The following is a 115,343-nucleotide window of genomic DNA, read 5'->3' on the forward strand; positions in this document are numbered from 1 at the left end:
GGGAAACCATTTCAGTGGGCCTTTGAGGCCAAGGCCGGTAATAGAGGCTTCCAGCCGCAGAGCAAACCACCAGTTCACACTGGTGGTTTTGATTGGTCTTTCAACCTCTTTTAGGAAGGCTAATAGATTTTTTTGTAATCAATGCCCAAAAAGGACTGAAAACTTGGTAAAATAAGAGAAAGAATGACTCTTGGGGGAAGAAATGACAATCTTATTAATTGAAGATGATCCGTCAATTGCGCAAATTGTAACGGATTATTTAGAGAAGGAATCATTTACGATTATGTGGTGTGAAGATGGAGAGCTTGGTTATAATACTTTTTTAACGAATACATATGATTTAATTGTTGTAGATTTAATGTTGCCTAAAATGGATGGTTTTACATTATGTGAAAAAATTCGTGAACATTCTGATGTTCCTATTATTGTGGTCAGTGCTAAGCAGAGTGATTTCGATAAGGTTCGTAGTTTAGAAATTGGTGCAGACGATTATGTAACAAAACCGTTCAGTCCGTTTGAATTAACGGCACGTGTAAAAGCACAAATCAGGCGTTACAAAAGAGGAGCGCAACCGCAAGCTGAATACATGTTTTTTCAAGACGTCAAGATAGATAGGAAAGGTAGACGGGTTATTGTTGATGGAGAGGCAATCGTTCTAACTGCAAAAGAGTACCAGCTTTTTCTATACTTGGCTGAAAATCCTGGTCAAGTTTTCTCAAAAGAAGATCTATATACCGAAATTTGGAATGGGGATGGATTTGATAGCCGGACTGTAACTGTACATATTAAAAACTTACGATACAAATTAAAAGATGGAAAAAAACTGCCGAAATACATAGAAACGGTTTGGGGTGTTGGCTATAAATTTATTGGGATTCCAGGTAAATGAAACTTAGAGGACAACTGAACTTATTGCTTATTCTTACTGCTATTGTTCCGTTTGTGACAACCAGTATCTTTACCTTTCAAGTCAATCAAGCAGCAAATAACCAATCTGATGCCTATATGGAGTCATTGATCATGGCAAAAAGTATTGGTAGGTGGATTAACCAGCAAGCTGACCAATTCGAAGCCAATCCAGAAGAGTTGGCAAATCAAGCACTGCAACAAAATAGTATAACCAATGCCCAACTTGGATTTTATTCTTCAGACAGGGAGCTACTACATCAAACGAGTGAGGAACCAATCTTTGCAACACATCTACGACCTACTGAAATGATGAGCAACCTATTTGAACTTCAATCGAGAGCGCATTCCTTTGTGTATAAGGAACCGGTTTTTTTACAGGATCAAGTCGTGGGATACTATGAGCTTCGCTTTGATCAAAGCCATGTAAAGAAAGAAACGAGAGACATTTACTTGCTCACTTTGTTGTTTTTTATTTTAAGTAGCGGAGTTACCTTAATGATTGTCCAACACTGGTTTAAACGTAATATGTTAATTCCTTTCTCCTGGATGAAGAATCAAATGTTGGAAGTCGCAGATGGTAAGCGAGATGTGGAACTTCATGGTGGTAGTAAGCGACGTACTGAGGTGGGGATGTTACTTGATGATTTTGCGGTAATGACGGCACAATTAAAAGAAACGGAAGTCGAAAGGCAAACAGCTGATGGCAATCGTCGAAAGCTAATTGCCTCTATCTCCCATGATTTGAAAACGCCACTAACATCAATCCGGGCCTATGCTGAGGGGATGCAGCATTATCAGGATAAGCGAGATGAATATGCACAAGTTATTTTAACGAAAACGGCTTACATGCAGCGATTAATTGAGGATTTGTTGATTTATTCGCAAATTCAGGCAACAAGTTTTAGTTTAACTCGAAAACGAGTAGATGGTGAAGAGTTAGCAGAACTATTATTCGATGGATATTCAGACCAGTGGCAGGAGTTTGTTGTACGGATAACCATTGATATTGATCCGGTTGAGCTCCATGCTGATGTTGATCGGCTTGTTCAAGTAGTTGATAATCTCGTCATGAATGCTGTGCGCTATTCGCCTGAGGGTGGAGAAATCCATTTAGTGGCTACGAATAGAAAAAGTGCATTACCAGATTATGTACAAAGTGATATAGGAAATAAACTATATTTCTTTGTTATTGATGAAGGTCAAGGCATTCCTAGCGGTGCTCAGCAGAAGATATTTGATTCTTTTTACCAAGTGGAACAATCAAGAAGTCAAGTTCATGGAAAAGGTGTTGGACTTGGACTGGCTATCTGTCGAGAACTCGTTCAGAAGCATGGAGGAGAGATATTTGTTTTTTCAAGTCCTCCAAACGGCAGTTCTTTCTATTTTTCGATACCTTGCTTAGAAGGGGAGTGGGAGAATGGTTAATGTGAAGCGGACATGGTATGTATTTTTTTGCCTCTTGCTTAGTGGGTTATACGGGTGTGCGTATGCATCGATGAACGCAACCACTCTATTGGAAAACGCATTAAATGCATCGGATGATATTACGGCTTATGAACTCATTATGGAAACAAACTCTTTCACGGAACATTATTTTGTAGCAGATCAACACACACAACGACTTGATTATTCTGATGAGAATGGTCTCTTCTTTAGTCAGATGCATGTAAATGGCGCTATTATTGAAAAGGATTATGAGCGCTATGAACTTACAAAGTATGAGAACGATGAGCAGCACGGAATGCCAACTGCTAGAGAGTCGTTTCTGGATGAAGTAGAATATCTATCTACTAACGCTGAGATTGAATTGTTAGGAGAAGATACATTCCTTAAACGAGAAGTGTATAAGTTACGTTTTGTTGATCAGGAGACAAACAAGAGGAAGGCTGAACTATGGGTTGATAAAGAATCATTTGTCTTTTTAAAAACCATCTATATAACAGAAGAAAATCTGGAAATCGTTTCGGAAGCGACTTATTTCAAAACCAATCCAACGTTTGAAGACGATCAGTTCAACTTAGAGGAACATTTATTTACTTCTATTAATAATACCGACATTTTTGAGTCAATTGGTTACGAAGAAATAAAAGCGCAATTCGCAGGCCCACTCTATTTGCCTTCTGACCTGAACGAAGAATGGTCTTTTAAAGAGGCAAAAGTATCGTATGAATTAGAACTAGCCTATGTAGTAGCAACATTTGTAAATAGTAATAAGAAAGAAATTCAGCTATTTATTCAAGATGCTGAGACGTTTTATGACCCTCAACGAAACAGCGATGAATTGATTAAAGTGAGAGGAAATGACGTTTCATTTGTGTGGGAACCCTCACATCACATGGCCAATTGGCAAGAAGGAGGTCTGCACTACTCTCTCTTTACAAAACGTGATTGGCAAAAAGAGGAGGCAATTCGCTTTATAGAAGAGATGTCTTTTGTTAAATTATAAAATAACTGTGGCAATCCACGCCCGCATTCTTTATGATAAGAAGTGAACAAAAATAGGTAAATAAGCACACACTCTCGTGAGGTGAAACGAAAAATGGACGAAAGCGCAAGTCGAACGGATAAACACGATGTTCTCTCGTCAACTCAATCAATCATACATACTGCTCTGACTAAACTTGGTTATTCAGAAGAAATGTATGAGTTGTTAAAAGAGCCTATTCGAATGATGACTGTTCGAATTCCTGTTCGAATGGATGATGGTTCTACTAAGATTTTTACTGGTTATCGAGCGCAACATAATGATGCAGTTGGACCAACTAAAGGTGGAGTTCGATTTCATCCTGATGTTACAGAAACAGAAGTAAAAGCATTATCAATTTGGATGAGTTTGAAAGCTGGCATCGTTAATCTTCCGTATGGTGGAGGAAAAGGTGGCATTATTTGCGACCCAAGAAACATGTCTTTTCGTGAAGTTGAACGATTAAGTCGTGGATATGTCCGAGCGATTAGTCAAATAGTCGGACCGACAAAAGACATACCAGCACCTGATGTTTTTACGAACTCGCAAATTATGGCTTGGATGCTCGATGAATATAGCCGTATTCGCGAATTTGATTCTGCTAATTTTATAACAGGAAAGCCGCTTGTTCTTGGTGGATCTCATGGAAGAGAATCGGCAACAGCAAAAGGTGTTACAATTTGTGTAACGGAAGCAGCAAAAAAACAAGGTATTGATATGGAAGGTGCCAGAGTTATTATCCAAGGGTTTGGGAACGCTGGTAGCTTTCTAGCTAAATTTATGGCAGATGCCGGGGCTCTAGTTGTTGGGATTGCTGATGCTTATGGAGCTCTTTACGATGAAAATGGTCTAGATATTGATTACTTACTTGATCGACGCGATAGTTTCGGAACCGTTACTAAACTATTTAAGGATACAATCTCAAACGCAGAATTATTGGAACAGGAATGTGATATTTTAGTTCCTGCTGCAATTGAAAATCAGATTACATCGCAAAACGCCAAGAATATTAAAGCGTCAATTGTTGTCGAGGCAGCGAATGGGCCGACTACATTAGAAGCGACTAAAATTCTGTCAGATCGAGGGATATTGCTCGTACCAGACGTGCTTGCTAGCTCTGGTGGTGTGACCGTTTCTTACTTTGAATGGGTTCAAAACAACCAAGGCTATTACTGGTCTGATGAAGAAGTTGAAGGAAAGCTTCAAACAGTATTGGTTGAAGCATTTGATCATATTTATCAGCTAGCAAAGCGTCGAAAAGTGGACATGCGATTGGCAGCATATATGGTTGGCGTACGCCGCATGGCCGAAGCATCTCGTTTTCGAGGCTGGGTATAATCTGTTATACTTAAACATAAATACATCATTCACCCTTGTGTACGTAGTACGTTGCACAAGGGTTTTGATTTGTAAAATCGAAATGATACATTGAATGAGTTAAAAAGGGTGATTCTATGATAGATGTACTAATTGTTGGTGGTGGCCCATGTGGACTTGCAGCAGCAATTGCTTGTGAAGAGAGAGGGTTAACTGCTGTTGTTATTGAGAAGGAGAATATTGTACATTCCATTCACCGCTATCCGACTCACCAAACATTTTTTAGTACAAGTGAACGATTGGAAATAGGTGGAGTTCCTTTTATTGTGGAAGAGCGAAAGCCACGTCGGAATCAAGCGCTTGTTTATTATCGATCAGTTGTCAAACGGAAACAATTGACCATTCATACATATGAACGAGTATTAAGGGTGGAAAAAAAAGATTCAGGTCAGTTCATCGTGCACACATCAAAAGCGCAGTATGATGCGAAAAACATTGTTATAGCTACAGGCTATTATGATTCTCCAAACTTAATGAATGTTCCAGGCGAAAAAAGTAATCATGTTATGCATTATTTTAAAGAAGCGCATCCTTATTTTGATCATCAGGTTGTGGTTATTGGAGGAAAGAATTCAGCTGTTGATGCTGTCCTTGAGTTAGAAAAAGCAGGTGCCCATGTCACAATGCTCTATCGTGGGAGCGACTATTCCAAAAGCGTAAAACCTTGGATTTTGCCTGAATTAGTTGCGCTTGCTAAAAATAACAACGTTCAAGTCGAATTTAATGCATGCATTAAAGAGATTACAGCTAGTTCGGTTCATTATACCGTCAATGGTTATCATAAGCAGGCAGAGGCTCAATTTGTTTTTGCAATGACAGGTTACCATCCGGATCATTCCTTTTTAAAAGGAATCGGTGTAAAAGTCGATGAAGAAACGGGGCGCCCTCAGTTTAATCAAGCTACAATGGAAACAAATGCACAAGGAATCTTTGTCGCAGGTGTTATTGCTGCCGGTAACAATGCAAATGAAATCTTTATTGAAAACGGCAGAGAGCACGGCGACCTTATTGCTAAAGCAATTAAGAGTAAAATGGATTAAGGGGGATGTAAATGCGTCATGTGATGTTATTAACGACTGGAGGTACGATTGCAAGTACTACTAGTGAGAACGGAAAACTAGTTGCTGGTGAGTTGACTGGAGAAGAACTTGTGCGTTTATGTGGATTGCCAAATGACATTCGAGTTAGTATTCGCTCTGTCTTGCAAAAACCGAGTGTTCATATCACGCCTTCAGACTGGGTGCACTTGATTAAAGAAGTCGAAGACGTTTTTACCGACCCAGAGATTAGTGGAATTGTGGTCACTCATGGAACGGATACACTTGAAGAAACGGCTTACTTTCTTGATTTAACGAATCAGGATAGTCGACCGGTTATTGTGACAGGATCACAACGGGGCCCTGAACAAACAGGTAGTGATGCATTTATGAACTTGCGACATGCTATTTATGCAGCCTGTGAACCGGATTTAACCAATATGGGATGTGTCGTCGTTTTTAATGAACGACTTTTTGCTGCACGTTATGTAAAAAAAGAACATGCATCGAATTTACAAGGCTTTAATGCTTTTGGTTTCGGTTACTTAGGAATTATTGATAATGACGTCATTTATACGTATCAAAAACCAATTAAGCGAGAGTATTACAACCTTCAGAATGAGTCATTAAAAACGATTGGTATAGCAAAAGTTTATCTCGGTATGCCTGCTCAAACGTTTGAGGCTATAGCTAATACACTAGATGGAGTTGTAATTGAAGGAGTTGGACGAGGTCAGGTTCCGCCAGAATTAGTCGAGCCGATTGAGAATGCTGTAAGCTCAGGGAAGCCAATCATTATGACAACTTCTTCTGAAGAGGGAAAAGTTTATCCGACTTATGATTATAAGGGGAGTGCCCACCAACTTGAGCAAATGGGTGTCATACTTGGTTCGGACTATGACAGCAAAAAGGCACGAATTAAGGCAATCGTTATGCTAGCTGCCAATCAAAATATCCGAAATGGTTTTATTTAGGTAATCAAACTTGCCGATGAGAAGAACGAGACGTATACTTAGAGAAAACGATGCATTACTTTTCTTCTAGAGAGTTGGTCGGTAGGCCGTGTTTTCTTTTATATTGGCAGCTTTAGCGCCTGCTATGGCATTATTTTCTTATGTATATTTAAGGGATACGTTTAGTAAGCCCGCAATGGTTTTGGTGCTTAGAATTTTTATCATTGGTACATTGCTGGTTGTTCCTATTTCTGTTATTCAATTTGCTTTTACAGAAGAAGAAATTTTAACGGAGCCTTTTTCAAAAGCTTTTTTGCTTTACGGATTGCTTGAAGAAGGGTTAAAATGGCTGATGTTGTTCGTATTTGCTTATCAGCATGGTCAATTGAAGCATCCAAGTGATGGAATTGTATTTGGTGTCTCGCTGTCATTAGGGTTTGCAACGATTGAAAATGCTCTCTACATGGTTGTGTATGGTCTTGACCATGTTATTCCAAGAACACTTATGCCAACAACAGCTCATGCTGTTTACGGAATAGTAATGGGGTACTATATTGGACAAGCTAAATACAATCAGAACAAAAAGCAGGTTTACTTAGTGTTAGCAGCTCTCCTTCCCATGTTATTACATGGTAGTTATGACTTTATTTTAATGGTTTTTGGAAACTTATTTTTAATGGCGATGATTCCGTTTATGATTGGATTATGGCTCTTAGCTATCTGGAAAATTAAAAAAGCAAGCCGGTTAACCGAATGAACTCGGAGCAGAATGTTTTTGAAGGAGGAATATGGTATGACAACGGCTAATCGTTATCGTATAGTCATTCGTTGCCCTTTATGTGGTGAAAAATACATCTTACGTGGGAAGCGTAATGATGAAGGTGAGTATGAAACAGGCTTTAAGCAATGTGTATGTGGAAATGAGGATCAGCTTGTTATCGAGGCATCACCAGAATCATAATAAAAGAAAGCATCTGCCTAATGAGGCAGATGCTTTTCTTTGTTTATTTATTTGAAGAACAGAAAAAGGTTGCTAATTCAAAAAATTTGCGGTAAAGTTGTGGCAATGATTCATCTAATTGCATAATTCTTATCAAGAGAGACGGAGGGAGATGGCCCTAAGAAGTCTCAGCAACCAGCCTCATGGCAAGGTGCTAAATCCAGCAGTCGACCTGCAAGATAAGAGAAGTATAGAGACCCTTTCTTCTAATCTTGGAGAAAGGTTTTTTGTTTTTTGAGAAAATGGAGGAGGGCTGCGTAATGAGTAACCATGAAGAGTCGATTTTAGCGCAAATTGGAAATAGGAGAGAAGACGCGACAGGTGCTATCAACACACCGGTTTATTTCTCAACGGCCTACAGACATAGTGGAATTGGTGAATCCACAGGCTATGATTATGCGCGTACTGGAAACCCAACAAGAGAAGTATTGGAACAGGCTATTGCAGAATTAGAGTGTGGGGATCGTGGCTTTGCAACTAGTTCTGGAATGGCTGCTGTGCAAATTGTCTTCTCACTTTTTGAACAAGGCGACCATATTATTTGTTCAAGTGATTTATATGGAGGTACATACCGACTGTTTGAAGGGGGCTGGAAGCGATGGGGACTGACGTTTGATTATGTTGATGCAAGTAAACCTGCTGAAATAGAAGCGTGTATTCATTCCTCAACGAAGGCAATCTTTATTGAGACACCCACCAATCCGTTGATGCAGGAAGCCTCAATTATAGAGTTAGCTGAAATTGCCAAAAAGCACCGTCTTCTTTTGATTGTCGATAACACTTTTTATACGCCACTTTTGCAAAAACCACTTCTTGAAGGAGCGGATCTTGTCATTCACTCAGCTTCAAAGTACCTTGGTGGTCACAATGATTTAATTGCTGGCCTAATTGTAACAAAGACAAAAGAACTGTCGGAACGAGTTGCATATTACCATAATGGTGCTGGAGGTACATTAGGTGCATTTGATTCTTGGCTGTTAATTCGAGGAATGAAGACTCTTGCATTAAGAATGAATAAGCATGAGGAAAATGCAAAAGCCATCGTTTCCATGCTTAGGGAAGAAGATGGAGTTACAGATGTTCTTTATCCTGGTAAAGGTGGGATGATTTCATTTCGTATTTTACAAGAATCGTGGGTAAATCCACTTCTCAAGAACTTAAAGCTCATTTCATTTGCTGAAAGTCTGGGTGGCGTGGAGAGTTTAATGACTTACCCAGCAACACAGACCCATGCCGATATTCCTGAAGCTATCCGAATAGCTAACGGAGTTGATAATTGTTTACTGCGATTTTCAGTAGGAATTGAACATAAAGAGGACTTAATCACCGATCTCAAACAAGCATTGCACGCGGCAAAAAAAGGTTAAGGTGGGGTTTAGATGGGGTTACGAGAACAATTAATCAAAAGGTTAACTGTTGCTGACGGTGCGATGGGAACCTTATTGTATGATCAAGGTTTTGATCTTTGTTTTGAAGAATTAAATCTATCCGATCCTGAAAAAGTCAAGGTGGTTCATCAATCTTATTTAGACGCTGGGGCAACGTTAATACAAACGAATACGTATGCAGCAAATGCTGTGAAGTTAAAAAAATATGGCTTAGAGAAGTCTGTTAAAGCAATTAACGAACATGCCGTTGAAATTGCGAGAAAAGCAATCGCTGAAACTAGTGGTGTATATGTACTTGGAACTATTGGGGGGATCAAAGGATTTCAGCATGAGGAAACAGATTTTTATGAAATTAAAGTGGCTTTGTTAGAACAAATTACAGCGCTTATCGATGCTGGTGTAGATGGGTTACTGTTTGAAACATTTTACGATTTGGAAGAAGCAAAACTGGCTGTTCAACTTGCTCGTAAGCAAACAAAAATACCGATAATTGCGAATGTATCACTTGGTGATATAGGTGTTTTAAAAGGTGGTGTTCCATTAAACAAAGCGTTAATTGAGCTCTATCAGCAAGGGGCAGATGTGACAGGGATTAATTGTCGAATGGGACCCTATCATATGCTTCGTTCACTAGAAGAGTTGGATTTACCATTTGACATTCCCCTTGCATGTTATCCAAATGCGAGTTTGCCGGGTTATCGTGATGGACGCTTTGTTTATGCAGCAAACACTCATTATTTTACAGCAATGGCAAGTGAATTTATTGACCAAGGTGTGCATGTGTTAGGAGGCTGTTGTGGCACGACACCAGCTCATATTGCGGCAATTAATCAAGCAGTTGCTTTAAAAAAACCAGTTAAACGTCCTATCTCCACTAAGGTCGTTGAACAAAAACAAGTAGATCGGCACCAACAGCGGAAAGATGTTTCATTGCTTGACCTTGTGAAGAAAAAGCAGACCATTATCGTTGAACTTGATCCACCAAAGAAGCTCGATGTTTCGCAGTTTATAATAGGAGCACAGGCACTTAAAGACGCAGGTGTTGATGCACTGACACTCGCTGATAATTCACTTGCAAGTCCACGCGTTGATAATCAAACATTAGCAATGTTGGTCAAAGAAAAAGTGGGTCTTCGCAGTCTTGTACATTTAACGTGCCGAGACCGTAATTTAATTGGTCTTCAATCGCATTTGATGGGTCTTGATCTAGCGGAGCTTAATGACTTGCTGGTCATCACTGGTGATCCTAGCAAAGTCGGTGACTTTCCTGGAGCGACTTCTGTATATGATGTCTCCTCATTGAAATTATTGCCACTAATCAAACAGATGAATCAGGGCATATCCTTTTCTGGAAAATCGCTAGGTCAATCAAGCCGCTTCACAACAGCTGCTGCATTTAACCCAAATGTAAAACATTTAGATAAAGCGGTACGAAGGCTTGAAAAGAAAATAGAAGCAGGTGCTGATTATTTTTTAACACAACCTATTTTTGAAGAAGACCAATTTGAAGCTGTCTATGAAGCAACTAAGCATTTAAACGTTCCGATATTTGTTGGTGTTATGCCGTTAACGAGCAGTCGTAATGCTGAATTTCTTCATAATGAAGTTCCGGGAATTACGCTAAGTGATGCAACTAGAAAAGCGATGCTGGCATGTGGGAATGATCGAGAGAAATCTGAGCAGGAAGGCATCAGTATTGCAAAGTCTTTAACCGATGCGGCCACCACTTATTTTAATGGGTTGTATTTTATTACTCCTTTTCTCCGATATCAATTAACAGCCGAACTAACAAGATACGCAAAAATGAAACAGCCCGCAGCAGCCCGTGCAGAAGAAAGGAAGTAAAAATGACCAAGACTACGTTTTTAGATCAAGTTAGAAAAAAAATTATTGTTTTAGATGGAGCGATGGGTACGATGCTCCAAGAAGCCAATTTAACTGCAGCTGATTTTGGCGGAGAAGAATTCGAAGGATGCAATGAATACTTAAATGAGACTGCACCCGAGGTCATTTCTTCTGTCTATAAAGCCTATTTAGAAGCTGGAGCTGATGTTGTTTCTACTAATACATTTGGTTCTTCGAGTATTGTGCTAGATGATTATGATTTAGGATACAAAGCGTATGATCTAAGTAAAAAAGCAGCACAATTAGCTCGAATTGAAGTTGATCATTATACGACCGACTCTGATCCGCGCTTCGTTGCTGGAGCAATGGGACCAACGACGAAATCCCTCTCGGTCACTGGAGGGACAACATTCTTACAATTGCAAGAATCCTATGAAGAGCAGGCAAAAGGTTTAATAGATGGTGGAGCGGACTTGTTGTTATTAGAAACAAGTCAAGATATGCGCAATGTAAAGGCCGCTTTTTTAGGCATAAAGGAAGCTTTTTTGCAAACAAAGAAAGAGCTGCCATTAATCATATCTGGAACGATCGAACCGATGGGTACAACACTTGCTGGTCAAACGGTTGAAGCGTTTTACTTGTCACTTGAACATATGGAGCCTGCAGTTGTTGGCTTGAACTGTGCAACTGGACCGGAATTTATGCGCGACCACTTGCGTTCCTTATCGGAGTTAGCTGCCAGCTATGTTAGTTGCTACCCAAATGCTGGTTTACCTGATGAAGACGGGAAATACCATGAGACACCTGATTCATTGGCAAAAAAGATGGAGGCTTTTGCCGAAAAAGGCTGGTTAAATGTGGTTGGTGGCTGTTGCGGCACAACGCCTGCACATATAAAGAAATTAGCAGAAGTGATGGGTAAGTACGCACCAAGAGAAAAGGCGAAGCGAAGCAGTCATGCTGTATCAGGAACCGAACATTTAATTTATGATGAATCGATGCGTCCTTTGTTCGTTGGAGAGCGGACGAATGTCATTGGTTCACGAAAATTCAAACGATTGATTGAAGAAGGGAAATACGAAGAAGCGGCTGAAATTGCTCGTGCTCAAGTAAAGCGAGGCGCTCATGTTATTGATGTCTGTCTAGCAGATCCGGACCGTGATGAAACGGAAGATATGGAAGCATTCCTTGCGCAAGCAATAAATAAAATTAAAGTACCCCTTATGATTGATTCAACGGATGAAGATGTCGTGGCCAAGGCGTTAACATACTCTCAAGGCAAAGCAATCATCAATTCAATTAATCTTGAAGATGGAGAAGAACGATTTGAAGCTGTTTTGCCGTTAATTAAACAATTTGGCGCTGCCATAGTTGTTGGAACCATTGATGAAACAGGAATGGCTGTTTCAGCAGAGCGGAAGCTTGAAGTTGCTAAACGGTCCTATGACATATTAACAAAAAAATATGGTATACCTGCCCACGATATTATTTTTGATCCACTTGTCTTTCCTGTGGGTACGGGTGATGAGCAGTACATCGGTTCAGCAGAAGAAACTGTGGAGGGCATTAAACGAATAAAAGCTGCTTTTCCTCATTGTTTAACCATTTTAGGTGTATCAAATGTGTCTTTTGGATTGCCGCCGGTCGGTAGAGAAGTATTGAACGCCGTTTATTTATATCATTGCACACAAGCTGGGTTAGACTATGCAATTGTGAATACGGAGAAGCTTGAGCGTTATGCAAGCATACCGGAAGAAGAAAAAAAACAAGCAGAACGATTGCTGTTTGAAACAAATGATGAACATTTAGCGACGTTTACTGCTTTTTATCGAGGGAAAAAAGCTGAGAAACGGACAGAATATGAAGGATTATCACTAGATGAACGCTTGGCGATATACGTGGTTGAAGGAACTAAGGAAAGGCTTGAAGTGGATTTGACCGAGGCGCTTGGCATATTTGACGAACCATTAGATATTATAAATGGACCACTAATGAATGGAATGGATCAAGTTGGCAAATTGTTTAACAACAATGAGCTCATTGTGGCAGAAGTACTCCAGAGTGCAGAAGTGATGAAAGCAGCGGTTGCCTTTCTTGAACCTCATATGGAAAAGCAAGAAGGGGAATCTTCTGGAAAAGGGAAAATTTTATTGGCGACGGTAAAAGGTGATGTCCATGACATTGGTAAAAATTTAGTCGATATTATTTTAAGTAATAATGGCTTTGATATTGTTAATTTAGGGATTAAGGTAACCTCTAATGAATTGATTGAAGCGATTGAGCGAGAGAAGCCATCAGCAATTGGTTTATCAGGTTTACTTGTGAAATCAGCGCAACAAATGGTTTTAACGGCGCAGGATCTAACGCAACAGCGAATTTCTATTCCGATATTAGTTGGCGGGGCTGCTTTAACTCGAAAGTTTGTTGATACGCGGATAGCTCCAGAATATGAAGGTATGGTTGTTTATGCAAAAGACGCGATGAATGGCTTAGATTTAGCAAATCGGTTGTCAACGCCTCCTGGGAGAGAAGAGCTTCGGGTTGAGCTAGATACTCAACGAGCTGAAAAAGCTGCATTTTTAGAGCAACAACCTAAAAAACAAGAGCCGGTTGCAACAGATATTCGCTCCTCCATTAAACATACTCACTCTGTTTACCATCCTGCTGACTTAGATTTACATGTATTAAGAAACTACCAAGTCGATCATATCTATTCATACGTGAATATGCAAATGCTGCTTGGACGCCATTTAGGAATTCAAGGGAAAGTAAGCAGACTTTTAGAAGAAGGTGACGAGCGGACAACCGATTTAAAGTTAAAGGTTGATCAGTTATTTGCTGAAGCAAATCGAAAGAAAACGTTAGAGGCCCATGCAATGTATCGCTTTTTTCCAGCGCAAAGTGAAGGAAATGATTTAATTATCTATAATCCGGTTGATGAGCAAACGGAACTGGAGCGCTTTTCTTTTCCGCGTCAAAATAAAGCTCCTCACTTGTGTTTAGCTGATTACGTACGTCCAGTTGGTGGAGAGATGGATTATGTTGGCTTTTTAGCTGTTACTGCCGGGAAAGGGGTGCGTGACCAAGCGGAAGTGGCTAAGCAAAATGGCGATTACTTGTACAGCCATTTGCTTCAGGCGGCTGCTTTGGAGACAGCTGAAGGATTGGCTGAGCGTATTCACCAACAAATGAGAGATCGATGGGGCTTTCCAGACTCAGCTGATTTTACAATGTCTGAACGATTTGCGGCAAAATATCAAGGTATTCGCGTTTCTTTCGGCTATCCTGCTTGTCCAAATTTAGAAGACCAAGCAAAGCTTTTCTCCTTGATAAAACCAGAAAAAATAGGGATTGAGTTAACAGATGGGTTTATGATGGAACCTGAAGCAAGTGTCACAGCATTGGTTTTTTCTCATCCAGAAGCACGCTACTTTAATGCATAATACGTTGAAGATGTGTGAATGAGAAAGTTTGAACATGGTTTTGACAATAGTACGAAAGCAGATTTAAAAACGATTAATCCTATCAAGCGGATTAATCGTTTTTTTGTTCTTATCTTAACGGCCGCACGAAGCAGAGCATGTATGAGAATACTTATAAAAACTAGTAGGGCTTTGATTTTATCATAATGGTCGTGTTTTAGATGAAATGTAGAATTTTGTCATAGCGTCATTTTTTATTGGTATAAAAACCGTTTGCTAACAAAGACTACCGATAGTGACCAATTCACCCATTCGGGTAAAAGGAGGACCAATACAATGGTAAGTAAAAAAGCAAACACAGGTTTAAACTGGCTTCTAATGATAGCGATGGCAATTATTGTTTTTGTTTCAAATGGAGACCAAGCAGCTGCTTTTTCAGAACAAGTGATTCAAAAAGGAGCAACTGGAGACGATGTGGTCGAACTTCAATCGAGGCTCCAGCATGTCGGTTATTATAATGGGAAAATTGATGGTGTTTTCGGCTGGGGTACGTATTGGGCCGTTCGTAATTATCAATATGAGTATGGAATAGATATAGATGGTTTGGTTGGCGAGCAAATGAAAACGAAATTGGTCTCGACTACAGAGTATGATCAGGACTATGTGTTAAGTGCGTTAAATGAAGGACGTTCCTTTAACCACTATGGCGGTACAGCAAAAAAAGGAACTGACTCCAATAATGGTGGCGGTAGCAACGCGGGTGGTGGTCAATCAAGTGGTGAACAACCTCAGTCCGATGAAGGAGAGCCAATTATTGAAAAAGCACAAAACGTCCCTTCAGGATACTCAAGCAACGATATTCAATTAATGGCTCAAGCCGTATATGGTGAAGCACGAGGAGAACCGTATGAAGGACAAGTTGCTGTTGCAGCTGTCATTGTCAATCGGCTAAATTCGGCGACGTTTCCTGATACTGTCGCTGGCGTCATTTATGAAGATCGTGCGTTTACGGCAGTAGCAGACGGTCAAATTAACTTAGGTGCTGATGAGAATGCCAGAAATGCAGTGTTAGATGCATTAAATGGGCAAGACCCAACGAATAATGCCCTTTATTATTTTAACCCTGATACAGCTACATCAGCGTGGATTTGGACTAGACCACAAATTAAGCGAATTGGCAAACACATATTCTGTTATTAACTTGGAGGTGTAACCAGCATGTATAAAAATATCATTATTGGTGCTCTTGCTGTTGGAATTGTTGGAACTGGCTTTTGGGGCTATCAGCAAATGGAAGAAAAAGCTCAATTATCAATAACGGCAGAAAATAATTATCAACGTGCATTTCATGACTTAAGCTTTCACATTGATCAAATTGAAGATGAAATTGGCAAGACCTTGGCTATGAACAGTCAAAAAACGCTCACACCTGCTCTTGCTGATGTATGGCGCGTAACGAGCCTTGCGGAAAAAAGCTTAGCAGAGCTTCCTGTTCAAGGATTGAAGATGGAAGAAATGGAAGAATACTTATTTAAAATTGGTGACTTTACTTATCGAACTTCGGTACGAGATTTAAATAAAGAACCTTTGACAGAGAAAGAATATCAAACGCTTGAACAACTGTATGATCAAGCAGCGACAATTCGTCAATCTATGCGTGAGACACAGGCAAAGATGATGGAAACAGACATGCATTGGCTCGCACAGCGTGAACTTGAAGAAGATGAGCCAGCAGCTTTTTCAGTAGCTGGGCATTTCGAACGAGTTAATAAATCCGTTCAAGGGTTTAGCGAAGTTGAGTGGGGGGCGACAGACTCGTCCATACGAAATTTAAATGGAGAATTAAAAGAAGCGTTGTCACAAAAAGAAAAGGTAAGTAAAGAAGAAGCAAAAGAAAAAGCGTTAAGGCTTTTGGACTTAGGCAAAGGAGCAAAAGTTCAAATTTCTGAAGCAAGTGATTCATTAGATTATCCAGCTTATTCAGTTACAATCGATGATCCTGAAAATAAAGCTTCCTATGATATGGATATGAGTGTCGAGGGTGGCGAACCGATTTGGTTTATGCAAGATCGTCAAATTAACAAGGTAAAGATTGGTTTAAATGAAGCAGTCAACAAAGCGCAAGCGTTTTTAGAGCGAGCTGGTAAAGATAATATGGAGCTTGTAGAAAGTACACAATACAACAATCGTGGCGTATTAGAGTTTGCTTATGTTGATCAAGGTGTTCGTATTTATCCTGACTCCATTACAGTTGAAGTAGCGCTTGATGATGGCGACATCGCTTCTTACGTCGGTAGAGGGCATTTGATTCATCATCAAGAAACTCGAGATTTAGCCAAACCAGCTTTATCAAAAGAAGCTGCTCAAGCAAAAATTAACTCCAATGTCACTGTGATGGAAGATCACTTGGCCATCATAGAGAACGATGTGAATGAAGAAGTGCTTGTATATGAGTTTTATGGAACAAAAGATGTTGACACGTATCGCATCTTTATCAATGCACAAACAGGTCAAGAAGAAAAGATTGAGCGCATGCATGATTCTGAACCAGAGTATTAATTAGATCGTAAAAAGAACCCTTGATTTTCAAGGGTTCTTTTTTAAACCGTCACCCTTGCGATCTTGACAAATTATGAGATAATATACGTGAGAAACCTTGCACAAATTGTACATCCTTCGTGTAAGATCCAAGAGAATGTAGGGAAGTGTTGTGAAAGAATGAGTACTGGATTTAATGTAGCAATTGATGGACCGGCTGGGGCCGGAAAAAGCTCTGTGGCGAAAAAAGTCGCCGAACAATTAGGTTTTCTTTATATTGATACGGGTGCCATGTATCGTGCTTTAACGTATGCGGCAATACAGGAAAAGATTGCATTAGACAATGAACAACAGCTTGTTCAATTACTAAAAGAAAATTCGCTTGAGTTAACACCTACCGAGTTCGGAACAACCGTTTATTGGAACGATTCCAATATAACGGCTGACATTCGCAGCAATGATGTTAACAAGCATGTTTCTTTGGTATCCAGCCATAAAGATGTTCGCTTGTTAATGGTTGAAAAACAACAGCAGTTGGCCCACGCTAAGAATGCTGTGTTAGATGGTAGAGACATTGGAACATACGTATTACCGAACGCTGATGTGAAAGTTTTTTTGACCGCATCTGTAGAAGAACGAGCAAAAAGAAGGCATCTTGAACAGTTGGAAAAAGGACAGCCTTCTGACCTAAAAGTGTTGGAAAAAGACATTGCTAAAAGAGATGAACTTGATTCAACTCGATCATTTGCACCGTTAAAACAAGCGGAAGACGCCCAAATAGTAGATTCAACTCAGATGACAATTGATGAAGTCATTCAAACAATCCTAGCCTTAGTAAAGGAGCATTCTGTTTAATGAATCTTTATCCGTTCGGTCAATTTGTGTGTCGCTGTGTATTAAAGACGTTTTATAAAATTGAGGTCAAGGGAAAAGAGAATATACCTGAACAAGATGGTGTTTTGCTGTGTGCAAATCATATTAGCAATTTTGATCCTCCTCTATTAGGTGCTTTCATAAAAAGGCCAGTACGCTACATGGCAAAAAAGGAATTATTTGACCTTTTTTTAGTTGGTCCGTTACTTCGAAATTTAGGGGCATTCCCTGTAAAACGAGGTGGAGGAGACAAGCAGTCGTTACGAACAGCCTTAGAAATTTTAAAAACAGGGGATATTGTCGGATTATTTCCTGAGGGAACACGTTCAAAAACTGGTGAAATCGGGAAAGGATTAGCAGGAGCAGGTTTTTTCGCTGTTAAAAGTAGTGCTTTTGTCGTTCCTTGTGCGATTATTGGACCCTATAAATTTCGTAATAAAGTAACGCTTGTATACGGGGAGCCAATTGAGATGACTAAATACCGAGAAGAACGGGTATCTTCTCAAGAGATAACAGAAATGATTATGAAGGAAATACAGGTATTGAAGGAGAAACATCGTTAACGATAAGACGTAGTGAATTTGGATAATTACTTGAACAAGATACCGGTTTAACCGGACTGAAGGAGGCAACCAAAATGAGTGATCAAATGAATGAAGAATTGAATGAAATGAAGTCTTTTTCTGTAGGCGATAAGGTTAGTGGAAAAGTGACAAAAGTGGAAGACAATCAGGCATTTGTTGATGTCGGTTATAAAGTCGACGGAATCCTACCAATCAGTGAATTGTCTAACCTGTATGTTGAAAAGGTGAGCGACGTTCTTTCTGTTGATGATCAGGTAGAGGTGCAAATAACAAAAGCAACAGATGAAGAGCTTTTGCTCTCGAAAAAAACATTACAGGCAGAAGAAGCTTGGGCATCACTCCAACAAGCATTCGAAGAAAATGAAACAATTGAAGCAACGGTCTCAGAAGTTGTAAAGGGTGGATTAGTAGTAGACGTTGGTGTTCGAGGTTTTATCCCCGCCTCTTTAGTAGAGCGCTTTTTTGTTGAAGACTTCACCGACTATAAAGGCAAAGCGTTACGCTTAAAAGTAATTGAACTGGATCGATCCAAAAATAAGCTCATTTTATCGCAACGAGCGGTTCAAGAACAAGAATTGGTTGAAAAGAAAAAGGACATTATTGCGACGATTCAGGCGGGTGATACCGTAAGTGGAATGGTGCAGCGATTAACGAACTTTGGTGCCTTTGTTGATGTTGGCGGAGTGGACGGATTAGTTCATATATCACAAATCTCGCACGAGCATGTAGAACACCCTGAAAAAGTATTAAGCAAAGGACAGACTGTTCAAGTTAAAGTGTTATCTGTTGACCGTGACAGTGAACGAATTTCTTTATCAATAAAAGAAACGCTCTCGGGACCGTGGGATCAAATCCAAGATTCGGTTGCTGTGGGTGCTATTATTGAAGGAACGGTAAAACGTCTCGTTTCCTTTGGTGCTTTTGTTGAGGTGTTACCTGGAGTTGAAGGTCTTGTTCACATCTCGCAAATTTCAGATCGACATATCGGTACGCCACAAGAAGTGTTAACTGTTGGTGAGACGGTCAAAGTGAAAGTGCTTGACGTAAGCGAAGCTGAGCGAAGAGTCTCTTTAAGTATTCGTGAAGCAAATGAAGACATTGAGCGTAAGGAAACACGTTCTTATGAGAAATCAGCAAATGATGAATCATCGGGGTTCTCTCTTGGAGATATGATAGGGGATCAGTTAAAGAAATACCGCGGTTAATTTTTTGGAAGCTAGTATAGCAAACTGCTATGCTAGTTTTTTTATGTCTAAAATCACCAGATTCCGCTAATACTGAAGAGCGAGGTGATTGTGATGAGTGGGTTTTTTATCTATTGGTTAGGCTGGCTGGCTTGGATTGTGTGCACATTTTTGATGAAGAAAACAGAACTGAGAGCGATATGCGGTTTTACGATTTTAGCTTTGCTTTTATTTATCCCATTAAAGGTTCAGCTCGGGGGGGTGTCTGTTAGTCTTGGTTTTTTACTTTGTTTATTTGTTAGTTATTTTTATTTAGGGAAGTTTCCGTGGAAAAGGCTTTTTTATCCTATTTTTACTACGTCGTGTATTGCTATTTCCTATATTTGTATGAATGAATTGATTCGGATTGATCCGGTTGTCCTTATTTTTGATCGCAATATCTTATTAACGATCCCACCTTTACTTGTTGCCTTTTTTCTAACTAGGGGAGTAAGCCGTTCAATCATCCTCGCACTTGGACTGCTACACGGGGAAGTTTTGTTACATTTATATCGCTCAAACTTAACAGAAGCCGTTATTGGATCTTATGAGTTTTTTGATGTGCTGGCGATAACGGTTACCGTTAGTTCTTGCTACTGGATTTTTAGTCAAGTTATCAGGAACTGGGGCAAACGACAAAAAGCGAAGGCAAACCTGCCGCTATCCATACCAAACAGGATAGACAAGCATGCTTGAGTTTAGTAAAATGAATGAGCTAGTAAGGTACTAGGTTTTTTGTAGTTTTTAAAGAGAGGGTGTGGGATTGTGACAAAACCAGTCGTTGCAATCGTCGGAAGACCAAATGTAGGAAAATCCACTATTTTTAATCGAATTGTAGGCGAACGTGTTGCAATTGTTGAAGATATGCCTGGAGTAACACGGGACCGTTTATATAGTAAAGGTGAATGGTTAAATCATGAGTTTTATGTCATTGATACAGGTGGAATTGAGCTTGGAGACGAACCGTTGCTTGTGCAAATGCGTCAACAAGCAGAAATTGCTATTGATGAAGCGGACGTTATTTTATTTATGGTTAACGGAAGAGAAGGGATAACCGCAGCGGATCAAGAAGTTGTAAACTTGTTGTTTCGTTCAAAAAAACCAGTCGTTCTAGGCGTTAATAAAATTGACAATCCTGAAATGAGAGATTCATTATATGAATTCTATTCTCTTGGAATTGGCGAGCCATACGGTATATCTGGCTCACACGGACTAGGCCTTGGAGATCTTTTAGACGCTGTAGTGAACCATTTCCCTGAAGAGTTAGATGATGCGATTGCTGAAGATACAATTAAAATGGCGTTGATTGGTCGTCCAAACGTAGGGAAATCCTCGCTTGTTAATGCACTTTTAGGCGAAGAGCGAGTCATTGTAAGTCAAATCCCTGGAACAACTAGAGATGCCATTGATACTTCTTTTACAAGAGATGATCAAGATTATGTTGTCATTGATACAGCAGGTATGCGAAAACGCGGTAAAGTATACGAAGCGACTGAAAAATATAGCGTTCTTCGTTCATTAAAAGCGATTGAGCGTTCTGATGTTGTTTTAGTTGTTATTAACGGAGAAGAAGGCATTATTGAACAAGATAAAAAAATAGCTGGCTATGCGCATGAAGCGGGAAGAGCCATTGTGATTGTCGTCAATAAATGGGATGCAATAGAAAAAGACGATAAGACTATGCAAAATTTTATTGAAGATGTCCGAGCTGAATTCCAATTCTTATCGTATGCACCAATTTGCTTCTTGTCGGCAAAAACGAAGCAACGTTTACATTTATTGCTTCCGCAAGTTAAGAAAGTTTCTGAAAACCATCATTTACGAGTGCCAACCCATGTTCTAAATGACATGATCATGGATGCAGTTGCAATGAATCCAACGCCAACTGACAAAGGGAAGCGTTTAAAAATCAACTATGTGACTCAAGTAGCTGTTCAGCCTCCGACATTTGTGTTTTTCGTAAATGAACCTGAATTGATGCACTTTTCCTATCGTCGTTTTCTAGAAAATCGCTTAAGAGCAACGTTTGAATTCGAAGGGACGCCAATTCATATTATCTCGCGTAAGAAAAACGATTAACCATGTGCAGGGGGGACGCTTGTGATTGTTCTGTTTTTTAGTGTAATTCTTTTTAGTTATTTACTTGGCTCCATTAGCTTCAGTTACTTAATTGCTAAAAAGATTAAAAAAATTGATATACGTTCACAGGGAAGTGGAAATGCTGGGGCAACAAACACGCTGCGAGTTTTAGGCGTGGGTCCAGCTGTGACGGTATTGCTGCTCGATGTGGCAAAAGGGGTCTTGCCTATTGTCGTTGCGATGCTATTATCGGATGAACCTCTCGTCCATGTTGCTGCGGGATTAGGAGCAATTATTGGACATAACTGGCCAGTTTATTTTGGCTTTCGTGGCGGGAAGGGAGTTGCTACTTCCATTGGAGTAATGGCAACTCTTCTCTTATTGCCTGCGTTAGCTTCAGGAATTATTGCGATAGGTAGTATTGTTATGACAAGGTATGTTTCATTAGGATCATTGTTATTTGCAATTTTGACTCCTATTGCTGCTCTTCTATTTATGATAATGCCCTCATTTACGTATCCGCTTGAATACATATTTCTGTCTATTTTCCTAGCAATCATGTCGGTTTGGCGTCATCGAACGAATGTAAGTCGATTGTTGTCAGGAACAGAGAGTAAACTAGGTAAAAAACATGCATAAGGAGGCGTTATGTTGAAAAAGAACGTTGCTGTAATTGGCGCTGGAAGTTGGGGTAGTGCTTTAGGAATTGTGTTAGCGGACAATGGTCATGATGTTCGTTTAGTCGGAAGACGAGAAGAACAAATGGAGGAATTAAATCAATACCATACAAATAAATCGTATTTACCTGGTATTGATTTTCCAACAAGTATTAAAGGATATACAGACCTAGGCGAGGCACTTCAAGATATTGATGCAATCGTTCTTGTTGTTCCCTCAAAAGCGATGCGCGAAACAGTTAAGTCACTTCTTCCTCATTTAACTCAGGCTGTGCCATTAATCCATGCATCTAAAGGTATTGAGCCTACAACACATATGCGCGTATCCGAAGTTATTTCAGAAGAAGTTGGAACCACTGGTCGAATTTCGTCCATTACCGTGCTTTCTGGACCTAGCCATGCTGAAGAAGTTGCTTTAAGGCAACCAACGACCGTGACGGTAGCCTCAGCTGACGAGAGTGCGGCAAACGAAGCCCAATATTTATTTATGAATCAAAAATTCAGGGTATACACAAATCCTGATTTAATTGGCGTTGAGATTGGCGGCGCATTAAAGAACATTATTGCGCTTGTATGTGGCGTAACCAATGGACTAGGCTATGGAGATAATACGAAAGCAGCGATTATGACAAGAGGGTTGGCTGAAATCGCGAGGCTCGGAGTACAAATGGGAGCTCAACCACTCACTTTCTCCGGTTTATCTGGGTTAGGCGATTTAATTGTTACTTGCACAAGCGTCCATTCGAGGAACTGGAGAGCTGGTCGAATGCTTGGTGAAGGAAAATCAATGGAAGAAGTCCTCGAACAAATGGGTATGGTCGTTGAAGGAATACGTACAACGCAAGCAGCTTATGAGTTGGCATCAGTGAATGATATTGATATGCCAATTACAACAGCGCTTTATTCTGTTCTATTTGAACAAGTTAATCCACATCAAGCGACAATTGAGTTGATGGGGAGAGTGAAGAAAAACGAGGTTGAGTCACTCTTTAATTTGTAAACGTCGTCCGTGCACACATCCATTCATCATGCATACGATAAGAGGAACGTAAGCATGAGGAGGGATTTGGGTGTTTAAGAAGAATAATTCTTTTTTTGATCAAGTACAGCAATCTGCCAAAGTTCGTCCAGATGAACTGTTAAAATTAGCGAACTCAGTTAGCCAATCGAATCTAAAAGATGAAGCAACATTACGTGAGCTGATTGGCAGAGTTTCTGCTTTGGCAAACAAACCTGTTACAAAAGAAAAAGAAGATCAAATTGTCCATGCAATTCTAAGCAATAACATGCCTACGGACTTGTCGTCTTTAACAAAAATGTTCAACAACAAAAAATAACAAGAAATTAGTCAAACATCCAGACCAAATTTCGAAGGCTGCATATACTTTAATAGAACACCTACTATTAAGAGGGCGAGAAAGAGGATTTAGTCAAGCTAGAGAGGAGCGCCCCACTCCTGTCTAGCTTTTTTTTGCCTGTTTAGAAGGCCTTTCATGTGATATACTGGCTTTGAAGTGGGAAAAGTGAGGTGTTAGTTAATGTCTACAGCTATGCTAAATATGTACATATCGTTTGCTGGGTTGTTGCTTATGTTTATTTCAGCAGGAGCATCGCTTTTAGCAAGAACGAAGCTAAGTGGAATTCTTTCTAAAATTGTATTAACGTTTTCTTTTTGTTGTATGGTGGTATCTGGTCTGATTGTTCTATATATTGTTGTTGGAGGACCTACTTCTACGCATGAATGATTAAAGGAGTTAATAAATAATGAAACAAGTTTATAGATGGTCAGGAGCATCGTTCATTTTACTACTTTTGAGCGGCTGTTTTTTACCAGACACAGAGCGAGCAGAGAATCAGGTTCCTTATCCAGACCAGCTTGCTAGTGTACAAGCTGCTGTTGACCAATTTCAACAAGATACTGGCGTTTTGCCGATTAATACGTTTGATGAAACAACGAATTTATATCAGCGTTACGTTGTTGATTTTAGACAACTTGTTCCGAGTTACATGCAGAGCCCACCAGGTACGTCTTTTGAAAATGGCGGGACGCACCAATTTGTCCTTGTTAATGTAGAAGAAGACCCTGAAGTAAAAGTGGTTGATGTCACTGTAATGAATACAATAAATCGCTTAAATCAACGAATAAATGATTACCGCCGCAAGCATGACTATGCGCCAATTAAGGAAGCCTTGGATTATAATTTGTTTTCTTTAGATTATAAGAAGCTTGGCTACAGTGAGGAACCTCTTATCAATAGCCCTTATCATGATACGCTTCTGCCGCTTCTATTTACGAATGAAGGCGATATCATTATTGACTACAAGCCTGATTTATTGGAGTTAGAATCGAGTCAGGGCGTAACGTATGAGGAAGGAATCGATCTTCGTCCTCAGTTATATGAAGAATCTCCTTATGTCCCGCTTTTTTCCGTTCCATATACGTATCATCCCGATGAAGGTGTCCAATACGATACGCGATTTTACGACGAAAATGAATAAAGATGGTCTAGAATGCCCCCTCCAAAAATAAGCTATCATTGGAAGGGGCATTTTGTATGAGCTCCCCTTCTCAAGCATTGGATGCAGGTAGAAAAAATTTCTCCGTAGTCAGTCATATTAATTGGACAATGTCATAGACATGGTAGTGGTTAGAGGAATAAGACTCGGCTGCATCATACTTTACTTGACCGGGAGGGGAATGATTTTGTTGGAAAAAGTAGATATCTTCAAAGATATCGCGGAGCGAACCGGAGGCGACATTTATCTCGGTGTCGTAGGAGCGGTTCGCACGGGAAAATCGACGTTTATTAAGAAATTCATGGAACTTGTGGTGTTGCCTAATATTGAGAATGAGGCAGATAAATCACGTGCTCAAGACGAGCTTCCGCAATCAGCTGCTGGGAAAACAATTATGACTACGGAACCGAAGTTTGTTCCGAACCAAGCGGTTTCTATTCATGTAGATGAAGGATTAGATGTGAATATCCGACTTGTTGACTGTGTTGGGTATGCGGTTCCTGGAGCAAAAGGTTATGAAGACGAGAATGGACCTAGAATGATTCACACACCGTGGTACGAAGAACCGATTCCTTTTCAAGAGGCGGCTGAAATTGGGACGAGAAAAGTAATTCAAGAACATTCTACATTAGGTGTCGTGGTTACAACCGATGGCACAATTGGAGATATTCCACGTGGGGATTACTTAGAGTCTGAGTCAAGGGTAGTGGAGGAACTAAAGGAAGTTGGCAAACCATTTATTATGATCGTCAACAGCGTTCGCCCAAATCACCCAGACACAGAGCAGTTAAGAGCTTCACTATCTGAACAATACGATATTCCTGTGCTTGCGATGAGCATTGAAAGCATGAGCGAATATGATATTAATAATGTGTTACGTGAAGTCTTATATGAATTCCCAGTTCATGAAGTGAATGTGAATTTACCAAGCTGGGTAATGGTCTTAAACAACGAACATTGGCTTCGTCAAAGTTATGAAGAATCCGTTCGTGAGACCGTTAAGGATATCAAACGCTTGCGAGATGTTGATCGAGTCGTTGGTCAATTTACAGACTTGGATTTTATTGATCAAGCGAAATTAGCAGGAATTGAGATGGGCCAAGGGATAGCAGAAATTGATTTATATGCGCCTGATGAGCTTTATGACCAAGTTTTAAAAGAAGTGGTTGGCGTTGAAATTCGCGGCAAAGATCATTTGCTCTCGCTTATGCAAGAGTTTGCTCATGCGAAATCAGAGTATGATCAAGTTGCAGATGCGCTTCGAATGGTTAAACAAACAGGTTATGGTATTGCCGCACCGGCTTTATCCGATATGAGTTTGGATGAACCAGAAATTATTCGTCAAGGCTCTCGTTTTGGAGTGCGCCTACGCGCTGTAGCTCCTTCCATTCATATGGTAAAGGTTGACGTAGAATCGGAGTTTGCGCCAATTATTGGAACGGAGAAACAAAGCGAAGAATTGGTGCGGTACTTAATGCAAGACTTTGAAGAAAATCCGCTCTCCATTTGGAACTCTGATATTTTCGGTCGATCACTTAATTCAATTGTTAGAGAAGGAATTTCAGCCAAACTCTCTTTAATGCCTGAAAATGCACGTTATAAGTTACAAGAGACGTTGGAGCGCATTATAAATGAAGGATCTGGTGGATTAATTGCGATTATCTTATAATGTATGTTTGGACTCACTGAATGACAGTGAGTTCTTTTTGCTTTTCAAGCACAGTTTTGCTACTCTTTAAAAGAGATTTATTTGTAGAGAGATGGATGATGGAGGGACAAGTAATGGTTGATCACGATAAATTACAACAAGCAGTAAGAATGATACTAGAAGCAGTAGGTGAAGACCCAGAGAGAGAAGGGTTAATTGATACACCAAAAAGAGTCGCGAAAATGTATGAGGAAATGTTTAGCGGGATTCACGAAGATCCATCAAAACATTTACAAACGATTTTCACTGAAGAACATGAAGAGCTTGTTCTCGTTAAGGATATTACATTTTATTCAATGTGTGAACATCACCTCGTTCCGTTTTTTGGGAAAGCACACATTGCTTATCTCCCTCGTGACGGCAAAGTAACGGGTTTGAGTAAATTAGCAAGAACGGTAGATGGGATTGCGAGACAGCCCCAAGTGCAAGAACGAATGACAAAGACGCTAGCTGATGTTCTGGAAGAAACGCTTGATGCAAGAGGCGTGATGGTCGTTGTTAGTGCTGAACATATGTGCATGGCGATGAGAGGTATAAAAAAACCGGGATCAAATACAGTTACATCGGCCGTAAGAGGTTCTTTCATTGAAGATGGTCTGGCACGTCAAGAGGTGCTTACATTAATCAATCAATCATAAAAGGAGGAGATTAAATGAGTAAGCAAGATGATTTTTTTGTCATTAAAGCAAGGGAAAATGGGGTACAGGTTATCGGTTTGACGAGAGGCTCTGATACGCGCTTCCATCACTCAGAGAAGTTAGATAAAGGAGAAGTGATGATCGGTCAATTCACCGAGCACACTTCTGCCGTCAAAATTCGTGGGAAAGCAACAATTCAAACCAGTCATGGTACGCTGCAAACGGATGATTAAAGTTAACCTGTTTGCTTGTGTCCATGCATTCATGCCTATGCTATACTGTAATAGAAAATCTGTAGTGTAGGAACGTAAAGAAGGGGCAGGTAAAATGTGCAAAAAAGTATTGCCGAGTATTCAGTCAGCGTCTGAACTAAAACAACATGTTGAACGTTTAGTTCGACATGATTATTTAAAACTATATATTGATAATACACTGCCTGAGGAAGATGAGTTGTGGCTTGTTTTTACTATTTTAAAAAAACGTGAATCGGACGAGCGTGCATTAGCAATTACCCTAGCTTGGGGGTTTGTCCACGCGGGACTTGCGATTCATGAATTGGTTTCATTACATAACAAAAACGATGACGAATCGAAGAAAAGACGGCAGCTAAATGTATTAGCCGGAGATTTTTATAGTTCCCTTTATTATCAGTCTCTTGCTGGCGCAAGTGCCGTAGATATGGTTGAGCTGTTTGGAAGCACTTTACAAGACATTTACGAGTATAAGATGACGAGCTATATGGATAATCAAGCGAGTCCTGCTGAGCAACTTCACTATACAAAGGAGATTGAATCACTTTTACTTGTGGCGATTCTTGACCAAATTGGCGAGTCCGTTTACAAAGAGTTGATCCAAGCTTTCTTTCTCTATAAGTGGCTGCAAAAAGAAGTGAAGCGAGAAAACCTAGAATCTCCTTCGTCGTTTTTCTATGCCCTAAAAAAGGAGAACGATGAGATTGATTCGAATCAACTTGAGGTATTCAAACAGCAAAGTATCTCCGAGTTAAATAGAGAGTTAGAGAAGCATGATAATGGAGACGAAGTGATAGAAGTGATTCAGCATTTTCTTCACACAAGCGGAGGGGAGTAAAATGAGCCAGTCTAAAGAAGAGCGCGTACACGACGTGTTTCAATCGATTCATAAGCGCTATGACATGATGAATTCAGTGATTAGCCTGCAACGACATAAATCTTGGCGAAAAGATACGATGAAACGTATGCAAGTAGAGGAAGGAAATAGTGCCCTCGACGTATGTTGTGGAACCGCCGATTGGACACTTTCGTTAAGTGAGGCAGTTGGGGAGAATGGTCGAGTAAAGGGTCTTGACTTTAGCAAAAACATGTTAGAAGTAGGCCAGCTTAAAGTTGACAAATCGACGTTAAACAATATTGAGCTAATTCATGGAAATGCCATGGAGTTGCCTTATGAAGATAATACATTTGATTATGTCACAATCGGGTTTGGACTGCGCAATGTGCCTGATTACTTAACGGTTCTTAAAGAAATGTGTCGTGTTGCCAAACCGGGTGGTAAAATCGTCTGTCTTGAAACGTCACAACCAACAATTCCAGTGTTTAAGCAAATGTATTTCTTTTATTTTAAACATGTGATGCCATTAGCAGGTAAGCTGTTTGTTAAAAAATACGATGAATATTCATGGCTGCAAGAGTCAACGATGTCGTTTCCAGGGCGAGAAAAGCTTGCTGAGCTGTTTAAAGAGGCGGGCATGACAAATGTTGTTGTTAAAAGTTATACGGGTGGAGTGGCATCGATGCATTTAGGTGAAAAACCGATTAAAGAATGAAAGAGGTGAAGCCATTCTTATGGCAGTAGCAACAGCTTCAAAAACAAAAACTTTTATGAGAATGATAAAGATTGAACATACGATTTTTGCGCTACCATTTGCATTTTTCGCGATGTTGTTAGGAAGTTTAGTGACGACGGGGACTTTCCCGACAATAAGTCAGTGGTTTTGGGTTACGATCGCTATGGTTGGCGCCAGAACGGCTGCAATGTCTTTAAACCGTGTGATTGACGCAAATATAGATAAGCATAATCCTAGAACGGCTAATCGAGAAATTCCAGCAGGATTGTTATCCAAAACGGATGTTTGGTTTTTTATCGCGGTCTCATTCCTTTTATTATTCGTAGCAGCTTTTAATCTAAATCTATTATCTGTCTATCTATTACCAGTGGCCGTTTTCTTTCTTGTATTTTACTCATACACAAAACGATTTACTTGGATGTGCCATCTTGTTCTAGGTGTTACAATTGGGATAGCACCACTTGGCGGATGGGTTGCTGTTACAGGTGAAGTATCAATCGCAGCGTTTTGCTTGTTTATCGCCGTTTTGTTTTGGTTAGCTGGTTTTGATACCGTATACGCGACGCAAGATGCTAACTATGATCGAGATCATAAGCTGCATTCGATCCCAAGTCGATTCGGTATTAAACGAGCTTTGCAACTTGCAAAAGGGTTTCATCTTGTTAGTTTCCTATTTTTTGTAACGCTAACATTCGTATCGCCACTGAGCTGGGTATACATGATTGGCGTAATTTTGGCCGGTATGATTATGGTCTATCAACATTCGATTGTGAAAGCGGACGACTTATCTAAAGTTCAAATCGCTTTTTTTCCAATGAATGGAACACTGTCCGTACTGTTATTTCTATTTGCGTTAGTTGATATGCTACTTATACGCTTCATGTAACGATAGGAAGGCAAAATTGTAGAAAAAGGGGATTTTTATGGGTTTAAAAGTTGGAGAGATTGCTTATTCCAATACAATACCGTTCTTTTTCAATTTAAATAAGCAGGAGCTGGCTAAAGCGGACATTACGTTTGTCAAAGATGTGCCGGCAAAAGTGAACGCGTCGTTAACAAAAGGAGAAGTTGATATTGCAAGCATTTCCTCGTTTTCGTATGCAAAAAATAGTAATAAATACATTGTTCTTCCTGATTTATGTGTTGCTTCAGAAGGGACCGTTCACTCACTATTGTTATTCTCGAAAGTACCGATTACTGATTTAGATAATAGCGAAATTGCGCTTACAACCAGTTCTGAAACGACGGTTCATTTGCTTCAAGTAATCCTGAAGCGATTTTTTAATGTTCATGCATCATACATTGACATGCAGCCTAATTTGCATAAAATGTTAGATGATCATGATGCGTGCTTACTAATTGGTGATGACGCAATTCGCGCTCGACACGCTGATGTTCCGTTTGTGTACGACCTTGGTCAGCTTTGGTTTGAACACACAGGCTTACCAATGACGTACGCGCTATTCGCAGTGAGGAAAGACGTACTTGAAAGCAAAAAAAATGAAATCATCTATGTTCAACAATGTTTAAAGTCAAGTTGTCAGGAAACGATAGAAACAAACTATAAAGAAGTAAGTCAGCATTTATCAACAATGAACTTAGCGGGTTATTCTTTTTGGGAAATGTATTTTAATGACCTTTTGCATGAAGCGAATGAGAGAACGAAAAAAGGGTTGCTTTACTTTTTTCAGCTTTGTTACGAAGAAGGCTTTATTGAACATCCCGTTCTAAACATTGAGGAATGGCAGCCCGTCGGCTCCATTTAAAAATAACGCAGTCGGTTTTCTGCATAAGGGTGGCGTTCATGAAGTTAGCAGATATATATAAAGAATTTCGAACAGATATTGAGTACATTGAATTGGTTCTTGAACAGACGCTCTCTGCCAAACACCCTGTTTTAAAAGAGGCATCAACGGATTTACTAAAAGCGGGCGGGAAAAGAATTCGACCTGTACTTGTTTTGCTTGCGGGTAAGTTTGGGAATTACGAACTTGAGCGTTTGAAACACATTGCTGTCTCGCTTGAACTAATTCATATGGGATCACTTGTTCATGACGATGTGATTGACAATGCACCGCTGAGAAGAGGGCGCGAAACCGTGATGTCTAGATGGGATAACCGTGTTGCAATGTACACAGGTGACTACATTCTTGGACATGCAATCGAAACAACCAAAGTTTTTAGTGAGAAAAAAGTCCATATGATTATTTCAGATGCTATGAACCAAATGTGTCGTGGAGAAGTCGAACAAATTCGTGATCAATACAACTGGGATCAAAACATCCGAACGTATTTTAGAAGAATTAAGCGCAAAACAGCGTTGTTAATTGCCGTTAGCTGTCAGCTTGGAGCAATCGCCACAAATGTTGAAGAAGAATTACAAAAGAAAATGTATTACTTTGCTTATTTTTTAGGTATGTCCTACCAAATCATGGATGATATTCTTGATTTCGTTGGAACAAATGAGCAATTAGGAAAACCAGCAGGTGGCGACTTAAGACAGGGGAACGTAACGTTGCCTGCTCTATATGCGATTGATCATTTGGATGGTTTTAAGCATATGCTGGAAAATAAGTTGTCAAAAGAATCCTCCGTTCATATTGATATGACACCTATACTTGAAGCGGTCCGTCAATCAGGAGGAATTGAATATGCGCAAGTAATGAGTGATCGTTATTTACAAAAAGCACATCACTTATTAAAAGATTTTCCGGAATGTGAAGCGAAGAAACATTTGACGCAAGTAGCAGCATATATCGGCCGGAGAAAATACTAAAATATGCTAGAAGACGATTGATCCTATTAAGGATTGGTCGTCTTTTTTGATTACATCAGCCATATGCACAAAGGGGTTTCATGATTCTGTAGCGCATTTAATAAAGCGCTATAGCCTGTGTCCACGGTTCTCCTGTAGCGAACTTGAATCAGCTTCACTAGTCCAAGCAGAAAACCCTACACTTGAACTATGGTCTACTAGATTATTTTAGCTAATTTTGCGATAAAAGATTGTTAGCGCTTACTTATTTTGTTATAATGAACAAGTTGATTTCTTACTATACATAATGAAGTGAGGGTTTTAAAAATGGAACGCACATATGTCATGATTAAGCCAGACGGAGTACAGCGCAATCTTATCGGACCAATTGTTTCACGCTTCGAACAAAAAGGATTCACATTAACTGCTGCTAAGCTTGTTACGTTATCAAAAGAAACGGCTGAAACACATTATGGTGAACATAGCGAAAGACCATTTTTTGGTGAATTAGTTGACTTTATTACGTCTGGACCAGTTTTTGCAATGGTTTGGGAAGGCGATAATGTCGTAAAGACTGCTCGCCAGATGATTGGCGCAACGAATCCAGCAGAAGCTGCTCCTGGGACAATTCGTGGTGACTATGCTGTGCAGTTAAGCATGAACGTTATTCATGGTTCTGATTCAGTTGAAAGCGCTAACCGTGAGATTGGCATCTTCTTCGCAGATAATGAAATGTCTACGTATAAAAAGAATAGCAACGAATGGGTTTAAAAACACATCTTTGGATGTGTTTTTTTCTTTTTCCCTTTCAAACAGCAAACCATGTTAAACTCTTTATAAAAAACGAGGGGAAGAACAGTGAGTGGAAGATGGTCAGTTGATTAATAGAATTGAAGAGGATTCATATGAGCAATTCACACGTTTGTTTTCAACATTAACAGGAATAGAGTTAGAGTCTTATAAACGCCCACAAATGGAACGACGCTTGCTTTCCTTGGCAAAAAAAAATGGGCATTCGTCTCTTTTATCTTTTGGAAAAGCAATGAAAACAGACAAGGTTTTACTGGCTGAATGCTTGGAAAAGATGACGATAAACGTTACTTCATTTTTTCGTAATAGTGAAAGATGGCAAACGTTAGTTGAGCAAATTCTACCCAAGCTAACGAGTGGACAAGAGTCACTTAAGATTTGGAGTGCAGCTTGTTCTACTGGTGAAGAAGCGTATACGTTAGCAATTATCTGTGCGGAGCACAATATTTCTTTACAGCAATCGACTCTCTTAGCTTCAGACTTAGATGCGTCCATTTTGGAAAAAGCGCGCATCGCTAAGTATAAAAAAGATGCCGTCATAAATGTCTCTCCAGACATGCTTACAACGTACTTTAATTACAAAAGTGATGAATATGCGGTAAAAGAGAGTTTGCGTAAACAAATTTCTTTTACACAACGTGATTTATTGAGTGATTCGTATCCAGATGCTTGTGATTTAATTGTTTGCAGGAACGTCTGCATTTATTTTACTGAAGAAGCAAAACAATTGATTTTTCTTAAATTAAGTCAGGCACTAAGACCAGGAGGAATATTGTTTGTTGGTAGTACAGAACAGATCTTTAATCCAGCCCAATTTGGTTTAAAACCAGTCGCATCATTTTTTTATGAAAAATTCGATTTGAAAAAATAAATAACTACTGATATAATTTAACGCATAAAAGCAATAAAGCGAATGGTCAGTTGAAAGGATGTTTGAGATGAGGTTTTTAACCGCAGGGGAATCACATGGACCACAATTAACGGCAATTATTGAAGGCGTACCAGCTCAATTACCGTTGGAAGCTGATGCTATTAATGCTGAATTGGCACGTCGTCAAGGTGGTTATGGTCGAGGAAGAAGAATGCAAATAGAACAGGATCGTGTGCAAATTCTAAGTGGTGTGCGTCATGGTTTAACTACGGGAGCGCCAATTACCTTTGTTGTAGAAAACAAAGACTGGAAAAACTGGACAAAAATTATGGGAGCTGAGCCCATCACACAAGAAGAAGAAGAGAAGATGCGGCGAAGATTGACGCGACCTAGACCAGGTCATGCTGATTTGAATGGGGCAATTAAATATGGTCATCGAGATATGAGAAATGTTCTTGAACGGTCTTCCGCTCGTGAAACAACGGTAAGAGTTGCATGTGGAGCCTTAGCAAAGGTCATTTTAAAAGAGCTCGGAATTGAAGTAGCGGGACATGTATTGGAAATAGGCGGTATAGAAGCAAAACAAATTTCGTATGATTCGATCGATGAGCTGAAAATAAAATCAGAACAGTCACAAGTGCGTTGTTTAGACGAGGAAGCTAGTACTAAGATGATGAAAGCAATTGACGAGGCAAAACAAGATGGAGACAGTATTGGTGGTGTAGTCGAAGTCGTTGTTGCTGGTGTACCAATTGGACTTGGCAGCCACGTTCATTATGACAGAAAGCTTGATGGGAAACTAGCAGGAGCGGTCATGAGTATTAATGCCTTTAAAGGTGTTGAAATTGGCATTGGTTTTGAAGCAGCTCGATTGCCTGGAAGTCAAGTTCATGATGAAATTCAATGGAATGAAGAGGACGGCTATACGAGAAAAACAAATCGATTAGGTGGGTTTGAGGGTGGAATGACAAACGGAATGCCCCTCGTTATCAAGGGTGTTATGAAGCCGATTCCAACACTATATAAACCGTTAAAAAGCGTTGATATTGATTCTAAAGAAGCATTTGATGCTGGAGTTGAACGTTCAGATAGTTGTGCCATACCAGCTGCTTCTGTTGTTTGTGAAAATGTAGTTGCTTGGGAAGTGGCCAATGCGGTCTTAGAAATGTTTCATTCGGATCAATTGCCGATCCTACAAGATCAAGTCAAAAGGCACCACCAGTTAACAAAGGAGTTTTAGGATGAGGGTGGATGTCCAGACAACAAACCAATCATATCAAGTTCTCATTGAGCCTGGAATCATCACTCGTGCAGGTGAAGAAATAAAAAAAGCTGCTCCGGCATCTTCTTATTTAATCATCGTCGACGAGAATGTCGCGACAACTTATCTATCAATTTTTCTAGCTTCTTTTGAGCAAGAAATTCCTTATTATGTTGTTCCGAGTGGAGAGGCATCAAAGTCGTTTTCCCAGTATGAGTCTTTGCTAGATTATTGCTTGCAAATAAAGCTTGATCGTTCCTCGGTTATCCTTGCGTTTGGTGGTGGTGTTGTCGGCGATCTTGCTGGCTTTGTTGCAGGGACCTACATGCGTGGCATACGCTTTGTACAAATTCCCACAACTTTACTTGCTCATGATTCAAGCGTAGGCGGTAAGGTAGCTATTAATCTAGCAGATGGCAAAAATATGGTTGGTGTGTTTCATCAGCCTGAGCTTGTCCTCTATGATCCAAATGTATTAAAAACGTTACCGGAAAAAGAATGGCGTTCGGGTTTTGCTGAAATTGTAAAAATGGGTTTTATTGCTGATCGTGCCTTTTTCGAATGGCTGCATCTGGAAGTTACCGATTTAAAAGCGATTAAACAAGAAACATTAATACAATTCATCGCAAAAGCGGTCCAACTAAAGGCGGCTATTGTTCAACAGGACGAGAGAGAAGACAATGTAAGAGCGCTATTAAATTTTGGGCATACGCTTGGGCACGCAATCGAAGCGGAACTAGGGTATGGAGCAATTACTCATGGAGAAGCGATTGCAATTGGGATGCGTTTTGCCATTCGATTGGGTAATCGTATTCTCTCACATTCAATTGACGGTTCTTCTTTCGAGAAATGGTTCGAGACACTAGGTTATTCGTTAAATGTTCCACCTGAGTTAAGCGCAACGAGTTTGTTAACGAGAATGAAAGTAGACAAAAAAGCGTCCTATCAAAACTTTGTGATGGTGCTTTTAGATCAAGTTGGCCAAGCGAAGGTCTACAACGTTGCCGTGGATGATGCGATGCTTGTATTAAAGCAAGAATTGGGGGAGTCATGATGATGGTACGAGGTGTGAGAGGGGCAACAACAGTCAAGGAAAACGACGCGGCACTAATTGAATCTGAAACGGAAACATTGGTGCGCGCGATGGTTCAAGCCAATCAAATTGATCCTGAACAAGTAGCACAAGTGTTGATTACAGCAACAGGTGATATTGATGCTGGATTCCCGGCGAAAGCGCTCCGCAATCTAGACGGATGGAATTATGTACCTGTTATGTGTGCGCAAGAAATTCCAGTTAAGGGCAGTCTTAGCAAATGTATCCGGATTATGATGACCATTAATACGGATATTGAGCAAAGGCTAATTAACCATGTGTTCTTGGAAAATGCTGTTTCACTTCGGCCAGACTTATTAAAAGAAGGAAAGTAGGAAGTGGTTGACGAGTGTATCATAATCAGTTACACTTCTCTGCAAGTAAGAGTTGAGAGTAAGAATGAGCTGAGATTAGATGAGAATGAGTAGAGCGGAGCGAGCAGAGCAGAGAGTTTCAAAGGTATATTTCGGTTTCCATATGTTTTAATCCAACTAAAAAACCGTCAATCCTCCTAACCGCTCTTCATTTTCACATTTTAAGGAGTGTGCGAAATGAAGAAGACCTCTTTTTTGTCCTTCAACAAATCCTATGATTCATACGGATTATGTTTTTACCGGGATCGTGTTTTTGCTGATGGACTAACACCTACACAATTATTCCAATCGTTTCAAGAAGAAGCTGTTTTCCTTTTAGAAAGCAATGATTCACAATCTGAGTGGTCCAACTTTTCATTTATTGGGCTTAATCCACTATATGAACTAATTGAATCAAATGGATCGTATTTAACCATTTGTTTAAAAACGAAACATACACTTGTTCAAGCAAGCACATTTCGTGAATGCTACGATCAATTTATAGCGATCTTACAGCCTGAGCCTATGCCACTTGACATTCCCTTTCAAGGAGGCGCTGTAGGTTATGTAAGTTATGATGCTGTTTTTGAAATGGAACCAAAACTAAAACGAACAGACAAGCAAAAATCAACGGTGCCGAAGCGTCATTTCGTATTCTGTGAAACAATCGTGGCGTTAAATGAACGAACAAAAGAATTAACCATTGTTCACCACCTTCACACAAAAAAGGGTTTAGCCAAACAGGCATACGATACTGCAGAAAGTGAAGTTCAGTCATTGCTGCAGAAAGTCATAACGGCCAAGCCATTAGATTTATTGCCAATTAAAGCTGAAGGAGTAAATCCGCTTCCTTTTCAAGCAAACTATTCAAAAGAAACGTTTATGGCTGATGTTAATAGAGTGAAAAAGTACATTAAGCAAGGTGATGTTTTTCAAACGGTGTTATCGCAGCGGTTTGATATTGCTATTACTTGCTCGGGCTTTGAATTATACCGCGTTTTGCGATTAGTTAATCCTTCACCTTACTTGTTTTATTTAAAAATAGGGGAGAAAGAGATTATTGGAAGTTCCCCTGAGAAGTTAATTGAGGTTCGCGGTCACCATCTGGAAATTCATCCAATTGCAGGGACGCGAAAACGAGGCTTAACGGAAGTCGAAGATCGAGCACTAGCTGAAGAGCTGTTGTCGGATGAAAAAGAAATAGCTGAGCATACGATGCTTGTTGACCTTGCTCGAAATGATTTAGGTCGCGTGTCTGAATATGGAACGGTCAAAGTCGATTCGTTTCTGGAAATTGGCAGGTTTTCACACGTCATGCATCTATGCTCCAAAGTAACAGGTAAGCTTCGAGAGGACCAGACGGCGGAAGACGCTCTCCAAGCAGCATTTCCAGCAGGAACACTTTCAGGAGCGCCTAAAGTTCGAGCAATGGAGATTATTGAGGAGCTCGAACCAACCGAGAGAGGGATCTATGGAGGCGCCATCTGTTACCTTGATTACAATGGACAGCTAGATTCATGTATTGCAATCCGAACGATTGTCTTGGAAGACGGGATTGCTTCTGTTCAAGCTGGAGCTGGAGTTGTAGCTGATTCAGACCCATTAAGTGAGTACGAAGAAACAATTAATAAAGCAAAAGCGATGATGAATGCCATTAACCAAGCTGAGCACCGTTTTGGTAAGGTGGTGTCTTATGATTAAGGAATTAATAAAAAAATGTATAAGCCAACAAACGTTAACTGAACAAGAGGCCAAGGCCGTTATGCTCGAAATGATGTCTGGAACATTAGCTGATAGTCAGATTGCTAGTTTACTAACAATTATGCGCTACCGTGGTGAAACAATTGAAGAGATTACTGGGTTCGCAAAAGCAATGCGTGAAGTCGCACAGGCATTTCCATTGCAAAACGAGGGGCTCATTGATACGTGTGGAACAGGTGGAGATGAGTTAGGCACCTTCAATATCTCAACAGCAACTGCGATTGTGTTGGCATCACTTAATGTTTCGGTTGCCAAACATGGCAATCGCTCCGTATCGTCAAAAAGCGGAAGTGCAGATGTTCTTGAACATTTAGGAATTGATATTGAAGCACCACTTGAGCAAGCAGCAAAAATGCTTGAAGAGCAGTCGTTATGTTTTTTGTACGCACCAATGTACCATCAGTCGATGCGCCATGTGAGCAAAGCCCGAAAAGAAATGGGCATTCGGACGATCTTTAATATTGTTGGTCCATTAACAAACCCTGCAAATGCGGACTACCAATTATTAGGTGTATATGACCATGAAGTTGCTAAGAAATTGGGCAATTCCTTAATTGAATTAGGGACAACGCACTCTCTACTTGTAACAGGAGCAGATGGACTTGATGAATGTGCGATACATGGTGAAACAAAAGTGGTAGAAGTGAGAGAGAAGACCTTAACTACGTATCGCTTTGTTCCAGAAGATATGGGCTTAGAACGAGGGTGTTTAAGTGAGCTTCAAGTACAATCCCCCGCTGAAAGTGCGGCGTTAATTCAAGCCATTTTTGCCGGGACCGCTCCACAATCTGCCAGAGATATTGTTTGTTTAAACGTTGGAGCAGCTCTGTATGCACGCGATCTAGTCGATTCAATTAAATCTGGAGTAAACAAAGCAAAAGAAGCGCTGGATTCAAAACGTACACTGACATTTTTAACTTATTTACAACAGTTAGATCGGGGGATTAAACATGCTTAACGCTATTTTAAAGTCAAAGCAACGTGAGATTGAAACGCTTCAGCAGCCTGAACGACAGATGTTTGAACGGAAATCCTTGATTGAAAGCTTAAGGTCCCCGGTTCATGCGCTTGGCTTAATTGCTGAAATCAAACAAGCGTCTCCATCTAAGGGGCTAATTGTCGACTCAATTAATCCGCAACAAATTGCAATGGACTATGAAAGAGCTGGTGCATCTGCTATTAGTGTCTTAACAGATGAGCCCTTTTTTAAAGGAAACAAAGCCTATATTGCGGAAGTAAAACAGGCTGTTCAACTTCCTGTATTAAGAAAAGATTTTATTCTTTCTGAACAGCAAGTAGAAGAAACAGCAAGGTTAGGCGCTGACGCAATGCTGCTAATTGCTGGGACCGTATCAATGACGAAGCTTAAGCAATTGTATCAAGAAGCTTATAATCAAGGATTAGAATGTCTAGTTGAAGTTCATAGCGCGGAAGAGCTGAGAGCTGTTTTGTTACATTTCGAGCCAGAAGTGATAGGGATTAATAACCGCAATTTAAATACGTTTGAGACATCGATTAAACAAACGGAATTAGTAGCACCTGAAGTACCTGAAACAAGTTTACTTGTGTCAGAGAGCGGCATTCATACAGCAGATGATGTACAACAAGTGCAAGCAGCGGGTGCACAAGCGTTGTTAATTGGTGAACTGCTCATGAGACAACTGGATAAAGGGGCAACAATACGTCAGCTCTTTCGTAAGTGTTTGTAAATGAAGCTAAAATACTGTGGGCTTCATTCAAAAGAAGATGTTGAGAATGCCGTTCGCTCTAGCTGTGATTATCTTGGTTTTGTATTTGCAAAAAGCAAAAGACAAGTGGACGTGGCTGATGTACAAAGATGGCTAGTAGACTTCCCTGCTTTAGCACAGCAGAAAGTAGCATTGTTTGTTCATGAATTGCCTCAAACAATTGGACAGATTGTACGTACTGGTCAGTTTGATATTGTTCAGCTGCACGGAAACGAAAGCGTTGCTGATGTTTGGGATATCAGGGCAGAACTTAGCGACGTTCTCATATGGAAAGTCATACATGATAGCGAGCATGCTTTAGATGTGATGAAGCAGTTTGAAGGTGCAGTAGATGGATACATCGTTGATCAAAAAGGACTAACAGCTTGGGGTGGCACTGGTCAATCGTTTGATTGGAGTCGAGTTTCTCTTTATCAAGCAGAAGGCGAAAGACAGGGGCTTCCGGTTATGATTGCTGGTGGTGTTAATCCAGATAATATAGCAAGCTTAGTCCGTCTGAATCCGGATGGAATTGATATCTCGAGTGGGATTGAGTCAAATGGAAGAAAGTCTAAGGCAAAAATGAAGCTGATTGAGAAGGAAGTGTGTAAACATGACGATTCTAACAATGCCAGATGAACGTGGGCGCTTCGGAGAATTTGGCGGGCAATACGTACCCGAAACACTCATGAGTGCAATAGAAGAATTAGAAATCGGGTTTAATGAAGCAATCGTAGACACTGCATTTCAATCCGAACTTGCGGAGCGATTAGCCGATTTTGCTGGACGTGAAACGCCGCTTACTTTTGCTGAGAACCTCAGTCGAGAAATTGCTGGCGCGCAAATTTATCTAAAACGAGAAGACTTGGTGCATACAGGTGCACATAAGTTAAACAATGCTCTTGGTCAAGCTCTATTAGCCAAACGAATGGGCAAGCAAAAGCTTGTTGCTGAAACGGGAGCTGGCCAACACGGTGTAGCAACAGCAACTGTCGCCGCTAAGTTTGGAATGGAATGCTTGATTTACATGGGTGAAGAAGATATGAAACGCCAACAATTAAATGTGTTAAGAATGGAATTGCTCGGAGCCACCGTTATTCCAGCCGTTACAGGTAGTAAAACATTAAAAGATGCGACGAACGAAGCGATTCGTCATTGGGTAGCGCATGCAGAGGATACGTTTTATTTAATTGGATCGGTCGTTGGCCCACATCCGTATCCTAAGATTGTGCGAACGTTTCAACGGATTATCGGTGATGAATCAAGAAAACAATTCATCAATCAAACCGGAAAGTTACCATCTTCAATTGTTGCATGTGTCGGTGGAGGTAGTAATGCTATCGGAATGTTTTATCCGTTTTTGGCGGATGTAGACGTAGATTTAATCGGTGTAGAAGCAGCAGGACTTGGAGTTAATACGCATCAGCATGCAGCAACGATAACCAAAGGTTCAAAAGGTATTATTCATGGTTCATTAACTTACTTATTGCAGGATGAACATGGACAAATTACGGAACCTTATTCCATTTCTGCTGGACTGGACTATCCAGGAGTGGGACCGGAGCACGCCTATTTAGCCGATCAAAATCGTGTTGAATACAAAGCCATTACAGATCTTGAGGCTCTTGACGCTTTAAAAAAACTAGCCGAACAAGAAGGGATCATTTGCGCATTGGAATCTGCCCATGCGGTTGCTGAAGCATTAAAAGAAGCCAAAAAACGATCAGCAGAAGAGACGGTCTTAATTTGTTTATCTGGACGTGGTGATAAGGATATGCATACGCTGCAACAACGGCTAAAGGAGGAGGGAAATCATGTCTGAACGCTTAAGAAAAGCGGTTACTAAAGAAAAGTTATTCATTCCATTCATAACCGCGGGTGATCCGACAATTGAAGCGACGATTGAGCTTGCTCTTTCTTTGGAAAGAGCCGGAGCTGATGTGATTGAACTTGGTATCCCTTATTCAGATCCATTGGCTGATGGCCCAGTCATTCAAGCAGCTTCTAAACGAGCACTTACTGCAGGAATGACGTTTGCTAAGGCGCTAGAGATGGTTTCAAAATTAAGGGAGCGAGGGCTTAACGCTCCTGTTATATTGTTTACGTATGCCAACCCCCTACTTCAATATGGCTTTACTCAATTCGTGAATGAAGCTAGCGCTTTTGGTGTTGATGGAATACTAGTCCCAGATTTACCGTTTGAGGAAAGTGAAGAATTTGGCGATATTTGTGCCAAAGAAGATCTTGCACTTATTTCTTTAGTTGCGCCGACCTCAAAGGAGCGTGTTGAAAAAATTGCCTCATCAGCCAAAGGTTTTCTTTACTGTGTATCCTCACTCGGTGTGACTGGTACAAGAAATGAACTTCACCCAGACTTAAAACAATTTTTACAGGTTGTAAAAAATTCCGCATCGATTCCGTGTGTTGTTGGATTTGGTGTAAGTCAAGCAGATCAAGTTGAAGAAATAAATCGTTACGCAGATGGTGTTGTTGTTGGGAGTGCGATTGTAAAACAAATAGGAAGCTTAACGAATGAGTTAAGTCAACCAGAGTCTAGGTCGGCAGCAGTTGCTAAGGTTGAAGCATTTGTTAAACAACTGCACCAACCAGTTGCTTCAAGGTAAATTAATCTTGCCAGTCTGATGCATTTTTCGTAGGATACTAGTAAGACATTTGAAGGCGGTGAACGATTTGATTACGAAGAAACAAATTCAAGGATTACCAGCATATGCTCCTGGTAAACCAATCGAAGATGTAAAGCGTGAATTTAATTTAACGAATGTGGTAAAAATGGCTTCAAATGAAAATCCCTATGGTGCCTCTCCTAAAGTGGCTGAAGCCATTACGGCTGCAGCGACTGAAACGGCGGTTTATCCAGACGGTTATGGAACGCAGTTACGCCATGCTTTGGCAGAGAAACACAGTGTGTCAGAAAAGCAGATTATCTTAGGTAACGGCTCTGATGAAGTGATTCAGTTCTTGTGTCGTTCTTACTTAACAGCGGAAACAAACACCATTATGGCTACTCCTTCATTTTCGCAGTATAAATTAAATGCAACAATTGAAGGAACGACCACGATTGAAGTTCCGGTGAGAGCGGATGGCTCACATGATCTGGACGCAATGCTTCATCAGGTCAATGAACAAACGCGAATTATCTGGGTTTGTAATCCAAATAATCCGAACGGGGTTGCGATTGATAAAGAAACGTTTTTTTCTTTCTTAAAAGCTGTTCCCGATCATTGCCTCGTTGTTTCGGATGAAGCTTATTTTGAATATGTTGAAGATGATGCATACCCAGATACAATTTCTTTGTTAGACCAGTTTCCTCAGCTCGTTATTTTGCGAACGTTTTCCAAAGCATACGGACTTGCTGGGCTTAGAATAGGCTATGGAATTACAAGTGAGACCATTGCTCAAGCAGTAGATCCTGTGCGTCCACCTTTTAATAATAACGTGATTGGACATGCAGCAGCCTTGGCCGCTCTAAAAGATGAGGCATTTATTCAATCTTGTCGCCAAAAGAACAGGGAAGAGCGAGAGAAAATTCGTGCTTTCTTTGAAGAAAGAGGTATGTTTGTCTATCCATCTGAGACCAATTTCTTATTAATTGAGACAGGTATTCCAGGAAATAAGCTGTTCCAAGCTTTCTTAGAAAAAGGGTTTATCTTAAGATCTGGAGAAGCGCTAGGTTATCCAACAGGAATACGCATCTCGATTGGAAGTGCAGTGGAAAACAAAGCGTTTTTAGAAGTAGCACCATCTGTATTCGATTCATTATCCAATGAAATGAGATAGGTGTTTGTGGAGTGGAGGGAACAAATTGAAAGACATTTTTATTATTGGTTTAGGGTTAATTGGTGGGTCAATTTCACTTGCGATAAAAAAAGAAGATTCGTTTCATGTAAAGGGATTTGACCTTTCTGCAGAACAGCTAAGGATGGCGAAATCTCTTGGTGTGATCGATGAAAAAGTGAAATCGATAGAAGAAGGCGCGGTTCATGCAGACCTTATTGTTTTAGCCGTCCCGGTCGCCCAGACAATTGAGCTTATTCAGCAATTAAATCAATTGGACTTAAAAAAAGACGTTATCATTACAGATGTCGGCTCAACAAAGCAAGAAATTGTGCAAGCTGCGGCTCAGTTGAATGAATCGATTACGTTTATTGGTGGTCATCCAATGGCTGGCTCGCATAAATCAGGAGTGGAAGCAGCAAAAGCCCATTTATTCGAAAATGCTTTTTATATTTTTACGCCAACAGCCACCGTTGATCGAGAACAGTTAATCACATTAAAGAATGTTCTCAAGCATACCAAAGCGCGTTTCTTGCAAATGGATGCAAAGCAACATGATAAATTGGTTGGTGCTGTAAGCCATTTTCCCCATATAATTGCGGCAAGCCTTGTTCATCAACTTGAAAAACTGCAAGAAACAGACCCGGGTGTGACAAGACTTGCAGCTGGCGGATTCCGTGATATCACTCGAATTGCATCGTCCAGTCCTGTTATGTGGCGTGATATTTTATTACATAATCAAGAAGAATTGCTTCACTTATTTGATCAATGGCAGAACGAAATGAATCGAGCTCGAAACCTTGTTCAGGATGGGGACGGTGAAGGTCTTTTAACCTTTTTCCAACAAGCAAGGTCGTTTCGTGAAGGTCTGCCTCAGCGGAACAAAGGCGCAATTCCTGCTTTTTACGATTTGTTTGTTGATGTACCGGACCACCCTGGCGTCATTTCTGATGTAACCTATATTCTCGCTGAACACGAAATTAGCTTAACGAACATCCGCATTCTTGAAGCGAGAGAAGATATCATGGGTGTGCTTCGTTTAAGTTTTCGTTCAGAAATGGATCGCGATCTTGCGAAGAAAGCTTTAAAAAAACGCTTATATGAGACATATGAGTAAACGAAAGGTGTTGGAATGATGGCTGAGTATTTAAAGCTCCTTTCTGCTGTCAATTCACCGTTATCCGGCGAACTGGTTGTTCCAGGAGATAAATCGATTTCGCACCGAGCCGTGATGTTTGGTGCCATGGCAAAGGGTACGACCACCATCACTGGTTTTTTAGCTGGGGAAGATTGTTTGAGTACGATTGCTTGCTTTCGAAAAATGGGTGTAATTATTGAACAGCATGAGACCTCGGTATCGGTAGAAGGAAAAGGAATCGATGGTTTGCTCGAGCCGGAAGCGGTACTTGATGTTGGTAACTCTGGAACAACAACACGCTTAATGCTCGGAATTCTTGCAGGTAGACCGTTTCATTCGGTTGTAGTAGGGGATGAATCAATTGCAACTCGTCCTATGAAGCGCGTTGTTGACCCGCTTCAACAAATGGGAGCTGTGATTGACGGGAGAGATGGGGGTGACAAAACACCTCTTTCCATCCGAGGTGGTGCATTAGATGCCATTACGTATCAAATGCCTGTTGCAAGTGCGCAAGTTAAGTCGGCCTTGATGTTAGCTGGTCTGCAAGCAAGAGGAACCACGACAATAAAAGAAGTGCAACAAACAAGAGATCATACGGAACAGATGCTTGAACAATTTGGTGTAAAAATTGAACGTGAAAAGCTTGAGATCTCAATTGAAGGCGGGCAAACGCTAAAGGCAACGAATGTCATTGTGCCTGCCGATATATCATCTGCTGCTTTTTTTCTAGTTGGAGCATGTATGGTGGAAGGAAGTCAGATCTCGCTTCAACGCGTTGGTTTGAATCCAACGAGAGCTGGGATCATTAATGTACTAAAACGTTCAGGTGCAGCCATTGAGATTGAAGAAGACTTAACAGCTACAGGAGAGCCGTACGGAACAATTCGGATAAAAGCAACTGAATTAAAGCCATTTGTGATTGAAGGGGATGATATCCCTACATTAATTGACGAAATCCCTGTATTAGCCGTATTAGCGACACAAATTAATGGAACAAGTATGATTCGTGATGCTGAAGAGCTAAAAGTAAAAGAAACAAATCGAATTGATACAGTCGTTAGTGAACTTAAACAGCTGGGTGCTGATATTGAAGCGACGGAAGATGGCATGATTATCAGAGGCGGTACGCCCCTCACAGGTGGCGTAGTTGACTCTCATGGAGACCATCGAATTGGAATGGCGATGGCAATCGCCGCACTTGTTGCTAAAGGGAATGTTTCATTAAAGAATAGTGAAGCGATTCAAGTGTCATACCCCTCATTCTTTAGTGATTTAACTAGATTAATCGAACGCTAAAAAAGCGAGCTCTGACCTTTATCAGAGCTCGCTTTTTATAAAAAAATAACCCATTTTGTAAACGAAAGCGTTTACAAAATGGGTTTAGCTATTGCAGCTAAAATGTATGGATAGGAGTGGAGAGAAACCATACGCTAATTAGAGAATAATAAAAAACGCTTACAAAGTCAACACCATTCTTAAAAATATAAAAATTATTTCATTTCTATAGGCGAACAGAATGGTTGAATCGTTTGGATTGCTTACTATAAAATAGAGGAAAGTGTTCTTAAAGGAGAAAACAATCATGTTGAAAGAAGAAATATACGCAACAATTGAATCAGGCGATATTGAAAAAGCGCTTGATTTATTAAATAATTATGCAAAAACGTCCGACCACGAGCAACTCTTTGAGGCCGCTGAGCTCTATTATGAATTAGGTCATGTGGAACAAGCTAAGCATATTATTAATCAGCTGCTGGAACTTTACCCAGACGAAGGGTCGCTTTTTATACTAGCGGCTGAAATGATGATTGATGCAGATGAAGAAGACGAAGCGATTGAACAACTCCTTGAAGTTCGTGAAGATGATGATAGCTTTCTTCAAGCGCAATTGTTATTGGCAGACTTATACCAGCTACAAGCATTGGATGAAGTTGCAGAGCAAAAGCTGCTTGCTGCTGCAAAAAAAGCCCCAGAAGAAATGATTATAACGTACGCTCTCGGGGAATTTTATCTTGACCAAGGCTCATACAACAAAGCCATTCCTTATTTAAAACGAGCGCTTCACGCTGATTTAGGAGAAGTGAATGTCGCTTTAGGTTTAGCTGAAGCTTACAGCGCCAATGGTCAATTTGAAGATGCCCTTCACTTGTATCATCAACAAGAAGTAACGAAAATGCCCCCAAATACATTGTTCAACTTTGGGTTTACTGCCTATCAACAAGGAGATTATTCGGTTGCGATCGAACAATTAGAAGCAGTAAAAGCTTTAGATGCAGATTTTACAAGTGTTTATGCGCCACTCGCCCGGGCGTATGAGGCAGAAAATCGTTTAAAAGAATCTCTTGAAGTAGTCGAATCAGGTTTGCGGATGGATGAATTTAATGATTTACTGCCGTTACTTGCAGGAAAACTTCTGCTAAAAATGTCTGACCCAACAGGATCCGAACAATATTTTAGGCAGGCAATTGCTTTGAATCCAGCTAATGTCGAGGCATTACAAGCTTTAGCTGCGCTGTTACGTGATCAGGAACGAGCAGAGGAGCTTGATGAACTAATCAGTCATGCAAAAGAATACGGAGAAACAGATGGTTTACTTACTTGGTATCATGCGTATGCAAAGGCTGAATTAGAGCATTATAAAGAAGCGCTTATCCTCTATCAAGAAGCTTATGTATTTTTGCATACAGATAGCGATTTCTTAAAAGAATATAGCTCTTTCCTACTTGAGGAAGGACAAAGAGACCAAGCTATACGCGTTTTAAAAGAAGCATTGATTCATGATCCAGCAAAGCAAGATATTGCAGAGCTGCTAGACCAACTTGAAGCAAATGCCTAAATGGCAAATTTTGTTGAAAACATTTGCTTCAACTTGAAAGGAATATGGCAACTATAAAGCGAAATGAACTATATGAGCATGATCTATAACTGGGCTACTATCTATTGAAAGGAGAGGAAGTAATGAGTAATATCATTCCTGTAATGGATAAAAAGGCTTTTTTAAGAAATTTTTTAAAACGTCATCAGTTAAAACGGCGTGAATGTGCGTGGCTACTCAATTATCTCATGAATGATGATGCGTTAATGGAACGTGTGCACTTTATCAATCGCTCAGATAGTACGCCGAAAGCAATTGTTATATCAGCTCAAGGAATTGAACAAATTCCGTTTTCTTTTCGAAAAAAACATCATGTAACAACTGACTGTGAAAAAGCATTCCATGATATTCGATTAAATCAAACCGAAGAGATCTATATAGAGCTTCATTTCCAAGACCGCTCATCAGATTCACACTACTTGTCGGTATTGGAAGACAATCCATTCCTTCCTGAGACAAAAGAAAAAGCAGATGAAATTGAGCGAGAAGCAGTGGCCTTTTTGGATGATTCAATCCGAAAATTTCAGATTGAGAAGTTAAACGCTGAGATCGATCAAGCTCTGGACGTAGGCGATAAAAAAACCTTTATGAAGCTAACCGATCAATTAAATCAGCTTTTAAAGAATTGATGAAAAAACAGAGTCCAACTGACTCTGTTTTTTTGCTATACTAAGGAAGGTAAAGGGGTGAACGTATGCGATTTAAGACAGCGGATATAGATACATATCTACAATCAAAAGACTACGTTGATACAGCGGTTATTCCTCTGGTTGAGTCGACATGGGCTGCGGATGCTAAAACCGTCGCTCAAGCAGTTGAATTCACGCAAGCGTTAACGGATGAAATGGAACGACAATTTAAAGGGAGAATTATGCAATTCCCTTTATTTGGCTATGCTAAATCTGAAAATCGTGAGCAGGTTGTTGAGCGATTAATGCTATGGCAGAAAGATTTAAAAGAAAATGGCTTTAAACATATTTTTTTGGTTACTGCTGACGCAAATTGGAAACAACTAGAAAATGAATTAAGCCACATGACTTTGCTATTTGTTCCAGCTTTGCCGCTTGAATACATTGAGCAAAAAAATCGTAAAAAAGTGATGGATGGACAGCTTCAGCAACTATTACCAATTATAACGGCGGTTTGGCAAGAAAAAGTCTGAAAGCGCTATTCCAACTTATATTGCGTAATGTATGCGGTTATAGTATGATGGTAACGTCCTAGTATTATTCTTGTTATGATACCAAGTAAACATTGGTCGATTTTTGAACTGTTAGGAGGTTTAGGAGTGAGCGAAAGAGAGCACAAAGTATCAAGAAGGCAGTTTTTATCGTACACGCTCACAGGTGTTGGGGGTTTTATGGCTGCTGGCATGCTCATGCCAATGGTTCGGTTCGCCCTTGATCCCGCTTTAAAAGCTGGCGCTGAATCAAATGTAGAATATGTTTGTGAGCTAGAAGATGTAACAGACAAGCCACAACGTTTCACTTGGAGCTTTAATCAAGTGGATTCTTGGTATGATTCAACAGTTGAGCGCGAAGCATACATCTATTTAGATGGTGAGGATGTTGTTGCTTTATCTTCAATTTGTACACATCTTGGCTGCACAATTGGCTATCAAGAAGACACAAGTCGATTTGTTTGTCCGTGCCATGGTGGGCAATTTGAAGAGGATGGTACAAACGTACCAGGAACACCGCCAACTCGTCCGCTAGATGTTTTTGAAGTTGAGATAAGAGATGGCGCAGTATATCTTGGACAGACGATGCGTAGGGATTAGGAGGGGCGTAAATGCTTCAGAAAATTTATGATTATGTGGACGAGCGTCTCGATATTACGCCAATGTGGCGCGATATTGCTGATCATGAAGTGCCAGAGCATGTCAATCCAGCTCATCACTTCTCAGCGTTCATCTACTGTTTTGGTGGGTTAACTTTTTTTGTAACGGTAATTCAAATTTTATCGGGTATGTTTTTAACGATGTACTATGTGCCTGATATTGTAAATGCCCACGCATCGGTTTATTTCTTACAAAACGATGTGGCGATGGGACAGATTGTTCGAGGAATGCATCACTGGGGCGCAAGTCTTGTTATTGTTATGATGTTTTTACATACACTGCGCGTATTTTTTACAGGATCATATAAAAAACCTCGTGAATTAAACTGGGTTGTTGGCGTGTTGATTTTCTTTGTCATGCTTGGACTTGGTTTAACAGGCTACTTGTTGCCTTGGGATATGAAAGCGTATTTCGCAACGGTTGTAACACTGGAAATTGCTGAAAGTGTGCCGATTATTGGTGAATTTGCAAAAGCGCTCTTAGCAGGTGGAGACATTGTTGGAGCTGCAACACTAACACGATTCTTTGCCATTCATGTCTTTTTCTTACCAGCCGCACTACTCGGTTTACTAGGTGCGCACTTTATTATGATTCGTAGACAGGGGATCTCTGGACCTCTATAAGAACACATCATTTGATTAAAAAGGAGGGAAATCCATGCATCGAGGAAAAGGGATGAAGTTTGTCGGCGACTCTCGTGTTAAATCAGATGGTCGTAAAGTAAATGTTCCGAAGGATTACTCAGAGTATCCTGGAAAAACAGAAGCCTTCTGGCCAAACTTCCTTTTGCGCGAATGGATGGTAGGAGCTGTATTCTTAATGGGTTTCTTGTGCTTAACATTAGCTCATCCAGCTCCTCTTGAAGCAGTTGCTGATCCACTAGAAGCGTACATACCATTACCTGACTGGTATTTCTTGTTCTTGTTCCAATTGCTCAAGTATCAGTTTGCATCTGGAATGTTTAATATCGTGGGTACGGTTGTTATTCCTGGACTTGCGTTTGGAGCATTAATGCTTGCTCCATGGTTGGATACGTCAAAAGAAAGACGTCCACATCGTCGTCCAATTGCAACGTCACTTATGTTACTTGGTGTTGCTTCGGTTATTTTCCTTACTTGGGAATCTGTTGACCAGCATGACTGGGAAGCTGCAGCGGAGCAAGGTCAACTGGTGATCCCAGGTGAAATTGACACAGAAGCGGAAGGCTATTTAATTTATGCCGAACAAGCGTCCTGCATTCAGTGCCATGGTGACCAAATGACAGGTGGAGCCGGTAATCCAAACTTATTGGAGACGGAAAAAACACCTGAAGAAGTCATTGAAATCATCATAAATGGTCAAGGCGCTATGCCTGGAGGTCAATTTGAAGGGACCGATGAAGAGCTAGAAATTATGGCTGCTTTCATTGCCAACCATGGTGAAGATCCAGAAGAATAAGCTTTGTTAATAAGTCGCCCTTTGTTTTAAATACAAAGGGTGGCTTTTTTAATCGAATGGAGGTCCAGGATGCTAGCTTACCTATACGGGTTGCTAACTAGGCGATCAAGCTTGATTATCTTATTGATTATTAATGCAATAGGAACACTATACGGATACTATTGGTATGGAGAACAACTAGGAGAAACACCGTGGTATTTTTTGTTGTTCGTACCTGATAGTCCGACAGCTAGTCTTTTCTTTGTGCTTGTTTTAATTGGCTTTTTACTAAGAAAACAGTCTGGTTTAATAGAGGCACTTGCAGCGGTTACCTTGCTTAAATATGGTGTTTGGGCCGTTGTAATGAATACCTTTCAAGTTCTTGAAGGTGCTCCGCTACATTGGACGATTATCATGCTCAATCTATCTCATGCTGGCATGGCACTGCAAGCGCTATTGTTTATGCCGTTTTTTCGAATCAAGAGTTGGCATTTAGTTGTAGCCTTATTGTGGACGGTTCATAATGACATCATTGATTATGTTTTCGGGATGCATCCGTGGTTGAGTTATCGGATCTTACCTTATATCAACGAAATTGGTTACTTTACCTTCTGGTTAGGGCTCATTTCAGTAGGACTTGTCTACCTATTAAACGTACGAAAACGAGCACCTCAGTTAAATCTTCCGCACTAGGTCTATCCTTGTCCTTTGCTTCATAGGATGATAAAAGCAGAGGGGGGACAAATCATGGGGCGTAAATGGTTGCTCTTAATTGTTAGTATGGGAATAATTTTCTGGTCGAGCGAGTCGTTGGCTAAAGAAGCTCACTCATGGAGTGAACTTGATCAAATTGCTGGGCAGATGTTGCAGTTTACTAAGCAAGATAAAATAGACGAGGCTAAGCAATTAACAAGTGTATTTGCTGATGAACTAAATGAATACTCTTTTGAAGATCAAGTATGGTCAATGTCGGCTTTGCGTACACTAGTAACGACATTTGAACATGCGGATCGGGCGTTAACATCTGAAGAAATGACTGATGCTGAACGATTTCGTCTGGTGACTTCCTTTCGTCTAACGGTTGATTCTTTTTTGGAGAACGATAATCCTTTGTGGAACCAAATGGAGCTCTCAATCATGGACTCCCTCGATCGATTGGATCAAGCAATAAGCTCAAATGACCAAACGGATTTTAATCATGAGTTAAATGAATATAGATCAATTTATGCAATGGTTCGACCAGCGATACAAATTACCGTTGATGGTGATCAGGTTCAAACATTGGATGACTATAATCATTTCTTTCTAACGTCGTCGCTGACAGATCGTGAACTTGAAGACCATGTCCATGAAATGAGGCAGTCTTATCAGAAGCTGTTTCATACAAATGGAAAAGATGAAGCAGACCCAATGATTTATTGGGTGATGTTCACGATTGGTGCACCTGTGATTTTGTCCTTATCCTATGTCGGATTTCGAAAATATAAAGCTGAAAAACGCAAAGTAAAAGCAAAGGAATAGCGAATTGTGTCAGTGTAGTGAACGGAGATGCTTCAGTTTGACTTTCTTTGACGTTTTTTTTATCATTGTATCAAATAGAGGATACTTTCTTTCTTAATTTGTTTAATTAAGAAGGTGATCCTCGCTTAAGCAAACGTTATTTTGCTTGAGGTGATTAATGAAGGAGGAATTACTGCAATGGAGATGTTGATTTATTTCATCATCATAATGACCTTACCACTACTAATTCAAATCTATTTAAAACGGACATACAGTAAATATTCTGAGGTGGGAACGTCTTCAGGTATTACGGGTGCTGAGGCAGCAGTTAAGGCATTACAGGAGAATGGTGTATACAATGTAAATGTCGAGCCTGTTAAAGGGAAGCTTACAGACCACTATGATCCGAGAGATAAGACAGTGCGCCTTTCTGAAGGAAACTATTATGGAACCTCAATTGCTGCGATTTCTGTGGCGACTCATGAAGTTGGTCATGCTGTACAAGATGCAGAGGGCTACTCATTTTTAAAGTTCCGTTCAGCGTTTGCTCCAGTCGCTAGTTTTGGCTCAAGCTTTTCGTTCTTTTTCATATTAGGAGGTCTTCTGTTACAAGCCACAGGACTTCTTGCTGTTGGTATTGTCTTTTTCGCAGCGGCTGTACTTTTTCAACTGATCACACTTCCAGTCGAGTTTAATGCGAGTTCTCGCGGTAGAGAGATGATGATTAGTTCAGGGATGATTCGTAATGATGAAGAAGGCGGAGCGAAAAAAGTCTTAAATGCGGCTGCGCTAACATACGTAGCAGCGACAGTTGTTGCCGTGCTTGAATTACTTCGCTTTATTATGATGTATATGGGTATGAATGATGATTGACAAAAAGCTTAGAGACTTAGTCTCTAAGCTTTTTTTAACTGAAAAGATCAATTAGCAATAGCATGACAAGTAGTCCGCCAATAAAAGAGAAAGTCGAGCTTCTTTCGTTGCCATCCCCATGAGATTCAGGAATGAGTTCTTTATAGACGATAAAAAGCATAGCCCCAGCGGCAAAGGCTAAACCTAGCGGCAGAATAAAGCTAATGTAGGACGCAAGCCAGAATCCAAGCAGTGCCGTCACAATTTCAACAGCACCTGTTGCTGTAGCAACTAAAAAGGCCTTCCACTTACCAATATTGGACTGAACAAGATAAAGGGCAACGAGTAATCCTTCAGGCATATTCTGTATACCCATGGCAAGGGCAATAAGAGGTCCCATGCTTTCTTGTTCACTGGCAAAGCTTACGCCGACAGCAAGACCTTCTGGTAAGTTGTGTAAGGTAATAGCAGCAACAATCAAAGCAGCTTTTCGATCAACGACAATTGTCCTCGTTTTATGCTCGATATGAATATGTGGTACTTTTCGTTCAAGCAGCGTTAAGACAAACGTTCCTAAAATAAGCCCAATTGCCGTTACATAAATATTTGATAAAGCTAATGATTCGGGCAATAATTCAAGCATTGAGGCTGAAACCATCACACCTGCTGTAAAAGCGAGGAGGACATCGCGCCATTTATGGCTAAACTGCTTAAAGAATAAAATCGGAAGTGCTCCAACACCAGTGGCAAGAGCCGCAAGTGTTGAGCCTATGAGTAAATGGTCCATTACAATTCGCCCAGCTGTTTACGCTTGATAGTTACCATCTGAACATCCCCCTACATTCCAACGATTCTATTACTATATGTTGCTTATCCAATTACGCTATTCGTCCCATTCAATTTTTATAAGCTTTTGTTAATCCACGCGGAGAGGTTTTTTATTGTCGTCTAATGTAAAACCTTCTCCTGCTGCTTCAGATACATCATTTATCGCCATAAAGGCATGTGGATCGATCCGGTGAACAAGATTACGCAAGCGTACCGTCTCGTTTCGAGCAACAACACAATAGAGGATTTCTTTCTCATTCCCAGTGAACGTACCTCGTCCTTGGAACGTTGTCGCACCGCGCCCCATCTCTTGTAAAATGGCTTGAGAAATTGCCGGCATCGAATCCGAAATAATAAAGGCAGCTTTCGCAGAATAAGATCCTTGTTGAATAAAATCAATGACTTTGGCTGCGATAAAGACATAAACAATTGTATACATTGCTTCTCTTAAATCTAGATAAAAGACAAGAGATAAGGCAATCACGCATGAGTCAAATACGAGAAAGGTGCGACCGATACTCCAGCCAAAATAACGTAAACATAATTTTGCAAGAATGTCGGCGCCACCCGTTGTTCCACCAAAGCGAAAAACAATGCCTAAACCGACGCCGACAATTGCACCGGCAAACAAAGCTGCAAGCATTAAATCATCTGCAAGAACAACTTCAAACGAAACCCGTTGAAACAGGTCTAAAAATAACGATAAACTTAGTGTGCCGAGTAGCGTATAAAAGAAAGTAATCCGTCCAAGCATTTTCCAACCGATAAAAAAGAGTGGAATATTAATGATGAGGTTTGTAATCGCTGGATTCATTTCAAATAAAAAGTATAGCAATAACGTTATACCTGTGACGCCTCCATCAGCTAAATTGTACTGCATATTAAAATAAACAAGACCAAATGCCATTAAAGCTGTTCCAATTAAAATAAAGATACTGTTTTTTAAGTGTCGGGTCATAGTATGTACTCCTTTCAAACCACTGCTTTATTAGTGTACTCAAGTTTATAAAAAAAAGAAATCATTGAATTTAAATTGCGCATTTGGCTTGTATTCGCTAGGATAGATACGAAGGGACGTGTTTTATGTGTCGGAACGAAAAACGATGCAACAGATGCAACAAGAAGTTGATGCCTACATTGGTCAATTTAAAGAAGGATACTTTAGTCCGCTAGCAATGCTCGCTAGAATGTCAGAAGAGCTAGGTGAATTGGCTCGAGAAGTCAATCATACCTATGGAGAAAAACCAAAAAAATCTACAGAAGAAGAAAAAGCGATTGAACAAGAGTTAGGTGATATGTTATTTGTATTAATTTGTTTTGCAAATTCATTACATATTAATTTAGACGAGGCGCATGATTTAGTGATGAAGAAATTTACGACAAGAGATGCCAATCGCTGGACAAAAATAGAGAAAGAGGAAGATAATAAATGACTCGAATTGTAGTAGCAGGTCCCAGAGGTAAAATGGGCTACGAAGCTGTTCAACTTTGTATAAAAGAACAAGATTTAACGCTTGTTGCTGTTGTTGATTCAAAGCATGATGGGATGCGTTTAAGTGATTTTCCTGAATTCAGCGATGTTGATGTCCCTATATATACAGAGATGGATCGTTGTTTTTCCGAGCAAAACGTTGATGTTTTAGTCGATTTAACCACCCCTGCGTTTGGAAAGAAACATATGGAAATTGCTTTCCTCCACGGTGTTCGACCTGTTGTGGGTACAACGGGTTTTTCTGATCAAGATATTAGTGATTTAACACGGTTAGCCGAAGAAAAGCAGCTTGGTGCGATCATAGCACCTAATTTTGCGATAGGCGCTATCTTAATGATGAAGTTTTCACAGCTGGCGGCACGGTACATGCCTGATGTTGAGATTATTGAACAACATCATGACCAAAAGCTTGACGCCCCTTCTGGAACAGCGCTAAAAACAGCGCAATTAATTGCGCAAGAACGCCAGCCGAAACATCAAGGCCATGAGCAAGAAGTAGAGGAACGAGCAGGAGCCCGTGGTGCAGACTATGAGGGCATGCGCATTCATAGCGTTCGATTGCCAGGTCGCGTGGCCCATCAAGAAGTTTTATTTGGTGGAGAAGGCCAAACGCTTTCAATTAAGCATGATTCTTTAAATCGAAAAAGCTTTATGCCTGGAGTGAAATTAGCGATTGACCAGGTGTTAAAGCTTGAAACACTTGTTTACGGTTTAGAAAACTTAATCGATTAAGGAGTGGTTTTACCTATGAAGATTGCGTTAATTGCTCATGATAAAAAGAAGAAATCGATGGTTGATTTCTGCATTGCATATGAACCGATTTTATCTGTTCATGAACTTTACGGGACAGGGACGACAGGGACACGTATTATGGAAGCAACGGCGTTAACGGTGAAACGCTTTAAATCGGGGCCCCTTGGTGGTGACCAGCAAATCGGTGCACTTGTAGCAGAGAACGAGTTTGACTTAATCATCTTTTTACGCGACCCTTTGACGGCTCAGCCTCATGAACCAGATGTGACCGCATTAATTCGTCTCTGTGATGTTCAAGAAGTACCCCTGGCAACAAATTTAGGAACGGCGGAAATTCTAATTAAAGGATTGGAACGAGGAGACTTTGCCTTTCGTGATATTGTCCACGAACAAGAAGGTTTGTAATAGAAAAGAGGAAGCCCCTGGCTTCCTCTTTTTTAAGTGGTTTCATCCATGCTTCGAAACGCTCGCCATGATGTTTTTAATGAGGCGTATGTACCAACAGCGGAACTGCCATACACAAAGCCCATGAAAAGGCCAGCATGAAGCTGATGTGGGTGGCTAATAAAGATCGAGATGAGTAAACCAATAACAGTGGCAATTGTCGGGACATAGGCTCCTTTAATAGGAATCGTTTTTTTTAGAAGTTGAGTCAGCAGTAATACACAGGGGATGGCGATGACTCCATCCCAAAAGTTCGTATGAATGGTTGGAAAATCGATAGAGGCTCACTCCTTAACTCCGTTTAATTTACAATGCCCAATTGAGCTGAATCTAATCCAGCCTTTGATTAGTCTAGGCAGGCTTTTGTTGCAAATAGAACAGATATGGTATAGTGAATGGAACGATGGGAAAAGGGGATAATTGCATGGATGAACAAGTCGATCTTTTAGCATGTGGTGCCCATCCGGATGACATTGAAATTGGAATGGGTGGAACCATTGCGTTGTATCAAAACAAAGGATATAAATGTGGCTTTTTAACATTAACAGAAGCTGAACTATCATCAAATGGGACGGTTGAACAAAGACAGATCGAGGCACGGGAAGCTGCGGATGTTTTAGGAATTTCCGTTCGTCATCAGTTACAAATTGCTGATCGAGGGCTGTCACGGATGACCGAACATCAGTTAAAGCAAATTGTTTCCGTTATTCGCAAAACACGACCAAAGCTAGTTTTCTTGCCTGCGGCTGATCGACATCCTGATCATGGTCATTGTGGTTCCATTATAAAAGAAGCGGTTTTTAATGCTGGTATTAAACAATATGAAAGTGAAGGCGATGTGCACAAGGTGCAATCCGTCTATACATATTTTATTAATGGCTTTGATCGTCCTGATTTTTTAGTTGATGTGGAAACCGTTTACGATAAAAAAATAAGTGCGTTACAAGCATATCGAAGCCAGTTTACACCTGTTGATGGCGTGTCTACGCCGTTAACCGACCATTATATTGAAGCGGTAAAAGCGCGTGATCAACTTTTTGGTAAAGAAGCGGGTATTCGGTTAGCTGAGGGGTTTATAACAAGCAAGCCTCTACTAATGACGGATTTATTGGAAGGGTGCGGAACGTAGTTGAAGAAAAAAAAGATTGGAATTAGCTGTTATCCAACAGTTGGTGGATCTGGAGTTGTGGCTACTGAACTTGGGAAGCAGCTCGCATCACGAGGACATGAAGTTCATTTTATTACAAGTGAAATTCCGTTCCGCTTAGACGATCGAATTTACCCAAATATCTTTTTCCATGAAGTTGAAGTGAATCAGTATGCCGTTTTTAAACATGCGCCACATGATTTAACAGCAGCTAGTAAAATGGCTGAAGTTATCCGCACCCATGAACTGGATTTTCTTCATGTTCATTATGCGGTTCCTCATGCTGTTTGTGCGATTCTAGCGAAGCAAATGAGTGGTCGAGATATTAAGATTATGACGACGCTGCATGGTACTGACATTACGGTTCTTGGGTTTGATCCATCCTTAAGGCAATTGATTAAGTTTGGAATTGAACAATCAGATTGCGTTACAGCGGTTTCAAACGATTTAGTTGAGCAGACGAAACGCCTTGTAAATACGTCGAAATCAATTGAAACAGTTTATAATTTCATTGATGAGGATGTGTATTATCCCAAACCAGTAGAAGGGTTAAGAGCACATTATGGAATTGATGAAAAGGAAGATGTTCTTATTCATATTTCAAATTTTAGACCGGTAAAGCGAATACTTGATGTTTTGAAAAGCTTTTTATTGATAAGGAAAGAACGGAAAGCTAAGTTGTTGTTGATTGGAAACGGGCCAGAATTACCGGTTGCGCGCCAATTTGTTGCAGAAAATGGGTTACAAGACGATGTTTTATTATTAGGTAATCAAAAGCATATTGCCGAGTTACTCTCAATGAGTGACCTTATGCTTTTACTAAGTGAAAAAGAAAGTTTTGGCCTAGTTGCACTTGAGGCAATGGCATGTGGTGTGCCGGTTATTGGAACAAAAATTGGTGGGATCCCCGAGGTAATTGAAGATGAAGTGAGTGGGTTTCTCGTTCCGTTAGGTGATGTAGAAGCAGTTGCTAGACATGCGTTACGTTTGTTAAATGACCCTGTACTAAAACAGTCATTCCGAAAAGCTGCCCATAAACGAGTGCAGAAACATTTCTATTCACAGTCGGTGGTTAGTCAATACGAGCGGCTCTATGAAAAAATGCTTTATGGAGAAGATTTAGCATGAACATGGACGACGCAATTGCCTGCATCAAACAGCTAAACGAAGCTGGACACGAAGCCTATCTAGTCGGTGGCGCCGTGCGAGATTTTCTTTTAAAAAGACCAATCCATGATTACGATCTAACGACTTCAGCAACAACTGATGAAATAAAAGCATGTTTTGGAAAATCTGTTCAAGTCAATAAAGCGCATCAAACGGTATTAGTTCGTCATAACGGCTCTTTATTTGAAATAACGCCTTTTAAAGGAGATACACTGGAAGCCGATTTGAAGAATCGTGATTTTACAATAAATTCGTTAGCAATGGACGTACATTATCGTGTCATCGATGTTAGCGGTGGACTTCAAGATTTAGAAGCCAAGCAGTTGTGTTCAATTGATCCGAATGTGGCTTTTCAACAAGACCCTTTAAGAATGCTTCGAGCAGCTCGATTTGTGAGCGTACTGGGCTTTAATCCGAACCAGAAGTTGCTAACTAGTATAAAGTCCTTGTCTCATCTTTTGAGATCTGTTGCAAAAGAGCGTATTACACATGAAACAGAACAATTGATACTCGGTATGCACAAAAATGAAGCGTTCTTATTATTAAAAAAAACAGGCATCTTAGAGGAAATATCTGGGCTAAGTGCCATCAAACAAAAAGATTTGGTTCATTTTTTACCTCGTGAAACATGGACGGAGAAAGATCGAGCGTGGTTAGAGTTGGCAGTTAGTATTCAGTCCACTGATTTTTTAGCTTCTTTTTCCCTTGCAAATCAATTGAAAAAAAAGGTGAAGCGAGCTTATGCTTTTTACGATAAACGTCAGAGTCATGGTTGGACAAACATGATGTTGTATAAAGCCGGTCTGGAAATCGCTTTATTAATTGAGCAAGTTAGAAAGAGTCGGGGGCTAATGGTATGGACAAAACAGGAGCTTGATTCTCATTACGCTAGGTTACCGATTCATGCTAAAAATGAACTTGCTTTATCAGGTCATGATTTGCTTCAAATCATGAAGCGTCCAGCAGGACCTTGGGTTAATGAGGCCCTCTTGAGCCTGGAGCAAGCGGTTGTTAGCGGAACCGTAAACAATGAAAAAGAAGAACTTCTGTCTTTTTTGAAGAAAGGAACTTCATAATATGAAAGCGAAATTGTTGCATCTGCTTGAATCAGGTAAATATGTCTCAGGTGAAGAAATGAGCCAGACATTGGGTGTAAGTCGGACAGCCATTTGGAAGCAGTTAAAAGCGCTACGTGAACAAGGATATGAAATTGAGTCTGCGCCCCGCAGAGGTTATAAGTTACTAGCGACTCCTGATACAATGCTTCCGCACGATGTAAAACCGTTTTTACGAACAGAGTCATTTGGTCAAATGATTCACTATTTTGATACCGTTCCATCAACCCAACCGCTTGCACATGGATACGCCGCAAAAGAATGTGAAGAAGGGACGCTTGTTTTAGCAAATGAACAAAGTGACGGTAAAGGTCGTTTAGGTAGACGTTGGCAAGCAAACAAAGGTCAATCCGTTTCGATGTCTCTTGTTTTGAGACCAACGATTCCAATTCAGCAAGCGCCTCAACTAACATTGCTGGCAGCTGTAGCGGTTACTCGTGCAATTGAATCAGTCGCAGGACTGGAGTGCGAAATTAAGTGGCCAAATGATATTTTATATAAAGGGAAAAAGCTTGTAGGTATTTTAACAGAGATGGCGGCGGACCCTGATCAATTAAAATATGTCATTGTTGGAATGGGTCTTAATTGCAATCAAGCAGCGGCTGATTTTAAAGCTGAGCTTTCAACAATTGCCACATCAATTCAGGCAGAAACGGGAGAGACCGTTAATCGTGCAAAGCTAGTCGCACAAGTAATGAATGAATTTGAATGGATTTACCAAGCTTATCTAGATAATGGTTTTAAATCAATTAAATCTTTATGGGAAGCAAGAGCCATCAGCGTACACACGAATCTGTATGCCAGGACGCCAAATGAGGTCATTTATGGTTATGCGCTTGGGATCACAGATGAAGGATTGCTTCGCGTGAGGGATGAGCATGGAAAAGAACACTTGATCTATTCAGCAGACATTGAACTCGACACGAACCCTTAAACGTATGCTATACTAATGGCGCAAGGGCTGTATCTGCTAGAACGGCACCCAACTGAAATGGGATATAGCGTCCGCATACCGCTTGGATTCGTAAGAACCGAGACGATAATGAGACGCTAATTTACCCCTTGCTGTACAGCGAGGGGTTTTCGCCGTTTCATGCAGTTCAAACATAGGTTGAACACATGAAACAGGAGGATGGAAAACATGAAGACAACGAAACAATTAAAGAAAATGAAGCAGGAGCAAGAGCCAATTGCTATGCTAACTGCGTATGATGCTCCTTCGGCAAAATTAGCTGAACGAGCTGGTGTCGATCTAATCCTTGTTGGGGATTCACTTGGCATGGTCGTGCTCGGCTATGATTCGACAATTCCTGTCACAGTTGATGACATGGTACTTCATACGAAAGCGGTGAAAAGAGGAGCCAGAGATACGTTTGTTGTAACGGATTTGCCGTTTTTTAGTTATCATGGATCTTTTGCTGAAACGGCCGCGAATGTACGTAGATTAATTCAAGAAGCAGGTGCTGATGCCGTTAAGCTAGAAGGTGGTTTAGAGATCGTGGAAACGGTTCAACTGCTCGTGCAAGCTGGTATACCGGTTGTTGGTCATATTGGTCTTACTCCTCAATCTGTAGGTGTTCTTGGAGGCTATCAAGTACAAGGAAAAGGCAAAGAAGATGGAGAAAAGCTTATCCAAGAAGCTAAAGCACTAGAAAAAGCAGGCGCGTTTGCGATTGTAGTTGAGTGTGTACCTCATCAATTAGGAGATTTGTTAGCCACTGAAGTAGATGTTCCTATTATTGGAATTGGAGCAGGCAGTGGTACGGATGGACAGGTACTCGTCTACCATGATGTGATTGGTTATGAATCAGAGCGGATACCTAAATTTGTAAAACAATACACGTCTATTTCTCATACGATTCAAGAGGGGTTAGCTTCCTATGTTCAAGAAGTGAAGCAGCGAGATTTCCCAGCGAAAGAACACACTTACACAATGAAAGATACCGGTTGGCTTCAAGTATATGGAGGCGAAGAATCGTGATTTCAGTAAGTGTGGTAAAAGAGCTCCAGCAAGTACTTGGCCCGATTAGAGCTGAAAATAAGACAATTGGGTTTGTTGCCACGATGGGTGCCTTACATGAAGGGCACCAGTCATTAATGAAGCAAGCGAAGCAAACATGTGATATCCTTATCGTTTCGATCTTTGTTAACCCACTTCAATTTGGTCCTAACGAAGATTTCGACTCTTATCCGCGTCAGCTGGAGCAAGACAAAAAAATAACTAAAAGCGCAGGGTGCGATGTCTTATTTCACCCGAAAGAATTAGATGTATACCCAGACGGTCCAACCCAAACCATTCATGTAAATCAAGGAGCTTCTGTTTTATGTGGAAAAAGTCGACCAGGTCACTTTGATGGGGTTGCAACTGTCGTATTAAAACTACTGTCAATTGTTCGTCCCCATAAAGCGTTTTTCGGTCAAAAGGATGCACAACAGTTAGCAATTCTTAAACAATTAAGCAAAGAATTCTTTTTACCCGTACAAATTATTGGTTGCCCAACCGTGCGAGAAAAAGATGGTTTAGCCAAAAGTTCACGCAATATGCGGTTAACGAGAAATGAACGCGAACTTGCGCCTAAACTTTATCAAGCACTTCAAGAGGCGGCTGACCTTTCGGTATACAATGTGAATGAATTAATCGCTTATGTTACAACAGAACTACAGCGTATTCCGGTGGGGGAAATTGATTATGTTGAGGCTTATGAGTATCCTTCTTTAAAACCCATTCAGCAACCGGTTGGAACTGTTATTCTCGCTCTTGCATACCACTTTTCAGATGCGCGTTTAATTGATCATATTCTTATTAACTACAACAGAGGTGACGCATAAATGTTTCGTACGATGATGAAAGCGAAGTTGCACCGTGCACGTGTAACGGAATCTAATTTAAACTATGTAGGCAGCATTACGATTGATGAAGATTTAATGGATGCTGTTGATATTGTCGAGAACGAAAAGGTACAAATTGTAAACAATAACAACGGTGAGCGCTTTGAGACCTACGTGATTAAAGGGCCTAGAGGAAAACGTGATGTCTGTTTAAATGGTGCAGCAGCACGCAGAGTGCAGCCAGGCGATGTTGTTATTATTCTGACCTATGCGATGATGGAAAACAGCGAAGCGTTAACACATGAACCAAAAGTAGCCATTTTGGATGAAACCAACGAAATTGTAGAAATGCTTGGTACAGAGCCAGCTTCTACCGTTCGTTAAAGTGAATATTCCCTCCTTGAGTGATACAAACTGATGAGAAGAACCTTGGGGAGGGATTTTTTATGAAGGAATGGATGCACTCATGGCACACATTGTATGATTCCGTCTGGCAAAGCCCGATTGGTGATCAGACACAAGCCATCAATAAATTAGAAGCAATGACAGAACAATTGCTTCATACATGGGGTTCACTTGATGAATCAATTCATTTGTTAAAAGAACATGTAAGTAAATTAGGGAACAGCCATGCGTTTAATACTAGTGGCACGCAATTGTTCGATAATCAGCTGTATGAAGAAGCATTAATTGAATTAAACAAAGAACAGGGAATAGGCGAGACGGAAAACCTTCGTTATTTATATATTGCTTATTCGTCTTTATATACGAATCAAATGAACGAAGCACGACATGTTTTTTATACGCTTATCCAAGCAACAACAAGTTCTGCTATCTTACACTTTACCTATGTTGGTTTAGGCTTAATTGAAATGATTGAGCGTGACGCGGAAAAAGCGATTCATTATCTTGAAAAAGCGAATTGTTTAGCAGACAATATCGATGTCGTGTATAATTTAGGAGTATGTTATTACTGGCTAGGTTCTTATGACTATGCAGTGAACTGTTTTCATCAGTTTGCAGTAAAACGTGAAGATGCGGATTCATTAATGGCACTTGGTCTAGCCTTGTATGCTCAGGACAGAAAAGAAGAGTGCCGAGGTGTTTGGCTTGATTTTGCTGAACAAGTCGATACTATTAATGAACTTGTCAGATTAGCGAAGATTACCGAGTGGCTTGGCGAACATGATTTAGCTTGCTATTGTTACGAGCAAATTATGTTTATAAATGGAAAAGAATCTGATTGGCTTCACGGCTTTGCTTGGAATAAAGCACTAGCTGGAGATGATCGAGCAATAGAGCTATTGGCTCATTTAGCGGAAACGGATAAGAATGCTGGGAAGTCATTAGCGCTTATTCAATCGGCAAATGTGGATGGAACGGGGTAATACCCGTGAATTGAGGTGGAAAAGTGTCTCAAACGTTTGTAGTACTTGATTTGGAAACGACAGGAAACTCCCCAAATCAAGGTGCACGAATTATACAGATCGGTGCTGTTAAGGTGGAAGGTCGCAAAATAACGGATCGTTTTTCGACGTATGTGGATCCTTTTTGTGACATTCCGCCTTTTATCGCAGAATTAACTGGAATATCAAATGACGATGTAAAAGGAGCTCCGGCTTTTAATCAAGTCGCGCATGAGTTACTTGACTTTATGGAGGGGGCGAGCTTTTTTGCCCATAATGTCCCTTTTGATAAAGGATTTTTGAAAGCTCAATTAAAACTTGAAGGGCTGGATTTTCCTCATTGTCTTCAGTTTGATACGGTTGAACTAAGTCGAGTATTATTACCGAAACAAGAAAGCTATAAATTATCTGAGTTGACGAGCAGCTTAAACATGGAGCATGAAAGGCCACATCAAGCCGATAGTGATGCGGAAATGACGGCTGAGTTGTTTTTGCATCTATTACATAAGTTAGATTCTCTCCCTTTGATTACACTGCAATCATTAGAGCAGATCACGCTAAAATTAAAAAGCGATTGGGAAGCCTTGATTCACCCCCTTAAAAAACAAAAACAAGAGAAGCCTGAAGCAGACCTTCAGTCGGATTTTGATATATACAGACAGCTTGCATTAAAAAAACCAACGCTTGAAAAAGAATTGAAGGAAGAAGTGGGCGCTCCAACATTTAATGAATCAGAAGATCAGCTTCTCGGAGAAGATGGGTGGCTTTCAAGCGTGTTTGATACATTCGAAACACGAGCAGGCCAAAAAGAGATGATGAACCAGGTTTATCAAACATTTGAAGATCATGCACATCATTTAATTGAAGCAGGAACGGGAACTGGAAAAAGTTTGGGTTATTTAATTCCAAGTGCGTTTTATGCTAAAAAGACAAAAAAGCCTGTAGTGATTTCAACGTATTCCATTCCCTTGCAAGAACAGTTGCTTCAACGTGACCTTAAACTATTGTCGAAAATACTGCCTTTTCAAATAAGGATGACGGTATTAAAGGGAAGAAGTCATTATCTCGATTTGCGTAAGTTTGAGCGCGCGCTAACTGAAAACGAAGAGGATTCCTATGATGTTTGCTTATCGAAAGCGCAAATTCTCGTCTGGCTACTGGAAACCGACTATGGAGACATGGAAGAGTTAAATTTATCAAGTGGTGGTAGAATGTTTTGGAAAGCCGTACAAAGCGATGGCGTTTCAGATTTAGGGAGTTATAACCCTTGGTTTTCTCGTTGTTTTTATCATCGTTCACGTCGAAATGCTCAAAATGCAGACTTAATTATTACAAATCATGCTTTGTTATTAACCGATGTTGTCCAAAAAAGTTCAATTATCCCAACCTATTCGCACGTTGTAGTTGATGAAGCTCATCATTTAGAGGAAGCAGCAAGTGATCACTTTGGGCAGACAACGAATCACTTATCGTTTGGCTTTGCCTTTAGCCGCTTAACCGACAATACCCAAAACAGTGCCATAAAGAAATTAGAGCAGCTTTTGGTTCAAAAACAAATTAACTACTCTTTATCCAGTGCGGTAAAAGCGATTCAGTTGGCAAAAGAGGATGTGGATGAATTGTTTCGCATGCTGCATGTATTTGCGCTAACGGTTGAGACTGGAGCAACAGATGTTGGGCGAATAAGCTATGTTTACGATAGTTTTAATGAACAAGGGTCGTTGTGGCAAGGTATCCTTGAAAGCGCGATGCGTATTCAAGTTGCAGGGGAAAGCGTTGTTAAAGAATTATCTCAAGCTTGTTTACTCGTTAAAGATAGTGAAGCGATGTCTTATTTGGATCGTTCTTCGTTGGCTGACATTTATACGGTTATAGGTTCATTTGAGGAACAGGTGCAATTGGTTTATGAATTACTATTAGAACAGGATGATCAATTTGTCTACTGGATTGAAGCTGAACCGAAGGGGGCAAAAAATGCCACCTATCTTTATGCCAAACCAATCGATGTATCAAATCAGTTAGCAGATCAGTTTTTCGCAAAAAAGAAAAGTGTAGTCATGACATCGGCAACACTGACAGTGAACCATTCATTTGCTTATCAAATAGATCGGTTAGGTCTTGAAGATTTTGGCGTGCGTACAAGTCACATTGAATCGCCTTTTTCATATGAAAGTCAGGTAACGGTCTTAATACCATCTGATATTCCCAATGTTCGTGGTACTAATGATGATTTATACGTTCAAGATATCGCAATAAAGATTTGGCGTATTACAGAATACTCAAAGAAAAAAGCACTCGTTTTGTTCACATCTTATGATATGTTAAGAAAAGTTTTTTATTATGTGAAGGATTTAGACGCAGATAGTACGTTAACCTTAATTGGCCAAGGCGTCTCCAGCGGATCAAGAACTAGGCTTCTAAAAATGTTTAAACAAGCTGAACAATCCGCGATATTATTTGGCACGAGCAGTTTCTGGGAAGGTATTGATTTACCAGGGAATGAATTAGAACACCTAATGATAGTACGGCTGCCGTTTGCCCCTCCTAATCAGCCGCTAAATCGCGCACAGATTGAACGTGCAAAAGAAATTGGTCAAAATCCATTTATGGAGTTATCATTACCACAAGCTGTTATTCGCTTTAAACAAGGGTTTGGACGATTAATTCGCACAAAGCAAGATATTGGAACGGTGTTTGTTTTTGATCGCCGTATTGTAACGACTCGCTATGGTCATACGTTTTTAGATTCACTACCGTCTGTTCCAATCTACGAAGGCAAGTTGGAGACACTTATAGAGCAACACCTGTATAATAGGGAGGAAGAGTAGTGGACACACTTATTAAAAATGCAACTATCGTCACGATGAATGAAGAAAAAGAATTACTTCGTACTGGCTATGTGCTCATAAAGGATGGACGCTTTATTGAAGTAGAGGCGGGAGAGCCTCAAGCTCCTTTGCTAGAGGGAGTCGATGTGATTGATGCGAATGGAAAATGGTTAATGCCGGGTTTAGTCAACACACATGGTCATACTGGTATGTCCCTTTTAAGAGGGATAAACGATGACTTGCCTTTAAATCAATGGTTGGAAGATAAAATATGGCCAATTGAAAAGAAATTAACACCTGAAGCTGTCCAGGCAGCAAGAAGGTTAGCGATGGTGGAAATGATTGAGTCTGGGACGACCTCTTTCTTGGATATGTATCATCTGCAGATGCCAGAATTTGCTGAGGAAGTTGCACAAGTAGGCTTACGAGCGACATTAATGCGTTCTGTTATTGGACTTTGTTCTCGTGAAGAGCAGGATGAAAAATTAGCAGAGTCCATTCAGTTGGCTGAGCAGTTTCGCGGCAGTGGCAATGGGCGCATTCAAACGATGCTGGCTCCCCACGCCCCTTACACGTGTCCACCTGATTACATTGAGCGTATCGTTGATGCAGCAAGAGAAAGGTCGTTACCAGTTCATATGCATCTTGCTGAAACAAGGAAAGAAATCAATGATTATTTAACAGAGCACGGAATGCATCCGCTTGAATTATTAGAAGAACGAGACCTTCTAAGCGGGACGGAATGGTTGTTTGCACATGGTGTTCATATGCATGAACAGCATTTTGAGTTACTTGAAAAACACAATGCGGCTATTTCCCATAACCCGAAAAGCAATTTAAAGCTAGGGGCAGGTATCGCACCCGTCGCCAGTATGTTAAAACATGATTTAACAGTGGCGCTTGGAACCGACTCCGTTGCCTCAAATAATGCCCTCGATTTATTTGAAGAAATGCGTTTTGCTGTCTTATTACAGCGGGGGATAAATGAACAAGCTAATATGGTTGAAACGTATGAAGGGTTAGAAATGGCTACAATATCAGGCGCGAAAGCATTGCGTTACCATGATGTAGGATCTATAAAAGTAGGAAATCAAGCTGATTTTATCTTGATTTCTGCTGAACAAGCCCACCTGCATCCAAAAACCGATGTGCTATCGCATCTTGTTTTCGCGGCAAAAGGTTCTGACGTAACCGATTCATTTGTTCAAGGAAAAGCACTAATGCGTAATAGAAACATCTTAACGCTTGATAAAGAGAAAATTTTAGCTGAAGCAAATCAGCAACTGCTGCTATTACAAAAATAAAACGCTGCAAAAGCAGCGTCCTGAGGTGTAGGTAGAAGGTTTTTAGTCAGTTTCAGCCTGCATATCTGCTTCCTTGGCAGAAGATGCTTCAAATGCCGCGGGAAAGGCGGTCTGTTTTAAGGTAAAGGCCATTATCTCATCAATGGACTCGTCTTCCCGACAAAGCAATGAGACATTGCTTTTATTTTGCTGAAACCAAGCGGCTAAGCCGTTCTGCTTCATCTTCGCGCCCCCCTTCAACTGGCGTACTTCTAGTTTGTCACTTTTGGCAGGCAGTATGTTTAGTAAAGATTGTAGGGGAAGCCTAGATATTGGTTTGTATACTCTTGGAGGAGAAAGGTTGTGCTGTTATGGATCGAACAGAACTAGGAAAAATGAAAGTATTGTCTACTGTTACAGTAGAACGGACCGATGATTTTTATAAAGTCGTTGATCAATTAAATCGAACATTAAAAGACAAAGGTTTAACGTTTGGCTTTGCCCTTGATCAAGAGGATGAACAAAAGATTACATTAACGATCTACGAAGTATAGAGGCGGCTGTAATGAAAAGAATTCTTTTAATAATCGTTACTGCTTGTGTCGTTATTGGAGCAGGAATAAGTCTCTATCTTTACAATGCAATAAGAAGTCCTTTAACAGATGGTGCTGTAGAAGCAAGCAATTATATAGAAAATGAACAATTACTTAATCAAGTAATGAATGTTTCTTTTTATCATGGTGAAGAGGGATACTGGGTTGCAGAAGGTTTAACGGATGAAGGGGATGAAGCCTTCCTTTGGCTTAATCAAAATGAAGAGAAACGGGAAGATCCATTAGTACTATTGAAGGAAGATGGCATCACCAAAGACAATGTAACGGAACAGGTAGCTAATGAATTAGGTGTTGGTTCGTTTGAATCTGTTCGCCTTGGACTGGAAGAAGGACAGGCTATTTATGAATTCACGTACCATTCAGAAGCAACTGGAAAAGTGTTTTATTATGTTTCGTTTGAGACAGGAGACTATATAAAAAGCTACAGTCTTCACACAAACCCGTAATTGACTAAAAAAATTGGTTAAGGGTATAATGTAAAGCGATTATGGACAAGTTAGCTTGTTATAAAGCAGGAGGAATAGACGTTTTGAAAACAACAATTGCCCAAGTAGGTAAATATGTCGACAAAGAGGTAACCATTGGGGCGTGGATTGCTAATAAACGCTCCAGCGGAAAAATTGCTTTTTTACAGCTTCGTGATGGAACAGGTTTTATTCAAGGAGTTGTTGTCAAAGCAGAGGTTGATGAAGAAATTTTTAAGACAGCGAAAACGATTACGCAAGAAAGCTCATTGTACGTTACTGGAGTCGTTCGTGCAGACGACCGTTCACCATTCGGTTATGAATTAACGGTTACAAATTTGGCTATTATTCATGCATCGACTGATTATCCAATAACGCCTAAGGAACATGGAACAGAGTTTCTAATGGATCATAGACATTTATGGCTTCGTTCGAAGAAACAACATGCGGTCATGAAAATTAGGAACCAAATCATTAAATCAACCTACGACTTCTTTTTTGAACAAGGCTTTACGAAATTGGACTCGCCTATTTTAACGGGGAGCTCACCGGAAGGAACATCAGAGCTTTTTCAAACAAAGTATTTTGATGAGGATGCCTATCTCTCACAGAGTGGTCAGCTTTACGCTGAAGCAGGTGCAATGGCGTTAGGACGTGTTTTCACCTTCGGACCAACGTTCCGCGCTGAGAAATCAAAGACGCGCAGGCATTTGATCGAGTTTTGGATGATTGAACCAGAGATGTCATTTGTCGAGCATGAAGAAAGTCTTGAGATTCAAGAACAGTATGTTAGCTATTTAGCCCAAGCTGTTCTAAAAGAATGTCAGCTCGAACTAACAGTCCTTGGCCGAGATCAGTCAAAGCTTGAAGCGATTCAAGCACCATTCCCACGAATTACCTATGATAAAGCATTAGAGCTTTTGCTTGAAAAAGGCTTTGATGATATTAAGTGGGGCGATGATTTTGGAGCACCGCATGAGACGGCGTTAGCGGAGCATTATGAAAAGCCTGTTTTCATTACGCATTATCCAAAATCGCTTAAACCATTTTATATGCAACCAGCACCTGATCGTGATGATGTTGTGTTATGTGCAGATTTAATTGCGCCAGAAGGGTATGGAGAAGTAATTGGTGGTTCCGAGCGAATTCATGATTATGATCTATTAAAACAAGAAATAGCAGCTCATAACTTGCCGCTTGAAGCGTATCAATGGTATCTTGATTTACGTAAATATGGCTCTGTACCTCATTCGGGATTTGGGCTCGGCCTTGAACGAACGGTTGCTTGGTTATCAGGAATTGAGCATGTAAGAGAATCAATTGGATTCCCAAGATTATTAAATCGTCTACACCCATAAATAGAGGAAGCTGGCTTTTTAAAAGCCAGCTTTTTTCGTTTCCGTGAAGGAAACGAATCGTGTTATACTGATAACCTAGAGGTGGTTAGAATGAAGCAACAAGTATTTATGAAATGGGCGCAACAAAAACATTTATCCATTCCCCATTTGCTATTAGAACATTATACAAAGCTAAATATAAATGAACATGAATTAATGGTTTTATTGCATATACAATCATTGTTGGACGCAGGGGATGCGTTTCCAACCCCACAAACATTAAGTGAACGAATGACGCTTTCTTTAGACGCGTGTGCAGAAATTATTGGAACCCTTGTACGTAAGCGACTTCTATCGATTGAGAATAAACAAGAAGAAGATACGGGCGTCATGTACGAGCATTGTTCTTTAGAACCTTTGTGGGCTTCGTTAATACACCATTTGGAGCAAGAGAGTGAAACAAAAGTTGAGAATATAAAAGCGGAAAAAGAAGGCCAATTATACCAACGATTTGAGCAAGAGTTTGCACGACCGTTATCGCCTATTGAAGCAGAGACGTTATCAATGTGGTTTGATCAAGATCAGCATGGGATTGACCTTATACTAGCTGCTTTACGAGAAGCAGTTGTTTCAGGAAAACTGAATTTCCGATATATTGACCGGATCTTATTTGAATGGAAAAAGAACGGAATTCGCTCACCTGAACAAGCAAGAGACTATAGCGAACGCTTCCGCAAAAAAATACCACAGGAGCGGAAACAAGCTTCAAGTCAGCCAGCAAATATTCCTGGATTTCACTGGCTTGAAAATTTATAAGGAGTTTAAGATGCTATCAAAAAAAGATACGCAGTTCGCCATTGATCAAATGGGGGAACTATTTCCGGAAGCAGAATGCGAACTTGTCCATAAAAATCCGTTTGAATTGTTAATTGCAGTTGTATTGTCGGCGCAATGTACGGATGCATTAGTGAATAAAGTAACTCCAAGACTTTTTGAAAAATACAAAGCGCCGGAAGACTATGTGCGTGTAGAGTTAGAGGAGCTGGAACAAGATATACGCTCCATCGGTCTCTTTAGAAACAAAGCAAAAAACATTAAAAAATTATCCTTTTCTCTAATAGAGGATTTTGCAGGCGTTGTTCCTGAAACAAGAGAAGAGCTTGAATCTTTGGCAGGAGTTGGCAGAAAAACGGCTAATGTTGTTACGAGCGTTGCTTTTGGCGTGCCCGCTATTGCAGTCGATACGCACGTTGAGCGAGTATCGAAACGATTAGGTATCTGCCGGTGGAAAGACAACGTCCGTCAAGTAGAAGAAACGCTGCAAAAGAAAATCAAGCGGGAAGACTGGTCTGATGCGCACCACCGTCTTATCTTTTTTGGGCGCTATCATTGTAAAGCGCAGTCGCCAAAATGCCCCAGTTGTCCCTTAGTATCGATGTGTCGTGAAGGAAAAAAGCGCCTAAAGGATCAGCTGCCACATGGATAAAGTAGTGCCTGAAACACTTTTAATGGAACCTTTTTATGCTCAAGGAGATCGCGTCTTCATTACGTATAATGAATCGTTTAGTGAACGTCAGTGGAGCATTGCTTTTGCTGAAGATATGGTGGACGATGTGCGCCCATGGCTAAAACCTTATGAACATGTCTCCTTAATCTGTGAGAAATGGAACAAAGAAAAAGCGGCGTTGTCCCTGTTATATAAAAATCGGCAAATGAAAGAAGCAAAAGCTGGATTAAGGAAAGCAAAAGCGCTTTTAATTCAATCAGTTTGTTGGCTCAATCATGAAAGAGTGTCACTACTAGCTTTTAATCAACATTTAAAACGTTTTAGAAATAAACCAATTAATGGAGTAGAGCGCATTCAATTTATTTTAACGCATGATCACTACTTATCATTTATTCAGCTTTGTGCGATTATGGATGAGCTTCAACGATTAAATGAACGAATTTATCTATTATCATCTCAGCTTTAATCGAAAGTGAGGAAGACGTGAGTGAACGACATACATACGACATTGAATTTAAATGAAAAGGAAGAAAAACAATGGAAGTTGATTCAGCAAAAGCAGATTTTTACCGTCGCTCTTAGTGGTCACTTCTCCTCTGGTAAATCGACATTAATTAATCATTTACTAGGCGTGCATTTGTTGCCTACAAGCCCGATTCCAACGAGTGCTAATCAAATGGAAATTTCATATGGAGAGCTTGGCGTATTAATTGACTATACTAATGGAAAGTCAAATCGCTACACAGGAGAAATTGATTGGGATTCAATTCGAATGCTGGGTATGGATGGCGAAACTGTTCAAAAAATTACCATACAAGCACCGGTCCCTTTTTTAAAGCATGGAAGTACGCTTTTAGATACACCTGGTGTTGATTCAACTGATCCAACACATCAAAACGTGACGCTGGAGGCTTTATTTACAACAGACGCTGTTCTTTATGTGATGGATTACAATCATGTTAAAGCAGAAACAAATCTGTCTTTTTTAAAGCAATTGTCTGATGAAGGCAAACCGCTTATTCTTGTCGTTAACCAAATCGACAAACATGATGAACAAGAACTTTCTTTTACCGCTTATAAAAATGACATTGATTCAATTTTGCAGTCTTGGAAAATAAATTATCAAACCATTTACTATACATCTATGTATGAAGCTGATCAAAATGAATTAAACCACTTTAAAAATGACTTCTTTGCCTTGCTTGCTGAAGGAGAAAGGCTAGCCCAGTTAAGTAAAAAACGACTAGAGCGTAGTTTCTATTTGGCATTAAAACGGCGATTAGCGGATGAAGAGGAAGAGGCTCTTGAGGGAATTGAAGCTGAAATCCAAGAAGATGGATTTATGGTTGAAGCTGTTCATCATCTTGATCAAGAAAAGGATCATCTCCATGAACTAGTAGCGACAATTGATAACAGAAGAGAGTCATACTTGAAGGATTGGGATTCGTTGTTCCGGCAGGTTACACTATTTAATGCAACGCTTACTGATCAAACAGCGCTTTGGTTAAAAGCGATGAAACCTAATTTTAAAATGGGGTTGCTCTTCTCAGCTCGTAAAACGGCTGAAGAACGTAGGAAGCGAACGAACGAGCTTATTCAGAAACTTGAAGATCAGCTTCAATCGCAATTGGTTTTTCATTTGCATCAATCGTTGCAATCGCTTCCTTTAGAACAAATGACAAACAAGGAACCCTTCTTAAATGCTCTTGAAGACTTATCGATATCCATTAGCGAAGATTTTTTAAAAGAAGCTCTTCCAAAAAGTACATTTTCCGACCAGTATGTCTATCAATACACGAAAGATAAAACCGATCAAATAAAGCGAATGCTTCGAAAAAAAGCGTTCCATGCACTTGAAGTCGCTGAAAAAGAGCTTGAAGTATTTGATCAATCATCAATGAAGTTAGCTAATCAAACGATTAAAACAAAACAGAAGATGCTTCCTTTTGTTCAAAAATTGAGGGACTGTCGAGAACAATTTAATAAAAGGTATCTTGAAGTAGAGCGATTAGCGAAAAAACATGATGATAGTGGGAAGCTTGAGCTTGAAATGAAAGAAGCGATGAAGCAAGCCACTGAGCCGATTGATTCTGTCTGGCATGAAGGCTTAGTTGTTACACAGCCAAAAACGTTATTGCAATCAACCGTTGACGACCGTAGAAAAGGGGAAACGTATACCGCGCACAAGGACGTAGATTTACTCTCGCTTCAAGCAATTTTAGCTGAATATCGAGAGGAGCAATGGGGAATAGAGTGGCGAGATCGAATCCAGCGCCGTATGGATTCAACGAGCAATGAACGTTTTACGGTCTCCCTATTTGGTGCTTTTAGTGCAGGGAAATCAAGCTTTGCTAACGCATTGTTAGGTGATGACGTCTTACCAACATCCCCACACCCGACAACGGCGACAGTTACAACGGTAACGAAATCAACAGAAGAATCGAAGCACGGTTCTGTTCACGTCACATATAAAAGCTATGATGAACTAGATAAAGAATTAGCATCCATTTCAAGGCTTCTTGCAGTTCAATTGTCTCTTAAGAGCATTCAATCTTTTCGTGTCAAGACCTTTAAAGGAGATACAGCGGCAAAGAAACAAGCGCTCTCCTATGTGGAGACCTTACAAACGAGTTTAAAAGAAAAAGAATTGCTGCTAGCAACAGTAGAAACCGTTTCAATTGCTACATTATCTGATCTTGTCGCAAATGAATCAACAGCTTGCTTAATTTCAAATGTGCTTATTCATTACGATTGTCATTTAACCGAAAAAGGCTTAACGCTTGTCGATACGCCAGGTGTAAATTCAATTAATGGCCGCCATACAAATGTAGCCTATGAACAAGTGAAGCAGTCCGATGCCATTTTCTATGTAACCTATTACAATCATTCGTTTTCTAAAGCGGATGCTCAATTTATCGAACAGTTAGGTAAGATTAATCAACAGTTTACGTCTAAAAAACTGTATTTTATTTTAAATGCGATTGATTTAGCTAGCAGTGAAGAAGAGCGTTTAGGTGTTGAAAGCTATGTTCGTAAATCATTATTGCAAGCGGGTGTTGACGACGCACAGCTTTATCCTGTATCAAGTAAACAAGCTCTTACAGACAAAAAACAAAAAAATGTCCAATCGTCCTTGTTTCGCGCCTTTGAGCAAGAGCTTTATGGACCGATGATTACGTCATTTAAACAGTTAGGGCAACAAGCTTTAATGCAAGATATTAAATCCTACTGTTCTGAGCTCTATGACTTACACATGTATGCGAACTTGAATAAAGAGGAGCAAGCGCTTTTGTTCGAAAGAGCGACACAATACCTTACAAAAGTGACGCGAGATTTTGCTACAGAAGAAGGGAAACCGTTTAAGCTGCGGTTAACACAAGAAGCAATTGAATTGTTTACGTACCTAAGAGAACGAATCCACTTTGTCGTTCGTGATCAATTTAATGAGTATTTGAATGTATCAACCATTACAGGAACGAGCAAAAAACAGCAAAAAGAAGCTTTGCGAATGAACCTTATTCAATGGAAAGAAGAAGGGGTTTATTTTCTCGCGCAAGAATTAAAAGCAACAAATGTCCGCTTAAGTTTATTGTTCCAGCGTCACCACGATCAGTGGATAAATGAATGGCAAGAAATGATCAAACAGAATTATTCAGCTTTTTATCTCAATGTGCCAAAACATTCGGTTTCGTTTACGATGAAGCTGGAAGAACTGAACGCTAATTTAGCACTAGAGCAGTATACGAATCAGTTTACTTCAGCTAGAACATTTTTTGAACAAGGAATCTTGGTACAGATGAAGGAAGACGCAGCAAAAGAGCTTTCGCAACAGCTGTCTGCATTTATTAGAGAGATGGAAGCAACTCTAATTGATCAAATTCAAGCTGAAGTGAAATTGGCTCATGCAACAGCGTTAAGACATGTTGAATACAGCATGGAAAACGAGCTAAAAAAAAGAGAACGATTTACAAACCCATCATTATCAAACCAGATGAGAGCAGAGCAAGAGAAATTGGAAAACCGGTTGCTAACACAATAGAAAAAACCAAGGCAGCATAGCTGCCTTGGTTTTTTAGTCTTCATCGTTGCTTTGGCTATTGGCCTCGCCGTCGTCTGTCTCATCACCTGGATCTTCAGGTTCTGTTGGCTCAGTAGGTTCTGTTGGTTCTTCTTCATCCGGTTGGGTATCTGTCCCAGAATCGGGATCTGTGGAACCACCGTTATTTTCATCGCCGTTGGAGCCGTCTGGAGAATCGCCTTCATCTGGATCCGTTCCTTCTGTTGGAGGTTCTTCTTCAACTGGTTCCTCTTCTTCAGGTGGCGGCTCTTCTTCAATAGGTTCTTCTTCTTCTTCTTCTTCCTCTTCCTCAACGGCTTCAATTTGTGCGGTAACCGAGACTGAACTACTTGTGACTCCCGTTCCGTCAGTTGCTCGCGCTTGAACGGTAAACGTATAGCTTGAGCCCGGTGTAACATTTGCTACAGTTGCCGTTAAATTATCCTCATCAACATCAAGTGACCCACTTGAAATGGACGTATCAAATTCAACTTGATCAAGGAAGTCTGATGAATAAGACCATGAGAATTGAAGCGTTTCTGCTTCTTCATCATACGTATAGTCAAGGCCGCTTGGATCAGGAATCTCAGCGAACTGCTCAGAAACAGACTCTGGAACCGTGCCACGAACAAATAATTCCGTAATGATTTGACTGCTTGGCGTACCTGCACTTGGCAATAAGCCAGTGGATCGTTCGACGCGTTTCTCTTCAACCGAATCTGGTCTTGAAAAGTCGGCAGTTTCTACGCCTTCATGCACCCCGGTCATGACATGGCGGAATACGTGACGCGCAATATTACCGTGCTCCGACGAGCTTAAATAGTTGCCTTCTTTATTTTTATCAAAGCCAAGCCAGACGGACATTGAATAATTTGTACTGTAACCGGCAAAGGCAGATGTCATTATCCCACCTTGGGGGATATTATAACGTTCAATCTCTTCATCGCCAAAGTTACCCGTTCCCGTTTTACCGGCAATCGGTACGCCTGGTACTTGCGCTGCTTGACCTGTACCGCTAGTCATTGCCGTTTTTAACATATCGGTAATCATATACGCCGTATAGTCTTCCATCACTTGCGTTGTTTCAGGCTGTATATCTAGCTCGCGCCCGTCTGGAAATACAATTTTACGAATCGTATATGGTTCTGTATATTGACCTCCATTAGCAAAAGCTGCATATGAACCGGCAATATCTTTTGTGGAAGAAATGGCTGGCCCAAGAATTCCTGCCTCGGTTCGTCCGTCGCCTATTTCATACATTTGATCAACGAATTGATACGCATTTTCTACGCCTACTTCATTCATCGCTTTTACTGCAGGAACATTTCGGGAGCGTGAAAGAGCTTCGCGCATTGTAATTGGACCTTGGAATTGACGGTCAAAGTTACGTACAGGTCTATCCGGTTGCTCTACGTAGTTATATGGTTCGTCAACAATTATTTCCGCAGTTGGCTTTTGCTGTGAATCGATCAACGGTGCATAGCTAAGCAATGGCTTCATGACTGAACCCTGATTGCGCTGGATCGTCGCAAAGTTTTGGACGCGAGCGTCGTTTTCTTCTGTTCCGTTTCCAAGGGCTCGAATTGCGCCAGTGTTATTGTCAATTAACGTGACGCCGGCTCTGAAATCTTCGTTATCCGGAAAAGGAAGATTTGAGTACTCGCCTGATTTAAGGACATCGTTAACGAGGTTTTGTGCGTCCATATCAAGCGTTGTATAAACTTTTAGACCAGAATTGTAAATGTCGTTACGCGTTAACTCAGGCATTTCTTCAAGCTCAGTCAACACCTCATCATAAAACGTTAACCAGTTGGAATCTTCTTCTTCAACATAGTTAATCTGATCGTTAATATCCGTGTTACGTGCTTCTTCAGCTTCATCAGCCGTAATAAAGCCTTCGCGCTCCATCCGGTCAATAACCGTGTTGCGACGCTGTTGATTGTTTTCCGGGTTACGATTAGGATCAAGTGCAGCTGGTCGCTGTGGAATTGCCGCTAAAACGGCCGCATCAGCAATTGTTAAGTCACTAAGATCATCTTTGCCAAAATAGCGCTCAGATGCAAGCTGAACCCCGTAGCCAACAGAAGGACCTAAATTGACTTGGTTCAGATACATCTCTAAAATTTCATCTTTTGAATAGCGTCGCTCCAACTGGATCGCTAAGTACGCTTCTTGAATTTTTCGCGATAAAGCTTTTTCATCGTTTAAGAATAAGTTTTTAACAAGCTGTTGCGTAATCGTTGATCCACCTTCAGCACCAAAACCTTCGCGAATGTTCGCTAAGACCGCGCCACCAAGACGCCGGACATCGACACCAAAATGGTCTCTAAAGCGGTGATCCTCAATGGCGAGAAAGGCATTTGTTAAATGGGGCGGCATCTCACCAATGTCTGCATTAATCCGTCTTTCGGTACCAGAAAGGGTAAACGCAAGCTCATCGTCCATATCATGAAGTTGCAAAGACTGAGGAAGCGTTAATTGCTCTTTATCAATGTCAGGAGCCCCAGCAATAATAACACCAACCGCTATTCCGCCCCCGATAATTCCTAAACCAATAATAAGTGCTAGTGACAGGGCTATTTTTTTGAGAACGCCACGTTTTTTTGTTTTCGGTTTGTTTTTCGTTGTTTTTGTCTTGTCTTTTTGTGATGCATTTTTTCGTTCTTGCCTTGATTTGTACTCATCTGCCATCTATGTTCGCTCCTTTTGTGGACGACTGAAAGTATATTTGGTCAACTGCGGTTAAGTAATCAATCCTTGGATGATAACCGGTGGTGACGATGTGACCAAAGTGTTCAATATCAGTTTTTTTAATTGATTTCCGTAGGTGTTGCTCATCGTAAAAAGTAATCATATGGGCTGCATCAATAAGAAAAACCTCTCCTGTCATGTGAAATCGGATTAAAACAAAACAAATCCCGCCTTGCTCCAAAACAGAGCGCATATGTGTAATTTGATGATCATGTATGTTTTTTAAGGGAAAAGACGTTTTGTTTTTTGTTTCCTTTGCTTCGAAATCAATGTAGGCCCCTTTGTAAACACCGTTGTAGTCTGTGGTTGATGCTTGTTTGAAGTAAGCTTCTTTTATTACTGCAGCACTTCTTTTGGGGTAATCGACTTTTACAATTTGCACAGGTGTTGGTTTCTTATGAATAACAGCCTTTTGGCGACTTAAATAATACGCATTCGATTCATCAATATCTTGTTCAAACGTCATACCTCTGCCACCGTAAGCCTCTTTTTTTGCTGGTGCTTTGGCAAGTGAGGCATTCATAAAAGCTTTTCCGTTTGGGTAACGAATTGTCACGTAATCACGACCTTTCCTAATGAAAACAAACTTGGTATGAAATTTAACGAATGCGGAAAGGTATAAATGCCTAAGTCATTTCTCCATTCTAACATATATCAAAAAAATGTAGTGGAAGAGAACACGCGATCTCTTGAAAAATTAGTGAAAAATGAGGGAAATAATGGGATGAATGGACTAATCAACTATTTTAATGTGGACAATATTGCCCGAACAAAAGCCTATGAAAATTTCGGAAGGGAACACCCAGAAATTCGCTGGGCCCGTCTGGCAGGGATGGTGTCAAGAAACGCTGGATGGAATATGACGGATTTAACATCTGTAGAATTTCAAACCCTTTTACATCGTGCAAAGCGTCAACAAATTGGCTGGATTTATGAGCGTGCGAATTGGCTCATTTTTGAGGATGCGTATCCACAGCTAATCCTATATGCAAAAGCAAAGAAAGACAACTGTTTCTCTTCCGACGAATTCGAGAAGTGGCATATTTCGCGCTTTATGACTGAAGAATGGCAACGATTTTGGGAGGAACGAGATGAGAATCGATTAATGCAGGCGCTTATAATCAATGAGCAGTATGTTGTGCAGACTAGGCTGCTTGATGACATTGTGATGGAAGGTTTTTTTCATTCCTTTTTTTATAAGTTAGAAGAGTTTGCGCATTTAAGCCACGTAATCTTTCCAAGTCAAGCAGGTTTATTATATGGAGAAACCGTTACGACTTTTGCAGATCCCGTTGCGCGAATCAAGCTAGGTAAACGTTTAGCGAGCTTGCTTTATCACCCTGATCTTAGTTTTTCTTTTATGAAGTTCGCAGATAGCACGGAGCCTATAGGAACAAGGAAAGAATATAAGAAAGCAAGAGCGGCATTGCCATTACGATTTGTTTATCCAAGATACCGGCATCAAGAATCAATTAAAACGGACTGGTATTGTAAACAAGATGACGCTAAGATCGAAGCTTTATTTTCAAGTGTCAGAATAAAACCCAAAATAATCAATGAATTAAGAACGGATGCCGAATTACAGATTCTCTGCTGGCTTAAACAGAAAACAACAAAGTAAGAGCACGCTTTGCTCAAAGCGTGCTCTTACTTTGTTGTTTATTCAGCTGGCCTGTTTGGCCCTCCTAATTTCTTATCACCTGTAAGTTGAACCGTTTTTTTCTTCGATTCTGTTTTCTTTTTTTGATCTTTTGCTTGATTTTTCATGTTTCTCACCCCCTTAGCTTTAATATTAACGAGAAAGAACATCTTATCCGCTGTCGAAAAGGAGGGAGAAGTGGCTTATTTTACTTTCTTTGTTGAACTCGTTCTAGTTTTGTCGTCTGTGTAGGGAATTTTAAGCTGATGACGAAATGGTAACCAACAGATCAATAAGAGGAGGATTCGATATGGCTGTGTTAAAAACAAAAGAAATATCGGAGGAAATTGGCGTCAATCCAACAACGATTCAGCGGTGGACGAAATACTTTAAAATTAGTTGTGATGTGAATGAACAGGGTCACTTTTTGTACAAAGAAGAACATATTAAACTTTTTAAGCATATTCAACGGCAGCTTCAGGAAGGGAAGCGTTTAAAAGAGGTTACGTTAACAAAGAAAGCATCAACCGTTCCCACTGTTCAATACGAGGCAAAGCTTGAGAAAGTGTTTGTTCAAGTTCATGCATTGGAGGAGAAATTAGCAACAAAAGCAGATGATGTTGTTAGTTATCAACTGCTAAAGCATCGAAGTGAACTGGATGAGATGATGAAACTATTAGACCAGCTAGAAACTCGTCTAGAGTCAATTGAGCAACGATATGCAACGGAGAAGCAGGTTGTGAACGAGATGCAACCATTACCCAGGCGATTTAAAAATAAAACGTTAAAAACAATTATCTCATTCTTTACCTTTTAATCAGCTAGTGTTCTTGCTACACTGTTAGCGGAGGTGTGGCCAGCATGGAAAGATTAGCGGAACTAACAGAAGGTCTGCTTCAGTTAACGAAAGAAGCGGAGCACTTTTACATTGATACAGTAAAGAATGATCCGACTTACGAAGTTGATTTCTACGGTCAAGTTAAGCCATTTGCAGATAAAGTGCAGCCAATGGCACAGGAGTGGTTTCCGCTCGCAAAAACGTATTTGGTGCAAAACCCGATTAAGAATTTACATGTTGCCCAACTTGATCAGACGGTTGAAAACTTAGATGTTGTTGCAATTAAATCCTTTTATCCGTCTTCTGGGATGAAGCGACAAAGAGAAACATTCAAATCGGTCGAGTACGTTTTAGCCCATTTGCATGAGGAATTGAAAAACGACCCAACATAAACGTTGGGTCGTTTTTCAATTAACCGCGATCTGTAACCATTAAGAATGCAAAAAACGCTAAAGTAGCAACGGAAAGAATGTTTAACGTCCATTGTAAAACCGTATCCGTGCCTTCTGAGTGGTCCCCACCTGACTCTGCAGCCGCTGCCAGTGCGCTTGGTTCAAATGCGAGAAAGGCAAGAAGGGTAACTGCTAGAAGGGCTATGATTCCTTTTTTGACCATTAGGAGTCCTCCTTTTTTAAGAGTGTATGTAACCGAACAAGTGCAAACGTTCTCACCTTACATTATAAAAGATACGTTGCGCGCGCGCAACAATCTCTGTCAGGCTTTTCTAATGAAAGGCTCTGTGTTAAAATTAGTCCATTGCATACTGCACACATTCGTTTAAATGTGCGCGCTGAAAGGACGTTTAGGAAATGGCGACGTATTTACAAGATATCATTCGCGCAAATCAAATGATTAAAGATGTAGTGACTCACACACCTTTGCAAAAAGACCAAGTATTATCTGAACGTTATGGCTGTACTGTCTATTTAAAGAGGGAAGATCAGCAAGTTGTCCGTTCCTTTAAAATTAGAGGAGCTTACTATCAAATTTCTTCGTTGCCACAAGAAGAATTAGCAGCAGGCGTTGTTTGTGCTAGTGCAGGCAACCATGCACAAGGTGTTGCTTATTCGTGTCAAGCGTTAAATATAAAAGGTGTTATCTTTATGCCTTCTACAACACCGAAACAAAAAGTCGCGCAAGTGAAGTTTTTTGGACGTGAATTTGTTGAGGTACGGTTAATTGGCGACACATTCGACGATTCTTATGCTGATGCGGTCCGCTATTGTGAAGAACACGGAATGGCGTTTATTCATCCTTTTAATCAAGATAAAATTATTGCCGGTCAAGGTACGGTTGGGCTGGAAATTTTAAATGATATTGAAGAGACGCCTGACTTTGTTTTTTCGTCAATTGGTGGTGGCGGTTTAATAAGTGGTGTTTCCACCTATATAAAAAGCATTAGTCCTGCTACTAAGATGATTGGCTGTGAACCATTAGGTGCAGCATCAATGACCGAAGCCATTCGTGCTGGTGAAGTAGTTGAGTTAGCTGAAATTAATAAGTTTGTTGACGGAGCTGCGGTTAAGCGTGTTGGTGATAAAACACTTGAGATTTGTAAGGAATTACTCGATGACATAGTTTTAGTTCCAGAAGGAAAGATATGTACAACGATTTTAAAACTTTACAATGAGAATGCTCTTGTTGCGGAACCAGCGGGAGCGATGCCAATTGCTGCGCTTGATTTATACGCAGAACAAATTAAAGGAAAAATTGTTGTGTGTATTGTTAGTGGCGGAAATAACGATATTGGTCGAATGGAAGAAATCCGTGAGCGGTCGCTAATTTATGAAGGGTTACAACATTATTTCATCATTCAATTTCCGCAACGAGCTGGTGCACTAAGAGAATTTATTTCCGATGTACTCGGTCCTGAAGACGACATTACCAGGTTTGAATACACAAAGAAAAACAATAAATCGAGTGGTCCGGTTCTAATTGGAATCGAACTTAAGTCAAACGAAGACTATGACGGGTTAATGAACCGAATGGAAAAGCTCGGTTTTGCGTACAAAGAAGTCAATAAAAATGAAAGCTTATTCTCATTATTAATTTAGGAGGGAATAGAAATGCGATTAGAAGGAAAACGCATAATTGCAGCGGTCGATTCTGATTTTGAAGACTTAGAGCTATGGTATCCAATCATTCGTCTTCAAGAAGAGGGTGCTGAAGTCATTCTCGTAGCGGAAGAAGAGCAAAAAACATATATCGGAAAATACGGAGTGCCTGCAACGAGTGAAACGACATTTAAAGCAGTTAAAGCAAGTGAATATGACGGAATCTTAATTCCTGGAGGTTGGGCGCCAGATCGGTTGCGTCGATTTCCTGAATTACTAGCAATTCTGAAAGAGATGGACCAGGACCAGAAGCCAATTGGACAAATTTGTCATGCTGGTTGGGTGTTAATATCAGCAGGAATTTTAGCAGGTAAGCACGTGACGAGTACGCCAGGTATTAAAGATGATATGACTAATGCTGGAGCAATTTGGCATGATGAGCCAGTCGTAACGGATGGTCATATCATTTCAAGTAGACGACCACCTGACTTGGCTCCTTATGCAAAAGCATTCGCTGATGCAGTGGCGAAGCGTTAAGATGGAGTTTCATTTTCTTGGAACCGGTGCGGGGGTCCCGGCAAAACAACGAAATGTAAGTTCCCTCGCAATTCGGTTTTTACAAAATAAAGGCGAAGTCTGGTTGTTTGATTGCGGAGAAGCCACGCAGCATCAGTTGTTACGATCGCCGCTTACATTAACGTCTATCTCAACGATCTTTATAACGCATCTGCATGGAGATCACCTTCTAGGGTTACCAGGGCTGTTGAGTAGTCGATCCTTTCAAGGGGCCAAAACAACGGTAACGCTTTACGGACCAGTAGGATTAAAAGAGTTTGTGGATGTGACGCTGCGAACAACCAAAACACAACTGCGCTATGATTTAATCATTGAAGAATTGAAACCAGGGTTATTGTTTAAAACAAAGCAACATGACGTACATGTTCTCCCATTGTCTCACCCTGTGTCTTCCTTTGCGATTCGTTTTACAGAAGCGGATCAACCCGGTCGATTACATGCAGAAAAATTAAAAGAGCTCGGTGTCGCGCCTGGCCCACTTTATGCACAGTTGAAGCTTGGGAAATCGGTCACGCTTTCTAATGGACAAGTAATTGATGGGACAGCGTATATGGATGAGCCAATTAGAGGAAGAACAATTGTTGTTGCAGGAGACACTGCTCCGGTTGAAGCGATGAAAGAGTTTGCTTTTCAGGCTGATGTCCTTGTTCATGAAGCGACGTTTGCCTCGGATCAGCAAGAACAAGCGCATGATTTTGGTCATTCCACTATTGCGGATGCTAGTTCGCTTGCAAAATCCGCAGAAGTAAAGCAGTTAATTCTTACGCATGTCTCGTCTCGTTATGCCAAAGATGAAACCGTTTATTACGCTGAAGTCGAGCAATGCTTTCCAGGAGCATTTGTTGCTCGTGACATGTCTATCTTAAAATTGTCGAAAGCGAGCGAGCTAATTCATGTTTGAAGTATCGGATGTTGATGTAAGACAAGCCTTAGATGATAAGGAGAGCGGCTGGCTTTACATGTCGTCTCCTTTTTGTGCAACTTGCCAACATGCAGAACGACTTCTTCAAATAATTGAAGCAAGTACAGCTTCGTTTACTTGCCAGAAGTTGAATATACAGCTGGCACCAGACATTGCACAAAGCTTGCAAATTGAAAGTGTTCCAGCAATGCTTTATTATAAAGATGGAGAAAAAAGAGCTGTTTTTTATTCGTTCAGCTCCATAGTTGCTGTGTTAGAGAAAATGAAGGAGGTCGAAAAGAATGTCAATGGCTTATGAAGAATATATGCGGCAAGTTGTTTTGCCAATGCGAGCGGAGTTAACTGAGGCTGGATTTAGAGAATTGACTAATCCCGATGCAGTGGATGAATATATCGGGAATGCGTCAGGGACGACGTTGGTTTTTATTAATTCAGTTTGTGGTTGTGCTGCTGGGCTTGCGCGCCCTTCAGCGATCTATTCGCTAAACCACACAAAAACACCGGATCATTTAGTCACTGTTTTTGCAGGTCAGGATAAAGAAGCGACTGCACAGATGAGAAGTAAGTTTCCTGAATATGCACCTTCTTCACCATCGATGGCGTTATTAAAAGATGATCAAGTTGTTCATTTTATTCCACGTGAAGAGATTGAAGGGGCAGACCCAGAAGATATTATTCGAAACTTAGCAATGGCTTACAACGAACATTGCGAGGAACGTTCTTCTTAATTGAAGAGCGTTTTTCTCATTAAGGAGAACATGATGGATTTTACATTGCCACTACTTCAAACTAATAAACGATGGAATCTCAGAGACGAAGCAGCAGGTAGACCTGTCATGCTTACGTTTTGGACGAGCTGGTGTCCAGATTCCTTTCGTGATTTACAAGAAAAAAAGATACTGTTTCAGCATGCAGATCCATCGAAGCTCTGTTTTATAACCGTAAATGTCACGGGGAGAGAGGGTGACGTTCAATTAACAGATTTTGTGCAGAAACACGAACTGCCATATGAGGTTTTATGCGATAACGGTACAGAAGTGTATGATCGATTTAATTGTAGCGGTGTGCCTACAACAGTATTTCTTGATAAAGAATTGAATGTTGTCCAAACGCTTGGTGATCAAGCAAGGATAACCGATGTTATGACAGGACTCACAGCAATTATAGACAAATAAACCAGCCACTGAGGACTGGTTTATTTGTTATTTAGGACGTACTGCGTAATAAATGACTGCGCCCATTTCTTCGATGTTTGGATAACCACTTTGCTTATAAATTTCGACAACATGCTCACGATTATATGGAACACGATTTAACTGAATTGAATGACTGCCATCTTCAATGTCGAGGATTGCATATGAAGCAAGTGGATGGCCGTCAAACGGCATGCCAACGCTTCCAACATTTACAATGTTTTTACCATGGAGCGAGCGTACGTATGGATGATGCGTGTGCCCATAAATGTAAACATCTGCTTCATCGCGGACCATAAGTTCATTTTCAACTTTTTCTGTCTCATCAAATGCAACGGTATCAAACAAGCTTGTCGGTGTTGCGTGAAATGCATGGACAATTAAATCTTGTCCATCATCAATAACGAGCTCTGTAGGCAAATTCTTTAAGTAATCTATATCTTTTTGATCAAGTCTACCAAGGGCCCATTCACGCTCTTGTTGGAACATTTCTAGTCGTTCTTGTGGAACTTCACCATCTTTAAAACCGCGAACAAGCCATTCATCTGCGTTTCCTTTAATCACTTGTGCACCAGATGATTGAACGAGCTCAATTACTCGCTTAGGCTCAGGACCACGGAAACAAAGGTCTCCTAATATGTAAATACGATCGATTTGCTTTGTTTGCAAATCATTTAAGACAGCTTCAAGGGCTGTCGCATTACCATGGATGTCCGATAAAAAAGCAAATCTCATAGTCGTTAGCCTCCTTTTTCATATTGTAACAGATCTATTGATTAATAGGGAAATAGAATGAATTTATGCGCAATGTCTACGACTAGCAATGGTTTCTGAGACATGTTAGAATTTAGCTGAGAACAAGCCTCAAGGAGGATGAACATGTATATTAAGTCAATCGAACCAACTCCAAGTCCTAACACAATGAAGCTTAACTTAAGTGAAGTCGTTGGAGGGGCAAGTACAACGTACAATGAGAAAAACAAAGACTCAGCACCAGGTTTTATTCAACAGCTTTTTACATTAGAAGGCATTAAAGCCGTGTATCATGTAGGTGATTTTCTGGCTGTAGACCGTTTTCCAAAAGCGGATTGGAAAGTCATCTTGCCACAAGTGCGTTCGCTATTCGGTGAGCAGCCGGATCATGACCAGTCCGCTCATAGCTTGCAAGAAGGCTTCGGGGAAGTAAAAGTCCAAGTTCAAGTATTTAAAGGCATTCCGATGCAGGTAAAAGTAACAGATGATGAGCAGGAAGTACGCAAAGCATTGCCAGAACGCTTTGTAACGGCAGTTGCTCAGGCGCAACTCCCTGATGATAATGTGGTTCTTGAACGGAAGTGGGACGATCAAGCACCACGCTATGGAGAACTAGAAGCCATTGCAAATGAAGTTGCTTCTGAACTTGAAGCAGCATATTCAGCAGCTCGACTCGACAGTCTCGTGCAATTAGCAAAAGGAGAGAAAGCCGCCGCTGAAGCTTTTGCGAAACGTTTTAAAGAAGTAACGGTGGATATGCTCAAAGATGAAGACTGGCGCAATCGTTATGCTACATTGGAACAAATGGACCCGAAAGAAAAAGATTTACCGGTATTAGCCGTTGCGCTTGATGATGAAAAAGCTTCGATTCGACGATTAGCAACGATGTATTTAGGGATGATTGAAGAAGAGAGCGTACTGCCATTATTAGAAAAAGCGCTTAAAGATAAGTCTGTGACTGTACGGAGAACAGCTGGGGATTGTATGTCTGATATTGGATCAGAAAAAGGAATTCCTGCGATGATGGAATCTTTAAAAGATGAAAGCAAAATTGTGCGATGGAGAGCTGCGATGTTTCTATATGAAATCGGGGATGAGAAAGCAATCCCAGCATTAAAAGAAGCTGAACAGGACCCTGAATTTGAAGTAGCCCTTCAAGTGAAAATGGCGCTGGAGCGTATTCAAGATGGTGAAGAAGCAAAGGGCTCAGTCTGGAAACAGATGACGGAAGCTCGAAACAAGTAGGAGGACACGTAATGGCTGAAACTATTGATGCATTGCTTTCCAAGCTAGAGGCTGAGGGCAAGGAAGACATAATTGACATAATTGAAGATACAAAGAAGGGAAGATTGGAAGAAATTGAGTTAGTTGAATCCATTGGACTCCTCTACGATTTAGATGACAACAGAATATTGTTGCAGTGGTTACAAGAGCAAGGTGTACAGTTAAATTATGTAACAGATGAAGAGGAAGAAGAAGAGAAATAGAACGTATCGCTTTTACGATACGTTTTTTCTCCTTCTTAATAAGGAGGGCGAGTATGAGGAAGCAACCAGAAAAACGCTTACCAAAAAAAGCAATTCAAGTTTGGCGAATCCAAAATACGTTTGACACGCTGTTATTTGCACTTATCCCAATTGGTTACTATTTTGGCCAAGCATACATATTTGAATCTTTTTATGAGTGGATTACGTTTGCTTTAGTAGGAATCGTTGCTTTATACGGTATTGTTCGTGTGGGTATTTGGCCAACAATTCAGTGGCATCGTTTTCGTTATGAAGTATTTGATGATGAAATTGACATTCAGCAAGGAGTCATTATCGTAAGACGTACCCTTGTTCCTATGGTTCGAGTACAGCATGTAGATACGGATCAAGGTCCGATCTTAAGACGTTATAAGATGGCTGCCGTTTCCATTACAACTGCGGCAACAACTCATAAAATACCAACGCTCTTTATCGAAGATGCGGATTCGCTGAGAGATCAAATTGCAGCGCTTGCATCGGTGCAAGAAGATGAATGAGTTAAAAAGACAGCATGTAGCGGCAATTTTTATAAACTTAACAAAAGGGTTGTTTCAGCTTGCTATTCCTTTCGCAATCGTTGCGTTTCTACAAGGCATTCTATGGATTTTCTTTATTGGGATCGCTGGATTAATTCTATTGATGGGCCTGTTTAGCTGGATTAATTGGCTGAAGTTTCGCTATCGTCTGGAAGATGGGGAACTTTATGTTGAGCAAGGATTGTTTGTAAAAAAGAAAAGGTATATACAGAAGAAGCGAATTCAAGCAATCAATATTTCTGCAGGCGTCTTACAGCGTATCTTTGGACTCGTTAAGGTGAATATAGACACAGCTGGTGGAGGAATGGAAGCGGAGGCGGAGTTTTCAGCAGTCACACGTGCTGAAGCGAACCGAATTCGGAGTGCTTTATTGAAAGGTGATTCTTCGCAAAAAACCGCTTTTACAGAAGATCAAGCTATGGACGAGGAACCGCTTGAACCGATTGAGGCAGAAGAATCGGAACCGCTTGATAAATGGCACTTAGGAAAAAGAAGGCTTATTTATACGGCGCTTACATCAAGCAGTGTTGGACTCGTTTTATCAGCTGTACTCGCTCTGCTTTCACAAACAGTCCAGTTTGTTCCAGATGATCTATTTGAGAATACATTTGATTTTGTGGTTAACTTAGGCATTTTTTTAATCATTGTGTTAACGATAGCTGTCTTGCTTGTTTCTTGGCTTATCTCTAGCTTGCTTACCATCATCACATACGGAAATTTCAATATTGAAACGTATGAAAAAGAAATGGTAATTGAACGCGGCTTGCTAGAAAAAAGACAATTAACGCTTGCATACAAGCGCATTACGGCTGTACGTATTATAAAAAGCGTCATCCGACAACCGTTTGGGTTTGTTTCCGTTTATGTCGAGTCTGCTGGTGGTGGAAACAATAAAGAACAAGGCTCTACTTTACTTGTACCGCTAATTCATGAAAGAGATCTACCTGCTTTTCTTGAGCAAATCATACCGGAGTATGCAATTAAAACACCAATCACCTCTGCTCCAAAACGAGCAGCAATCCGTTTCTTCATTCGCATGCTGTTTATACCGGTTGTGTTAACAATTGTAGCGACCTTTATATGGGGAACGATTGGTCTACTTGGTCTTATTGCAATTGCTGCTTTTGCGCTACTAGCTTTATTCCAGTATCGAGACGCAGGGGCGGGATCAAATGAACAGTTTGTCTGGCTTCGCACACGCTCTGTTGGTCAAACCTTAGTTCTTTCTCCGAAGCGTAAAATTCAATCAGCGACCAAACAGGTGTCATTTTTTCAACGCAGACGAACGCTTGCAAGTTTTGAATTCTTTGTGCAGTCGAGTATGTCTGGAAAATCGTTTTCAGTTCCAGATCTCGCAGAAGCAACGGGTGATGATCTTTATAAATGGTATTCACATCGCAACTAGATAAAAAACGTGTTTGCCCTAACTAGGGCAAACACGTTTTTTCATTGAAATGTATTCGTATAAAGAGCAATGGTCCGCTTGCCTTTATCTGTTGTAAACTCAAACCGATCATAAATGGTTTCTTTATTTAAGTCTGCGCGAGTTGCTAAATGGCGTTTAAAGTGATGCTGAACCAGTACAAATTGCTCATCCGTTTGAAACGTTAAAAAGTTTACTCCTTCAAAAGCTGTTGTTTTATCCAAATTAAATAACTGATCTAAGAGGGCGTTGTAACAATGAATTAAATCATTATGACCAACATTATGCAGAGCCAAATTGTATTCAAACCCTTGAAGAGCAACGGGCTCAAGCTCTTTTTGTAAGATTTGATACGGATTAAACTGCTGCTGATCAATTAGTATGCAATCATTTTCGTCTGGAATAAAGCGACTACCATTGGAACGAATGAAAATACCGTCTCCTTCATAAAGTCCGGTTACCAAGCGATCATTCTGGTACCATGCGTATTCAAAATGAGAGGGTGATAAGGGGAGAGTATCTCCTTTTTGATCCTTTAAGTAGTACGTATTGTTGTCGTCTGTGTGAAAGGTGTATTCCATATACGTTGTCCGAGACGATTTTTGTTTTTTATCGGTTGAACCCTCTTTACGTCTCTTTTGACTTGATAGTGTTTTTATATAGACCTCTAATGCTTCAAGATCTGCTGATGGTGCTGAAGCATGTTTTTTTAAATGAATATGACGTCGCTTTAAAGCTGTTAATATCGAATCAAGATACGATTCAACACGCGTCTGTTTCATGCGTGGTTTTAGTTGCTGACTTGTAAACAAACCAACTTCATTCTCAGAATAAAGTAGTTCATGTATCGCAATTGTTTCATTTTGAAAAATGTATTCCGGCAACACGATAACGGAGTCGATACGGACTTCTCCACGCCATGGTTTTTTAGGTTCTGTTATAACGTTAAGTAGTTCGCCTAAATAGGTGCCGTCTTCTCCAAGATCGACGACAAGCAGTTGGCCAACTAATTGTTGTGCTTCATACCGATCCATGCAATCCTCACCTTTATCATTCATTTTTGAACGTCATACAGTAATTATAACGAACATCGCCACGCTTCTGCAAGCGTGGCGATGTAAGAGAAAACACCAATATTTAATTCTTTTTCTTATCAATATGCGATTCACCGTACCTGAGTTCCTGTAATCGCATTACATGTTCCATTCTTTCAATCTTTGTTTTTTCAAGATCCTCTTTTAAGGAAATGAGCGAAAGCTCCATTTTTGAGAGGGAGACGAAGACATTGTCGCGTTGTTCAAGCTGATTTTTTTTAGATAATGCTAGAAAAGCACCCATTAGATTGGGAATATCTTCACGTAATAATCGGCGCACAGTATGCTTATCTTCGTAGCCAAACAGTTGAAAGTCGTCTTCAAGTTTTGACACATGCGAAAGAATACGCTTCAAGCGGTTATCCAACATCGGATCAATGGAGAGTGTATCCATTGCTTGAACATAGCGCTTTGCTTCTTGTGCTAAAAATTTAATATCATTTGCTTGTTCACTTTTCAATTGTTTTTCATGTCCATTAAGGCGTTCAAGCGAAACATCATTGATCTTCGTACCAACATAGGCTAAATCCATTAAATGAATCGCATGAAAAATCCCTTTTAGTTGCGATACATTTTGCAATGAACGAACGTGCATACGACCATCTTTTAAATAATGAATGGTTGATTCCTTCACTTTCCCAACTCCATCAACGGCTTTAACATACTTGCGGAAGCAAACAATTCGAAACCGTTTATGGACAGGGGAACTGGATTGTTTCGTGTCGCTAACTAGTACGCGAATCTGGTTGTAGGATACTTTTACGCGTATATCCCAATCCTTTTGTCGTCTTCGCACGCTTTTGCGCTCATTTTTTCCTGTTGCATTATCCGTCATTCGTTTTAAGAGGCGCTCCGTATCATTTATTAATCGAATCGTCGTTTCGTCTTGAATGATATGGTCATCAACAGGGCGCTTATATGCTGGTGTGAAAAGATCAACTATACCGGTTGTCGAAAAAAGTTTCACACACATCAACCTCCTGTTGTCATCGATTTAACAATTTCTTCTGCATATCTGAATTTAATTTATCCATTTCTTCAATAAACTGTTTACCACTTGAAACAATCCGTTCGTTTGATTGTTCAGTTAGCTCAATCGCTTTATAGACATTGTCATATGCTTTCCGAAATGCATCTAGCGCAATTGCTGGTTCTTCTAATGTTTTTAGGGTTTCTTCGGTATTTTGTTTCAGTAATTCTGCGTTTGAAAGCAACATCGACTCTGTCGCTTGGTTTACGTTTTGCACAGCTGTGATGACTTTTTTCTGGTTCGTTAACGCAAGTTGAATGGAGGCGGTAACGGTAATAATGTTTTTTGTCATGGTAATGGCGTTAAAAATCGCTTCTTCAAGCTTTTCGTTATTTTCCATGATTAAGTCAACAGAGGCAAGGGATTGCTGGAGGACCATCACGGCTTGCTGCATGTTTTTCATCCGCGTGACAACCTTCACTTGGCCTTTTTTTAATTCGTTTTCATTTTCTGCCCATTGCTCAGATGTCATTTCTTGCTCAAGCATTTGATGAAGTTCCTGCCCGACAGCAATTTGCGAATTAAGATTGGCAATTCGATCTTTTGCTACAACCTTTAGTTCCTTTAGCATTACATTGTCTTCTTGAAGTTTGTCTTTACCAGAGAGTAAGCCCTCTACTATATGGTCTACTTGTGATTCAACCGTTTTATAGCGACGAACATACTGCTCGACGGGATTTCGGCGCATCACGCGATTGACTATTTTTTTAAACGAAGAGTCTTTTAGGTAATCAGGTTCGAGCTGACCGACAACTTCCCGGAGTTCGTGCAGTTGTTTTGGAAGCGTATTGGAATCATCGCCCATCATCTCACGAACTGGCCGTTTTAATGCTTCTAACGATTCCCCAGCTTCTTTTTGCTCCGTTTCACCAAGATTATCTAGCTTTTCTAGCAGGTCATTAATATTGACGTCAGACTTGTACGGTTGCACGTCACTCTGGTTATCGTTAAGTGTGTGTAGCTGTTCTTGATTCTCTTGTTGGTGAATCGTTTTTTCTTGATCATCAGTTTGTTTTGTATGTTTATCATCCATGTGATTTACCTCCAACACCTTTATGGAAACTCCTTATTCTACTATACGTTGTTTATATGAAACACGTTTCATTTTATCTCTTTCTATTATGAACGAAAAATGAGCTACAGGCAATTTATTTGCAGGTTTTTTGACTTTATTACAAGCGAAATTGAAGTTCAATCTTGACGAATGACGAAATTATCGCTAAAATTCTAACACGGAATATATTTTCATAAATAAAGTTAATTGTTCGTTTATAGACGTTTATTTCTATAAGCAGGACAGTTCGTTGTGTTAATCTCGTTTGAATTTTTATCCATTTAAACGATTTTATATGCGTTATATTTTCATTTTTACTAGGTAGTTTTGTAATGAAGTGTATAAAAAACTCGTTTTAAATCGGATTAATAATTGGTTGCTAAAAAGTGCAAATAATAGATTATTAACCTTTTAGAGAAAAAAACGTTATTTTTGGGAGAGAGGGGTGGCATCTATGCGTTTCACAGGGTTACCAACGAAGCAGGGATTGTATGATCCTGCATTTGAACATGATAATTGTGGGATTGGCTTTCTTGCTCATATCAAAGGAGAAAAATCGCATAAGGTCATCCGAGACGCTTTAAATATGCTTGAGAATTTGGAGCATCGAGGCGGGCAAGGAGACGAAGTCAATACGGGTGATGGGGCAGGTATTTTAGTGCAGCTTCCACATCAATTCTTTGTAAAACAAACATCTTTTAACCTTGGTGAAGCAGGGACGTACGCTGTTGGAATGCTGTTTTTACCGCAAGATGCAGAAGAGCGGCAACAGGTGAAAATACATTTGGAGCAGCTAGTAGTTGAAGAAGAGCTTACGTTGTTAGGATGGCGGGAAGTCCCATTTGATGACTCAATGTTAGGCAATGCTGCCCATAAGTCGATGCCAGTAATAGAGCAGCTATTTGTTTCTTCACAAAAAGAAATGAACTCAATTGAATTTGAACGTCAGCTCTATGTTGTTCGAAAAAAAGCAGAACATTCAATTAAAGTGTCACTCAACCAGTCTTTTTATTTTACGAGTTTTTCCAGTCGTACGATTGTTTATAAAGGGATGCTAACAACAGCCCAAGTTCGGTTATTTTATTTGGATTTAGTTGACCCAGCTTTTCAATCGGCATTAGCGCTTGTTCATTCGCGCTTTAGTACAAATACGTTTCCGAGCTGGGAACGGGCGCATCCAAACCGATATATGATTCACAACGGTGAAATTAATACAATTAAAGGAAATGTCAACTGGATGCATGCACGAGAGGCAAAGTTTGCAAGCGAGGTCTTTGGTGAGAAGCTCGACCAAATTCATCCGATCATTGATCAAGATGGTAGCGATTCATCGATGTTTGACAATATGCTTGAATTTCTTTCATTATCTGGCAGGTCAATGGCTCATTCAGCCATGATGATGGTGCCAGAGCCGTGGCAGAATGATCAGGAAATGGACCCTGCGAAACGTGCTTTTTATCAATATCATAGTACGTTAATGGAACCGTGGGATGGCCCAACAGCCATCGTGTTTACCGATGGTGAAAAAATTGGCGCTACACTTGATCGCAATGGTTTAAGACCATCGCGCTATTATGTAACAGATGATGATTATATTGTGATGAGTTCTGAAGTTGGCGTGTTAGATTTCCTTCCTCATACGATTGTAAAAAAAGAGCGGCTTCACCCTGGTCAGCTCCTGCTTGTTGATTTGACTGAAGGCCGTATTATTCCAGATTGTGAGGTTAAACAAGAAATTGCAGCTGATAAACCATATCAAGAGTGGGTTGAGCAACACTTGCTCCATCTTGATGATGTGCTGGAATCAGGTGACGTAGTTGAAAAAAATGAAGCAGAGAAGCTATTGGAAAAACATCGCGTATTTGGCTATACGTATGAAGAGTTAAATAAAATGCTGTTACCGCTTATAAAAGAAGAAAATGATCCTGTTGGTTCAATGGGCTACGATTCCCCCCTTGCTGTTCTATCAAAAAAACCGCAGCTGCTGTACAACTATTTTAAACAATTGTTTGCGCAAGTGACGAATCCACCAATTGACGCAATTCGAGAAAAAGTTGTTACAGCAAAAGGGACAACGATTGGGAGAGAGCTTAATTTATTATCTCCGCAACCAGAGAGCTGTCGCCATATTTATTTACCGACACCACTTCTTAACAATGAAGAATTGGCAAAGCTACGAGCAAATAAAATGTCTGATTTTCAAATTAAGACCATTCCGATTTTATTTCAAGCTGATCATAAGGAGAGTGGCTTAGAAGAAGGTTTAGCTAAGTTGTTTGCCAGTGCAGATCAAGCAATAAAAGCAGGGGCAACATTATTGCTTTTAAGTGATCGAGAGCTCTCCGCTACGCTTGCGCCGCTACCGGCGTTGCTAGCTGTGTCAAGTTTGCATCACCATCTCATTCGAACAGGTACACGAACGGATGTAAGCATTATTCTTGAATCAGGTGAACCAAGAGAAGTTCATCATCATGCGGTATTGCTTGGTTATGGTGCAGATGCGATTAATCCATATCTCGTGTTTGATACGATTAATGAATGGATTGAACATGACCATCTACCTGATTTTCATTATGTCGAAGCGTGTAAACGATATATAACTGGCGCTACAAATGGGTTAATGAAAGTATTGTCAAAAATGGGGATCTCAACAATTCAAAGTTATAAAGGGGCCCAAATCTTTGAAGCAGTTGGTATTCATCCTGATGTGATTGAGCGTCATTTCACATGGACTGCTTCAAGAATCGGCGGGATAGGCCTTGCTGAGATGGCGAAGGAAATATTGACACGTCATCAACATGCATTCTCAACGCAAGCGGGCGATGATGGCGAGCTTGAGGCAGGGGATGATTTGCAGTGGAGAAGAGACGGTGAGCCGCATCAATACAACCCTCACACCATTCATATGCTGCAACATGCTTGCCGTACTGGAAATTATAAATTGTATAAACAGTATACAGATGCCATTAATGAGCAAACGAGTAAGCAAACAACATTAAGAGGGTTGCTGCAATTTAAAAAACAAGCAAGTCCTATTGCTATCGATGAAGTGGAACCTGCTTCGAACATTGTCAAGCGCTTTCGGACAGGGGCGATGTCTTACGGGTCTATTTCTAAAGAAGCCCATGAAACATTAGCGATTGCGATGAATCGTCTTGGTGGAAAAAGCAATACAGGCGAAGGTGGCGAAAATTCAGATCGATTTACACTGGATGACAATGGGGATTCCCGTCGCAGTGCGATTAAACAAGTTGCTTCGGGACGCTTTGGTGTGACAAGCCACTATTTAGTAAATGCGGATGAGATTCAAATTAAAGTGGCACAAGGAGCAAAACCTGGTGAAGGTGGACAGTTACCTGGTCAGAAAGTTTATCCATGGATTGCAGAAGTACGTGGTTCAACAACCGGCGTAGGGTTAATTTCACCACCGCCTCATCACGACATCTATTCGATTGAAGATTTAGCTGAGCTTATTCACGATTTGAAAAACGCCAATCCTTCTGCGAAAGTTAGCGTAAAGCTTGTTGCAGGAACAGGCGTTGGAACAATTGCGGCTGGCGTTGCCAAAGGAAGTGCCGATGGCATTATCATTAGCGGCTATGACGGTGGAACCGGAGCAGCAGCGCGAACAAGTATTAAACATACGGGACTTCCGTGGGAAATCGGACTAGCGGAAACACATCAAACGTTGCTACTAAATAATCTTCGTCAACGCGTAACGCTTGAAACGGACGGCAAGCTAATGACTGGAAAAGATGTCGTCATTGCCGCTCTACTTGGAGCGGAAGAGTATGCTTTTTCAACCGCCCCACTAGTTGTGTTAGGCTGTGTGATTATGCGCGTTTGTCACTTAGATACTTGCCCGGTCGGAATTGCTACGCAAAACCCAGAACTTCGGAAGAAATATACGGGGGAAGCGGATCATATCGTCCATTTCATGAATTTTATTGCTGAAGACATGCGCGAAATTATGGCGGAATTAGGGGTAAAATCAATTGATGAATTAGTTGGAAGAACCGATTTGTTAGAACAAAAGCAGAGTGTGTCAAATGAAAAAGCTAACACAATTGATTTATCGAGCTTACTCTTTCTACCGAGTATCGATGAAGGTGTTAAGCGCATACGAACAAAAGCACAAGATCATAAGCTAGATCAGTCACTGGATCACAGAGAATTGCTTTCAGCTGCACAACCTGCTTTAACCAAACGAGAGAACATTAGCTACAGAACTGAAATTAAAAACACCGATCGGGTTGTTGGAACGATTGTTGGTAGTGAGCTAAGCAAGCGTTTTGGCAAAGAGGGACTTCCTGATGAGACGATTTCGTTTTCGTTCTCAGGATCTGCAGGACAAAGCTTTGGCGCTTTTGTTCCACGAGGAATGTCCTTGTATTTAGAAGGCGATGCCAACGATTACACAGGCAAAGGACTTTCAGGAGGGAAAATCGTCGTTTATCCTCCTAAAGATGTGCCATTCATAGCGAAAGATAACGTTATCATAGGTAATACCTCTTTTTACGGAGCGACAGGAGGGCAAGCATTTATTGCTGGTCAAGCTGGAGAACGGTTCTGCGTTCGAAATTCTGGTGCTGATGTTGTCGTTGAAGGAATGGGAGATCATGGCCTTGAATATATGACTGGTGGTACATGCATCGTGCTTGGAAGTGTTGGTAAAAACTTTGCTGCAGGTATGTCTGGAGGACTCGCGTATGTCTATGATCCAGAAAAGCACTTTCAAAAAAAATGCAATCAAGAAATGGTTTTGTTGGAACAGTTAAATGGGGAAGATGAAGAGGTTGTTTACAAGTTCATTCAGTCACACTATGACTACACGGACAGTGATCAAGCGAATCACATTCTTTCAAATTGGGATCAAACCAAAAATCATTTTATTAAAGTGATTCCGAAAGATTTTAAAGAAATGATCGCTACAATAAAGCAACGACAGCAAGAAGGTTTAACGGAAGCGGAAGCGGCGATGGCGGCTTTTGATGACAAGATGACAGCTGGCTCAAATTAAACCATAGACAAAGGAAAAGAGCGCGAATAGCAGCTCTTTTCTGCTAAAGAAAGGGGTGGAGTAAATGGGTAAGCCTACTGGATTTTTAGAATACAAACGGGAAGCACCACCAAAACGTGACCCATTTGAACGAACAAAGAATTGGCAGGAGTTTCAAATTCACTTACCTGAAAAAACGTTACAAGAGCAAGGTGGACGATGTATGGATTGTGCCATTCCATTTTGCCAAGCAGGAACAGATATGATTGGTTCTGGAGAAATTGGCTGTCCTGTCCATAACTTAATTCCAGAGTGGAATGAACTCGTTTACCGTGGAAAGTGGAAGGAAGCTCTCGCTCGATTGCATAAAACAAATAACTTCCCTGAATTCACAGGAAGAGTTTGTCCGGCTCCATGTGAAGGTTCTTGTACAGTAGCAATTGATGCGGATGCGGTTACGATTAAATCGCTTGAGTATCATATTGTCGAACGAGGGTTTAATGAAGGTTGGATAAAAGCAAATCCGCCATTAAAACGAACAGGAAAAACGGTCGCTGTTATTGGGTCAGGACCGGCTGGGTTAGCAGCGGCTGCACAATTAAACAAAGCGGGTCACCTTGTTACGGTTTTCGAGCGAGAAGACCGTATCGGTGGATTACTCACTTATGGTATTCCTGATGTAAAGCTTGCTTATTCTATAGTGGAAAGAAGAGTCCAATTATTAAAAGAAGAGGGAATTACATTCAGGGTTAACATTGAAATTGGAAAGGATGTTCATGCGGCAGAGCTTGAAGAGCAGTTCGATGCGGTTATTCTAGCAACTGGATCAACAAAGCCACGTGAAGTCGATCATGAGGGTCGAGAGTTAGATGGCATTCATTATGCGATGGACTTTTTAACAGCCAATACAAAAAGTTTATTGAATTCCAATCATCAAGATGAAAACTACATTTCTGCTAAAGGAAAGCATGTAATCGTCATCGGTGGAGGCGACACAGGAGCAGACTGTATTACAACCTCTATTAGACATGGAGCAGCTACGGTTACACAGTTTGATATTAACAAGCAAAAAGGTTTCGAGCGAGAAGTGAATAATGCGTGGCCGCTCTTTCCAATTATTCACACAACGGAAGATGCACATAAAGAAGCCAAGGCCGTTTATGGAAAAGATCCACGGGCCTATAAATTACAAACAAAGCGATTTATAAGTAATGACAATGGACAGTTAGTTGGGGTAGAAACGATTGAGGTAAAGACGGAGTGGGTCGAGGGACAAAAAGTAAGAACGGAAATTCCAAACACCGAAAAGACATGGGAAGCGGATCTTGTGCTGTTAGCTATTGGGTTCAGCGGACCAGAAAAAGAGTTACTCGCACAATTAAACGTAGCGACTACATCAAGACAAACGGTTGCTGCGGACTATGGCACCTATCAAACGTCTAAAGAAGGAGTATTTGCAGCAGGTGACAATCGCAGAGGGCAAAGCTTAGTAGTCTGGGCGATTCATGAGGGACGAGAAGCGGCAAGGGAATGTGACCGTTTTCTTATGGGGACAACACGATTACCTTAATTTTTCAACTTTTTATGTCATTTCCTTCTAGTCAAATGTCGTTACTCATGTAATAATGATGAAAACGTCACGGGAGAGGGTGGTGTGGGATTGGTTAAAGCGTATATAAACCATTTAGTGATGATTGCGATAACGTTGGTTTCTTTTAATCTATCATTCTATGATGAGTGGGCCGATAAACAATCAGCACACAACCCGTTTGACAAACTAAAGCACGTCTCAGACAAAGCGCATGTGTATAAAGCGGAAGTGGATGAATTCGATTTACTTCCCTCTGTGATTGGTTATCCAACACAATATGCTGATATTGATTTAACGCCTCATTGGTTAACAGAGACCATGATCATGGATGAAGCGTATAAGCAGTGTTTGCAAAAGTTTGGTGAAAGTATTTCCCAGAAGATTGAGCCCGCTTTTAAAGAAGAAATTTTACCAGAATTAAAACAGGCCGTTTCGCAATTGTTTGGAACGAGTTCATTTTATGATTTGGACGATATTGGCGTAACTCATACGCCTTCTGCTGGTCGCGGAGAAAAAATAATGCATGTATATAACCGATCAACGGGTGATGACTTGCTTCGCTTCCACGTGCGTATTGATCGACCTCCAAAGAAAGGGCATGTGTTTCAATTTCATTATCACGTGCCTAAAGATAACTACGATGAACATCATGAACTAGGCTCTATTTACTGGGGCAAAAATGAACCTCCGCTATATTCAGCGTGAGGTTTTATTTGTGACGAAAAATGTCGTACTTTTTTCGTGTTTTTGTTACCGCTTTGCTCAAACTTTTGGTACAGTTAAAAGAGGATTATGGTGAGTGGAGGCGTTTTTTAATGGAGTCAGAAAATAACATGAAAAAAAGAAAACCACTTTGGTTAAAGTGGATCATTGGTCTAATTTTTGCATATGTTGGGTTGCTCGTATTGGTTTTAGCAGCGGCTATCGTAACGATGACCGGAACGTTTACGCTGATTGTGTTAGAGTTATTTATTGAAAATCAGTCATTACGTGATTTTAATGAGCAATATTTGGTTCCTGCATCTGAGTTCTCATGGAACTTATTTACACGTTTGGTTCCTGGTCTTTAGAAATGGCAACCTCGACTGAATGGATGTTTATGGCTTTATTGCTTGTATGTTTTATTAGTGCTGGCATATTTGGTGGGATTTCACTATGGTCACTAATGAAGCAACGAACCAAGCCGTTGTACTGGAGCGTACCGCTAGCGGTGTTAAGTGCTCTATCTTTTATAATCATTATGTTTTACTTTCTTCTTTGAGGAGTGAATGGAATTGGAAATCGTTCGAGCAAAATACAAAACGGGTCGTTACATTGGTAAATTAATTGAGATGAAAGAAGAGGAGAACCGGGCTTTGTTTCAAGTTTTAGCGGTTGAAACGCACCCCCAACAAGGGGATTTGCATCAGCCAAAGCAAATTGATGTTCCGCTCTTTCATCAACGAAAAGCGTTAGCTTATTTGGAAAAAACATGGGTGCCGTCCTCGACCGTTAAACCATACAATGGAGATCTACCGGATTATAAACAGTCGTTAGAATTGGCTTTGAATGCCGCGAAAGACAAGGTAAGAAATGATCATTCTCAGTGGGGGCAAGCAAGTCTTCAATTACTCGATGAGTTAGAACATGAATACCGCCTATAGTAAAAAAAAGAGTGACTCCATTAGGAATCACTCTTTTTTTATGTTGTTTGAGGTACAAATGGTGCAATAATTGGTTGTAAAACGCTTTTTTCAACGTCTGTTAACGCTAGCAATGGTAATCGGACGGCGCCGCTTGGAAGACCATACGCCTCTAGGGCAGCTTTTACAGGTGCCGGACTTGGGGCCATGAACATAGCTTGCATAACGGGGAAAAGTTTACTATGTTGTGCCGCTGCTTGTTTTATTTGACCCGATTCAAAAGCTGCAATCATTTGTTTCATCTCTGAACCGACAATGTGTGAGGCTACGGAAACTACGCCAGCTCCGCCCACAGCAAGGATAGGAAGTGTTAAAGAATCGTCACCGCTGTAAACGAGGAAATCTGCTGGAGCTTGATGAATTAACGCGGATATTTTATCGACATCTGCGCTGGCTTCTTTTATCGCAAAGACATTTGAGTGGGTTGCAAGCCTAAGCGTTGTTTCAATGCTCATATCTACACCTGTCCGTCCTGGAACGTTGTAAAGCATAACTGGAAGAGGTGTTGCGTCTGCCACTTGCATCATGTGCTGGTACAAACCTTCTTGTGAAGGCTTATTGTAGTATGGAGCAACTACCATAATTCCATCTGCCCCTAGTTGATAAGCTTCTTGTGCTAATTCAACAGAGAGAGCTGTATTGTTCGAGCCTACTCCTGCAATTACTTTCATTTTTCCTGAAGCATGTTGAATGGCTGTCTGCAGCATGGACCTTTTTTCCTCGTTTGTTAAGGTTGGCACTTCTGCAGTTGTTCCGTTGATGACAAGCGTATCTGTACCTGTTTCGTATAGGTGGTCAATTAAATTCATTGTACCGGTTATGTCGAGTTTTCCATCATTAGTAAAAGGGGTAATCATAGCAGTCATTAATTGTCCAAAATTCATTTAAAATCCTCCTACTTGAACGGTGAGAGCAATAAAAAAACAACAATGAAGGGCTCATTGCTGCACTAGGTCAATCAAATACCTAGGTTGAGATAGCCCACCATACGAATGTATGACAGTGCTGATCTTTTTTAGAATCAGCCCCAATAAGCATAACTGTGGGTTCATGCTTATTTCGGCAATCACGCCTTTCTAACCACATCATAAGAGCCCAAACTCTTCAATGGTTATACTTATCGATCATGCACCTCTACTCGAAACACCTGTTCAGTTTATGGGTTAACTCTATCAAATCCTCGGTTTGTTTGCAACTTTAATTTTGTTTGTTACGGCGATAGCTTTGCAAGCAGTTTAATAAAGTATCAAGCTCCTGCGAGCATTTTACCGTTTTGGAAGCAGTCATGCCAAATTTACTAGCAATCATATGCATTTCACTGCGTTTCACTTCAATATCAATATGAATCATTTTTCAACTCCGCTTGTCCGTATTTACACCCAACTGCTATTATAGCTTGATTCGCCAAGAAGAAAAAGGACTTAGCAAAACTAGTCAAATAAAAGGTATTTTAGTCATTATTCGACAATTAGCTTTTGGGTGCTTTTATTCCGTACTGTTCAATGAGCGATTGAAATTCGACTGAAAAGAGGCGAATTGTAAGCACACTGTAGCCGTAATGCAGTTGTTGGTCATTCACATCATTTTGATTTAATGCATCTTGAAGCTCTTGTAACGTTACATAATAGGAATGATGAAGGTTTTGCAAGTCGCTAAATAACTCTGGCGCATGTTGCTGATCCCACTGTTTGCTCTTTTTGATTAGGGATTCATTCAAAGACACAGCCGCATGCTTGTCACCTGTTTCAAGTAGATGACCTAACTGTGTTAATTCATCCTGAATTTCGCCTAGATATCCTTTCGTTTTTGTCGCAAATTCCTCTAATTCCGGTGTTTGTTCAACTTTTAAGTGATTCACATCAAGCCGATTAGACATCCCTTTTATTTCTGCTGGTTGTTCAGCAGGACTGTTTCCATTTACGCATGAACATAAAAGACACAGAATGATGATACTAATCGTTGTTTTAACCTGTATTCTCACATTTAATCCCTCACTTAGTCGTGTTTATACAGGTAGTATGGATGATGTGAATAAATCTATTCCTTTGCATCAATAAGCTCCTTTTTTTATAATAACGAGCGAGAGGGAGTGATAAAATGAAAGCACTTGTAACCGATATGGACGGGACATTACTAAACGAAGCACGAGAAGTATCACCTAGAAATGTAGAAGCATTAAAACAGCTGCAGCAAGAGGGAAAACCAGTATTTATTGCAACCGGTAGAGATTATTATGAAGCTCGATTACCGTTAAAAAAAGCTGAATTAACGGTCCCTATTATAAGTGCAAACGGAGCGCAAATACATGATGCTAATGGACGCTTGCTAAAACAAGAACCGTTAATGCAAGAACAAGTAAAGGCTATTATGACGATCTTGCGCAAACACGCGATTTATTTTGAGGTGTATGGTGCCGATGCCGTCTATTCAGATAATGTTGAACAGGGTCTAGCTGTTGTGGTTGATGTATTAAAATCAACTGGAGCGAGCCTAACAGAAGACGAAATGCTTCATCATGCAAAAGAACGATTCGAACTTGGTGCAGTAAAGCAGATCGAATCGTATGAGCGACTTTTAGAACAGAATGAAACGATTTTAAAATTGCTTGCTTTCACCCTTGATTCACATAAATTAACGGAAGCAAAGAAGGAAATAAGTCGTTTTGATCTTGTTTCAGTGAGTTCATCAGCAGCGGATAATTTAGAAATCACGCATACAAATGCGCAAAAAGGAGAAGCTCTTCAATGGTTATGTGATTTGCATGGCATTCCTGTTCAAGAAGTAGTTGCAATTGGAGATAACGGAAATGATCTTTCGATGTTTGCGAAAACACCTTTATCAGTTGCAATGGCAAATGCGCCGCAGTTTATTAAAGAGCAAGCAGTATATGAAACTACAAGCAATGAGTTGGACGGTGTAGCTCAAATTATTGCTTCTTTCAATCAAAGTAGACAAAAGAATACTCCTGTTAAAAATTAGATGAAAGACCTTAAGCTGAATGGAGAAATAGCTTAAGGTCTTTTTTTTTTTTGTTATAAAACAAAATAAAAAAACTATTGACTGTTATAGTACAATTGCATATAGTAGAAGTAAGAAGTGAAATCATTCTAATAAAAGGAGCGAGTAAAGATGGCTGATACGGAAAAAAAGCAACCACCTGTTACAGAAGAACCTTCCATTTTAGAGATGATTAATCATTATTATGTTTAGAGCCGAAGGGCTCTTTTTTTTTGTTGTATAACAGGATCGTGTTTAAGAGAGGTAGAGAAGGGTATAGAAAGATGTGCGAAAAAGGAGCGGTGCGATTGAACAGACAGCTAGTGAACGAAGCGCAAACTTTTCAATCAAGTGGCACGGTCTAGGAGCCGTAACGATAGAAGAGAGGTAGGGCTTCTGTTGTTTGAAAAGAATAATTGGAGGGGTTAAAAGATGGAAGAACAACGACCAACAAAAGAAGAGTATAAATTTAAAATTAACGAAATGCGCAAGGAAGAAGAAGAATACCGGAGAGAGGCATTTATTGAGATTTATGAAGAATACATTTCACTATTGGAATATGAAATTGACCGCTTGAAAAAATAACAAGGAGGAACCAGTCACATAGGCTGGTTTTTTGCATTTTCTCAGTTTAATGTTAAACTGAGTGGGAGGTGAGATGCATGAAGCACACTTTTTTGAGCAACAATCGTCTGGCTTTAGCACTGTGGTTTCGACTTGCTCGCTTTTATCATAAAAGCAACAGTGCCTCAAGTAAGCATGTGTCGAAGTGGGGATTAACCTTGCCTCAGTTCGATACATTGATGCAAATTCAAGCCTTTCAGCCAATTACCCAAAATGAGTTGGCCGACAAGTTATTTGTTACAAAAGGAAATGTTACTCATAATTTAGTGAAGCTCGAGCAAGAATGTTTAATAAAGAGAACGAGACAGTGGCGTTCGAAAACGATTGAACTAACGGAAAAGGGCATTGCTTTATTAAATGATGTTGGACCTAAACAAGCTGAGTTTCAAGCATCACTATTCTCTGCTTTAACAAAAGAAGAACAAAAGCAATTGTTAAGCTTATTACGAAAGCTACACAAAGATGAATAGGAGAGGGTATCTATGTTAAGTGTGCGTGGCTATCATCATGTGTCTGCTTATACGAGAAATGCCAGTGAAAATGCAACGTTTTATACCCAAGCTCTTGGCTTGACGTTAGTGAAAAAAACAGTTAATCAAGATAATCCATTTATGTACCATTTATTTTATGGGGATGAACAAGGAAATCCAGGCACGGAAATTACCTTTTTTGAATTGCCTCATGCTGCTAAAACGCATCGTGGTTCGGATGCAATAACGCTAACGACTTTTATCGTCGATTCCGTTGATGCTCTAACATTTTGGAAAACAAGGTTTGATAATTTACAAATAACTCATTCTGATATTCAAACTTTTAATGAATACTCCCTCTTGCGGTTTGAAGATCAAGATGGTCAGAGGTTAGCGATGCTTTCAAAAGGGGACCACTCAGGAGAAACGTCGACATTAGAAGGCATCCCCCAATCCTATCGCATCAACCAGCTTGGACCCAATCAATTGACGGTATCAGATGTTGAACAGACAATCCCATTTCTAGTTTCTCATCTTGGTTTTAACCATAGTCTTACGGTAGACGGTGTAGCTGTCTTACATGCATCAGCAAATGATGAGGTGGAAATTTGGGTTGAACAGAACAGTCAAGCTCAAAAAGAAAGACCAGGTCGAGGCAGTGTTCACCACATTGCTTTCGCAGTAGCTGATTTAGATGAATTACAGCAGTGGAGTACTTATTTTACAGATGCAGGCTTTCAGCACTCTGGTGTAGTAAACAGACATTATTTCCATTCGCTCTATATAAAAGACGGTAGTGGAATTGTTTACGAACTGGCAACCGAAGGGCCAGGCTTCACTATCGATGAAAAGCAAGATGTCCTTGGTCAACGGCTTTCATTACCACCATTTTTAGAATCAAAACGTACCGAGATTGAACAAAAACTTAAACCAGTTATTATTGGAGGGCAATTATGACAAATCACGTGCATGTTTATCAGAAAGGACAAGATGAAAACGGAATAACGTTTGTTTTATTACACGGGACGGGCGGAAATGAACGCGACCTTCTGCCAATTGCGCAGATGATTGATCCAAGTGCAAATGTGTTAGGTGTAAGAGGAAACGTATTAGAAAACGGCATGCCTCGTTTTTTTAGACGGTTGGCTGAAGGCGTATTCGATAAAGAAGATTTAAAGAATAGAACGGACGAGCTTGATCAATTTTTGAAAGAAGCGGCAAAAGAATATGGATTTAACGGTGATAAAATGGTTGCGATCGGTTATTCAAACGGAGCAAACATTGCAGCAAACCTGCTTTATGAACATGGTAGTGTTCTAAATGGTGCTATGTTGTTTCACGCAATGGTTCCCCAAGAAAAGAGTGCATTACCAGCTTTGAATGAGACAGCTGTTTTTGTTGGGGCGGGAAAGCAAGATCAAATGATTCCTGCGCAAGAGACAGAAACGTTAGTAGCAGATTTAAAGCAGGCTGGCGCTACTGTAGAAGCGTTCTGGACTGACGGAGGACATCAGCTCGTCCGAGAAGAGATTGATGCCGCAAAGCAGTGGTACGAGAGTAAAGTGAACATTTAATCGGTAGAGAAGGGTTGCGTCTGAGAAGATGCGATCCTTCTTTGTCGTTACAATGTTTGTCTGGACAAACATCGTCGAAAGCGCTAGAATGCAGAAAAAGGAAATGAAAAAGGGAGAGGTCGGTTGATTGTGGCAGAGAATATAAAAAAGCCAGGCTGGATCTATGCGCTCGCAGGGATTGTTTTTGTTGCTGTTATTAGCCTAGCGCTTTTAAGTGATCTTTGGTATCGCGTAGTCGTGTTGGCTTCGCTCGTTTCATTATTTGTTTATTTATATTTTGGCAATAGACGGATTGAAAAGCGATTGGAACAATTAAAGAAAGAACAACTTGTAGAAGAGATTGAAATAAATCATGAACAAGAAAAGACAAAAGAGCATGATTTAGAAGCGTTACGAGAAAAAGAATTTCAGCTTCAAAAACTTGATTTGGACCGCACGCAATTATTTGAAGAGCTTCTTAGTAAAACACAACTTCAAGAAATTGAAAAAAATCAAATTCGCGATCGGTTAGAGCAAACCGAATCAGAGACGTCGCGCGTTCGACAGGAATGGCTCAATGCCTCAAGTCGTTTAATGTCCGTTGTAAGAGGAACGAAAAAATTATTTGTGAAAGAGTCCCCCATGAAAGAAATAGCGGCTTCGATGGATGAGGGTATACTGGAGTCAGGATCATTTGCCTCATTAAACAACGAAATACAGCGGTTGCTGCCACGTCTGTCAAAAGAGAGCAGCGATTCATTGGCGAAGTCGAATTATATTGATGAAGAAAATCAATTAACTCGTTCTGGCTACAAAGCGTTGTTACAGGCAAGTGAAGAAGACAAATAACATAAAAAAGAGTCAGGCCCCTAGGGACCTGACTCTTTTTAGCTAGCGATAACTTGTTTCTAAGTCTGAGATTAGTGATCCAACATAAGCAACAGCGTCTTGAATTGTTTTTTTCTGCTCCATATCGACGCCTGCAAGCTTAAATAATTCAAGTGGTTCTTTTGTTCCACCACTTTTCAGCATTTCTAACCATGAATCAAGAACAGGCTGTCCTTTTTCTTCATAAAGCGTATACGCTTTAGTGGCCGCTGTCAGGCCAGCAGAATACGTGTATGGGTAAAGGCCCATGTAATAATGAGGCTGTCTCATCCATGTGCGGCCAGCGCGCTCATCGATCTCAACGGCATCCCCCCAGAAGCCCGACAACACCTCTTGTTTGGTTTTTCGTAATAGTGTTGCTGTCAGTGGACGACCTTCTTCAGCCATAGTGTAAACGCGACGTTGAAATTCTCCTTCAAGTAGGTGAGTAACAAAGTTGTGATAATACGTTCCAATAAATTGTAAGATAACCCAGCGCTTCATCCGTGGATCTTCGGTTGTTTTTAGTAAGTAGTTTCCGAGAAACAGTTCATTCATTGTTGAAGGTGCTTCAATAAAATAGGTTGAAGGACGTGTTGCGTTTAATGGCTGGTTCGCATTTGCCAAGTAGAAATGACCAGCGTGCCCAAGTTCATGAGCTAGAATAAATGCTCCACGCATTGTATCTTTCCATGTCAATAAGATATATGGGTGGTATCCATAGGGGCTCGCACAAAACGCACCAGTGGCTTTTCCGATGTTGTCAGCACGATCAACCCAACGATCATCTTTTGCATGGTGCAACATTTGTGCATAATCATTGCCAAGTGGAGCTAATGCTTGAATGATCGTATCAAACGCTTGATCGTATGTTGTTTCTGGTTCAAATTCCGGATCAAGTGGCGCTTTTAAATCGAAAAAGTTGAACGTATCTAAACCAAGTACTTCCTTTTTTAATTTGGCAAAGCGTTGCATATGCGGAGCGAGCTCGCTGTAAATCGTATCTAACTGATTATGATACATCGTTTTCGTTACTTTTTGCGGATGAAGCAGCATGCCTTCAACAGAGTCATAACCACGTAGTTTGGCAAGGGTAACTTGCTTTGTAACTTCTGTGGCATAGAGCTTTGCGTATGTATTTTCATACTGTTTTAATGTGTTATCAAATGTACTAAATGCATTTTTGCGTTCCTCTTTATTTGGTGAAAGCTCATACTGATCTTCAAACCGGGCAAAAGAAAGTGAATGATCTTCACCATCGGCACCTTTAAACGAAGGAAATGTCATATCAGCTGATTTACTAGCTGCATACGTCAATGATGGAGCATTTAGAACCGGTGTTAATGATGCAAGGACTTCCTCTGTTTCTGCCGATAACGCATAAGGTTTATCGCGCAAAAGTTGATCTAAGTAAGCGTTAAATTGATCAAGTTCGGGTAAATCTTGTTGGAATTGTTCGATTAATGATATAGGAAGTGCCATTAACTCCGCTTCAATTTTTGCTAATTCTGCTTGAACAATGGCTTGAAGGGCATGGACACGACTTGCATTCGCTTGAGAATCAGAGTTGGTTCCGTCACTTGACAGAGAAAGAGAAGCATAAGTCATAACAGGGACGACTTTTTCCAGCAAGTTTTCACGAGCTTGCAAAACATTCAATAAATGTTCTGGTCGTTCGGCAACCTTTTCATTAAAAAGATGTAGTTTTTTTGCTTCTTGCTCCACTTCTTGCAACGCATTTTCCCATTCCATAATTGAAGAAAATAAGTCAGTTAAATTCCATGTTTCATGGACGGCTACAGCCGTTCTTTTTGTTAATTCCATTTTCATCCTCCTACATTTCGTCTGTCGAAATATCTCTTATTATACACGATAAGAAAGGAGATGTGCAGTATTTTATCAGAATTTTTACTTATAATTTAAAACTAGCCAAGAGAACAACCATTCGCTAAAATGGATGTAATAAAGATTAGAAGCGGATTGTATACGCTGAGGTGATGACATGTTTAAGAAAACACTAAAACAAGTGTTAAAGGAACTTCGAACGGATAATCATATCGTTCATTGGGAAGAAATTGCGGCCGTGCAAGCTAGGACAATTCCTTTTCCGAACGATTTAGATGTAAGGTTATGCCATGCGTTACGTAAACGAGGAGTTAGCGAGCTCTATACACATCAAGCTGAAGCGCTAAAGCTGGCACGGGCAAAGAAAAATTTCGTTGCCGTTACCCCAACTGCTTCAGGAAAAACGATGTGTTATAACTTACCAGTTGTTGAGCAAATTATGGCTGAGCCAACGAGTCGTGCGCTTTATATTTTTCCGACAAAAGCATTGGCGCAAGATCAAATGAGTGAGATACATGAGTTAATTGATGAATTAGGGATTGACCTTAAATGCCATACGTACGATGGCGATACGGCGCCACAAATTCGCACGACGGTTCGTAAAGCTGGTCATATCGTAATTACGAACCCTGATATGCTTCATTCGGCCATTCTTCCCCATCACACGAAATGGATTTCATTCTTTGAGAATTTACGCTATGTTGTCATTGACGAACTGCATACATATCGAGGTGTGTTTGGTAGTCACGTCGCTAATGTCATAGCGCGATTAAGACGCCTTTGTGCTTACTACGGTGCAACTCCGCAATTTATTTGCACATCGGCTACGATTGCTAACCCAAAAGAACTAGCAGAAGAATTAACAAACGGGTCGATTGAATTAATTGATCAAAATGGTGCGCCTAAAGGAAAAAAACACTTTATTTTTTATAATCCACCAATCGTAAATGAGCCATTACAAATTAGACAGAGTGCATTAAATAAGGCGCAAGAGCTCGCTGGATCATTTTTAAGTGAAGGCATCCAGACAATTGTATTTGCTAAAAGTAGAGTTCGGGTAGAGCTTATTTTGAGCCGGTTGCAGCAGCGGATTAACAAAGGGGTGAAAGGTCACTCTATCCGCGGGTATCGAGGCGGCTATTTACCAAAGCAGCGAAGGGAAATTGAAACTGGATTAAGGAATGGCTCTATTCTTGGCGTTGTTTCGACCAATGCACTTGAACTCGGAGTGGACATTGGCCAGCTCCAAGTCTGTGTGATGACTGGATACCCAGGAACGATTGCTAGTGCTTGGCAACAAGCAGGAAGAGCAGGAAGAAGGCAGAATGAATCCGTCGTGGTTCTGGTTGCTTCAGCCAATCCGATTGATCAATATTTAATTAAACATCCTAAACATTTCTTTGAGAAGCCACCTGAAACGGCTCGACTGAATCCACATAATCTCGTAATCTACCTTGACCATTTAAAGTGCGCTGCATATGAACTGCCTTTTCAACAAGGCGATTCATTTAACGGTGAAATCGTCGATGATTATTTGGAGTATTTAACAGATAAACAGGTTGTTCATTTTAACGGGAGTAAGTGGTACTGGATGAACGATGCGTTCCCAGCACATGGAATTAGTTTAAGGTCGGCTTCACAAGAAAATGTGGTAATCATTGACCAATCAGAAGTCCCGAATCAGAAAGTCATTGGTGAAATGGATCGTTTCAGTGCGATGACGTTGCTTCATGACGAAGCCATTTATTTACATCAAGGAATCCAGTATCAAGTTGAATATTTGGATTGGGATGAAAAAAAGGCCTTTGTTCGTGAAGTTAGCGTTGAGTATTTTACAGATGCTAATTTAGCCGTATCGCTTCATGTTTTAGAAGAAGATTTATTAGATGAGCAGCACGAAGATTTATCATTATCTTTTGGTGATGTTGCGGTAACTGGAAAAGCAACGTTATTTAAAAAAATAAAGCTATCTACGATGGAGAATATCGGTTCTGGACCAATTCATTTACCTGAGGAAATCTTGCATACGAGCGCAATGTGGTTTACTTTTAAAGATTCATTTGCAATCGAGAGAGATTCGTTGGACCAAGTGTTAGCGGGTTTTGCTAGTTTGTTGCATCATGTTGCTCCGATCCACGTGATGTGTGATCGCAATGATCTCCATGTTGTCCCGCAATTAAAAGCAGATCACTCAGAGTTACCAACTATTTTTGTCTATGATTCCTACCCAGGAGGCATCGGCTTAGCGAAAACCATTTATCAACAGATGCACCAAATTGTTGCTCATATGAAAGCTTTGCTAAAGTCATGTGAATGTGTGGCTGGATGCCCGGCTTGTATTGGGCAAACATCCTCAGATTTTAACGTAAAAAAAGGCGTAAAGAAAGCACTCGATTTAGTAGATCATGAAAGTTACAGATAATTTCATTTACCGTATTGGTAGTAAGAAAGGGTTCACTCATGTCAATTAAATCAAAATTAAAAAGACTTGAAGCTTATATACAAACGCCTGAGCCCGTAAACAGCAATTCGCAGCCAATCCCAAATAAACCATTTAATGAAGCGTGGTCCGAGATCGGAGCGAGTCCTTATACGTTTGATTCAATGATTTGTTATATTAGAGAAAAACGCTATCCGTTAGATTCTCTATATGGAAAATCGACATTCAGAGACATGCAAGCCATGATTAATAGCTGGGATACGACAGGAGGAAATCACCCTTTATCAAAGAAAAATATCCCATCAACACAGCTTATTTTCTTTGATACTGAGACAACTGGGCTTAGCAGTGGCGCAGGCACACAGATGTTTTTAATTGGCTATGCTTTTTTTGCCGAGGATGAGGTTATCGTTAGGCAATTTCTCCTGCCATCACCTGAGGCTGAGCCTGCCTTGTTTTATTATTTTTTAACAGATGTCGGTCGGATGGATTACCTAGTTAGCTTTAATGGAAAGGCGTTTGATTGGCCTCGATTAAAAACGAGACATGCTTTGTTACGTGATACGGTACCGACTTTGCCGAAGTTTGGTCACTTTGATTTGCTGCATGGCTCAAGGAGAGTGTGGAAACATACACTAAGTTCGTTTAAGCTTAGTGTTATTGAAGAAGAGAAACTAGGTGTTTATCGGGATGATGACACGCCGTCACATTTGGTTCCATTGCTTTATTTCGATTTTGTACGGGAAGGGGATCCTTCATTAATAAAAAGTGTGTTTATTCATCACGAGAAAGATCTTTTATCGCTAATGTCCCTTTATGCAACGTTGACAGAAGAAATCTTAAATCAAGAAACTACTGCAAGAGAGGGCGAGCGCTTTGAAGTTGGACGCTGGTATGAATCAGTGAATGCAGAGGAAGAAGCAATCCAAATTTATCGCGACTTGATTAAAGAACCTCATCCGCTGTCCGTTCAAGCAGCCTTTAACTTAGCCAAACTATTAAAAAAACAGCATGCTTATAATGAAGCACTTGTCCACTTTAAACATTGTTTAAAGAATGAATACAATTGCTTTGAATGTGCAACGGAATTAGCATTGATTAACGAGCGTTATCAAAACAACAGTGAACAGGCAAAAGTATTTGCATATCGAGCTTTGGAAGAGGCGGGGACTGAAAAAGAACGTTCGGCGGCAATAAAGCGAATTAACCGCCTAGAGAAGCGGAATAATTAATTCATTTCCCGGGGAAGCGCAGGAGTCGACTTTGTTCGTGGGCAATGCGCTAAGAATCGACCGATTTTGCTTCAAGCCTAGCGAATAAATCATGCATTTTTATAAAATTAGGTTTTTGAACTAGTACACGAGCGTAGGGAAATACATAAGGTATTAATGACTCAAAATCAAAAGGAGGACTTTAACCTTATGTTTAATAAAAGACCAAACCATTGTTGCCCACCCCCACGTCCAATGTGTAACCCATGTGAAGGAATGCAGCATCCAAGCATGACGTTACCAACTTGTTCACAAGAATTACCTGCTGTTGTGCATCCAACAATGCACAATGTCGTAGAAAGCACGCAAGAGTATATCGTGCCAGAGATTCACCCAAGTCACACAACACATGTTAAGAATCATGTGTACAAACACATTCATCACTACCCACATTCAGATAGCGTAACTGAAAACGTGAAGAATGAGCAGTATTGTGAAAAACCAATGATGAACAACAATTGGATGGCCAATAACATGGCTCCAACGAACAACATGGCACCTTCTAACATGAAACCATCAAATGTATCACCGGCAAACATGAAGCCTTCCAATATGGCTCAGTCCAACATGAAGCCTTCAAATGTTTCTCCAGCAAACATGAAGCCGTCAAATGTATCACCATACAGTGGCTTTAAAAAATAATATAGCGTGAGCGGGCGAATACCATTTGCCTGCTCCTCTTATTAAGGAGAATTAGATGCAGTCATTATTAGTAACAGGATACAAAGCTCATGAATTAGGCGTGTTTAGTGAAAAACATGTAGGGATTTCATGGATAAAAAAAACGCTTGAAAAGCGAATTCGGTCTTATGTCGAGGAAGGTCTAGAATGGGTTGTAACAAGTGGACAAACTGGCGTTGAGCAATGGGCAATAGACGTTGTTATCTCAATGCGTGAATCAGAGTATCCAGAGCTTCGATTAGCCGTTTTGCCCCCTTTTGAACAGCAAGAAGCGAATTGGAAAGATGAGACGAAAGCATTATACATAGAGCGATTGGCTAAAGCAGACTTTGTTCAATGCATTTCTAAAAGACCTTACGAAAATCCCAATCAATTAAAGCAAAAAAACGAGTATCTTGTGCAAAAAACGGATGCTATGCTTGTATTGTATGATGATTTAATGGAGGGATCACCGCTTTTTTATATCCGCGCTGCACAAGTTCAGAACAAACCAATCGTCTTTATCTCTCCTGATGAGGTAGAAGAAATCGGTCGTGAAGAAGAAAATGAATTTTAAACC

The 115,343-nt window shown here is 40.4% G+C and carries 118 protein-coding genes and 2 riboswitches; of the genes, 102 read left to right on the top strand and 16 right to left on the bottom strand.

The window, feature by feature from the left end:
• The first annotated feature begins 202 nt into the window (after nucleotides 1-202).
• The 54 genes from JOC54_RS16470 (at nucleotide 203) to JOC54_RS16735 (ending at nucleotide 53,125) form a co-directional block, all read left to right on the top strand.
• Complete coding sequence (locus JOC54_RS16470; RefSeq protein ID WP_204467590.1) at nucleotides 203-889, top strand: response regulator transcription factor; 687 nt, start codon at nucleotides 203-205, stop codon at nucleotides 887-889.
• Nucleotides 886-2,334 (top strand): HAMP domain-containing sensor histidine kinase, encoded by a 1,449-nt coding sequence (locus tag JOC54_RS16475; RefSeq protein ID WP_204467593.1) that lies wholly within the window; start codon nucleotides 886-888, stop codon nucleotides 2,332-2,334. Before JOC54_RS16470 ends, JOC54_RS16475 begins: the two co-directional genes overlap by 4 nt.
• Nucleotides 2,327-3,355 (top strand): LolA-like protein, encoded by a 1,029-nt coding sequence (locus tag JOC54_RS16480; protein ID WP_204467595.1) that lies wholly within the window; start codon nucleotides 2,327-2,329, stop codon nucleotides 3,353-3,355. The genes JOC54_RS16475 and JOC54_RS16480 overlap by 8 nt, the downstream gene beginning before the upstream one ends.
• 93 nt (nucleotides 3,356-3,448) lie before the next feature.
• Nucleotides 3,449-4,711, top strand: a complete 1,263-nt coding sequence (locus JOC54_RS16485; protein WP_204467597.1) for a Glu/Leu/Phe/Val family dehydrogenase — start codon at nucleotides 3,449-3,451, stop codon at nucleotides 4,709-4,711.
• 116 nt (nucleotides 4,712-4,827) lie between these two features.
• Nucleotides 4,828-5,790, top strand: a complete 963-nt coding sequence (locus JOC54_RS16490) for a YpdA family putative bacillithiol disulfide reductase (RefSeq protein WP_204467599.1) — start codon at nucleotides 4,828-4,830, stop codon at nucleotides 5,788-5,790.
• Nucleotides 5,791-5,801: 11 nt separating this feature from the next.
• On the top strand, nucleotides 5,802-6,761 hold the full coding sequence (locus tag JOC54_RS16495; RefSeq protein ID WP_204467601.1) for an asparaginase: 960 nt from the start codon (nucleotides 5,802-5,804) through the stop codon (nucleotides 6,759-6,761).
• Nucleotides 6,762-6,849: 88 nt separating this feature from the next.
• Nucleotides 6,850-7,497, top strand: a complete 648-nt coding sequence (gene prsW / locus JOC54_RS16500; protein ID WP_204467603.1) for a glutamic-type intramembrane protease PrsW — start codon at nucleotides 6,850-6,852, stop codon at nucleotides 7,495-7,497.
• Nucleotides 7,498-7,533: 36 nt separating this feature from the next.
• Entirely contained in the window at nucleotides 7,534-7,701 is a 168-nt protein-coding gene (locus JOC54_RS16505) for a hypothetical protein (RefSeq protein ID WP_204467605.1), read from the top strand.
• A gap of 126 nt (nucleotides 7,702-7,827) precedes the next feature.
• Nucleotides 7,828-7,926, top strand: a riboswitch (SAM riboswitch).
• 74 nt (nucleotides 7,927-8,000) lie between these two features.
• Entirely contained in the window at nucleotides 8,001-9,107 is a 1,107-nt protein-coding gene (locus tag JOC54_RS16510; protein ID WP_204467608.1) for a methionine biosynthesis PLP-dependent protein, read from the top strand.
• Nucleotides 9,108-9,119: 12 nt separating this feature from the next.
• Nucleotides 9,120-10,973, top strand: a complete 1,854-nt coding sequence (locus tag JOC54_RS16515) for a bifunctional homocysteine S-methyltransferase/methylenetetrahydrofolate reductase (RefSeq protein ID WP_204467610.1) — start codon at nucleotides 9,120-9,122, stop codon at nucleotides 10,971-10,973.
• A 2-nt stretch (nucleotides 10,974-10,975) separates the two neighbouring features.
• Nucleotides 10,976-14,416, top strand: coding sequence for a methionine synthase (gene metH / locus JOC54_RS16520; RefSeq protein ID WP_204467612.1), 3,441 nt, complete (start codon nucleotides 10,976-10,978; stop codon nucleotides 14,414-14,416).
• A 315-nt stretch (nucleotides 14,417-14,731) separates the two neighbouring features.
• Nucleotides 14,732-15,595: a spore cortex-lytic enzyme gene (gene sleB, locus JOC54_RS16525; RefSeq protein WP_035418463.1), complete on the top strand. Its 864-nt coding sequence runs from the start codon at nucleotides 14,732-14,734 to the stop codon at nucleotides 15,593-15,595.
• 18 nt (nucleotides 15,596-15,613) lie between these two features.
• A complete protein-coding gene (gene ypeB, locus JOC54_RS16530) occupies nucleotides 15,614-16,954 on the top strand; it encodes a germination protein YpeB (protein WP_204467613.1) in 1,341 nt (446 codons plus the stop codon).
• 159 nt (nucleotides 16,955-17,113) lie between these two features.
• Nucleotides 17,114-17,788 carry a (d)CMP kinase gene (cmk, locus tag JOC54_RS16535; RefSeq protein ID WP_204467614.1) on the top strand — a complete coding sequence of 225 codons (675 nt, stop codon included), beginning with the start codon at nucleotides 17,114-17,116 and terminating at the stop codon, nucleotides 17,786-17,788.
• On the top strand, nucleotides 17,788-18,369 hold the full coding sequence (locus JOC54_RS16540; RefSeq protein ID WP_204467615.1) for a lysophospholipid acyltransferase family protein: 582 nt from the start codon (nucleotides 17,788-17,790) through the stop codon (nucleotides 18,367-18,369). The genes cmk and JOC54_RS16540 overlap by 1 nt, the downstream gene beginning before the upstream one ends.
• 74 nt (nucleotides 18,370-18,443) lie before the next feature.
• Nucleotides 18,444-19,595, top strand: a complete 1,152-nt coding sequence (gene rpsA / locus JOC54_RS16545; RefSeq protein WP_204467617.1) for a 30S ribosomal protein S1 — start codon at nucleotides 18,444-18,446, stop codon at nucleotides 19,593-19,595.
• Between the two features lie 93 nt (nucleotides 19,596-19,688).
• Complete coding sequence (locus JOC54_RS16550; RefSeq protein ID WP_204467619.1) at nucleotides 19,689-20,309, top strand: YphA family membrane protein; 621 nt, start codon at nucleotides 19,689-19,691, stop codon at nucleotides 20,307-20,309.
• Nucleotides 20,310-20,378: 69 nt separating this feature from the next.
• Nucleotides 20,379-21,692 carry a ribosome biogenesis GTPase Der gene (gene der, locus JOC54_RS16555; RefSeq protein ID WP_035442009.1) on the top strand — a complete coding sequence of 438 codons (1,314 nt, stop codon included), beginning with the start codon at nucleotides 20,379-20,381 and terminating at the stop codon, nucleotides 21,690-21,692.
• A 24-nt stretch (nucleotides 21,693-21,716) separates the two neighbouring features.
• The gene (plsY, locus tag JOC54_RS16560) at nucleotides 21,717-22,331 is read left to right on the top strand and encodes a glycerol-3-phosphate 1-O-acyltransferase PlsY (RefSeq protein ID WP_437183569.1); all 615 of its coding nucleotides are present in this window, start codon (nucleotides 21,717-21,719) and stop codon (nucleotides 22,329-22,331) included.
• Nucleotides 22,332-22,343: 12 nt separating this feature from the next.
• Nucleotides 22,344-23,369, top strand: a complete 1,026-nt coding sequence (locus JOC54_RS16565) for an NAD(P)H-dependent glycerol-3-phosphate dehydrogenase (RefSeq protein ID WP_437183563.1) — start codon at nucleotides 22,344-22,346, stop codon at nucleotides 23,367-23,369.
• A gap of 70 nt (nucleotides 23,370-23,439) precedes the next feature.
• Entirely contained in the window at nucleotides 23,440-23,706 is a 267-nt protein-coding gene (locus JOC54_RS16570; RefSeq protein ID WP_204467623.1) for a stage VI sporulation protein F, read from the top strand.
• A 201-nt stretch (nucleotides 23,707-23,907) separates the two neighbouring features.
• Complete coding sequence (locus JOC54_RS16575) at nucleotides 23,908-24,114, top strand: DUF2768 domain-containing protein (RefSeq protein ID WP_035420859.1); 207 nt, start codon at nucleotides 23,908-23,910, stop codon at nucleotides 24,112-24,114.
• Between the two features lie 19 nt (nucleotides 24,115-24,133).
• Complete coding sequence (locus JOC54_RS16580; RefSeq protein ID WP_204467626.1) at nucleotides 24,134-24,868, top strand: YphF family lipoprotein; 735 nt, start codon at nucleotides 24,134-24,136, stop codon at nucleotides 24,866-24,868.
• 208 nt (nucleotides 24,869-25,076) lie between these two features.
• Entirely contained in the window at nucleotides 25,077-26,555 is a 1,479-nt protein-coding gene (gene spoIVA, locus JOC54_RS16585) for a stage IV sporulation protein A (protein WP_035442018.1), read from the top strand.
• Nucleotides 26,556-26,668: 113 nt separating this feature from the next.
• Nucleotides 26,669-27,232, top strand: a complete 564-nt coding sequence (gene folE, locus JOC54_RS16590; protein ID WP_035420860.1) for a GTP cyclohydrolase I FolE — start codon at nucleotides 26,669-26,671, stop codon at nucleotides 27,230-27,232.
• Nucleotides 27,233-27,246: 14 nt separating this feature from the next.
• On the top strand, nucleotides 27,247-27,465 hold the full coding sequence (gene mtrB, locus JOC54_RS16595) for a trp RNA-binding attenuation protein MtrB (protein ID WP_035420861.1): 219 nt from the start codon (nucleotides 27,247-27,249) through the stop codon (nucleotides 27,463-27,465).
• Nucleotides 27,466-27,559: 94 nt separating this feature from the next.
• Entirely contained in the window at nucleotides 27,560-28,321 is a 762-nt protein-coding gene (locus JOC54_RS16600; RefSeq protein ID WP_204467628.1) for a heptaprenyl diphosphate synthase component 1, read from the top strand.
• Nucleotide 28,322: 1 nt separating this feature from the next.
• Nucleotides 28,323-29,036, top strand: coding sequence for a demethylmenaquinone methyltransferase (gene menG, locus JOC54_RS16605; RefSeq protein WP_204467630.1), 714 nt, complete (start codon nucleotides 28,323-28,325; stop codon nucleotides 29,034-29,036).
• A gap of 19 nt (nucleotides 29,037-29,055) precedes the next feature.
• A complete protein-coding gene (locus JOC54_RS16610) occupies nucleotides 29,056-29,943 on the top strand; it encodes a UbiA-like polyprenyltransferase (protein ID WP_204467633.1) in 888 nt (295 codons plus the stop codon).
• A gap of 37 nt (nucleotides 29,944-29,980) precedes the next feature.
• Nucleotides 29,981-30,823 carry a menaquinone biosynthesis protein gene (locus tag JOC54_RS16615; protein ID WP_204467635.1) on the top strand — a complete coding sequence of 281 codons (843 nt, stop codon included), beginning with the start codon at nucleotides 29,981-29,983 and terminating at the stop codon, nucleotides 30,821-30,823.
• Between the two features lie 38 nt (nucleotides 30,824-30,861).
• On the top strand, nucleotides 30,862-31,833 hold the full coding sequence (hepT, locus tag JOC54_RS16620) for a heptaprenyl diphosphate synthase component II (RefSeq protein ID WP_204467637.1): 972 nt from the start codon (nucleotides 30,862-30,864) through the stop codon (nucleotides 31,831-31,833).
• Nucleotides 31,834-32,139: 306 nt separating this feature from the next.
• A complete protein-coding gene (gene ndk, locus JOC54_RS16625; protein WP_204467639.1) occupies nucleotides 32,140-32,583 on the top strand; it encodes a nucleoside-diphosphate kinase in 444 nt (147 codons plus the stop codon).
• Nucleotides 32,584-32,674: 91 nt separating this feature from the next.
• Complete coding sequence (locus JOC54_RS16630; protein WP_367617821.1) at nucleotides 32,675-33,493, top strand: CheR family methyltransferase; 819 nt, start codon at nucleotides 32,675-32,677, stop codon at nucleotides 33,491-33,493.
• 67 nt (nucleotides 33,494-33,560) lie between these two features.
• Nucleotides 33,561-34,733 carry a chorismate synthase gene (gene aroC, locus JOC54_RS16635; protein ID WP_204467642.1) on the top strand — a complete coding sequence of 391 codons (1,173 nt, stop codon included), beginning with the start codon at nucleotides 33,561-33,563 and terminating at the stop codon, nucleotides 34,731-34,733.
• Between the two features lies 1 nt (nucleotide 34,734).
• A complete protein-coding gene (gene aroB, locus JOC54_RS16640; RefSeq protein ID WP_204467644.1) occupies nucleotides 34,735-35,808 on the top strand; it encodes a 3-dehydroquinate synthase in 1,074 nt (357 codons plus the stop codon).
• Complete coding sequence (gene aroH, locus JOC54_RS16645; protein ID WP_321174662.1) at nucleotides 35,805-36,182, top strand: chorismate mutase; 378 nt, start codon at nucleotides 35,805-35,807, stop codon at nucleotides 36,180-36,182. The genes aroB and aroH overlap by 4 nt, the downstream gene beginning before the upstream one ends.
• A 216-nt stretch (nucleotides 36,183-36,398) precedes the next feature.
• Complete coding sequence (gene trpE / locus JOC54_RS16650; protein ID WP_204467646.1) at nucleotides 36,399-37,901, top strand: anthranilate synthase component I; 1,503 nt, start codon at nucleotides 36,399-36,401, stop codon at nucleotides 37,899-37,901.
• Nucleotides 37,894-38,919: an anthranilate phosphoribosyltransferase gene (trpD, locus tag JOC54_RS16655; protein WP_204467649.1), complete on the top strand. Its 1,026-nt coding sequence runs from the start codon at nucleotides 37,894-37,896 to the stop codon at nucleotides 38,917-38,919. Before trpE ends, trpD begins: the two co-directional genes overlap by 8 nt.
• Nucleotides 38,912-39,670 (top strand): indole-3-glycerol phosphate synthase TrpC, encoded by a 759-nt coding sequence (trpC, locus tag JOC54_RS16660; protein WP_204467651.1) that lies wholly within the window; start codon nucleotides 38,912-38,914, stop codon nucleotides 39,668-39,670. The genes trpD and trpC overlap by 8 nt, the downstream gene beginning before the upstream one ends.
• Nucleotides 39,671-40,327 carry a phosphoribosylanthranilate isomerase gene (locus JOC54_RS16665; protein ID WP_204467653.1) on the top strand — a complete coding sequence of 219 codons (657 nt, stop codon included), beginning with the start codon at nucleotides 39,671-39,673 and terminating at the stop codon, nucleotides 40,325-40,327.
• The gene (gene trpB / locus JOC54_RS16670) at nucleotides 40,302-41,510 is read left to right on the top strand and encodes a tryptophan synthase subunit beta (protein ID WP_204467655.1); all 1,209 of its coding nucleotides are present in this window, start codon (nucleotides 40,302-40,304) and stop codon (nucleotides 41,508-41,510) included. Before JOC54_RS16665 ends, trpB begins: the two co-directional genes overlap by 26 nt.
• On the top strand, nucleotides 41,503-42,312 hold the full coding sequence (gene trpA / locus JOC54_RS16675; RefSeq protein WP_204467657.1) for a tryptophan synthase subunit alpha: 810 nt from the start codon (nucleotides 41,503-41,505) through the stop codon (nucleotides 42,310-42,312). The genes trpB and trpA overlap by 8 nt, the downstream gene beginning before the upstream one ends.
• A gap of 67 nt (nucleotides 42,313-42,379) precedes the next feature.
• On the top strand, nucleotides 42,380-43,486 hold the full coding sequence (hisC, locus tag JOC54_RS16680; RefSeq protein WP_204467660.1) for a histidinol-phosphate transaminase: 1,107 nt from the start codon (nucleotides 42,380-42,382) through the stop codon (nucleotides 43,484-43,486).
• A gap of 25 nt (nucleotides 43,487-43,511) precedes the next feature.
• Nucleotides 43,512-44,600, top strand: a complete 1,089-nt coding sequence (locus tag JOC54_RS16685; RefSeq protein ID WP_204467662.1) for a prephenate dehydrogenase — start codon at nucleotides 43,512-43,514, stop codon at nucleotides 44,598-44,600.
• 18 nt (nucleotides 44,601-44,618) lie between these two features.
• On the top strand, nucleotides 44,619-45,917 hold the full coding sequence (aroA, locus tag JOC54_RS16690; RefSeq protein ID WP_204467664.1) for a 3-phosphoshikimate 1-carboxyvinyltransferase: 1,299 nt from the start codon (nucleotides 44,619-44,621) through the stop codon (nucleotides 45,915-45,917).
• Nucleotides 45,918-46,203: 286 nt separating this feature from the next.
• The gene (locus tag JOC54_RS16695) at nucleotides 46,204-47,457 is read left to right on the top strand and encodes a tetratricopeptide repeat protein (RefSeq protein ID WP_204467666.1); all 1,254 of its coding nucleotides are present in this window, start codon (nucleotides 46,204-46,206) and stop codon (nucleotides 47,455-47,457) included.
• 122 nt (nucleotides 47,458-47,579) lie between these two features.
• Nucleotides 47,580-48,125: a ReoY family proteolytic degradation factor gene (locus tag JOC54_RS16700; RefSeq protein WP_204467668.1), complete on the top strand. Its 546-nt coding sequence runs from the start codon at nucleotides 47,580-47,582 to the stop codon at nucleotides 48,123-48,125.
• Between the two features lie 65 nt (nucleotides 48,126-48,190).
• Nucleotides 48,191-48,658 carry a YpiF family protein gene (locus JOC54_RS16705; protein ID WP_204467670.1) on the top strand — a complete coding sequence of 156 codons (468 nt, stop codon included), beginning with the start codon at nucleotides 48,191-48,193 and terminating at the stop codon, nucleotides 48,656-48,658.
• Nucleotides 48,659-48,784: 126 nt separating this feature from the next.
• On the top strand, nucleotides 48,785-49,276 hold the full coding sequence (locus JOC54_RS16710) for a Rieske (2Fe-2S) protein (RefSeq protein WP_204467672.1): 492 nt from the start codon (nucleotides 48,785-48,787) through the stop codon (nucleotides 49,274-49,276).
• Between the two features lie 11 nt (nucleotides 49,277-49,287).
• Nucleotides 49,288-49,959: a menaquinol-cytochrome c reductase cytochrome b subunit gene (gene qcrB, locus JOC54_RS16715; RefSeq protein WP_204467675.1), complete on the top strand. Its 672-nt coding sequence runs from the start codon at nucleotides 49,288-49,290 to the stop codon at nucleotides 49,957-49,959.
• A 34-nt stretch (nucleotides 49,960-49,993) separates the two neighbouring features.
• Nucleotides 49,994-50,773 carry a menaquinol-cytochrome c reductase cytochrome b/c subunit gene (locus tag JOC54_RS16720; RefSeq protein WP_204467677.1) on the top strand — a complete coding sequence of 260 codons (780 nt, stop codon included), beginning with the start codon at nucleotides 49,994-49,996 and terminating at the stop codon, nucleotides 50,771-50,773.
• A 69-nt stretch (nucleotides 50,774-50,842) separates the two neighbouring features.
• Entirely contained in the window at nucleotides 50,843-51,445 is a 603-nt protein-coding gene (locus JOC54_RS16725; RefSeq protein WP_035420880.1) for a DUF1405 domain-containing protein, read from the top strand.
• Between the two features lie 54 nt (nucleotides 51,446-51,499).
• Nucleotides 51,500-52,273: a sporulation protein YpjB gene (gene ypjB, locus JOC54_RS16730; protein ID WP_204467680.1), complete on the top strand. Its 774-nt coding sequence runs from the start codon at nucleotides 51,500-51,502 to the stop codon at nucleotides 52,271-52,273.
• Between the two features lie 177 nt (nucleotides 52,274-52,450).
• The gene (locus JOC54_RS16735; protein ID WP_204467682.1) at nucleotides 52,451-53,125 is read left to right on the top strand and encodes a zinc metallopeptidase; all 675 of its coding nucleotides are present in this window, start codon (nucleotides 52,451-52,453) and stop codon (nucleotides 53,123-53,125) included.
• A 34-nt stretch (nucleotides 53,126-53,159) separates the two neighbouring features.
• Here JOC54_RS16735 and JOC54_RS16740 read toward each other — a convergent pair whose 3' ends face one another.
• Together JOC54_RS16740 and JOC54_RS16745 are read right to left on the bottom strand one after the other, a co-directional pair.
• Entirely contained in the window at nucleotides 53,160-53,891 is a 732-nt protein-coding gene (locus tag JOC54_RS16740; protein ID WP_035420882.1) for a ZIP family metal transporter, read from the bottom strand.
• 129 nt (nucleotides 53,892-54,020) lie between these two features.
• Nucleotides 54,021-54,890, bottom strand: a complete 870-nt coding sequence (locus tag JOC54_RS16745; protein WP_204467685.1) for a YitT family protein — start codon at nucleotides 54,888-54,890, stop codon at nucleotides 54,021-54,023.
• A 145-nt stretch (nucleotides 54,891-55,035) separates the two neighbouring features.
• Here JOC54_RS16745 and JOC54_RS16750 point away from each other — a divergent pair, with 145 nt between their 5' ends.
• The 3 genes from JOC54_RS16750 to mgsA are packed head-to-tail and all read left to right on the top strand — an operon-like array spanning nucleotide 55,036 to nucleotide 56,582.
• On the top strand, nucleotides 55,036-55,365 hold the full coding sequence (locus JOC54_RS16750) for a nucleotide pyrophosphohydrolase (RefSeq protein ID WP_054793701.1): 330 nt from the start codon (nucleotides 55,036-55,038) through the stop codon (nucleotides 55,363-55,365).
• Entirely contained in the window at nucleotides 55,362-56,156 is a 795-nt protein-coding gene (gene dapB, locus JOC54_RS16755) for a 4-hydroxy-tetrahydrodipicolinate reductase (RefSeq protein ID WP_204467688.1), read from the top strand. Before JOC54_RS16750 ends, dapB begins: the two co-directional genes overlap by 4 nt.
• Nucleotides 56,157-56,171: 15 nt before the next feature.
• Nucleotides 56,172-56,582: a methylglyoxal synthase gene (gene mgsA, locus JOC54_RS16760; protein WP_204467690.1), complete on the top strand. Its 411-nt coding sequence runs from the start codon at nucleotides 56,172-56,174 to the stop codon at nucleotides 56,580-56,582.
• A 32-nt stretch (nucleotides 56,583-56,614) separates the two neighbouring features.
• Here the strand turns inward: mgsA and JOC54_RS23010 are convergent, their stop codons facing one another.
• The gene (locus tag JOC54_RS23010; RefSeq protein WP_081761245.1) at nucleotides 56,615-56,899 is read right to left on the bottom strand and encodes a hypothetical protein; all 285 of its coding nucleotides are present in this window, start codon (nucleotides 56,897-56,899) and stop codon (nucleotides 56,615-56,617) included.
• A 146-nt stretch (nucleotides 56,900-57,045) separates the two neighbouring features.
• Here JOC54_RS23010 and bshB1 point away from each other — a divergent pair, with 146 nt between their 5' ends.
• From bshB1 to JOC54_RS16810, 10 genes are all read left to right on the top strand, one after another.
• On the top strand, nucleotides 57,046-57,750 hold the full coding sequence (gene bshB1, locus JOC54_RS16765; RefSeq protein ID WP_204467693.1) for a bacillithiol biosynthesis deacetylase BshB1: 705 nt from the start codon (nucleotides 57,046-57,048) through the stop codon (nucleotides 57,748-57,750).
• Complete coding sequence (bshA, locus tag JOC54_RS16770; protein ID WP_204467695.1) at nucleotides 57,751-58,896, top strand: N-acetyl-alpha-D-glucosaminyl L-malate synthase BshA; 1,146 nt, start codon at nucleotides 57,751-57,753, stop codon at nucleotides 58,894-58,896.
• On the top strand, nucleotides 58,893-60,011 hold the full coding sequence (locus tag JOC54_RS16775; protein WP_204467698.1) for a CCA tRNA nucleotidyltransferase: 1,119 nt from the start codon (nucleotides 58,893-58,895) through the stop codon (nucleotides 60,009-60,011). Before bshA ends, JOC54_RS16775 begins: the two co-directional genes overlap by 4 nt.
• A 1-nt stretch (nucleotide 60,012) precedes the next feature.
• A complete protein-coding gene (locus JOC54_RS16780; protein ID WP_204467701.1) occupies nucleotides 60,013-60,984 on the top strand; it encodes a biotin--[acetyl-CoA-carboxylase] ligase in 972 nt (323 codons plus the stop codon).
• A 207-nt stretch (nucleotides 60,985-61,191) separates the two neighbouring features.
• The gene (panB, locus tag JOC54_RS16785) at nucleotides 61,192-62,031 is read left to right on the top strand and encodes a 3-methyl-2-oxobutanoate hydroxymethyltransferase (RefSeq protein WP_204467703.1); all 840 of its coding nucleotides are present in this window, start codon (nucleotides 61,192-61,194) and stop codon (nucleotides 62,029-62,031) included.
• A complete protein-coding gene (panC, locus tag JOC54_RS16790; protein WP_204467706.1) occupies nucleotides 62,028-62,879 on the top strand; it encodes a pantoate--beta-alanine ligase in 852 nt (283 codons plus the stop codon). Before panB ends, panC begins: the two co-directional genes overlap by 4 nt.
• Nucleotides 62,880-63,263: an aspartate 1-decarboxylase gene (gene panD / locus JOC54_RS16795; protein WP_054793650.1), complete on the top strand. Its 384-nt coding sequence runs from the start codon at nucleotides 62,880-62,882 to the stop codon at nucleotides 63,261-63,263. It begins immediately after the preceding gene.
• Between the two features lie 62 nt (nucleotides 63,264-63,325).
• A complete protein-coding gene (locus tag JOC54_RS16800) occupies nucleotides 63,326-64,267 on the top strand; it encodes a tetratricopeptide repeat protein (protein ID WP_204467708.1) in 942 nt (313 codons plus the stop codon).
• A gap of 23 nt (nucleotides 64,268-64,290) precedes the next feature.
• On the top strand, nucleotides 64,291-67,113 hold the full coding sequence (gene dinG, locus JOC54_RS16805; RefSeq protein ID WP_204467711.1) for an ATP-dependent DNA helicase DinG: 2,823 nt from the start codon (nucleotides 64,291-64,293) through the stop codon (nucleotides 67,111-67,113).
• A complete protein-coding gene (locus JOC54_RS16810) occupies nucleotides 67,113-68,417 on the top strand; it encodes an amidohydrolase (protein WP_204467713.1) in 1,305 nt (434 codons plus the stop codon). Before dinG ends, JOC54_RS16810 begins: the two co-directional genes overlap by 1 nt.
• 42 nt (nucleotides 68,418-68,459) lie before the next feature.
• Here JOC54_RS16810 and JOC54_RS16815 read toward each other — a convergent pair whose 3' ends face one another.
• Nucleotides 68,460-68,639 carry a hypothetical protein gene (locus tag JOC54_RS16815; protein ID WP_035420893.1) on the bottom strand — a complete coding sequence of 60 codons (180 nt, stop codon included), beginning with the start codon at nucleotides 68,637-68,639 and terminating at the stop codon, nucleotides 68,460-68,462.
• A gap of 128 nt (nucleotides 68,640-68,767) precedes the next feature.
• Between JOC54_RS16815 and JOC54_RS16820 the strand changes: the two genes are divergently transcribed.
• The 7 genes from JOC54_RS16820 to JOC54_RS16850 all read left to right on the top strand — a co-directional run bounded on the left by JOC54_RS16820 (nucleotide 68,768) and on the right by JOC54_RS16850 (nucleotide 76,357).
• Nucleotides 68,768-68,950 carry a YpmA family protein gene (locus JOC54_RS16820; RefSeq protein ID WP_035420894.1) on the top strand — a complete coding sequence of 61 codons (183 nt, stop codon included), beginning with the start codon at nucleotides 68,768-68,770 and terminating at the stop codon, nucleotides 68,948-68,950.
• Nucleotides 68,951-68,961: 11 nt separating this feature from the next.
• The gene (locus tag JOC54_RS16825; protein ID WP_204467715.1) at nucleotides 68,962-69,456 is read left to right on the top strand and encodes a hypothetical protein; all 495 of its coding nucleotides are present in this window, start codon (nucleotides 68,962-68,964) and stop codon (nucleotides 69,454-69,456) included.
• An 83-nt stretch (nucleotides 69,457-69,539) separates the two neighbouring features.
• Nucleotides 69,540-70,832, top strand: a complete 1,293-nt coding sequence (gene asnS, locus JOC54_RS16830) for an asparagine--tRNA ligase (RefSeq protein WP_204467717.1) — start codon at nucleotides 69,540-69,542, stop codon at nucleotides 70,830-70,832.
• Between the two features lie 90 nt (nucleotides 70,833-70,922).
• Nucleotides 70,923-71,627, top strand: coding sequence for a DnaD domain-containing protein (locus JOC54_RS16835; RefSeq protein WP_035420897.1), 705 nt, complete (start codon nucleotides 70,923-70,925; stop codon nucleotides 71,625-71,627).
• Nucleotides 71,628-71,637: 10 nt separating this feature from the next.
• Nucleotides 71,638-72,297 (top strand): endonuclease III, encoded by a 660-nt coding sequence (gene nth / locus JOC54_RS16840; RefSeq protein WP_035420898.1) that lies wholly within the window; start codon nucleotides 71,638-71,640, stop codon nucleotides 72,295-72,297.
• Nucleotides 72,290-72,784: a YpoC family protein gene (locus JOC54_RS16845; RefSeq protein WP_204467720.1), complete on the top strand. Its 495-nt coding sequence runs from the start codon at nucleotides 72,290-72,292 to the stop codon at nucleotides 72,782-72,784. Before nth ends, JOC54_RS16845 begins: the two co-directional genes overlap by 8 nt.
• Before the next feature lie 21 nt (nucleotides 72,785-72,805).
• Entirely contained in the window at nucleotides 72,806-76,357 is a 3,552-nt protein-coding gene (locus JOC54_RS16850) for a dynamin family protein (RefSeq protein WP_204467722.1), read from the top strand.
• A gap of 33 nt (nucleotides 76,358-76,390) precedes the next feature.
• Here the strand turns inward: JOC54_RS16850 and JOC54_RS16855 are convergent, their stop codons facing one another.
• Both JOC54_RS16855 and recU read right to left on the bottom strand, forming a co-directional pair.
• The gene (locus tag JOC54_RS16855; protein WP_204467724.1) at nucleotides 76,391-79,066 is read right to left on the bottom strand and encodes a penicillin-binding protein 1A; all 2,676 of its coding nucleotides are present in this window, start codon (nucleotides 79,064-79,066) and stop codon (nucleotides 76,391-76,393) included.
• On the bottom strand, nucleotides 79,056-79,682 hold the full coding sequence (recU, locus tag JOC54_RS16860; RefSeq protein WP_204467726.1) for a Holliday junction resolvase RecU: 627 nt from the start codon (nucleotides 79,680-79,682) through the stop codon (nucleotides 79,056-79,058). The genes JOC54_RS16855 and recU overlap by 11 nt, the downstream gene beginning before the upstream one ends.
• Before the next feature lie 168 nt (nucleotides 79,683-79,850).
• On the opposite strand from recU, the gene JOC54_RS16865 reads away from it, so the two are divergent.
• Entirely contained in the window at nucleotides 79,851-80,747 is an 897-nt protein-coding gene (locus JOC54_RS16865) for a DUF2515 family protein (RefSeq protein ID WP_204467729.1), read from the top strand.
• A 38-nt stretch (nucleotides 80,748-80,785) separates the two neighbouring features.
• Here JOC54_RS16865 and JOC54_RS16870 read toward each other — a convergent pair whose 3' ends face one another.
• The gene (locus tag JOC54_RS16870; RefSeq protein ID WP_148298072.1) at nucleotides 80,786-80,893 is read right to left on the bottom strand and encodes a spore protein; all 108 of its coding nucleotides are present in this window, start codon (nucleotides 80,891-80,893) and stop codon (nucleotides 80,786-80,788) included.
• Between the two features lie 182 nt (nucleotides 80,894-81,075).
• Here JOC54_RS16870 and racA point away from each other — a divergent pair, with 182 nt between their 5' ends.
• Together racA and JOC54_RS16880 are read left to right on the top strand one after the other, a co-directional pair.
• A complete protein-coding gene (gene racA, locus JOC54_RS16875; protein ID WP_239586792.1) occupies nucleotides 81,076-81,582 on the top strand; it encodes a chromosome-anchoring protein RacA in 507 nt (168 codons plus the stop codon).
• Nucleotides 81,583-81,626: 44 nt separating this feature from the next.
• Nucleotides 81,627-81,995 (top strand): YppE family protein, encoded by a 369-nt coding sequence (locus JOC54_RS16880; protein WP_054793635.1) that lies wholly within the window; start codon nucleotides 81,627-81,629, stop codon nucleotides 81,993-81,995.
• Between the two features lie 19 nt (nucleotides 81,996-82,014).
• Here the strand turns inward: JOC54_RS16880 and JOC54_RS16885 are convergent, their stop codons facing one another.
• A complete protein-coding gene (locus JOC54_RS16885; RefSeq protein WP_035420904.1) occupies nucleotides 82,015-82,218 on the bottom strand; it encodes a hypothetical protein in 204 nt (67 codons plus the stop codon).
• Nucleotides 82,219-82,412: 194 nt separating this feature from the next.
• Here JOC54_RS16885 and ilvA point away from each other — a divergent pair, with 194 nt between their 5' ends.
• From ilvA to JOC54_RS16915, 6 genes are read left to right on the top strand one after another with little or no spacing between them, the layout of a single operon-like run.
• Entirely contained in the window at nucleotides 82,413-83,657 is a 1,245-nt protein-coding gene (gene ilvA / locus JOC54_RS16890) for a threonine ammonia-lyase IlvA (protein ID WP_035420905.1), read from the top strand.
• Nucleotides 83,658-83,669: 12 nt separating this feature from the next.
• Nucleotides 83,670-84,194 (top strand): type 1 glutamine amidotransferase domain-containing protein, encoded by a 525-nt coding sequence (locus tag JOC54_RS16895; RefSeq protein ID WP_035420906.1) that lies wholly within the window; start codon nucleotides 83,670-83,672, stop codon nucleotides 84,192-84,194.
• 1 nt (nucleotide 84,195) lies between these two features.
• Complete coding sequence (gene rnz / locus JOC54_RS16900) at nucleotides 84,196-85,134, top strand: ribonuclease Z (RefSeq protein WP_204467734.1); 939 nt, start codon at nucleotides 84,196-84,198, stop codon at nucleotides 85,132-85,134.
• Nucleotides 85,127-85,453, top strand: coding sequence for a thioredoxin family protein (locus tag JOC54_RS16905; RefSeq protein ID WP_035420908.1), 327 nt, complete (start codon nucleotides 85,127-85,129; stop codon nucleotides 85,451-85,453). Before rnz ends, JOC54_RS16905 begins: the two co-directional genes overlap by 8 nt.
• Entirely contained in the window at nucleotides 85,437-85,883 is a 447-nt protein-coding gene (locus tag JOC54_RS16910; protein WP_035420909.1) for a BrxA/BrxB family bacilliredoxin, read from the top strand. The genes JOC54_RS16905 and JOC54_RS16910 overlap by 17 nt, the downstream gene beginning before the upstream one ends.
• Nucleotides 85,884-85,916: 33 nt before the next feature.
• The gene (locus tag JOC54_RS16915; protein WP_204467737.1) at nucleotides 85,917-86,330 is read left to right on the top strand and encodes a TlpA family protein disulfide reductase; all 414 of its coding nucleotides are present in this window, start codon (nucleotides 85,917-85,919) and stop codon (nucleotides 86,328-86,330) included.
• 27 nt (nucleotides 86,331-86,357) lie between these two features.
• On the opposite strand, the gene JOC54_RS16920 is transcribed toward JOC54_RS16915, so the two are convergent.
• Nucleotides 86,358-87,083: a metallophosphoesterase family protein gene (locus JOC54_RS16920; protein WP_204467740.1), complete on the bottom strand. Its 726-nt coding sequence runs from the start codon at nucleotides 87,081-87,083 to the stop codon at nucleotides 86,358-86,360.
• Nucleotides 87,084-87,227: 144 nt separating this feature from the next.
• On the opposite strand from JOC54_RS16920, the gene JOC54_RS16925 reads away from it, so the two are divergent.
• The 4 genes from JOC54_RS16925 to JOC54_RS16940 are packed head-to-tail and all read left to right on the top strand — an operon-like array spanning nucleotide 87,228 to nucleotide 90,568.
• Entirely contained in the window at nucleotides 87,228-88,346 is a 1,119-nt protein-coding gene (locus tag JOC54_RS16925) for a conserved virulence factor C family protein (RefSeq protein WP_204467743.1), read from the top strand.
• Between the two features lie 11 nt (nucleotides 88,347-88,357).
• Nucleotides 88,358-88,588 (top strand): hypothetical protein, encoded by a 231-nt coding sequence (locus JOC54_RS16930; RefSeq protein ID WP_035420911.1) that lies wholly within the window; start codon nucleotides 88,358-88,360, stop codon nucleotides 88,586-88,588.
• Between the two features lie 53 nt (nucleotides 88,589-88,641).
• Complete coding sequence (locus tag JOC54_RS16935) at nucleotides 88,642-89,124, top strand: PH domain-containing protein (RefSeq protein ID WP_035420912.1); 483 nt, start codon at nucleotides 88,642-88,644, stop codon at nucleotides 89,122-89,124.
• Nucleotides 89,117-90,568: a PH domain-containing protein gene (locus JOC54_RS16940; RefSeq protein WP_204467746.1), complete on the top strand. Its 1,452-nt coding sequence runs from the start codon at nucleotides 89,117-89,119 to the stop codon at nucleotides 90,566-90,568. The genes JOC54_RS16935 and JOC54_RS16940 overlap by 8 nt, the downstream gene beginning before the upstream one ends.
• A 41-nt stretch (nucleotides 90,569-90,609) precedes the next feature.
• Here the strand turns inward: JOC54_RS16940 and JOC54_RS16945 are convergent, their stop codons facing one another.
• The 3 genes from JOC54_RS16945 to JOC54_RS16955 all read right to left on the bottom strand — a co-directional run bounded on the left by JOC54_RS16945 (nucleotide 90,610) and on the right by JOC54_RS16955 (nucleotide 93,743).
• A complete protein-coding gene (locus JOC54_RS16945) occupies nucleotides 90,610-91,620 on the bottom strand; it encodes a DUF2777 family protein (protein ID WP_204467749.1) in 1,011 nt (336 codons plus the stop codon).
• A 103-nt stretch (nucleotides 91,621-91,723) separates the two neighbouring features.
• Nucleotides 91,724-92,647: a hypothetical protein gene (locus JOC54_RS16950; protein ID WP_437183566.1), complete on the bottom strand. Its 924-nt coding sequence runs from the start codon at nucleotides 92,645-92,647 to the stop codon at nucleotides 91,724-91,726.
• Nucleotides 92,648-92,666: 19 nt separating this feature from the next.
• Nucleotides 92,667-93,743: a toxic anion resistance protein gene (locus JOC54_RS16955; RefSeq protein ID WP_204467754.1), complete on the bottom strand. Its 1,077-nt coding sequence runs from the start codon at nucleotides 93,741-93,743 to the stop codon at nucleotides 92,667-92,669.
• Between the two features lie 475 nt (nucleotides 93,744-94,218).
• Between JOC54_RS16955 and gltB the strand changes: the two genes are divergently transcribed.
• From gltB to kapB, 5 genes are all read left to right on the top strand, one after another.
• Nucleotides 94,219-98,784, top strand: coding sequence for a glutamate synthase large subunit (gltB, locus tag JOC54_RS16960; RefSeq protein WP_204467755.1), 4,566 nt, complete (start codon nucleotides 94,219-94,221; stop codon nucleotides 98,782-98,784).
• 64 nt (nucleotides 98,785-98,848) lie between these two features.
• Nucleotides 98,849-100,333, top strand: a complete 1,485-nt coding sequence (locus JOC54_RS16965; protein WP_204467756.1) for a glutamate synthase subunit beta — start codon at nucleotides 98,849-98,851, stop codon at nucleotides 100,331-100,333.
• 84 nt (nucleotides 100,334-100,417) lie between these two features.
• On the top strand, nucleotides 100,418-101,059 hold the full coding sequence (locus JOC54_RS16970) for a YpjP family protein (RefSeq protein WP_051992866.1): 642 nt from the start codon (nucleotides 100,418-100,420) through the stop codon (nucleotides 101,057-101,059).
• Between the two features lie 110 nt (nucleotides 101,060-101,169).
• The gene (locus JOC54_RS16975) at nucleotides 101,170-101,424 is read left to right on the top strand and encodes a hypothetical protein (protein WP_035420915.1); all 255 of its coding nucleotides are present in this window, start codon (nucleotides 101,170-101,172) and stop codon (nucleotides 101,422-101,424) included.
• A 198-nt stretch (nucleotides 101,425-101,622) separates the two neighbouring features.
• Entirely contained in the window at nucleotides 101,623-101,997 is a 375-nt protein-coding gene (gene kapB, locus JOC54_RS16980) for a kinase-associated lipoprotein KapB (RefSeq protein ID WP_204467757.1), read from the top strand.
• A gap of 38 nt (nucleotides 101,998-102,035) precedes the next feature.
• Here the strand turns inward: kapB and dapA are convergent, their stop codons facing one another.
• The 3 genes from dapA to JOC54_RS16995 form a co-directional block, all read right to left on the bottom strand.
• Nucleotides 102,036-102,920: a 4-hydroxy-tetrahydrodipicolinate synthase gene (dapA, locus tag JOC54_RS16985; protein ID WP_204467758.1), complete on the bottom strand. Its 885-nt coding sequence runs from the start codon at nucleotides 102,918-102,920 to the stop codon at nucleotides 102,036-102,038.
• 85 nt (nucleotides 102,921-103,005) lie between these two features.
• A riboswitch (Lysine riboswitch) is annotated at nucleotides 103,006-103,181 on the bottom strand.
• 52 nt (nucleotides 103,182-103,233) lie between these two features.
• Entirely contained in the window at nucleotides 103,234-103,386 is a 153-nt protein-coding gene (locus JOC54_RS16990; protein ID WP_081761193.1) for an aspartyl-phosphate phosphatase Spo0E family protein, read from the bottom strand.
• 118 nt (nucleotides 103,387-103,504) lie between these two features.
• The gene (locus JOC54_RS16995; RefSeq protein ID WP_204467759.1) at nucleotides 103,505-104,017 is read right to left on the bottom strand and encodes a hypothetical protein; all 513 of its coding nucleotides are present in this window, start codon (nucleotides 104,015-104,017) and stop codon (nucleotides 103,505-103,507) included.
• Between the two features lie 116 nt (nucleotides 104,018-104,133).
• On the opposite strand from JOC54_RS16995, the gene JOC54_RS17000 reads away from it, so the two are divergent.
• From JOC54_RS17000 to JOC54_RS17025, 6 genes are all read left to right on the top strand, one after another.
• Nucleotides 104,134-105,015 (top strand): Cof-type HAD-IIB family hydrolase, encoded by an 882-nt coding sequence (locus JOC54_RS17000; protein WP_204467760.1) that lies wholly within the window; start codon nucleotides 104,134-104,136, stop codon nucleotides 105,013-105,015.
• Nucleotides 105,016-105,465: 450 nt separating this feature from the next.
• A complete protein-coding gene (locus tag JOC54_RS17005) occupies nucleotides 105,466-105,618 on the top strand; it encodes a hypothetical protein (protein WP_204467761.1) in 153 nt (50 codons plus the stop codon).
• A gap of 77 nt (nucleotides 105,619-105,695) precedes the next feature.
• The gene (locus JOC54_RS17010; RefSeq protein ID WP_204467762.1) at nucleotides 105,696-106,127 is read left to right on the top strand and encodes a MarR family winged helix-turn-helix transcriptional regulator; all 432 of its coding nucleotides are present in this window, start codon (nucleotides 105,696-105,698) and stop codon (nucleotides 106,125-106,127) included.
• 12 nt (nucleotides 106,128-106,139) lie between these two features.
• Nucleotides 106,140-107,084, top strand: coding sequence for a VOC family protein (locus JOC54_RS17015; RefSeq protein WP_204467763.1), 945 nt, complete (start codon nucleotides 106,140-106,142; stop codon nucleotides 107,082-107,084).
• Nucleotides 107,081-107,701, top strand: a complete 621-nt coding sequence (locus JOC54_RS17020; RefSeq protein WP_204467764.1) for an alpha/beta hydrolase — start codon at nucleotides 107,081-107,083, stop codon at nucleotides 107,699-107,701. Before JOC54_RS17015 ends, JOC54_RS17020 begins: the two co-directional genes overlap by 4 nt.
• A gap of 123 nt (nucleotides 107,702-107,824) precedes the next feature.
• Complete coding sequence (locus JOC54_RS17025) at nucleotides 107,825-108,529, top strand: hypothetical protein (RefSeq protein WP_204467765.1); 705 nt, start codon at nucleotides 107,825-107,827, stop codon at nucleotides 108,527-108,529.
• Nucleotides 108,530-108,571: 42 nt separating this feature from the next.
• On the opposite strand, the gene pepF is transcribed toward JOC54_RS17025, so the two are convergent.
• Nucleotides 108,572-110,371, bottom strand: coding sequence for an oligoendopeptidase F (gene pepF / locus JOC54_RS17030; RefSeq protein WP_204467766.1), 1,800 nt, complete (start codon nucleotides 110,369-110,371; stop codon nucleotides 108,572-108,574).
• Between the two features lie 178 nt (nucleotides 110,372-110,549).
• Here pepF and JOC54_RS17035 point away from each other — a divergent pair, with 178 nt between their 5' ends.
• From JOC54_RS17035 to JOC54_RS17050, 4 genes are all read left to right on the top strand, one after another.
• Complete coding sequence (locus JOC54_RS17035) at nucleotides 110,550-112,814, top strand: DEAD/DEAH box helicase (RefSeq protein WP_204467768.1); 2,265 nt, start codon at nucleotides 110,550-110,552, stop codon at nucleotides 112,812-112,814.
• Nucleotides 112,815-112,852: 38 nt separating this feature from the next.
• Nucleotides 112,853-114,064 carry a ribonuclease H-like domain-containing protein gene (locus JOC54_RS17040; protein WP_204467770.1) on the top strand — a complete coding sequence of 404 codons (1,212 nt, stop codon included), beginning with the start codon at nucleotides 112,853-112,855 and terminating at the stop codon, nucleotides 114,062-114,064.
• A gap of 189 nt (nucleotides 114,065-114,253) precedes the next feature.
• Complete coding sequence (locus JOC54_RS17045) at nucleotides 114,254-114,745, top strand: spore coat protein (RefSeq protein WP_239586794.1); 492 nt, start codon at nucleotides 114,254-114,256, stop codon at nucleotides 114,743-114,745.
• Between the two features lie 55 nt (nucleotides 114,746-114,800).
• The gene (locus JOC54_RS17050) at nucleotides 114,801-115,340 is read left to right on the top strand and encodes an SLOG family protein (protein ID WP_204467773.1); all 540 of its coding nucleotides are present in this window, start codon (nucleotides 114,801-114,803) and stop codon (nucleotides 115,338-115,340) included.
• Nucleotides 115,341-115,343: the final 3 nt, after the last annotated feature.

The organism is Shouchella xiaoxiensis (genome assembly GCF_016907895.1).
Classification (GTDB): Bacteria; Bacillota; Bacilli; order Bacillales; family Bacillaceae_D; genus Shouchella; species Shouchella xiaoxiensis.

What these genes read in the sequence shown, in the direction of transcription:
- JOC54_RS16470 (WP_204467590.1), top strand. Translation starts at nt 203, where the DNA reads ATGACAATCTTATTAATTGAAGATGATCCGTCAATTGCGCAAATTGTA.
- JOC54_RS16475 (WP_204467593.1), top strand. Translation starts at nt 886, where the DNA reads ATGAAACTTAGAGGACAACTGAACTTATTGCTTATTCTTACTGCTATT.
- JOC54_RS16480 (WP_204467595.1), top strand. Translation starts at nt 2,327, where the DNA reads ATGGTTAATGTGAAGCGGACATGGTATGTATTTTTTTGCCTCTTGCTT.
- JOC54_RS16485 (WP_204467597.1), top strand. Translation starts at nt 3,449, where the DNA reads ATGGACGAAAGCGCAAGTCGAACGGATAAACACGATGTTCTCTCGTCA.
- JOC54_RS16490 (WP_204467599.1), top strand. Translation starts at nt 4,828, where the DNA reads ATGATAGATGTACTAATTGTTGGTGGTGGCCCATGTGGACTTGCAGCA.
- JOC54_RS16495 (WP_204467601.1), top strand. Translation starts at nt 5,802, where the DNA reads ATGCGTCATGTGATGTTATTAACGACTGGAGGTACGATTGCAAGTACT.
- JOC54_RS16505 (WP_204467605.1), top strand. Translation starts at nt 7,534, where the DNA reads ATGACAACGGCTAATCGTTATCGTATAGTCATTCGTTGCCCTTTATGT.
- JOC54_RS16510 (WP_204467608.1), top strand. Translation starts at nt 8,001, where the DNA reads ATGAGTAACCATGAAGAGTCGATTTTAGCGCAAATTGGAAATAGGAGA.
- JOC54_RS16515 (WP_204467610.1), top strand. Translation starts at nt 9,120, where the DNA reads ATGGGGTTACGAGAACAATTAATCAAAAGGTTAACTGTTGCTGACGGT.
- metH (WP_204467612.1), top strand. Translation starts at nt 10,976, where the DNA reads ATGACCAAGACTACGTTTTTAGATCAAGTTAGAAAAAAAATTATTGTT.
- sleB (WP_035418463.1), top strand. Translation starts at nt 14,732, where the DNA reads ATGGTAAGTAAAAAAGCAAACACAGGTTTAAACTGGCTTCTAATGATA.
- ypeB (WP_204467613.1), top strand. Translation starts at nt 15,614, where the DNA reads ATGTATAAAAATATCATTATTGGTGCTCTTGCTGTTGGAATTGTTGGA.
- cmk (WP_204467614.1), top strand. Translation starts at nt 17,114, where the DNA reads ATGAGTACTGGATTTAATGTAGCAATTGATGGACCGGCTGGGGCCGGA.
- JOC54_RS16540 (WP_204467615.1), top strand. Translation starts at nt 17,788, where the DNA reads ATGAATCTTTATCCGTTCGGTCAATTTGTGTGTCGCTGTGTATTAAAG.
- rpsA (WP_204467617.1), top strand. Translation starts at nt 18,444, where the DNA reads ATGAGTGATCAAATGAATGAAGAATTGAATGAAATGAAGTCTTTTTCT.
- JOC54_RS16550 (WP_204467619.1), top strand. Translation starts at nt 19,689, where the DNA reads ATGAGTGGGTTTTTTATCTATTGGTTAGGCTGGCTGGCTTGGATTGTG.
- JOC54_RS16575 (WP_035420859.1), top strand. Translation starts at nt 23,908, where the DNA reads ATGTCTACAGCTATGCTAAATATGTACATATCGTTTGCTGGGTTGTTG.
- JOC54_RS16580 (WP_204467626.1), top strand. Translation starts at nt 24,134, where the DNA reads ATGAAACAAGTTTATAGATGGTCAGGAGCATCGTTCATTTTACTACTT.
- folE (WP_035420860.1), top strand. Translation starts at nt 26,669, where the DNA reads ATGGTTGATCACGATAAATTACAACAAGCAGTAAGAATGATACTAGAA.
- mtrB (WP_035420861.1), top strand. Translation starts at nt 27,247, where the DNA reads ATGAGTAAGCAAGATGATTTTTTTGTCATTAAAGCAAGGGAAAATGGG.
- JOC54_RS16600 (WP_204467628.1), top strand. Translation starts at nt 27,560, where the DNA reads ATGTGCAAAAAAGTATTGCCGAGTATTCAGTCAGCGTCTGAACTAAAA.
- menG (WP_204467630.1), top strand. Translation starts at nt 28,323, where the DNA reads ATGAGCCAGTCTAAAGAAGAGCGCGTACACGACGTGTTTCAATCGATT.
- JOC54_RS16610 (WP_204467633.1), top strand. Translation starts at nt 29,056, where the DNA reads ATGGCAGTAGCAACAGCTTCAAAAACAAAAACTTTTATGAGAATGATA.
- JOC54_RS16615 (WP_204467635.1), top strand. Translation starts at nt 29,981, where the DNA reads ATGGGTTTAAAAGTTGGAGAGATTGCTTATTCCAATACAATACCGTTC.
- hepT (WP_204467637.1), top strand. Translation starts at nt 30,862, where the DNA reads ATGAAGTTAGCAGATATATATAAAGAATTTCGAACAGATATTGAGTAC.
- ndk (WP_204467639.1), top strand. Translation starts at nt 32,140, where the DNA reads ATGGAACGCACATATGTCATGATTAAGCCAGACGGAGTACAGCGCAAT.
- aroC (WP_204467642.1), top strand. Translation starts at nt 33,561, where the DNA reads ATGAGGTTTTTAACCGCAGGGGAATCACATGGACCACAATTAACGGCA.
- aroB (WP_204467644.1), top strand. Translation starts at nt 34,735, where the DNA reads ATGAGGGTGGATGTCCAGACAACAAACCAATCATATCAAGTTCTCATT.
- aroH (WP_321174662.1), top strand. Translation starts at nt 35,805, where the DNA reads ATGATGATGGTACGAGGTGTGAGAGGGGCAACAACAGTCAAGGAAAAC.
- trpE (WP_204467646.1), top strand. Translation starts at nt 36,399, where the DNA reads ATGAAGAAGACCTCTTTTTTGTCCTTCAACAAATCCTATGATTCATAC.
- trpD (WP_204467649.1), top strand. Translation starts at nt 37,894, where the DNA reads ATGATTAAGGAATTAATAAAAAAATGTATAAGCCAACAAACGTTAACT.
- trpC (WP_204467651.1), top strand. Translation starts at nt 38,912, where the DNA reads ATGCTTAACGCTATTTTAAAGTCAAAGCAACGTGAGATTGAAACGCTT.
- JOC54_RS16665 (WP_204467653.1), top strand. Translation starts at nt 39,671, where the DNA reads ATGAAGCTAAAATACTGTGGGCTTCATTCAAAAGAAGATGTTGAGAAT.
- trpB (WP_204467655.1), top strand. Translation starts at nt 40,302, where the DNA reads ATGACGATTCTAACAATGCCAGATGAACGTGGGCGCTTCGGAGAATTT.
- trpA (WP_204467657.1), top strand. Translation starts at nt 41,503, where the DNA reads ATGTCTGAACGCTTAAGAAAAGCGGTTACTAAAGAAAAGTTATTCATT.
- aroA (WP_204467664.1), top strand. Translation starts at nt 44,619, where the DNA reads ATGGCTGAGTATTTAAAGCTCCTTTCTGCTGTCAATTCACCGTTATCC.
- JOC54_RS16695 (WP_204467666.1), top strand. Translation starts at nt 46,204, where the DNA reads ATGTTGAAAGAAGAAATATACGCAACAATTGAATCAGGCGATATTGAA.
- JOC54_RS16700 (WP_204467668.1), top strand. Translation starts at nt 47,580, where the DNA reads ATGAGTAATATCATTCCTGTAATGGATAAAAAGGCTTTTTTAAGAAAT.
- JOC54_RS16705 (WP_204467670.1), top strand. Translation starts at nt 48,191, where the DNA reads ATGCGATTTAAGACAGCGGATATAGATACATATCTACAATCAAAAGAC.
- qcrB (WP_204467675.1), top strand. Translation starts at nt 49,288, where the DNA reads ATGCTTCAGAAAATTTATGATTATGTGGACGAGCGTCTCGATATTACG.
- JOC54_RS16720 (WP_204467677.1), top strand. Translation starts at nt 49,994, where the DNA reads ATGCATCGAGGAAAAGGGATGAAGTTTGTCGGCGACTCTCGTGTTAAA.
- JOC54_RS16725 (WP_035420880.1), top strand. Translation starts at nt 50,843, where the DNA reads ATGCTAGCTTACCTATACGGGTTGCTAACTAGGCGATCAAGCTTGATT.
- ypjB (WP_204467680.1), top strand. Translation starts at nt 51,500, where the DNA reads ATGGGGCGTAAATGGTTGCTCTTAATTGTTAGTATGGGAATAATTTTC.
- JOC54_RS16735 (WP_204467682.1), top strand. Translation starts at nt 52,451, where the DNA reads ATGGAGATGTTGATTTATTTCATCATCATAATGACCTTACCACTACTA.
- JOC54_RS16740 (WP_035420882.1), bottom strand. Translation starts at nt 53,891, where the DNA reads ATGGACCATTTACTCATAGGCTCAACACTTGCGGCTCTTGCCACTGGT.
- JOC54_RS16745 (WP_204467685.1), bottom strand. Translation starts at nt 54,890, where the DNA reads ATGACCCGACACTTAAAAAACAGTATCTTTATTTTAATTGGAACAGCT.
- JOC54_RS16750 (WP_054793701.1), top strand. Translation starts at nt 55,036, where the DNA reads ATGCAACAGATGCAACAAGAAGTTGATGCCTACATTGGTCAATTTAAA.
- dapB (WP_204467688.1), top strand. Translation starts at nt 55,362, where the DNA reads ATGACTCGAATTGTAGTAGCAGGTCCCAGAGGTAAAATGGGCTACGAA.
- mgsA (WP_204467690.1), top strand. Translation starts at nt 56,172, where the DNA reads ATGAAGATTGCGTTAATTGCTCATGATAAAAAGAAGAAATCGATGGTT.
- bshB1 (WP_204467693.1), top strand. Translation starts at nt 57,046, where the DNA reads ATGGATGAACAAGTCGATCTTTTAGCATGTGGTGCCCATCCGGATGAC.
- JOC54_RS16775 (WP_204467698.1), top strand. Translation starts at nt 58,893, where the DNA reads ATGAACATGGACGACGCAATTGCCTGCATCAAACAGCTAAACGAAGCT.
- JOC54_RS16780 (WP_204467701.1), top strand. Translation starts at nt 60,013, where the DNA reads ATGAAAGCGAAATTGTTGCATCTGCTTGAATCAGGTAAATATGTCTCA.
- panB (WP_204467703.1), top strand. Translation starts at nt 61,192, where the DNA reads ATGAAGACAACGAAACAATTAAAGAAAATGAAGCAGGAGCAAGAGCCA.
- panD (WP_054793650.1), top strand. Translation starts at nt 62,880, where the DNA reads ATGTTTCGTACGATGATGAAAGCGAAGTTGCACCGTGCACGTGTAACG.
- JOC54_RS16800 (WP_204467708.1), top strand. Translation starts at nt 63,326, where the DNA reads ATGAAGGAATGGATGCACTCATGGCACACATTGTATGATTCCGTCTGG.
- JOC54_RS16815 (WP_035420893.1), bottom strand. Translation starts at nt 68,639, where the DNA reads ATGAAGCAGAACGGCTTAGCCGCTTGGTTTCAGCAAAATAAAAGCAAT.
- JOC54_RS16820 (WP_035420894.1), top strand. Translation starts at nt 68,768, where the DNA reads ATGGATCGAACAGAACTAGGAAAAATGAAAGTATTGTCTACTGTTACA.
- JOC54_RS16825 (WP_204467715.1), top strand. Translation starts at nt 68,962, where the DNA reads ATGAAAAGAATTCTTTTAATAATCGTTACTGCTTGTGTCGTTATTGGA.
- JOC54_RS16835 (WP_035420897.1), top strand. Translation starts at nt 70,923, where the DNA reads ATGAAGCAACAAGTATTTATGAAATGGGCGCAACAAAAACATTTATCC.
- nth (WP_035420898.1), top strand. Translation starts at nt 71,638, where the DNA reads ATGCTATCAAAAAAAGATACGCAGTTCGCCATTGATCAAATGGGGGAA.
- JOC54_RS16845 (WP_204467720.1), top strand. Translation starts at nt 72,290, where the DNA reads ATGGATAAAGTAGTGCCTGAAACACTTTTAATGGAACCTTTTTATGCT.
- JOC54_RS16855 (WP_204467724.1), bottom strand. Translation starts at nt 79,066, where the DNA reads ATGGCAGATGAGTACAAATCAAGGCAAGAACGAAAAAATGCATCACAA.
- JOC54_RS16865 (WP_204467729.1), top strand. Translation starts at nt 79,851, where the DNA reads ATGAATGGACTAATCAACTATTTTAATGTGGACAATATTGCCCGAACA.
- JOC54_RS16870 (WP_148298072.1), bottom strand. Translation starts at nt 80,893, where the DNA reads ATGAAAAATCAAGCAAAAGATCAAAAAAAGAAAACAGAATCGAAGAAA.
- racA (WP_239586792.1), top strand. Translation starts at nt 81,076, where the DNA reads ATGGCTGTGTTAAAAACAAAAGAAATATCGGAGGAAATTGGCGTCAAT.
- JOC54_RS16880 (WP_054793635.1), top strand. Translation starts at nt 81,627, where the DNA reads ATGGAAAGATTAGCGGAACTAACAGAAGGTCTGCTTCAGTTAACGAAA.
- JOC54_RS16885 (WP_035420904.1), bottom strand. Translation starts at nt 82,218, where the DNA reads ATGGTCAAAAAAGGAATCATAGCCCTTCTAGCAGTTACCCTTCTTGCC.
- ilvA (WP_035420905.1), top strand. Translation starts at nt 82,413, where the DNA reads ATGGCGACGTATTTACAAGATATCATTCGCGCAAATCAAATGATTAAA.
- JOC54_RS16895 (WP_035420906.1), top strand. Translation starts at nt 83,670, where the DNA reads ATGCGATTAGAAGGAAAACGCATAATTGCAGCGGTCGATTCTGATTTT.
- rnz (WP_204467734.1), top strand. Translation starts at nt 84,196, where the DNA reads ATGGAGTTTCATTTTCTTGGAACCGGTGCGGGGGTCCCGGCAAAACAA.
- JOC54_RS16905 (WP_035420908.1), top strand. Translation starts at nt 85,127, where the DNA reads ATGTTTGAAGTATCGGATGTTGATGTAAGACAAGCCTTAGATGATAAG.
- JOC54_RS16910 (WP_035420909.1), top strand. Translation starts at nt 85,437, where the DNA reads ATGTCAATGGCTTATGAAGAATATATGCGGCAAGTTGTTTTGCCAATG.
- JOC54_RS16915 (WP_204467737.1), top strand. Translation starts at nt 85,917, where the DNA reads ATGGATTTTACATTGCCACTACTTCAAACTAATAAACGATGGAATCTC.
- JOC54_RS16920 (WP_204467740.1), bottom strand. Translation starts at nt 87,083, where the DNA reads ATGAGATTTGCTTTTTTATCGGACATCCATGGTAATGCGACAGCCCTT.
- JOC54_RS16925 (WP_204467743.1), top strand. Translation starts at nt 87,228, where the DNA reads ATGTATATTAAGTCAATCGAACCAACTCCAAGTCCTAACACAATGAAG.
- JOC54_RS16930 (WP_035420911.1), top strand. Translation starts at nt 88,358, where the DNA reads ATGGCTGAAACTATTGATGCATTGCTTTCCAAGCTAGAGGCTGAGGGC.
- JOC54_RS16935 (WP_035420912.1), top strand. Translation starts at nt 88,642, where the DNA reads ATGAGGAAGCAACCAGAAAAACGCTTACCAAAAAAAGCAATTCAAGTT.
- JOC54_RS16940 (WP_204467746.1), top strand. Translation starts at nt 89,117, where the DNA reads ATGAATGAGTTAAAAAGACAGCATGTAGCGGCAATTTTTATAAACTTA.
- JOC54_RS16945 (WP_204467749.1), bottom strand. Translation starts at nt 91,620, where the DNA reads ATGGATCGGTATGAAGCACAACAATTAGTTGGCCAACTGCTTGTCGTC.
- JOC54_RS16955 (WP_204467754.1), bottom strand. Translation starts at nt 93,743, where the DNA reads ATGGATGATAAACATACAAAACAAACTGATGATCAAGAAAAAACGATT.
- gltB (WP_204467755.1), top strand. Translation starts at nt 94,219, where the DNA reads ATGCGTTTCACAGGGTTACCAACGAAGCAGGGATTGTATGATCCTGCA.
- JOC54_RS16965 (WP_204467756.1), top strand. Translation starts at nt 98,849, where the DNA reads ATGGGTAAGCCTACTGGATTTTTAGAATACAAACGGGAAGCACCACCA.
- JOC54_RS16975 (WP_035420915.1), top strand. Translation starts at nt 101,170, where the DNA reads ATGGAGTCAGAAAATAACATGAAAAAAAGAAAACCACTTTGGTTAAAG.
- kapB (WP_204467757.1), top strand. Translation starts at nt 101,623, where the DNA reads ATGGAATTGGAAATCGTTCGAGCAAAATACAAAACGGGTCGTTACATT.
- dapA (WP_204467758.1), bottom strand. Translation starts at nt 102,920, where the DNA reads ATGAATTTTGGACAATTAATGACTGCTATGATTACCCCTTTTACTAAT.
- JOC54_RS16990 (WP_081761193.1), bottom strand. Translation starts at nt 103,386, where the DNA reads ATGATTCATATTGATATTGAAGTGAAACGCAGTGAAATGCATATGATT.
- JOC54_RS17000 (WP_204467760.1), top strand. Translation starts at nt 104,134, where the DNA reads ATGAAAGCACTTGTAACCGATATGGACGGGACATTACTAAACGAAGCA.
- JOC54_RS17005 (WP_204467761.1), top strand. Translation starts at nt 105,466, where the DNA reads ATGGAAGAACAACGACCAACAAAAGAAGAGTATAAATTTAAAATTAAC.
- JOC54_RS17010 (WP_204467762.1), top strand. Translation starts at nt 105,696, where the DNA reads ATGAAGCACACTTTTTTGAGCAACAATCGTCTGGCTTTAGCACTGTGG.
- JOC54_RS17015 (WP_204467763.1), top strand. Translation starts at nt 106,140, where the DNA reads ATGTTAAGTGTGCGTGGCTATCATCATGTGTCTGCTTATACGAGAAAT.
- JOC54_RS17020 (WP_204467764.1), top strand. Translation starts at nt 107,081, where the DNA reads ATGACAAATCACGTGCATGTTTATCAGAAAGGACAAGATGAAAACGGA.
- pepF (WP_204467766.1), bottom strand. Translation starts at nt 110,371, where the DNA reads ATGGAATTAACAAAAAGAACGGCTGTAGCCGTCCATGAAACATGGAAT.
- JOC54_RS17035 (WP_204467768.1), top strand. Translation starts at nt 110,550, where the DNA reads ATGTTTAAGAAAACACTAAAACAAGTGTTAAAGGAACTTCGAACGGAT.
- JOC54_RS17040 (WP_204467770.1), top strand. Translation starts at nt 112,853, where the DNA reads ATGTCAATTAAATCAAAATTAAAAAGACTTGAAGCTTATATACAAACG.
- JOC54_RS17045 (WP_239586794.1), top strand. Translation starts at nt 114,254, where the DNA reads ATGTTTAATAAAAGACCAAACCATTGTTGCCCACCCCCACGTCCAATG.
- JOC54_RS17050 (WP_204467773.1), top strand. Translation starts at nt 114,801, where the DNA reads ATGCAGTCATTATTAGTAACAGGATACAAAGCTCATGAATTAGGCGTG.